Source organism: Streptomyces sp. NPDC051320, assembly GCF_040682175.1.
Classification (GTDB): domain Bacteria; phylum Actinomycetota; class Actinomycetes; order Streptomycetales; family Streptomycetaceae; genus Streptomyces.
On the sequence record NZ_JBFBAL010000015.1, the window covers coordinates 1 to 114,959 of the forward strand.

100 protein-coding genes, 1 pseudogene and 1 riboswitch (1 of these 102 running past the window's edge) are annotated in these 114,959 nt (G+C 70.2%); of the genes and pseudogenes, 49 read left to right on the top strand and 52 right to left on the bottom strand.

Annotated elements, in window-relative coordinates; all coding sequences use genetic code 11:
• Positions 1-196: 196 nt before the first annotated feature.
• From AB0M87_RS27670 to AB0M87_RS27685, 4 genes are all read right to left on the bottom strand, one after another.
• Positions 197-1,225 carry a 6-phosphofructokinase gene (locus AB0M87_RS27670; RefSeq protein WP_365857600.1) on the bottom strand — a complete coding sequence of 343 codons (1,029 nt, stop codon included), beginning with the start codon at positions 1,223-1,225 and terminating at the stop codon, positions 197-199.
• 115 nt (positions 1,226-1,340) lie between these two features.
• Positions 1,341-2,012 carry a response regulator transcription factor gene (locus AB0M87_RS27675; protein WP_365857602.1) on the bottom strand — a complete coding sequence of 224 codons (672 nt, stop codon included), beginning with the start codon at positions 2,010-2,012 and terminating at the stop codon, positions 1,341-1,343.
• Between the two features lie 30 nt (positions 2,013-2,042).
• Positions 2,043-3,272 (bottom strand): DUF5931 domain-containing protein, encoded by a 1,230-nt coding sequence (locus tag AB0M87_RS27680; protein ID WP_365857829.1) that lies wholly within the window; start codon positions 3,270-3,272, stop codon positions 2,043-2,045.
• Positions 3,273-3,314: 42 nt separating this feature from the next.
• The gene (locus AB0M87_RS27685) at positions 3,315-4,082 is read right to left on the bottom strand and encodes a lysophospholipid acyltransferase family protein (protein ID WP_365857604.1); all 768 of its coding nucleotides are present in this window, start codon (positions 4,080-4,082) and stop codon (positions 3,315-3,317) included.
• 196 nt (positions 4,083-4,278) lie between these two features.
• Here AB0M87_RS27685 and AB0M87_RS27690 point away from each other — a divergent pair, with 196 nt between their 5' ends.
• Both AB0M87_RS27690 and AB0M87_RS27695 read left to right on the top strand, forming a co-directional pair.
• Positions 4,279-5,058: an alpha/beta fold hydrolase gene (locus AB0M87_RS27690; RefSeq protein ID WP_365857606.1), complete on the top strand. Its 780-nt coding sequence runs from the start codon at positions 4,279-4,281 to the stop codon at positions 5,056-5,058.
• Positions 5,051-5,614 (top strand): hypothetical protein, encoded by a 564-nt coding sequence (locus tag AB0M87_RS27695; RefSeq protein ID WP_365857608.1) that lies wholly within the window; start codon positions 5,051-5,053, stop codon positions 5,612-5,614. The genes AB0M87_RS27690 and AB0M87_RS27695 overlap by 8 nt, the downstream gene beginning before the upstream one ends.
• Positions 5,615-5,628: 14 nt before the next feature.
• On the opposite strand, the gene AB0M87_RS27700 is transcribed toward AB0M87_RS27695, so the two are convergent.
• From AB0M87_RS27700 to AB0M87_RS27725, 6 genes are all read right to left on the bottom strand, one after another.
• Entirely contained in the window at positions 5,629-6,423 is a 795-nt protein-coding gene (locus AB0M87_RS27700; protein ID WP_365857610.1) for an endonuclease/exonuclease/phosphatase family protein, read from the bottom strand.
• Between the two features lie 91 nt (positions 6,424-6,514).
• On the bottom strand, positions 6,515-7,456 hold the full coding sequence (locus AB0M87_RS27705) for an ROK family glucokinase (protein WP_365857612.1): 942 nt from the start codon (positions 7,454-7,456) through the stop codon (positions 6,515-6,517).
• A 65-nt stretch (positions 7,457-7,521) separates the two neighbouring features.
• A complete protein-coding gene (locus AB0M87_RS27710; protein ID WP_365857614.1) occupies positions 7,522-8,010 on the bottom strand; it encodes a DUF5304 domain-containing protein in 489 nt (162 codons plus the stop codon).
• An 86-nt stretch (positions 8,011-8,096) separates the two neighbouring features.
• Entirely contained in the window at positions 8,097-9,284 is a 1,188-nt protein-coding gene (locus AB0M87_RS27715) for an ArsA-related P-loop ATPase (RefSeq protein ID WP_365857616.1), read from the bottom strand.
• 7 nt (positions 9,285-9,291) lie between these two features.
• Positions 9,292-9,762 carry an SRPBCC family protein gene (locus tag AB0M87_RS27720; RefSeq protein ID WP_365857618.1) on the bottom strand — a complete coding sequence of 157 codons (471 nt, stop codon included), beginning with the start codon at positions 9,760-9,762 and terminating at the stop codon, positions 9,292-9,294.
• Positions 9,763-9,842: 80 nt separating this feature from the next.
• Positions 9,843-10,604 carry a metallophosphoesterase gene (locus AB0M87_RS27725; protein WP_365857620.1) on the bottom strand — a complete coding sequence of 254 codons (762 nt, stop codon included), beginning with the start codon at positions 10,602-10,604 and terminating at the stop codon, positions 9,843-9,845.
• Between the two features lie 229 nt (positions 10,605-10,833).
• Here AB0M87_RS27725 and AB0M87_RS27730 point away from each other — a divergent pair, with 229 nt between their 5' ends.
• Complete coding sequence (locus AB0M87_RS27730; RefSeq protein WP_365857622.1) at positions 10,834-12,630, top strand: AMP-binding protein; 1,797 nt, start codon at positions 10,834-10,836, stop codon at positions 12,628-12,630.
• A 77-nt stretch (positions 12,631-12,707) separates the two neighbouring features.
• Here AB0M87_RS27730 and AB0M87_RS27735 read toward each other — a convergent pair whose 3' ends face one another.
• From AB0M87_RS27735 to AB0M87_RS27760, 6 genes are all read right to left on the bottom strand, one after another.
• Entirely contained in the window at positions 12,708-13,850 is a 1,143-nt protein-coding gene (locus AB0M87_RS27735) for a glycosyltransferase family 4 protein (protein ID WP_365857624.1), read from the bottom strand.
• A 47-nt stretch (positions 13,851-13,897) separates the two neighbouring features.
• Positions 13,898-15,121 carry a hypothetical protein gene (locus tag AB0M87_RS27740; protein ID WP_365857627.1) on the bottom strand — a complete coding sequence of 408 codons (1,224 nt, stop codon included), beginning with the start codon at positions 15,119-15,121 and terminating at the stop codon, positions 13,898-13,900.
• Positions 15,122-15,155: 34 nt separating this feature from the next.
• Positions 15,156-16,187 (bottom strand): C40 family peptidase, encoded by a 1,032-nt coding sequence (locus AB0M87_RS27745; RefSeq protein ID WP_365857629.1) that lies wholly within the window; start codon positions 16,185-16,187, stop codon positions 15,156-15,158.
• A 235-nt stretch (positions 16,188-16,422) separates the two neighbouring features.
• Positions 16,423-17,448 carry an NlpC/P60 family protein gene (locus AB0M87_RS27750; protein WP_365857831.1) on the bottom strand — a complete coding sequence of 342 codons (1,026 nt, stop codon included), beginning with the start codon at positions 17,446-17,448 and terminating at the stop codon, positions 16,423-16,425.
• A gap of 270 nt (positions 17,449-17,718) precedes the next feature.
• Positions 17,719-19,080 carry an NYN domain-containing protein gene (locus AB0M87_RS27755; RefSeq protein ID WP_365857832.1) on the bottom strand — a complete coding sequence of 454 codons (1,362 nt, stop codon included), beginning with the start codon at positions 19,078-19,080 and terminating at the stop codon, positions 17,719-17,721.
• A gap of 34 nt (positions 19,081-19,114) precedes the next feature.
• Positions 19,115-19,357 (bottom strand): hypothetical protein, encoded by a 243-nt coding sequence (locus tag AB0M87_RS27760; RefSeq protein ID WP_365857631.1) that lies wholly within the window; start codon positions 19,355-19,357, stop codon positions 19,115-19,117.
• Between the two features lie 170 nt (positions 19,358-19,527).
• Between AB0M87_RS27760 and AB0M87_RS27765 the strand changes: the two genes are divergently transcribed.
• Positions 19,528-20,241, top strand: coding sequence for a rhomboid family intramembrane serine protease (locus AB0M87_RS27765; RefSeq protein ID WP_365857633.1), 714 nt, complete (start codon positions 19,528-19,530; stop codon positions 20,239-20,241).
• On the top strand, positions 20,238-20,519 hold the full coding sequence (locus tag AB0M87_RS27770) for an Lrp/AsnC ligand binding domain-containing protein (protein ID WP_365857635.1): 282 nt from the start codon (positions 20,238-20,240) through the stop codon (positions 20,517-20,519). Before AB0M87_RS27765 ends, AB0M87_RS27770 begins: the two co-directional genes overlap by 4 nt.
• 53 nt (positions 20,520-20,572) lie before the next feature.
• Here AB0M87_RS27770 and AB0M87_RS27775 read toward each other — a convergent pair whose 3' ends face one another.
• From AB0M87_RS27775 to AB0M87_RS27800, 6 genes are all read right to left on the bottom strand, one after another.
• Positions 20,573-21,952 carry an aminotransferase class V-fold PLP-dependent enzyme gene (locus tag AB0M87_RS27775; RefSeq protein WP_365857637.1) on the bottom strand — a complete coding sequence of 460 codons (1,380 nt, stop codon included), beginning with the start codon at positions 21,950-21,952 and terminating at the stop codon, positions 20,573-20,575.
• Between the two features lie 160 nt (positions 21,953-22,112).
• A riboswitch (SAM riboswitch) is annotated at positions 22,113-22,229 on the bottom strand.
• 91 nt (positions 22,230-22,320) lie between these two features.
• Positions 22,321-23,385: an anthranilate phosphoribosyltransferase gene (trpD, locus tag AB0M87_RS27780; RefSeq protein ID WP_365857639.1), complete on the bottom strand. Its 1,065-nt coding sequence runs from the start codon at positions 23,383-23,385 to the stop codon at positions 22,321-22,323.
• Between the two features lie 144 nt (positions 23,386-23,529).
• Positions 23,530-25,155: a cytochrome bc complex cytochrome b subunit gene (locus AB0M87_RS27785; RefSeq protein ID WP_365857641.1), complete on the bottom strand. Its 1,626-nt coding sequence runs from the start codon at positions 25,153-25,155 to the stop codon at positions 23,530-23,532.
• The gene (locus tag AB0M87_RS27790) at positions 25,152-26,213 is read right to left on the bottom strand and encodes a Rieske 2Fe-2S domain-containing protein (RefSeq protein ID WP_365857643.1); all 1,062 of its coding nucleotides are present in this window, start codon (positions 26,211-26,213) and stop codon (positions 25,152-25,154) included. The genes AB0M87_RS27785 and AB0M87_RS27790 overlap by 4 nt, the downstream gene beginning before the upstream one ends.
• On the bottom strand, positions 26,210-27,022 hold the full coding sequence (locus tag AB0M87_RS27795) for a c-type cytochrome (RefSeq protein WP_365857645.1): 813 nt from the start codon (positions 27,020-27,022) through the stop codon (positions 26,210-26,212). Before AB0M87_RS27795 ends, AB0M87_RS27790 begins: the two co-directional genes overlap by 4 nt.
• Before the next feature lie 65 nt (positions 27,023-27,087).
• Positions 27,088-27,708 (bottom strand): heme-copper oxidase subunit III, encoded by a 621-nt coding sequence (locus AB0M87_RS27800; RefSeq protein WP_365857647.1) that lies wholly within the window; start codon positions 27,706-27,708, stop codon positions 27,088-27,090.
• A 188-nt stretch (positions 27,709-27,896) separates the two neighbouring features.
• Here AB0M87_RS27800 and AB0M87_RS27805 point away from each other — a divergent pair, with 188 nt between their 5' ends.
• A complete protein-coding gene (locus tag AB0M87_RS27805) occupies positions 27,897-28,313 on the top strand; it encodes a hypothetical protein (protein ID WP_365857649.1) in 417 nt (138 codons plus the stop codon).
• A 15-nt stretch (positions 28,314-28,328) separates the two neighbouring features.
• On the opposite strand, the gene AB0M87_RS27810 is transcribed toward AB0M87_RS27805, so the two are convergent.
• From AB0M87_RS27810 to AB0M87_RS27825, 4 genes are all read right to left on the bottom strand, one after another.
• The gene (locus tag AB0M87_RS27810) at positions 28,329-29,585 is read right to left on the bottom strand and encodes an Ig-like domain-containing protein (protein WP_365857651.1); all 1,257 of its coding nucleotides are present in this window, start codon (positions 29,583-29,585) and stop codon (positions 28,329-28,331) included.
• A gap of 110 nt (positions 29,586-29,695) precedes the next feature.
• The gene (locus tag AB0M87_RS27815) at positions 29,696-30,094 is read right to left on the bottom strand and encodes a cytochrome c oxidase subunit 4 (protein ID WP_365857653.1); all 399 of its coding nucleotides are present in this window, start codon (positions 30,092-30,094) and stop codon (positions 29,696-29,698) included.
• Positions 30,091-31,830: a cytochrome c oxidase subunit I gene (gene ctaD / locus AB0M87_RS27820; protein WP_365857655.1), complete on the bottom strand. Its 1,740-nt coding sequence runs from the start codon at positions 31,828-31,830 to the stop codon at positions 30,091-30,093. Before ctaD ends, AB0M87_RS27815 begins: the two co-directional genes overlap by 4 nt.
• Positions 31,827-32,768: a cytochrome c oxidase subunit II gene (locus AB0M87_RS27825; RefSeq protein WP_365857834.1), complete on the bottom strand. Its 942-nt coding sequence runs from the start codon at positions 32,766-32,768 to the stop codon at positions 31,827-31,829. Before AB0M87_RS27825 ends, ctaD begins: the two co-directional genes overlap by 4 nt.
• A gap of 351 nt (positions 32,769-33,119) precedes the next feature.
• On the opposite strand from AB0M87_RS27825, the gene AB0M87_RS27830 reads away from it, so the two are divergent.
• Positions 33,120-34,523 (top strand): aminotransferase class V-fold PLP-dependent enzyme, encoded by a 1,404-nt coding sequence (locus AB0M87_RS27830; RefSeq protein ID WP_365857657.1) that lies wholly within the window; start codon positions 33,120-33,122, stop codon positions 34,521-34,523.
• A 15-nt stretch (positions 34,524-34,538) separates the two neighbouring features.
• Here AB0M87_RS27830 and AB0M87_RS27835 read toward each other — a convergent pair whose 3' ends face one another.
• A complete protein-coding gene (locus AB0M87_RS27835) occupies positions 34,539-35,513 on the bottom strand; it encodes a carbohydrate kinase family protein (RefSeq protein WP_365857659.1) in 975 nt (324 codons plus the stop codon).
• A gap of 131 nt (positions 35,514-35,644) precedes the next feature.
• Here AB0M87_RS27835 and AB0M87_RS27840 point away from each other — a divergent pair, with 131 nt between their 5' ends.
• Both AB0M87_RS27840 and AB0M87_RS27845 read left to right on the top strand, forming a co-directional pair.
• Positions 35,645-35,842, top strand: coding sequence for a hypothetical protein (locus tag AB0M87_RS27840; RefSeq protein WP_365857661.1), 198 nt, complete (start codon positions 35,645-35,647; stop codon positions 35,840-35,842).
• Between the two features lie 140 nt (positions 35,843-35,982).
• The gene (locus AB0M87_RS27845) at positions 35,983-37,434 is read left to right on the top strand and encodes a hypothetical protein (protein WP_365857663.1); all 1,452 of its coding nucleotides are present in this window, start codon (positions 35,983-35,985) and stop codon (positions 37,432-37,434) included.
• 69 nt (positions 37,435-37,503) lie between these two features.
• Here AB0M87_RS27845 and AB0M87_RS27850 read toward each other — a convergent pair whose 3' ends face one another.
• Positions 37,504-37,860: an iron-sulfur cluster assembly accessory protein gene (locus AB0M87_RS27850; RefSeq protein WP_328539202.1), complete on the bottom strand. Its 357-nt coding sequence runs from the start codon at positions 37,858-37,860 to the stop codon at positions 37,504-37,506.
• A gap of 275 nt (positions 37,861-38,135) precedes the next feature.
• Here AB0M87_RS27850 and nadA point away from each other — a divergent pair, with 275 nt between their 5' ends.
• Positions 38,136-39,317 carry a quinolinate synthase NadA gene (nadA, locus tag AB0M87_RS27855; protein WP_365857666.1) on the top strand — a complete coding sequence of 394 codons (1,182 nt, stop codon included), beginning with the start codon at positions 38,136-38,138 and terminating at the stop codon, positions 39,315-39,317.
• A gap of 123 nt (positions 39,318-39,440) precedes the next feature.
• On the opposite strand, the gene AB0M87_RS27860 is transcribed toward nadA, so the two are convergent.
• From AB0M87_RS27860 to AB0M87_RS27880, 5 genes are all read right to left on the bottom strand, one after another.
• Entirely contained in the window at positions 39,441-42,602 is a 3,162-nt protein-coding gene (locus AB0M87_RS27860) for an efflux RND transporter permease subunit (RefSeq protein ID WP_365857668.1), read from the bottom strand.
• A gap of 155 nt (positions 42,603-42,757) precedes the next feature.
• Entirely contained in the window at positions 42,758-43,441 is a 684-nt protein-coding gene (locus AB0M87_RS27865) for a response regulator transcription factor (protein ID WP_365857670.1), read from the bottom strand.
• Positions 43,438-44,769 carry a sensor histidine kinase gene (locus tag AB0M87_RS27870; RefSeq protein WP_365857672.1) on the bottom strand — a complete coding sequence of 444 codons (1,332 nt, stop codon included), beginning with the start codon at positions 44,767-44,769 and terminating at the stop codon, positions 43,438-43,440. The genes AB0M87_RS27865 and AB0M87_RS27870 overlap by 4 nt, the downstream gene beginning before the upstream one ends.
• 120 nt (positions 44,770-44,889) lie before the next feature.
• Complete coding sequence (locus tag AB0M87_RS27875) at positions 44,890-45,168, bottom strand: hypothetical protein (protein WP_365857674.1); 279 nt, start codon at positions 45,166-45,168, stop codon at positions 44,890-44,892.
• Between the two features lie 10 nt (positions 45,169-45,178).
• A complete protein-coding gene (locus AB0M87_RS27880; protein WP_365857676.1) occupies positions 45,179-45,973 on the bottom strand; it encodes a PspA/IM30 family protein in 795 nt (264 codons plus the stop codon).
• 244 nt (positions 45,974-46,217) lie between these two features.
• Here AB0M87_RS27880 and AB0M87_RS27885 point away from each other — a divergent pair, with 244 nt between their 5' ends.
• A complete protein-coding gene (locus tag AB0M87_RS27885) occupies positions 46,218-46,814 on the top strand; it encodes a DUF3043 domain-containing protein (RefSeq protein ID WP_365857678.1) in 597 nt (198 codons plus the stop codon).
• A 59-nt stretch (positions 46,815-46,873) separates the two neighbouring features.
• Positions 46,874-47,626, top strand: a complete 753-nt coding sequence (locus tag AB0M87_RS27890) for a methyltransferase domain-containing protein (protein ID WP_365857836.1) — start codon at positions 46,874-46,876, stop codon at positions 47,624-47,626.
• A 73-nt stretch (positions 47,627-47,699) separates the two neighbouring features.
• Here the strand turns inward: AB0M87_RS27890 and AB0M87_RS27895 are convergent, their stop codons facing one another.
• Complete coding sequence (locus tag AB0M87_RS27895; RefSeq protein ID WP_365857680.1) at positions 47,700-47,939, bottom strand: hypothetical protein; 240 nt, start codon at positions 47,937-47,939, stop codon at positions 47,700-47,702.
• Positions 47,940-48,047: 108 nt separating this feature from the next.
• Here AB0M87_RS27895 and AB0M87_RS27900 point away from each other — a divergent pair, with 108 nt between their 5' ends.
• The 9 genes from AB0M87_RS27900 (at position 48,048) to AB0M87_RS27940 (ending at position 61,267) form a co-directional block, all read left to right on the top strand.
• Positions 48,048-49,250, top strand: coding sequence for a bifunctional adenosylcobinamide kinase/adenosylcobinamide-phosphate guanylyltransferase (locus tag AB0M87_RS27900; protein ID WP_365857682.1), 1,203 nt, complete (start codon positions 48,048-48,050; stop codon positions 49,248-49,250).
• 80 nt (positions 49,251-49,330) lie between these two features.
• Positions 49,331-50,443: a nicotinate-nucleotide--dimethylbenzimidazole phosphoribosyltransferase gene (gene cobT, locus AB0M87_RS27905; protein WP_365857838.1), complete on the top strand. Its 1,113-nt coding sequence runs from the start codon at positions 49,331-49,333 to the stop codon at positions 50,441-50,443.
• 60 nt (positions 50,444-50,503) lie between these two features.
• On the top strand, positions 50,504-51,268 hold the full coding sequence (locus AB0M87_RS27910; protein ID WP_365857684.1) for an adenosylcobinamide-GDP ribazoletransferase: 765 nt from the start codon (positions 50,504-50,506) through the stop codon (positions 51,266-51,268).
• A 139-nt stretch (positions 51,269-51,407) separates the two neighbouring features.
• Positions 51,408-52,919, top strand: coding sequence for a leucyl aminopeptidase (locus AB0M87_RS27915; protein ID WP_365857686.1), 1,512 nt, complete (start codon positions 51,408-51,410; stop codon positions 52,917-52,919).
• A 345-nt stretch (positions 52,920-53,264) separates the two neighbouring features.
• Positions 53,265-54,653 (top strand): dihydrolipoyl dehydrogenase, encoded by a 1,389-nt coding sequence (lpdA, locus tag AB0M87_RS27920; RefSeq protein WP_365857689.1) that lies wholly within the window; start codon positions 53,265-53,267, stop codon positions 54,651-54,653.
• Positions 54,654-54,707: 54 nt separating this feature from the next.
• Positions 54,708-56,534 carry a 2-oxoglutarate dehydrogenase, E2 component, dihydrolipoamide succinyltransferase gene (gene sucB, locus AB0M87_RS27925; RefSeq protein ID WP_365857691.1) on the top strand — a complete coding sequence of 609 codons (1,827 nt, stop codon included), beginning with the start codon at positions 54,708-54,710 and terminating at the stop codon, positions 56,532-56,534.
• Positions 56,535-56,657: 123 nt separating this feature from the next.
• Positions 56,658-57,281, top strand: coding sequence for a GntR family transcriptional regulator (locus AB0M87_RS27930; RefSeq protein WP_365857693.1), 624 nt, complete (start codon positions 56,658-56,660; stop codon positions 57,279-57,281).
• 206 nt (positions 57,282-57,487) lie between these two features.
• The gene (gene aceE / locus AB0M87_RS27935; protein ID WP_365857695.1) at positions 57,488-60,154 is read left to right on the top strand and encodes a pyruvate dehydrogenase (acetyl-transferring), homodimeric type; all 2,667 of its coding nucleotides are present in this window, start codon (positions 57,488-57,490) and stop codon (positions 60,152-60,154) included.
• 84 nt (positions 60,155-60,238) lie between these two features.
• Positions 60,239-61,267 (top strand): YafY family protein, encoded by a 1,029-nt coding sequence (locus tag AB0M87_RS27940; RefSeq protein ID WP_365857697.1) that lies wholly within the window; start codon positions 60,239-60,241, stop codon positions 61,265-61,267.
• Between the two features lie 54 nt (positions 61,268-61,321).
• Here AB0M87_RS27940 and AB0M87_RS27945 read toward each other — a convergent pair whose 3' ends face one another.
• Positions 61,322-62,245, bottom strand: coding sequence for an SDR family oxidoreductase (locus AB0M87_RS27945; RefSeq protein WP_365857699.1), 924 nt, complete (start codon positions 62,243-62,245; stop codon positions 61,322-61,324).
• 166 nt (positions 62,246-62,411) lie between these two features.
• Here AB0M87_RS27945 and AB0M87_RS27950 point away from each other — a divergent pair, with 166 nt between their 5' ends.
• The gene (locus AB0M87_RS27950) at positions 62,412-62,930 is read left to right on the top strand and encodes a DUF4240 domain-containing protein (protein ID WP_365857701.1); all 519 of its coding nucleotides are present in this window, start codon (positions 62,412-62,414) and stop codon (positions 62,928-62,930) included.
• A 22-nt stretch (positions 62,931-62,952) separates the two neighbouring features.
• Here the strand turns inward: AB0M87_RS27950 and AB0M87_RS27955 are convergent, their stop codons facing one another.
• Positions 62,953-63,450 (bottom strand): GNAT family N-acetyltransferase, encoded by a 498-nt coding sequence (locus AB0M87_RS27955; RefSeq protein WP_365857703.1) that lies wholly within the window; start codon positions 63,448-63,450, stop codon positions 62,953-62,955.
• A gap of 57 nt (positions 63,451-63,507) precedes the next feature.
• Here AB0M87_RS27955 and AB0M87_RS27960 point away from each other — a divergent pair, with 57 nt between their 5' ends.
• Positions 63,508-64,407, top strand: coding sequence for a TIGR01777 family oxidoreductase (locus AB0M87_RS27960; RefSeq protein ID WP_365857705.1), 900 nt, complete (start codon positions 63,508-63,510; stop codon positions 64,405-64,407).
• Between the two features lie 381 nt (positions 64,408-64,788).
• A complete protein-coding gene (locus AB0M87_RS27965) occupies positions 64,789-66,126 on the top strand; it encodes an NAD(P)/FAD-dependent oxidoreductase (protein ID WP_365857707.1) in 1,338 nt (445 codons plus the stop codon).
• Between the two features lie 70 nt (positions 66,127-66,196).
• Here AB0M87_RS27965 and AB0M87_RS27970 read toward each other — a convergent pair whose 3' ends face one another.
• A complete protein-coding gene (locus AB0M87_RS27970; RefSeq protein WP_365857709.1) occupies positions 66,197-67,672 on the bottom strand; it encodes a regulator in 1,476 nt (491 codons plus the stop codon).
• Positions 67,673-67,894: 222 nt separating this feature from the next.
• Here AB0M87_RS27970 and lipB point away from each other — a divergent pair, with 222 nt between their 5' ends.
• From lipB to AB0M87_RS27990, 4 genes are all read left to right on the top strand, one after another.
• Entirely contained in the window at positions 67,895-68,728 is an 834-nt protein-coding gene (gene lipB, locus AB0M87_RS27975; RefSeq protein ID WP_365857711.1) for a lipoyl(octanoyl) transferase LipB, read from the top strand.
• A gap of 120 nt (positions 68,729-68,848) precedes the next feature.
• Positions 68,849-69,802: a lipoyl synthase gene (lipA, locus tag AB0M87_RS27980; protein WP_365857713.1), complete on the top strand. Its 954-nt coding sequence runs from the start codon at positions 68,849-68,851 to the stop codon at positions 69,800-69,802.
• 276 nt (positions 69,803-70,078) lie between these two features.
• The gene (locus AB0M87_RS27985; RefSeq protein WP_365857715.1) at positions 70,079-70,285 is read left to right on the top strand and encodes a hypothetical protein; all 207 of its coding nucleotides are present in this window, start codon (positions 70,079-70,081) and stop codon (positions 70,283-70,285) included.
• Between the two features lie 19 nt (positions 70,286-70,304).
• Positions 70,305-70,994, top strand: coding sequence for a DUF4191 domain-containing protein (locus AB0M87_RS27990; protein ID WP_365857717.1), 690 nt, complete (start codon positions 70,305-70,307; stop codon positions 70,992-70,994).
• Positions 70,995-71,089: 95 nt separating this feature from the next.
• Here AB0M87_RS27990 and AB0M87_RS27995 read toward each other — a convergent pair whose 3' ends face one another.
• Positions 71,090-71,557 carry an RDD family protein gene (locus tag AB0M87_RS27995; protein WP_365857719.1) on the bottom strand — a complete coding sequence of 156 codons (468 nt, stop codon included), beginning with the start codon at positions 71,555-71,557 and terminating at the stop codon, positions 71,090-71,092.
• Between the two features lie 217 nt (positions 71,558-71,774).
• Here AB0M87_RS27995 and glnA point away from each other — a divergent pair, with 217 nt between their 5' ends.
• The 6 genes from glnA to AB0M87_RS28025 all read left to right on the top strand — a co-directional run bounded on the left by glnA (position 71,775) and on the right by AB0M87_RS28025 (position 77,678).
• Positions 71,775-73,184: a type I glutamate--ammonia ligase gene (glnA, locus tag AB0M87_RS28000; RefSeq protein WP_365857721.1), complete on the top strand. Its 1,410-nt coding sequence runs from the start codon at positions 71,775-71,777 to the stop codon at positions 73,182-73,184.
• A 259-nt stretch (positions 73,185-73,443) separates the two neighbouring features.
• Entirely contained in the window at positions 73,444-74,364 is a 921-nt protein-coding gene (locus AB0M87_RS28005; protein ID WP_365857723.1) for a glycosyl hydrolase family 18 protein, read from the top strand.
• 204 nt (positions 74,365-74,568) lie between these two features.
• Entirely contained in the window at positions 74,569-74,865 is a 297-nt protein-coding gene (locus AB0M87_RS28010) for a nuclear transport factor 2 family protein (protein ID WP_365857725.1), read from the top strand.
• Positions 74,866-74,893: 28 nt separating this feature from the next.
• Positions 74,894-75,760 (top strand): DNA-formamidopyrimidine glycosylase family protein, encoded by an 867-nt coding sequence (locus AB0M87_RS28015; protein ID WP_365857727.1) that lies wholly within the window; start codon positions 74,894-74,896, stop codon positions 75,758-75,760.
• Between the two features lie 189 nt (positions 75,761-75,949).
• A complete protein-coding gene (locus AB0M87_RS28020; RefSeq protein WP_365857729.1) occupies positions 75,950-76,765 on the top strand; it encodes a putative protein N(5)-glutamine methyltransferase in 816 nt (271 codons plus the stop codon).
• A 70-nt stretch (positions 76,766-76,835) separates the two neighbouring features.
• Complete coding sequence (locus AB0M87_RS28025) at positions 76,836-77,678, top strand: YhjD/YihY/BrkB family envelope integrity protein (protein ID WP_365857731.1); 843 nt, start codon at positions 76,836-76,838, stop codon at positions 77,676-77,678.
• Positions 77,679-77,713: 35 nt separating this feature from the next.
• Here AB0M87_RS28025 and AB0M87_RS28030 read toward each other — a convergent pair whose 3' ends face one another.
• Positions 77,714-77,971, bottom strand: coding sequence for a hypothetical protein (locus AB0M87_RS28030; protein WP_365857733.1), 258 nt, complete (start codon positions 77,969-77,971; stop codon positions 77,714-77,716).
• 120 nt (positions 77,972-78,091) lie between these two features.
• Between AB0M87_RS28030 and AB0M87_RS28035 the strand changes: the two genes are divergently transcribed.
• The gene (locus AB0M87_RS28035; RefSeq protein ID WP_365857735.1) at positions 78,092-78,451 is read left to right on the top strand and encodes an arsenate reductase family protein; all 360 of its coding nucleotides are present in this window, start codon (positions 78,092-78,094) and stop codon (positions 78,449-78,451) included.
• 43 nt (positions 78,452-78,494) lie between these two features.
• On the opposite strand, the gene AB0M87_RS28040 is transcribed toward AB0M87_RS28035, so the two are convergent.
• Positions 78,495-79,418, bottom strand: a complete 924-nt coding sequence (locus AB0M87_RS28040; protein ID WP_365857737.1) for a Gfo/Idh/MocA family oxidoreductase — start codon at positions 79,416-79,418, stop codon at positions 78,495-78,497.
• A 317-nt stretch (positions 79,419-79,735) separates the two neighbouring features.
• Here AB0M87_RS28040 and AB0M87_RS28045 point away from each other — a divergent pair, with 317 nt between their 5' ends.
• From AB0M87_RS28045 to AB0M87_RS28055, 3 genes are all read left to right on the top strand, one after another.
• Positions 79,736-80,266, top strand: a complete 531-nt coding sequence (locus AB0M87_RS28045) for a winged helix-turn-helix domain-containing protein (protein WP_365857739.1) — start codon at positions 79,736-79,738, stop codon at positions 80,264-80,266.
• A gap of 128 nt (positions 80,267-80,394) precedes the next feature.
• The gene (locus AB0M87_RS28050) at positions 80,395-81,687 is read left to right on the top strand and encodes a sensor domain-containing protein (protein ID WP_365857741.1); all 1,293 of its coding nucleotides are present in this window, start codon (positions 80,395-80,397) and stop codon (positions 81,685-81,687) included.
• Positions 81,651-82,298, top strand: a complete 648-nt coding sequence (locus AB0M87_RS28055; protein ID WP_365857743.1) for a response regulator transcription factor — start codon at positions 81,651-81,653, stop codon at positions 82,296-82,298. Before AB0M87_RS28050 ends, AB0M87_RS28055 begins: the two co-directional genes overlap by 37 nt.
• A 72-nt stretch (positions 82,299-82,370) precedes the next feature.
• On the opposite strand, the gene AB0M87_RS28060 is transcribed toward AB0M87_RS28055, so the two are convergent.
• Entirely contained in the window at positions 82,371-84,392 is a 2,022-nt protein-coding gene (locus tag AB0M87_RS28060; protein WP_365857745.1) for a putative Ig domain-containing protein, read from the bottom strand.
• Positions 84,393-84,643: 251 nt separating this feature from the next.
• Between AB0M87_RS28060 and AB0M87_RS28065 the strand changes: the two genes are divergently transcribed.
• Positions 84,644-85,468, top strand: coding sequence for a helix-turn-helix domain-containing protein (locus AB0M87_RS28065; RefSeq protein WP_365857747.1), 825 nt, complete (start codon positions 84,644-84,646; stop codon positions 85,466-85,468).
• Between the two features lie 89 nt (positions 85,469-85,557).
• Positions 85,558-87,093: a DUF1996 domain-containing protein gene (locus tag AB0M87_RS28070; RefSeq protein WP_365857749.1), complete on the top strand. Its 1,536-nt coding sequence runs from the start codon at positions 85,558-85,560 to the stop codon at positions 87,091-87,093.
• A 38-nt stretch (positions 87,094-87,131) separates the two neighbouring features.
• On the opposite strand, the gene AB0M87_RS28075 is transcribed toward AB0M87_RS28070, so the two are convergent.
• A complete protein-coding gene (locus tag AB0M87_RS28075) occupies positions 87,132-87,581 on the bottom strand; it encodes a hypothetical protein (protein WP_365857751.1) in 450 nt (149 codons plus the stop codon).
• Positions 87,582-87,737: 156 nt separating this feature from the next.
• On the opposite strand from AB0M87_RS28075, the gene AB0M87_RS28080 reads away from it, so the two are divergent.
• From AB0M87_RS28080 to AB0M87_RS28095, 4 genes are all read left to right on the top strand, one after another.
• Positions 87,738-90,854: an alpha-N-acetylglucosaminidase gene (locus tag AB0M87_RS28080; protein ID WP_365857753.1), complete on the top strand. Its 3,117-nt coding sequence runs from the start codon at positions 87,738-87,740 to the stop codon at positions 90,852-90,854.
• A 92-nt stretch (positions 90,855-90,946) separates the two neighbouring features.
• A complete protein-coding gene (locus AB0M87_RS28085) occupies positions 90,947-92,881 on the top strand; it encodes a hypothetical protein (RefSeq protein WP_365857840.1) in 1,935 nt (644 codons plus the stop codon).
• A 220-nt stretch (positions 92,882-93,101) separates the two neighbouring features.
• On the top strand, positions 93,102-96,395 hold the full coding sequence (locus AB0M87_RS28090; protein WP_365857843.1) for a GH92 family glycosyl hydrolase: 3,294 nt from the start codon (positions 93,102-93,104) through the stop codon (positions 96,393-96,395).
• A 325-nt stretch (positions 96,396-96,720) separates the two neighbouring features.
• Positions 96,721-97,488, top strand: coding sequence for an alpha/beta hydrolase (locus AB0M87_RS28095; RefSeq protein ID WP_365857755.1), 768 nt, complete (start codon positions 96,721-96,723; stop codon positions 97,486-97,488).
• Here the strand turns inward: AB0M87_RS28095 and AB0M87_RS28100 are convergent.
• Positions 97,472-97,714, bottom strand: coding sequence for a hypothetical protein (locus AB0M87_RS28100; protein WP_365857757.1), 243 nt, complete (start codon positions 97,712-97,714; stop codon positions 97,472-97,474). The two genes, AB0M87_RS28095 and AB0M87_RS28100, sit on opposite strands and share 17 nt — an antisense overlap.
• Positions 97,715-97,728: 14 nt before the next feature.
• A complete protein-coding gene (locus tag AB0M87_RS28105; RefSeq protein WP_365857759.1) occupies positions 97,729-98,037 on the bottom strand; it encodes an SDR family oxidoreductase in 309 nt (102 codons plus the stop codon).
• Between AB0M87_RS28105 and AB0M87_RS28110 the strand changes: the two are divergent.
• A pseudogene (locus tag AB0M87_RS28110) lies at positions 97,997-98,101 on the top strand (transcriptional regulator); the annotation flags it as partial. The gene AB0M87_RS28105 and the pseudogene AB0M87_RS28110 sit on opposite strands and share 41 nt — an antisense overlap.
• 140 nt (positions 98,102-98,241) lie before the next feature.
• Positions 98,242-98,961: a TetR/AcrR family transcriptional regulator gene (locus AB0M87_RS28115; protein WP_365857761.1), complete on the top strand. Its 720-nt coding sequence runs from the start codon at positions 98,242-98,244 to the stop codon at positions 98,959-98,961.
• Positions 98,962-98,980: 19 nt separating this feature from the next.
• Here AB0M87_RS28115 and AB0M87_RS28120 read toward each other — a convergent pair whose 3' ends face one another.
• On the bottom strand, positions 98,981-99,670 hold the full coding sequence (locus AB0M87_RS28120; RefSeq protein WP_365857763.1) for a DUF4230 domain-containing protein: 690 nt from the start codon (positions 99,668-99,670) through the stop codon (positions 98,981-98,983).
• 59 nt (positions 99,671-99,729) lie between these two features.
• Complete coding sequence (locus AB0M87_RS28125; protein WP_365857765.1) at positions 99,730-100,080, bottom strand: isomerase; 351 nt, start codon at positions 100,078-100,080, stop codon at positions 99,730-99,732.
• Between the two features lie 50 nt (positions 100,081-100,130).
• Here AB0M87_RS28125 and AB0M87_RS28130 point away from each other — a divergent pair, with 50 nt between their 5' ends.
• Positions 100,131-100,640 (top strand): GNAT family N-acetyltransferase, encoded by a 510-nt coding sequence (locus tag AB0M87_RS28130; protein WP_365857767.1) that lies wholly within the window; start codon positions 100,131-100,133, stop codon positions 100,638-100,640.
• 4 nt (positions 100,641-100,644) lie between these two features.
• On the opposite strand, the gene pulA is transcribed toward AB0M87_RS28130, so the two are convergent.
• From pulA to AB0M87_RS28160, 6 genes are all read right to left on the bottom strand, one after another.
• The gene (pulA, locus tag AB0M87_RS28135; protein WP_365857845.1) at positions 100,645-105,963 is read right to left on the bottom strand and encodes a pullulanase-type alpha-1,6-glucosidase; all 5,319 of its coding nucleotides are present in this window, start codon (positions 105,961-105,963) and stop codon (positions 100,645-100,647) included.
• A gap of 390 nt (positions 105,964-106,353) precedes the next feature.
• The gene (locus tag AB0M87_RS28140; RefSeq protein WP_365857769.1) at positions 106,354-107,376 is read right to left on the bottom strand and encodes a LacI family DNA-binding transcriptional regulator; all 1,023 of its coding nucleotides are present in this window, start codon (positions 107,374-107,376) and stop codon (positions 106,354-106,356) included.
• Positions 107,373-109,025 (bottom strand): glycoside hydrolase family 13 protein, encoded by a 1,653-nt coding sequence (locus AB0M87_RS28145; protein ID WP_365857771.1) that lies wholly within the window; start codon positions 109,023-109,025, stop codon positions 107,373-107,375. Before AB0M87_RS28145 ends, AB0M87_RS28140 begins: the two co-directional genes overlap by 4 nt.
• Before the next feature lie 62 nt (positions 109,026-109,087).
• Positions 109,088-109,999 (bottom strand): carbohydrate ABC transporter permease, encoded by a 912-nt coding sequence (locus AB0M87_RS28150; protein WP_365857847.1) that lies wholly within the window; start codon positions 109,997-109,999, stop codon positions 109,088-109,090.
• 35 nt (positions 110,000-110,034) lie between these two features.
• Positions 110,035-111,036 (bottom strand): sugar ABC transporter permease, encoded by a 1,002-nt coding sequence (locus tag AB0M87_RS28155; protein ID WP_365857849.1) that lies wholly within the window; start codon positions 111,034-111,036, stop codon positions 110,035-110,037.
• A 128-nt stretch (positions 111,037-111,164) separates the two neighbouring features.
• Entirely contained in the window at positions 111,165-112,436 is a 1,272-nt protein-coding gene (locus AB0M87_RS28160; protein ID WP_365857773.1) for an extracellular solute-binding protein, read from the bottom strand.
• A 290-nt stretch (positions 112,437-112,726) separates the two neighbouring features.
• Here AB0M87_RS28160 and AB0M87_RS28165 point away from each other — a divergent pair, with 290 nt between their 5' ends.
• Both AB0M87_RS28165 and AB0M87_RS28170 read left to right on the top strand, forming a co-directional pair.
• Positions 112,727-114,346 (top strand): glycoside hydrolase family 13 protein, encoded by a 1,620-nt coding sequence (locus tag AB0M87_RS28165; RefSeq protein WP_365857774.1) that lies wholly within the window; start codon positions 112,727-112,729, stop codon positions 114,344-114,346.
• A gap of 25 nt (positions 114,347-114,371) precedes the next feature.
• Positions 114,372-114,959: the 5' portion of a LacI family DNA-binding transcriptional regulator gene (locus AB0M87_RS28170; protein WP_365857776.1), read on the top strand. Its footprint extends 459 nt past the window's final position; the window shows 588 of its 1,047 coding nt (coding positions 1-588); its start codon is at positions 114,372-114,374; the stop codon falls past the right edge of the window.

The window sequence follows — 114,959 nt, forward strand, 5'->3', positions numbered from 1 at the left end:
ATCGACGGCCTGCCGGACCCGCGGGGGGGGGGGGGGGGGCGCCCCCGGGCCCCCCCGGTGCACCCCCCCCCCCCGCGCCCCCCCCCCACCCCCCCCCCCCCCCCCCCCCCCCCGCGGGGGGGGGGGGGGGGGGGGGGGGGGGGGGGGGGGGGGGGGCCGGCCCCCCCCCCCCCCACCCCGGCCCCCAACCTCCGGGTCAGCCGAAGAACACGCCGACCTCCGCGTACAGCCCCGGATCCACCGTCTTCAGTTCCGCGGTCGCGACCGCGATCGGCACCCGCACGATGTCTGTCCCCCGCAGCGCCACCATCGCCCCGAAGTCCCCCTCCCGTACCGCGTCGATCGCGTGCAGTCCGAACCTGGTGGCCAGCCAGCGGTCGAACGCGCTGGGGGTGCCGCCCCGCTGGACGTGGCCGAGAACCGTCGTGCGGGCCTCCTTGCCGGTGCGTTTCTCGATCTCCGTGGCGAGCCATTCACCCACCCCGGAGAGGCGCGCGTGCCCGAACGAGTCGAGGGTGCCGTCCTTCAGTACGGCGTCGCCGTCCTTCGGCATCGCGCCCTCCGCGACAACCACGATGGGGGCGTAGGACGCCTTGAAACGGGAGGTGACCCAGGAGCAGACCTGGTCGACGTCGAAGCGCTGCTCGGGGATGAGGATGACGTTGGCGCCACCGGCCAGGCCGGAGTGCAGCGCTATCCAGCCGGCGTGCCGGCCCATCACCTCGACGACCAGCACCCGCATGTGCGATTCCGCGGTGGTGTGCAGGCGGTCGATGGCTTCGGTGGCGATGCCGACGGCGGTGTCGAAGCCGAAGGTGTAGTCGGTGGCCGAGAGGTCGTTGTCGATGGTCTTCGGCACGCCGACACAGGGGACTCCGTACTCGTCCCAGAGACGGCCGGCCACGCCCAGGGTGTCCTCACCGCCGATCACGATCAGCGCGTCGACCTCGTAGGCGGCGAGGTTCTCCTTGACCCGGCGGACGCCGTTCTCGACCTGGAAGGGGTTGGTCCGCGACGACCCGAGGACGGTGCCGCCCCGGGGCAGGATGCCGCGCACCGCGGGAATGTCGAGCCTGACGGTGTCGCCCTCCAGGGGGCCGCGCCAGCCGTCCTTGAATCCGGTGAACTCGTAGCCGTACTCCTGCACGCCCTTGCGGACGACCGCCCTGATGACCGCGTTGAGACCGGGGCAGTCGCCGCCCCCGGTCAGTACTCCGACCCGCATGGAAGCACGTCCCTTCGCAGTGGAAGAAGCCCTGCCGACCACGCTACGGTGACCCAGGTCACCAAGGGATAGTGCGTACGGTCAATTCCCGGCGGAGGACGACGCGTTGAGTCCGTCAGGCGTCGTCCAGGCCGCGCTCTATGGCGTATCTGACGAGCTCGACCCGGTTGTGCAGCTGGAGCTTGCCGAGGGTGTTCTGTACGTGGTTCTGGACGGTCCGGTGCGAGATGACCAGGCGTTCGGCGATCTGTTTGTAGCTCAGTCCCTTGGCGACCAGCCGGAGCACCTCGGTCTCGCGCTCGGTGAGCTGCGGGGCCCCGGGTTCGTCGGAGGCCGCCGGGGCGGGGTCGGAGGCGAGCCTGCGGTACTCACCGAGCACCAGTCCGGCCAGGCCGGGGGTGAAGACCGGGTCACCGACCGCGGTGCTGCGCACCGCTTCGGTCAGCTCCCGGGTACTGGCCGACTTCAGCAGGTAGCCGGTGGCTCCGGACTTCACCGCTTCGAGTACGTCGACGTGCTCGCCGCTCGCGGAGAGCACCAGGACCCGCAGCTTCGGGTCCGCCCCGACGAGCTCCTTGCAGACCTGAACGCCCGGCATACCGGGCAGGTTGAGGTCGAGGACCAGCACGTCGGGGGTGACGGCGCGGGCGCGGCGCACCGCCTGCGGGCCGTCGCCCGCGGTAGCGACCACATCGAAGCCGGCGGCGGCCAGATCCCGGGCGACCGCGTCCCGCCACATCGGGTGGTCGTCGACCACCATCACCTTGACCGTCGGCTGCTCGTTCATGTCCGTACTGCCTTCATGTCCGTACTGCCTTCATGTCCGTACTGCTTTCCCCCGGGGAACCGTCAGTTCTACTTCCGTGCCCTGGCCGGGCACCGAGACCAGTTCGGCGCGGCCACCCAGATCCCGCAGCCGGCCGCGGATCGACTGGGCAACGCCGAGGCGGCCCTCTCCCTCGGCCACCGCGAGCCGCCCCGGCGGGATGCCCGGGCCGTCGTCCCGCACGGTCACGGTCACCTCGGCGGGCTCGTCCTCCACCAGGACCCAGGCCTGTGCATTCTGCCCCGCGTGTCTGCGCACATTGTCCAGGGCGGCACTGACAGCGGCCGTCAGCTCGTTCGCCACCGCGGCTGCCAGCAGCACCGGCGCACCGGGTTCCGCGAAGCTCACCCTCGGACCGGCGAAGGGCGCGAGCAGCGTACGCAGGTCGCACGGGCCAGCCGATAGCGGCTGGTCCTCCGCGAACGGCTCGTCGCAGGGCTCGCCGAACGGCCCGCCGGCCGCCTCGCCGCGTCCCCGCTGGGCGGGCACGAGTCCGCTGGAGACCAGGGTGCGCAGGGCGATCTCCTGCTCCCCCGCCATCCGGCCCAGCTCGGCCGATGCACCGCCCAGTTCGGCGCCGCGCCGCTGCACCATGGCGAGAACCTGCAACACGCTGTCGTGGATGCCGCGGGCCAGCCGCTCGCGTTCCCGGGTCGCCGCCTCGATCTCCAGGGCACGCGCAAGGGTGCGCTCGGAGGCGCGGGCCACCTCCACGATGTAACCGATGGCGATGGAAGCGATCCAGACCAGCAGCACGTTGTGCACGGTGTCCCGGGTCGGCGAGCCACGCTCGACGAGGTCAGCGACGGCCACCAGGGAGGAGGCGAACGCCGCCCACCGCCAGCCGCCCTTGATGGCGAAGGCGATCACGGAGCCCGCCGTCCAGATGGACGGCAGTGTCGTCGCACCGTGCATGACCCGGCTGTGCGAGTCCGCGACCGGGGTGAGCAGGATGCCGGCGAGGGCGACGGTGAGGTCGGCGCAGAGGAAGCGCTTGGTGCAACTGGCCGCGTTGGCCACCCGGGGAATCGTGGCGAGTGTCCAGCCGGTCAGCACCGCGAGGTAGCCGACGGCCACCCAGGGGCGGTGGAACCTCTGGTACGCGAAACCGAAGAGCAGGATCGCGTACACCATGGTCAGTACGCGGTATCCGGTCAGGGCGCGCCACAGCGGCTGCTCCACCGACATCCGTACGGCGCGCTCGCGCCGCTCCTTCACCATGCTTCCCACCCCCGCTTCCCCACCCCCGAACTGACGGCCCGGCTAGCCGCCGGAGCCTTCCGCCTCATCCGCCGCCTTCTCGGCCTTCGCTGCTTTCTCGGACCGCTCGGCCTTCTCGGCCTTGTCCCGTTCGGCGATCTGTCGCTTGGCGGCGGTCGCGTAGATGTCGACGTACTCCTGGCCGGAGAGCTTCATGATCTCGTACATGACCTCGTCGGTCACCGACCGCAGGATGAAGCGATCACCCTCCATACCGTGGTACCGGCTGAAGTCGAGCGGCTTGCCGATCCTGATGCCCGGGCGCATGAGCTTGGGCATCACCTGACCCGGGGGCTGGATCTTTTCGGTGTCGATCATCGCGACCGGGATGACCGGCGCCCCCGAGGCGAGCGCCACCCGGGCCAGTCCGCCGGGTTTGCCCCGGTAGAGACGGCCGTCGGGCGAGCGAGTGCCCTCCGGGTAGATACCGAACAGCTCACCGCGCGCGAGGACGTCCACTCCGCTCTTGACGGCCGCCTCGCCGGCCCCGCGGCTGCCCGAGCGGTCCACCGGCAGCTGACCTACGCCCTTGAAGAAGGCCGCGGTCAGCTTGCCCTTCACCCCAGGCGACGTGAAGTACTCGGCTTTGGCGATGAAGGTGACCTTGCGGTCCAGCACCGCGGGCAGGAAGAACGAGTCCGAGAAGGAGAGATGGTTACTGGCCAGGATCGCGGGGCCCTCGGCCGGGATGTTCTCGAGGCCCTCCACCCAGGGCCTGAAGGCGACCTTCAGCGATCCCCCGATGGCGAACTTCATTGCGCCATAGATCAACTCGGGTACCTTCCTGTGACTGTCGTACGAGCTTATCGTTCTCATCCCTGGCCGGCGTCGGTGACGGCCCTGGCCGGTGTCGGTGCGGCCCTGGTCGGTGTCGGTGCGGCCCTGGTCGGTGTCGGTCCGGTCGCGTACGGTGAAGTACACCTTCCGAGACCTGACGAATTCGAGACCCCACGAACAGGAGTCCCCGGTGCCGGTGCTTCCTGGAGCAGAGCCGTACCGCCACGAGGGCGGGGATGTCGGCGTCCTCCTCTGCCATGGCTTCACCGGATCGCCGCAGTCGCTGCGCCCCTGGGCCGAGTACCTGGTGGAGTGCGGGCTGACGGTGTCACTGCCGCTGCTGCCGGGGCACGGCACCCGCTGGCAGGACATGCAGGTCACCGGCTGGCAGGACTGGTACGCAGAGGTCGACAAGGAGCTGCGGGTGCTGCTCGACCGGTGCCACCGGGTCTTCGTCTTCGGCCTCTCGATGGGCGGCGCGCTCGCATTGCGACTGGCCGCCAAGCACGGCGATGCGGTCACCGGCCTGGTCCTGGTCAATCCGGCGAACAAGATGCACGGCGTCGCCGCGCACGCCCTGCCCGTGGTCCGCCATCTGGTGCGTACGACCAAGGGGATCGCCAGCGACATCGCCAAGGAGGGCTCGGCGGAGATCGGATACGACCGGGTGCCGCTGCACTCCGCCCATTCGCTGCGCAGCTTCTTCCGGCTCGTCGACCACGATCTGCCTCAGGTGACCCAGCCGATGCTGCTGCTGCACAGCCCGCAGGACCATGTGGTCCCGCCGGCCGACTCGGCGCGCATCCTCAGCCGTGTCTCGTCGACGGACATCGAGGAGATCCTGCTGGAACAGAGCTACCACGTGGCGACGTTGGACCACGATGCGGAGCGGATCTTCGAGAAGAGTCACGCGTTCATCGGCCGCCTCGCTCCGAACGTCGGGATGAAGGGGAGCACCACCGGTGGCTGAGAACGAGGCGGAGCGCGAACCGCAGCCGATCGACGAAGAAGCGGCCTGGGCGGCGATCGTCGCGGCCTACGGCGAGCAGCCCACGGACCCGGTCGGCGCGAAGCCGTTCAAGTCGGTCGAGGATCTGGCGCTGCTCGATGACGAGGTCAACGCCGGGGCGTCCGATCCGGCCGAGCAGGACCCGGCTGCGGAAGCCGACACCGGGACCGGCAGGCCGCTGGGCAGTTCGGTCGTCTTCGCCCCGGGCATCGGCGGGCCGCGCGACTACAGCGTCGACGAGCCGAAGGACGACGACCTGGGCGAGGCGGACGAGGGCCACTTCGTACCACCGGACCCGGACCTCCCGGAGGCCGACGTCACGGCCAAGTTCGCCTGGCTCGCCGCGGTGGGCGGCCCCGTGCTGCTGCTGATCGCGGTGCTGCTCGGCTGGGACATGACATGGTGGCTGACGACGCTGGGCATCGGCGGGTTCGTGGGCGGGTTCGCGACACTCGTGGCGCGGATGGGCTCGGAAGACGACGGCGAGGATGACCCCGGGCGGGGCGCGGTGGTCTAGTACCGGGAGCGGTGTCAGGAGGGGCTCGAGCCGTCCTCCGTCGTACGTCCGGTGCCGTGCTGAGGGGTGACGGACGCCGGTACCCGCAGCGCGGCCAGTACGGGCAAGTGGTCCGAGGCGGCCGAAAGATCGGCCGGGGGCACAGTCAGTGGCACCCCGCAGCCCAACACCTCGACCCCGGCCGTGGTGAAGACGGCATCGATGCGCCGCTGCGGGCGGCCGGCCGGGAAGGTGTGTTCGCCGCCCCACGGTTTCACCGCCCAGCAGTCCTGCAGCGCCCCGGCCAGGCGGCGGAAGGCCCGGCCGCCGGGGCGGTCGTTGAGATCGCCGGCCACGATCGCGTGCGGGACGTCCAGCGCGTCGAGACGGTCCAGCAGCAGACCGGCCTGCCTGTCGCGCTCGTCGGGCTGAAGGCTCAGGTGGCAGCTGAGCACCCCGATCCTGGCGCCTCCGATCCGGACCACCGCGGTGGCGAGGCCCCGCCGGTGCAGACCCGGGGTGCGCGGCAGCAGGACGTCCTGGGTGCGTTCCACCGTGGCACGCAGGGAGCAGAGCAGCAGCGGCCCCGCCGCGGTGGCCCCGCCGCTCAGCACCACCAGGTCGGTGTGCGAGGCCAGCCAGGCCGCGGCCTTGCGCCAGCGGAAGAACCGCGGGGCCTCCTGGATGAGAACCAGGTCCGGCGCACAGGCGCGGATCACCCGGGCCAGCGCCTCGCGGTCGTCGCGCATCGAGCGGATGTTGTAGCTGAGCACCCGAATCACGGCCGAGCCGCTCTCCGTACGGGATTCGGGCAGCGTAGTGATCGCCATGGCCGCCACCCTACGACGCTGCCGCCCCGGCCCGGCACACAGCTGCGCCCGCCGCTCCCCGGGGGAACAGCGGGCGCACACGTCGTACGAGTCAGCCCTGGCGGGCCAGGTCCGCGGCGCCCACCAGACCGGCCTCGCCGCCCAGTTGGGCCGCGAGCACCTGGGCGTGCGGTCGCCAGGCACCGCCGATCAGCCAGCGGCGGAAGGACTTCCGGATGGGGTCGAGGACCAGCTCGCCCTCGTCCGAGACCCCGCCGCCGACGATGAACGCCGACGGGTCGAAGAGCGAGGCCAGATCGGCAAGACCGGCACCTGCCCAGCGGGCCAGTTCACGGAACGAGTCGACCGCCACCGGACAGCCCTGGCGGGCCGCGGCACTGATGTGCTTGCCCTGGATGCCCTCGGGCGTGCCATCGCCGAGACCGAGCAGGATCACCGCGTTCTCGGGGGTGGCGTTGGCCCGCTGCCGCGCGTACCTGACGAGCGCCCGCCCGGATGCGTACTGCTCCCAGCATCCCTGGCTGCCGCAGCCGCACAGCAGTCCGTCCGGCACGACCCGGATGTGGCCGAACTCGGCGGCCACCCCGAAACGGCCACGGCGCAGCTTGTTGCCGATGATGATGCCGCCGCCGAGGCCGGTGCCCAGGGTGATGCAGATGACGTCGTCGTGCCCCTGGCCCGCGCCGAACCTGTATTCGCCCCAGGCCGCCGCGTTGGCGTCGTTCTCGACGACGACCGGCATGCCGACCCGCTGCTCGACCTTGTCCTTCAACGGCTCGTGCCGCCAGTTGATGTTGGGCGCGAAGAGGACGGTCGCGCGCTTGTCGTCCACGTAACCGGCCGCGCCGATGCCGACGGCCTCGATGTCGTGCCCCTTGCCGGCCTCGGAGACTGCCGAGCAGATCGCGTCGACGATGCCTTCGGCGGTCGGCGGGGTGGGCACCTTGTGCACATCGAGAATGGCGCCCTCTTCGTCGACCACTCCAGCCGCGATCTTCGTGCCGCCGATGTCGACGCCGATGGTGAGTCCCATTAGTCCCTCAGTTTTCGGTCGAGCCCCGCTACGGCCAACCGTACCCGAGGGCCGGCGGTGGCCTGTCAGTCCAGGTCGATGCGCTCGGCAGGTCCGGGGCCTTCGTCGCCGTTGTCCTTCTTCGCGTCCGGGTCCCCGGGCCGGTCGTTCCCGGTCCGCTTCGGGTCGCCGGTCCGCCGGGTGTCACCGGCTCCGGTCCAGCGCTGCTCGTGGTTCTGCACCGCGGAGCGGTAGGCGGCGAGGAGTTCGCCGCCGGCCGCGGCCAGGTGGTCGAAGACGTCGGGGTTGCGTTCGACGACCGGCTCGACGACGGCCCTGGCCTGGCTCAGGAACTGCTGGACGGCCCCCTGCGCCGCCATTCCGGGCAGCGAGGACTGGAACTCGGAGACCTTCTCGGAGACCGCGTCGACCAGCTTGCGCAGTTCGTCGGCCGCGGAGCCCGGGGGTGTCCCGTGCTCCGCGCGGCGACGGGCCTGCTCCGCCGCCAGATCCTCGGCGCACGCCTTCGCCCAGGCGTCCGAGTCGGTTGCGGGCTGCTCGGTGGCTTCGCTCATGACGGACTCCTGCGACGGGACGGGCGGGGCAGCCGGTGAGGGCTGCGATGCGTACTCACGACGTTACCCGAACGGGCATACCGCGTTCACCTGGTCCGCGGCCACAGACCGGGATCCGGCGTGAACCGTATGCTCAGGACACCGTCGGCCAGCCCGGCCCCGTCCACCGTGCAGCGGCGCAGCACCGACGGCAGGGTGACGGTCCTGCGGAACGGGCCCACCGTGAGCAGGAGTTCGTCGCCCCGGCGGATCAGCCCGAGGTCCTCCTTGGCCGCGCCGGGCAGCGGCAGGTGCCAGACCAGGACATCGTTCTCGGCCAGCCGGTCCTCGACACGCCAGGCCGGGGCGGCCGCGGGCGGCTCATCGGAGCGTGCAGCCGGCGGTGCCAGCGGTGCGAGGTCGTCGGCGGTGCGCGGGGCGCGGCCGAGATGCGGCAGTTCCAGCACCGCGTCGAACGCCCCGGAGAGTTCCTTCAGGTGGGCCTGCTGCTCGGCCGCCAGCGAGCCGAGCCAGGGGTCCGGCGAACCGGTGGGCAACATCCGGTTGGCCACCACCAGGTCGAGGCGGTGGCCGTGCAGGGCGACTCCGGTCCGTGCGGTACCCAGGGCACGGGTCGCGGCGGGCCCCGGTTCGACGACCAGCCGCAGCGTGGTGGAGGGATCCTCGATCCTGGCCTGAACGGCGGCGAGTTCACCCTCCCAGCGGGCAGCGGTCGCGTACAGCCACGGCGCGGGCATCGGTACGCCGGCGAGCTGGGCGAGCACCGGTCGCAGTGCGCGGGCGGCCTGCCGCTCGGGCGGCAGCAGCCGCCGCAGGTAGCGGCGCAACTGCTGCGGCAGGGCGAGGACCGCCAGTGCCTCCTGGACGGGCGGCAGGTCGACGACGACCAGGTCCCACTCGGCGCTGTCGATGCCGCGCAGCGCGTGCAGCAGGGCGAACTGCTCGGCGCCCGGCAGCTCCGTCAGCTCTTCCTCGTCGAGTCGGGCAGCGCCGAGCAGGTCCAGGGCGGCGGTGCTGCGTTCCTGGAAGGCCAGCAGCTCGCTGCGGAAGTGGGCCGCCGAGTCGATCCGCTCGACCCGTAGCCCGTTCTCACCGCGCAGCCCGTTCTCGCCCTCCGGTCCGTCATCGCCGAGGGCAGGCAGGATCTCCCCGGGGTCCCGGTCGGTGGTGAGCAGCAGTACGCGCTCGCCGCCGCGGGCGTGCGCGAGTGCGGTCGCCGCCGCGACGGTGGTGCGGCCCGCGCCGCCGAGGCCGGTGACGAGGACCGTACGCATCGCGGCGTCAGTCCTTGGACAGCGAGGCGGCGTCGGACGCCGCGGCACCGGACTCGACGCGCTTCTTCAGACCGGCCAGCGCACGGTCGATGATGACCTTCTCGGCCTTGCGCTTGATCATCCCGAGCATCGGGATCTTCACGTCGACGGTCAGCCGGTAGGTGACCTCGGTACCGGCGCCGGCCGGGACGAGGGTGTACGAACCGTCGAGGTCACGCAGCATCTGGGACTTCACCAGCGTCCAGCTGACCTGGTTCGCGCCGGTCCAGGTGTACTCGAGGGTGTGATCGTCCTTGATCGCTCCGGCGTCGAGGACCAGGCGGACCCGTTCGGCGCGGTTCTCGGCGTCGGTGGAGAGCACCTCGGCCTCCTTCACCTCACCGGTCCACTCCGGGTAGCGGGCGAAGTCGGCGATCACGCCCATGACGTCGGCCGGTGCGGCCTCGATCGTGATGCTCGAGCTGGTGTGTTCAGCCATCGCCGTGGCTCCTCCAGTGCGGGATCCGGTGTGCATGCGCTGTGAAGGTTATCGCGTGTGCACCGGGGCGCCGACCGCCACTACCACTCCAGGGCGAAGGGCCGGGAGGTGGATGCGAAGTGCCCGACGTTGACGCACTCCGTGGAACCGATGCGGACCCGCCGGGACAGCGGCTGGTGGACGTGGCCGAAGAGGGAGTACCGGGGCCGGGTGCGCCGGATCGCGGCGAGCAGGGCGCGGCTGCCGCGCTCGAAACGACGGGCCACCGTGTCGTACACCAGCTCGGGAACCTCGGGCGGGATGTGCGAGCAGAGCACGTCGACCTCGCCCAGCGCCTCGATCTTGGCGGCGAACTCCTCGTCGCCGATCTCGTAGGGGGTCCTCATCGGAGTCCGCAGGCCGCCGCCGACGAAGCCGAAGACCCGCCCGCCGATCTCCACCCGCTCCCCGTCGAGGACGGTGGTACCCGGTTCGGCGTACTCCGCCCAGAGCGGCGGGACGTCCACATTGCCGTAGGTGGCGTACGTCGGAGTGGGGAAAGCCGCGAACATCGCGGCGTACTGCTTGCGCACCGCGGACAGGATCGCGGCGTCCCGGTCCATCCCTGCCCAGAGTGTGCGTCCCAGTTCATGCGCCTCCTCGAAGCGCCTGGCGGTACGCAGCGCCACGATGCGGTCCGCGTTCTCGACGCCGAAGAGCTCGGGGAAGATGCCCCGCGAGTGATCGGCGTAGTCGAGGAAGAGCACGAGGTCACCGAGGCAGACCAGCGCATCGGCGCCCTCGCCCGCTCTCGCCAGCCCCTCGGTGTTGCCATGAACGTCGCTGATCACATGCACACGCATGACGATCACCCTAGGACGCCGGATGCCGGACTGGATAGGGGTGGCCGGACCAGCCATTTCCGTCGGGTCCCGACATCCGTGGACTAGTCTGCGCCAAGTACGCCCGTGTCGTGTGACGCATGGAACATCTGACCGGACCCCCCTATCGGGAACGGCTTACTCATGGGTAACGTCCGGGCAGTCAGGTCAAGTCGTGGCGGCAGCGATGTCGACCAGAGGAGCAGCAGTCTTGCGCGAGTTCAGCCTTCCGGCTCTGTACGAGGTCCCTTCGGACGGCAATCTGACGGATCTCATCCGCCGCAACGCCGCTCAGCATCCCGATGTCGCGGTCATGAGCCGCAAAGTGGCGGGGGTCTGGACCGACGTCACCGCCACCCAGTTCCTCGCCGAGGTGCGCGACGCGGCCAAGGGGCTGATCGCCGCGGGCGTCCAGCCCGGCGACCGCGTCGCTCTGATGTCCCGGACCCGCTACGAGTGGATCCAGCTGGACTTCGCGATCTGGAGCGCCGGTGCGATCACCGTGCCGGTCTACGAGACCAGCTCGGCCGAGCAGGTGCAGTGGATCCTCGGCGACTCCGGTGCGGTCGCGGTGATCGTGGAGAACGACGCGCACAGCGCCGCCATCGAGACGGTACGGCACGCGCTGCCCACGCTGAAGCACGTCTGGCAGATCGACCGGGGAGCCGTCGTCGATCTGCGGACCGGTGGTTCCGGGGTCCCGGACGCCACCGTGGACGAGCTCAGCTCCCGGGCGACGGCCGACGATCCGGCCACCATCGTCTACACCTCGGGAACCACCGGCCGCCCCAAGGGTTGTGTGCTGACCCATCGCAGCTTCTTCGCCGAGTGCGGAAACATCGTCGAGCGGCTGAGGCCGCTGTTCCGCACCGGCGAGTGCTCCGTGCTGCTCTTCCTGCCCGCCGCGCACGTCTTCGGCCGACTGGTCGAGGTGGCCTCCGTGATGGCGCCGATCAAGATCGGCTGCGTACCGGACATCAAGAACCTCACCGATGAACTGGCCGCATTCCGGCCGACGTTGATCCTCGGTGTGCCGCGCGTCTTCGAGAAGGTCTACAACTCGGCGCGCGCCAAGGCGCAGGCCGACGGCAAGGGCAAGGTCTTCGACAAGGCCGCGGACACCGCGATCGCCTACAGCCGCGCGCTCGGCACCCCGCAGGGTCCGTCCGTCGGGCTGAAGTTCAAACACAAGGTCTTCGACCGGCTGGTCTACAGCAAGCTGCGGGCAGTGCTCGGTGGCCGCGGTGAGTACGCCATCTCCGGCGGCGCTCCGCTGGGCGAGCGCCTCGGCCACTTCTACCGGGGCATCGGCTTCACGGTGCTGGAGGGCTACGGCCTCACCGAGTCCTGCGCGGCGACCGCCTTCAACCCGTGGGACCGCCAGAAGATCGGTACGGTCGGCCAGCCGCTGCCCGGTTCGGTGGTCCGGATCGCGGACGACGGCGAGGTGCTGCTGCACGGTGAGCACCTGTTCAGCGGGTACTGGAACAACCCCGGCGCGACCGCGGAGGCGCTGGCCGACGGCTGGTTCCACACCGGCGACATCGGCACCCTCGACGAGGACGGCTATCTGGCGATCACCGGCCGCAAGAAGGAGATCATCGTCACCGCCGGTGGCAAGAACGTCGCCCCCGCGGTGATAGAGGACCGGATCCGGGCGCACGCCCTGGTCGCGGAGTGCATGGTGGTCGGTGACGGGCGGCCGTTCGTCGGTGCACTGGTCACCCTGGACGACGAGTTCCTGGCGCGCTGGGCCGCCGAGCACGGCAAACCGGCGGGCGCCGACGCGGCGAGCCTGCGCGACGATGCCGAACTGATCGCCGAGATCCAGCGGGCGGTGGACGACGGCAACGCCGCTGTCTCCAAGGCCGAGTCGGTCCGCAAGTTCCGGGTGCTGCCATCACAGTTCACCGAGGAGGCGGGGCACATCACGCCGTCGCTGAAGCTGAAGCGCAATGTGGTGGCCAAGGACTTCGCGGACGATATCGAGGCGATCTACCGCGGCTGAGTCCGCGCCGTACCGGTGAGGGGCCCGCGCCCAGGCGCGGGCCCCTCACGCGTTCACCCGTGAGTACGGGCCGATCGTCACAGCAGCGTCCGGAGTTTTTCCGCGAGCAGGTCCCAGCGCCACTTCTCCTCGACCCAGGTCCGGCCCCGCTCCCCCATCCGCCGCCGCAGCTCCGGATCCTGGAGCAGCGTCACGGTCCGGTCCGCGGTGTCCTCGGCGGAACCGCCCCGGACCACCCAGCCGGTCTCCCCGTCGAGCACCGCGTCGGGTGCGCCGCCCGAGTCGCCGGCGACGACGGGCAGACCGGTGGCCGACGCCTCCAGGTAGACGATGCCGAGCCCCTCGACATCGAGCCCACCCCGGCGGGTACGGCACGGCATGGCGAAGACGTCACCCGCGCCGTAGTGGGCGGGCAGTTCCCCCCACGGGACCGGCCCGGTGAAGCGCACCGAGTCCGCTACGCCGGTCTCGGCGGCCAGCTCTCTCAGCGCACCGGCGTACGGTCCGCCGCCGACGATCAGCAGCACCGCGTCGGGCAGTCGCCGCAGGATCCGGGGCATCGCGCGGATCAGGGTGTCCTGGCCCTTGCGCGGCACCAGACGGGAGACACAGACCACCACGGGCCGCTCGGTGAGCCCGAGTCTCGCGCGCACCGCGTCGCCGCCCGACGCGGGGTGGAAGGTCTTCTCGTCGACGCCCGGCGGCAGTTGCACCATGCGCGCCGCGGCGGCCGGTGTCAGCGCGGCCGCGATGCGCGAGCGGGTGTACTCGCCCAGATACGTCAGGGTGTCCGTGCCCTCGCCGATCCGGCGCAGCAACTGCCGTGAAGCGGGCAGCTGCGCCCAGCCGGCCTCGTGACCGTGGGTGGTCGCCACCAGCCGCTCGGCGCCTGCCCTGCGCAGCGCCGGTCCCATCAGGCCGAGCGGGGCGGCCGCTCCGAACCACACGGAGCCGCAGCCGTGTTCACGCAGCAGCCGGGTCGCTGTCGCGGTGACCCGCGGCGTCGGCAGCAGCATCGTGGTCCGGTCGCGTACCACGGTGAAGGGCTGCTCCGCGTCGAACGCGGCGGTCGCCTCGGCGCCCTCGCCGCCACGCTTCCAGGTGGAGGCGTAGACGACGAGCTGCCCGGGGTCCAGCCGCAGCGCCATGTTGTGCAGGAACGCCTGGATCCCGCCGGGGCGCGGCGGGAAGTCATTGGTCACGATCAGGGTCTTGTGCATCGCCGCCGACAGTACCGAACGGCGGTGGCCCGCTGCCGCCCGGCCGGTCAGCCCAGTTGTGCCCTGAGGTACGCGCGCCACTGCGCGGTGAAGTCCTCCGGTGTCGTGGCGAGCACGTCGTTCACGGCCGCCTCGACAGCGCCGTCGAGGCGGCCGTGGGTGCCGACCGCGCGGTAGAAGTCCGTGAGCTTCCGCTCACCCCATTTCTCCGCGATCAGCCTGCATGCCAGCCAGCCGCCCTCGTAGGCCCGCGCGAGGGTGTCGGCGCTCCCCCCGAAGCCGAAGTCCTCGTCGGTGGGCAGCGTGGCGGGCAGGTCGCCGTCGCGCACCGCCTGCTGGAGCTCCGGGGCCGCCTCCGGCGCGCCGGTGCCGGTGTCCCGGTATCCCAGCCAGTCCGCGAACCCCTCCGACAGCCACAGCGGGGTGCCCGGTGAGGTTTGGGCGCGGGTGGCGACGTGGGTGGTCTCGTGCGTGATGACCACGCGCTTTCCCAGGTCGCCGAGGATCGCGTAGGCGGCGGGATTGATGATCACCCGGTCCGCCGGGGCCGTGCCCGAGCCACCCGCCTCCCCGGTGGTGACCGCCGCGATGCCCCGATAGGAGGCGGGCGGCGAGCCGAGGAGCGCTGCCATCGAGTTCAGCGACGACGGTACGAGCAGCACCGCCCGCCCCGCCCACAGACCGTGCCAGACCGATTCGACCTCGGGGACCGCGCGGTCGGCCACGGACGCCACCTGACGCAGCAGCGCGGTGGGCCGGTTCACGCCCAGCACCAGGCTGTGCCGGCCCTTGACGACCTCGACCTTGCCCTGCTGCCACAACTGCTGCCCGGCGCCCCGGCCCGGACTGTCGGCGGTGAGATACCAGCGGCCACCGTGTTCGGCCAGTTCCATCCGGCGGGCCGCGGTCACCGGGACGCTGTCGTAACCGGCGATCCGGTACCGGAGTTCGACCTCGGCCGTGGCCAGCGCGCCCCGGCGGCGCACCTGGCCGAGCCGGTACGTCCAGGACCGCAGCGGCACCGCGGCGAGGTTCTCGAACTCCTTGCGCTGCGCGCCCCGCAGTTCCGTCGCCCGGGGGTCGGTCACCGAGAGGTATCCGCTCTCGTCATGGCCGAGGACAGCGGCGGCCCGGCGCTCGAGGGTCTGTCGGATGCCGCGGTCCGCGACGCCGGTCGTCGCGGGCGCCGCGCACCCGGACGCGAGCAGCAGCACGGCCAGGCAGCACCCCGCCGCCCGCCTTCGTCGCCTCGCACATCGCCGGCCTGCCACGCCGACGATCGTACGTGGCCCGGGCCCGCCGCTCTCAGACGCGTGTCACCGAGGAGATCGGCATCATGTCGACCGGGTCGTAGCGCACCCGCGCGCCCGGATACGGAGCGTGCACCACCTGGCCGTTGCCCATGTACATCCCGACATGGCCGGCGTCACTGCGGTACACCACCAGGTCGCCGGGTCTGGCCTGGGACAGCGGGATCCGGCGCCCGGCGTACCGCTGTTCCTGCGAGGTGCGGGGCAGCGCGACGCCCGCCTGCGCGTAGGCCCACTGCATCAGCCCCGAGCAGTCGAAGCCGTGCGGCCCGTTGGCACCCCAGACGTACGGCCGGCCGACAGCCCCACGGGCCGCCAGCACAGCGGCGGCGGCCCGGCCGGAGACCGGCAGAGCGCCCAGCGGAGGCAGCTCGTCGCCGCCCGAGCGCGAGGCCCGGTCGTAGACGGCGCGCTGCGCCGTGGGCAGCGTCTTCAGCAGCTCGCGCGCCCGGTCGAGCTTGCCCTGGACGTTCCGCTTGTGGCGGGCGACTTCGGTGCGGGTCCGGCCCAGCTCGTCGAGGTCGTGGTGGGCGTCGGCGCGCTGCTGCGCCAGCGCACGCTGGGCCTGCTGGACCTGGCGCAGATCACCGGCTTGAAGAACGCCGGCCTGCTCCAGCGTCGCGGCCCTGTCGAGGTACGAGTCGGGGTCCGAGGAGAGCAGCAGGGCGAGCGACGGGTCGATGGCCCCGGCCCGGTACTGCGCACCGGCCAGTGCGCCCAGTGCACCGCGCAGCCGGTTGAGACGCTGCTGGTCGCGGGCGATGCCGTCCTGGGTCCGGGTGAGCCGGGCGCGCAGCAGGCCCGCACGCTCGGTGGCCTTGTCGTACAGCTCGGTGGCCTGCTCCGCCTGCTCGAACAGCCCGTCCACCGTGCTGCGTGCGGCCTTGGAGGTGACCGTCGCCCCCGGCTCGGCATCCGCCGGGGCAGCCGCCAGCGCCGCCGCCGCTGTGGCCAGTGCGGCGGACAGAACAGTGACCCGGGCAGTCCGGGTGGGCCCGGACTGGGTGGGACGGCGATGGGACGCCACAGCAGCCGCGCTCCTTCCGCTGCGCGCAGCCCCTGCCCGCCCCGATGGGCGGACCCGTTGCCGGGAACTGCATCGACGGAGGGTAGCCGGACGACCACGCACCGGCCAAAACGCCCATCAGCCACACAAAGTGACGCCCCGCCGGAGACCACAAGGTCACCGGCGGGGCGGAGGGTCAGCGTGCGGCGCGGGAATTCGCCCGAATGGGCGGCACCACGGCGTGGGCCGGACCGGATCAGATACGGACGCCGAACTGGAAGGGCATGTCGCCCATCGATTCGTACCGCACGTTCGTGCCGGTCCGCGGGGCGTGCAGCACCATGCCGTTGCCCGCGTAGAGAGCGACATGGTGCATGTCGCCGTAGAAGATGACCAGGTCGCCGGGCTTGAGCGCACTCGACGAGTAGATCCGGGTGCCCGCGTTGGCCTGGGCCTGCGAGGTGCGCGGCAGACTGACGCCGGCCTGCGCGTAGGCCCAGGAGGTCAGGCCGGAGCAGTCGAAGGAGTTGGGGCCGGTGGCGCCGTAGACGTACGGCTTTCCCAGCTGTGTCTTCGCCGCGGTGAGAGCGGCGCCGCCGCGGGCCGACGCGGGGAGCGCGTTGCCGAGGTTCGCACGGTCGCTGGCGCGGTTGGCGCGAGCGTCGTCGGCTTGCAGCGCGGCGCGCTCGGCGGCGGTGAGGCTGTTGAGCAGCTTGTTGGCGGCTGCCAGCTTGCTCTGGACCTGCTTCTTGTTGTCGCCGAGCTTCTTACGGGTCGCGGACAGGTCCTTGAGCTTGTCCTGGGCCTCGAGACGCTGCTGCGCGAGCGACCGCTGCTTGGCCTGGATCTTCTTGATCGCGTCGGCCTGCTGACTGCTCAGCTGGTCCTGCGCGGTGGCCTTGTCAAGAAAGTTGTCGGGGTCCGACGAGAGGAAGAGCTGTACGGAGGGGTCGATGCCGCCCGAGCGGTACTGGGCGCTCGCCAGCGAACCGAGCTGGTCCCGCAGCTTGTTGAGGTCCTGCTGACCCCGAGCGACGTTGTCCTGGAGGTCGTCGACCTCCTTCTTGAGCTTCTGCTGCTGCTCCTTGGCCCCGTCGTAATGCTCGGTGGCCTTCTCCACGTCCTGATTGAGCTTGTCGACCTTGGCCTTGACCTCGCTCTTGGTCGGCTTCGGATCGGCGTGCGCGGCCTGGGAGGACAGGACCACGGCTGCGGCAGCGGTTGCGGTGAGCACGGTCACGCGAGTGCGGCTCGGCTGCTTGGGACGACGGTGGGACGCCACGAAGGCGAGCTCCTTCTTCCTCGAGCCGCCGACCACATGACGGGCCACGTGGTCCTCGGCGGTTCCTCCGCTGACACCCCGGATGAGTGATCAACCGCGCGAAGGTTCGAGGCCTGACCTTAGTGACCTTCTTGTGATCAGTCCAAATGCTGATGGCAAAAATTACGGTCGCCAGTGGTTTCTTTACATATATTACACGCGCAGTGATGGGGACTTGACCCTCTGCTCGCTCTCGCATCTCCCGAAGTCGGGCAAGACGCACAGCAGTTACTAGACGCGCGAAAGCCGCTTCAGCAACAAGACGGACGCGACCGGTCTCGCTCCGGACCTGGCCACCCCGTCCGCCACTTCACGGTCGGTGGAGACCACCACCACCGGACGCCCCGAGGGCTCCGCGCGCACCAGCTGACGGATCAGCTCGTCCGCGGTGACACCCGGCTTGCTGAACAGCACCCGCACCCCGCGCGGCGGCGCGAGCAGCACCGGCGCCGCCAGCTCCGCACCGTCGAAGACACAGGTCATCTCGGCGCCCGTCTGGGCGGCGAGCATCGAGAGACCACCGAGCAGGCGCAGCCGCTGCTTCTCCAGCGGCATCTGCGGATAGCCGGTCTTGGTGACGTTGTAGCCGTCCACCACCAGATGCGCCTGCGGCAGCGAGAGCAACTGGTCGAGCAGCGCCGGGTCGGTGTCCGAAAGCGCCCTGGCCGCGACGTCCTTGGGAGACATCCGGCCGGGTTCCACCGCGTCGACGGAGTCAGCGGGCCGAAGTGACGCGGGGGGCAGGGCGAGTTCGCGGCGCAGTCCCTGGGCGGCCTCGAGCACCGTGTCGAGCAGCAGCCGCAGCCGCATGTCCTCGACCGAGCGCCCTTCGCGTACGGCGCGGCGGCCGGCCTCGGCCGCCGCCTCGGCCTCACCGAGCCGCGCCTTCAGCCGGCGCGACTCGCTCTCCGCGGCCGCCACCCTGGCCGCCGCGTCGGACTTGATGGCTTCGATCTCGGACCGCGTACGGCGCAGTGCGGCCTCACCGCGCTTGACGTCGCTCTGCGCACTGCGCAGCTTGCGGTGCAGCGACTCCGCTTCCTTGCGGGCCGTGTCCAGCTCCGTACGCAGCCGCTCGTTCTCGGTCTTCGTATGCGCCCGCGCCTCGGCGAGTTCCTCGCGCAGCCGCTCCATGTCCCGCCTGGCGGCATCGCCCGCCCGCTCGGCGTCGGCCCGCTGAGCCTCCTCGCCCGCGGCGGCGACCAGCTTCACCCAGCCCACCGGGCGCAGCACATAAGCGGCGGCGGCCACATCGACGGGGTCCGCGGCGGCGGGCGGCGAACCGGCCTCCAGCGCCCCGGCCAGCTCGGCCTGGGACTCCTTCAGCCGCTCACCGATGCGCTGGCGGAACAGCGGATCGCTCTCCAGCGCGGCCGCCATCGCGGTGCCCGCGAACTTGGCCCGCCGGGTCGGCGTGAACCGGGCGTACTGCCGGAGCTGCGCGGGGAGCTCGGCGACCGTCAGCCCCCCGAACGCGTCGGACACCAGCGCGACGACCCGGCGCCGCACCCCTTCCGGCAGCGGACGGTCGAGCGCCTCGGCGGCGTCGCCGGCCCCACCGGCCGGCTCCGTGCCGCTTGCAGGCTCCACGATCCGTCACCCCACTGTCGCTCTTCGGCGGACTCCCTCAGGAGCCGCCGCCCGGCCTGTCCACCAGCTCGATCTGGTCCACCGCGTTGCACCAGCGGCAGCGCACCGACTCGATGCTCTCACTGACCACCTCGCGTTCTTCGACCTTCGGCTCACCGGCCAGGTCGAGATGCATGTACTCGACAACCTTCGACGAGCGGGTCACATCGAATCGGGTGAGATTGCCACAGAGCGTGCAACGCCACCGGGTGCCGGCGGTCGGCATGGGAACCGTCGTCATAATGCCGTCCTCTTCGTTCGTGTGCCTGGGTCGCGGTGCGTCATCGAACTGCGGATGTTCTCCCCGCAACCCTACGGCCTTGCACTCACCCCCGGAGGCGGCCGGTCGACCCCTCGGGGCTCCGGCGAGGCACTCTGCCCCATTCGCCCCCGTTGGGCCATGCTCGGTCCATGCGCAAGCGGTGGGAAGCGTTCGACGGCCCGGTGGTGACCTACGGCCTGATCGGCCTCTGCTGCCTGATCTTCCTCATCGGCCCGGCCTCGGGGTTCAACACCGGTTACGGCACGGGCGACGATCTCCTCGCCGCCCAGAGCGCCTATTTCGAACGCTGGGGAGTCGTTCCCACCGAACTGATGAGCGGCACCGGGTCGGCCCTGCTCACCCCGCTCACCGCGCTGTTCGTCCATGCCGGCTGGGTGCATCTGCTCGGCAACATGCTGTTCCTGTACGTCTTCGGTGCGATGGCCGAGGAGCGGATGGGCCGGCTGCACTTCGCGGTCTTCTATCTGGCCGGCGGCTATGCCGCCCTGGGCGCCTACGCGCTGACGCACACCTCGTCCGATCAGTCCCTGGTCGGTGCGTCCGGCGCGATCTCGGCGGTGCTCGGCGCCTTCCTGAGCCTCTTCCCGAAGGCCCGGGTCACCAGCATCTTCCCGTTCCTGCTGTTCCTGCCACTGCGCTTCCCCGCCTGGATCGTGCTGGTCTTCTGGTTCGCCCTGCAGTGGCTGGCCGCCCGGCAGCAGCACGGGACCGGCCCCGGGGTCGCCTACACGGCACATCTGGCGGGGTTCTCGCTCGGCTTCCTCTACGCCACGGCGCGGTACTGGCGTGCGACTAGAGTGAGGGCCCCAGCGACGGCCACCGAGGGAGAACGTAAGCCGTGATCACCGCGATCGTGCTCATCAAGACCAGCGTGGACCGGATCCCCGAGATCGCCGAATCACTCGCTTCGCTGGAGAACGTCAGCGAGGTCTACTCCGTCACCGGCACGTACGACCTGATCGCGCTGGTCCGGGTGGCCCGGCACGACGACCTCGCGGACATCATCCCCGGCCGGATCAGCAAGATCCCCGGCGTCGAGGCCACCGACACCCACGTGGCGTTCCGTACGTACTCGCAGCACGACCTGGAAGCGGCTTTCGCCATCGGGCTCGACGCGTAGGGCGCCACCCGCCGGCGCCCCGGCCTCGCGGCCGGCCGGGGATGGCCCCGGCATCACACGGCCGGCACGCAACGGCCGTTCTCGGTGCGGTAGTTCCAGCGGGCGCCGTCCCGCACCAGCTCCTTGACCGCGGTGACGAAACGCTCCACGTGCTCGTCCGGTGTACCGGCGCCGAAGCTCACCCGGATGGCGTTGAGCGAGGCCCCGCCCGGCTCGCCCTCGGGCGCGCCGCACTCACCCTGGTCCTGCGGGTCGCCGCCGAGCAGGGTGCGCACCAGCGGGTGGGCGCAGAAGAGGCCGTCCCGCACCCCGATGCCGTATTCGGCCGAGAGCGCGGCGGCGAAGTGCGAGCTGTTCCAGCCCTCCACCACGAACGAGATGACGCCGACGCGTGGAGCCTCGTCACCGAAGAGCGAGAGCACCCGCACCGCGTCCACCTCGGCGAGGCCGGCGCGGACCTTGGCGATCAGCGCCTGCTCCCGCTCGACCAGCGAGTCGAAACCGGCCTCGGTGAGCGCCTTGCAGGCGGCAGCGATGGAGTACGCCCCGATGACGTTGGGCGAGCCGGCCTCGTGCCGGGCGGCCGTGCTGTGCCACTCGACGTCCACGCCGCCGTCGGCGCGCCTGCTCACCTGGCGGGAGGCACCGCCGCCGGCCAGATACGGCTCCGCGTCCTGCAACCAGTCGGAGCGGCCCGCCAGGACACCGGAGCCGAAGGGCGCGTAGAGCTTGTGCCCGGAGAAGGCGACCCAGTCGACGTCGAGAGCCACGATGTCCACCGGGTGGTGCGGGGCGAGCTGCGCGGCGTCCAGCACGATCCGCGCGCCGTGCGCGTGGGCGGTGGCGGCCAGCTCCGCCACCGGCCACAGCTCACCGGTGACGTTCGAGGCCCCGGTCACGCACACCAGAGCCGGACCGGCGGCGTCACGGACCGCGAGGGCGCGCTCCAGGGTCTCGACGGCCTGCCGCGGAGTGCGCGGTGCGTCCAGGTAGGTGACGGTGGCGTCGCGCCAGGGCAGCAGCGAGGCGTGGTGCTCGGTCTCGAAGACGAAGACCTCACAGCCGGCCGGCAGCGCCGCGGCCAGCAGGTTGAGGGAGTCGGTGGTCGACCGGGTGAAAACGACCTGATGATCCTCGCGGCAGCCGAGAAACGCGGCGATGGTGGACCGACTGTTCTCGAAGAGGTCCGTGGAGAGCTGCGACAGGTAGCCGGCGCCGCGGTGCACGCTGCCGTAGTACGGCGCGTAGGCGGCCACGTCGTCCCAGACCCGCTGCAGGGCCGGGGCGCTGGCCGCGTAGTCGAGCGCGGCGTAGCCGACCTCGCCGCCGGTGACGAGCGGCACCGAAACGTCCCGCCCGAGGACCGGCAGCGGGGCACCCGCACAAGCATCGGCGGCAGCGGCGGAGGCGAAGGCAACGGTGGCAACAGACATGGCGAACTCCCGGAAAGGGCAGGCGAATTCACTGGGCGCGCCGCGCATCGGGGCAGCGCTGGACAGTGCGGAAAGGGGTGTGCGGAGAAGGGGGCTACTGCCCTATCGCATTCGCTGAACCACGGAAGAACTCCCTCGGTGACCAGGATCCCTGGCGAGGGATCCGCGCTTGCCGCGGACTGTGCCGTCGCGGCCCGGTCTTCACCCAGGGCACCCCGCCACGGACGGAGGGTTGCCGGACAGCGGGCTGGGGCCGTAGTCGCTGTCACTCATGACCTGGCAAGTAGCTTGCCACAAGATGCGGGATACGCAAGGCGCGGTCCGGATCCCGGACCGCGCCGTACGTCACACCGGGTGCCGCGGAGGTGTCAGGCGTTGCTCGCCGCGACCCATCTGTCCAGCGCGCTGCGCGCCGCTCCCGAGTCCACCGACTCCGCGGCGCGCTCGATCCCGGCCGCGATCTGCTCGGTCAGCGAGCCGGTGCCCGGCCGCAGCGCGACCAGCGCCGCCGCGGAGTTGAGCAGCACCGCATCGCGCACCGGTCCGGTTTCACCGGCCAGCAGCCGACGGGCGACGTCGGCGTTGTACGAGGCGTCGGCACCGCGCAGTGCCTCCACCGGAACCAGCCCGATGCCCACGTCGCGGGGATCGAAGACCTCTTCGCGGACCGCACCGTCCGCCACGATCCACACCCGTGAGGTGGCCGTGGTGGTCAGCTCGTCGAGCCCGTCGTCCCCCCGGAACACCAGCGCGGACGAACCGCGCTCGGCCAGCACGCCGGCCATGATGGGTGCCATCCGGGCGTCGGCGACCCCGGTCGCCTGCGCTCTCACCCTCGCCGGGTTGGTGAGCGGGCCCAGCACGTTGAACGTGGTGCGGATGCCCAACTCACGCCGGGCCGCCGCCACATAGCGCAGGGCGGGATGGAACTTCACCGCGAAACACATGGTGATGCCGGCCTCGTCGGCGACCTCGGCCACCCGTTGCGGGGTCAGCTCCAGATTGACGCCGAGCTTCTCCAGCACATCGGACGCGCCGCTCGCCGACGAGGCCGCCCGGTTCCCGTGCTTGACGACCTTCGCTCCGGCGCCGGCCACCACGATCGCCGACATCGTGGAGATGTTCACCGTCCTGGCACCGTCGCCACCGGTGCCGACGATGTCCACGGTGTCCCCGGGCACCTCGATCAGACGGGCGTGCTCGTACATGCTCTGCACCAGACCGCTGATCTCCGCGACCGTCTCGCCCTTGGCCCGCAGCGCCACCGCGAAGCCCGCGATCTGCGCGTCGGTCGCCTCTCCGCTCATGATGCGGTCCATCGCCCAGGCGGTGGCGTCCGCGCTCTGGTCGGTTCCGCCGAGCAGGGAGTCGAGGACGACCGGCCAGGAGTAGGCCGCCACGCTGTCGCCGCCAACCGGGGTCACAACGTTCATGGTCCGCTCCTGGGTCCACAGCCGATAGGGATGCCTCCACCTTATCCATCCCCCCGGACGGCAAGGAGCCCCGTCCATCAGAGGAGATGGACGGGGCTCCCGCCGTGGCGACCCGTTCAGGTCAGGCCGTTCCGAGCCAAGGCGTCAGTGGTGGCCGTGGCCGCTGGTGATCTCCTTGTACTCCTCCGCGCTGGGCTTCTCGATCTGGTTGTGCTCGCCGTAGTAGCCCTTGCTCAGCTTGGCGCGCAGCTTGGTCAGACGGGACACCTTGCGCTCGACACCGTTCTCGTCGACCAACGGGCCGATCTCGAACGGCTTGTACTGCTCGTGCGCGGTGAGCGAGTGCAGCTGACGGTGGTTGAGCGGCTCGTGGATCTCGACGAACTCACCGTGCGGCAGGCGCTTGATGACGCCGGACTCGCGTCCGTGCAGCACCTTCTCCCGGTCGCGGCGCTGCAGACCGATGCACCACCGCTTGGTGATGACGAAGGCGATCACCGGTCCGAGGAACATACCGATCCGCACGAACCAGGTGATCGCGTTGATCGACAGGTGGAAGTGCGTGGCCCAGATGTCGTTACCGCCACCGACCAGCAGGATCGCGTAGAGCGTGATCCAGGCGACGCCCAGGCCGGTCCGGGTCGGGGCGTTGCGCGGGCGGTCCAGGATGTGGTGCTCGCGCTTGTCACCGGTGATCCAGGACTCGATGAACGGATAGACCCCGATCATGACCAGGACCAGCGGGAAGATCACGATGGGGACGAACACGCCCAGCACCAGGGTGTGACCCCAGGCGCTGATCTCCCAGCCCGGCATGATGCGGACCAGGCCCTCGGAGAAGCCCATGTACCAGTCGGGCTGGGCGCCGGTCGACACCTGGTCCGGACGGTAGGGGCCGATCTCCCAGATCGGGTTGATCGAGGCGATGGCGGAGACGGCGGCGATGACACCGAAGACCAGGAAGAAGAAGCCTCCGGCCTTGGCCATGTAGATCGGCAGCAGGGGCATACCGACGACGTTCTTGTTCGTCCTGCCGGGGCCCGCGAACTGCGTGTGCTTGTGGAAGAAGACCAGGATCAGGTGGCCGACCAGCAGACCCAGCATGATGCCGGGCAGCAGCAGAATATGGACCGAGTAGAACCGGGCGACGAAGTCACCGCCGGGGAACTCACCGCCGTACAGGAACATCGAGGCGTACGAGCCGACCACCGGGATGGAGAGCATCACGCCCTCCATGAACCGCACGCCGGTGCCGGAGAGCAGGTCGTCCGGGAGCGAGTAGCCGGTGAAGCCGGTGAACATGCCCAGCACCAGCAGCAGGAAGCCGAACAGCCAGTTGATCTCGCGCGGCTTGCGGAAGGCGCCCGTGAAGAACACCCGCATCATGTGCACGAGCATGCCGGCCAGGAAGACCAGCGCGGCCCAGTGGTGGATCTGCCGGATGAGCAGACCACCGCGGACCTCGAAGCTGATGTGCAGCGTCGAGGCGTACGCCTCGGACACCCGCACACCCTGCAGCGGCACGTACGGGCCGTCGTAGACGACCTCGTTCATGCTGGGGTGGAAGAACAGCGTCAGGTACACACCCGTGAGGATGATGATGATGAAGCTGTAGAGGCAGATCTCACCCAGCATGAAGGACCAGTGGTCCGGGAAGATCTTCCGCATGTTGGTCTTGGCCAGGCCGTAGATGCCCAGGCGGCCATCCGCCCAGTCGGCCACCCGCTCGCCGGCGGGCGCTTTGCGCTGTGGATCCGTCACGGTGCTCATCCGCGCTCCCAGAAGGCAGGACCGACGGGCTTGGCAAAGTCGCCGAGCGCTTCGAGGTTACCCTCGCCGTTCACACCGATCCGCAGCTGCGGAAGGGGGTGGCCGGCCGGGCCGAAGATGACGCGTGCGCCGTCGGACAGGTCGAAGGTGGACTGGTGGCACGGGCAGAGCACGTGGTGCGTCTGCTGCTCGTACAGGCTGATCGGGCAGCCGACATGGGTGCAGATCTTCGAGTACGCGACGATGCCCTCGTGGGCCCACTCGCGCTCCTGCTTGTCCTTGATCTCCTCCGGCTGAATGCGGACGATCATCAGGGCGGCCTTGGCGATCTGCTTCTGGAAGTCCTCCTGGCTTTCGTCCAGGCCCTCGGGCATGGCGAACGTCAGTGAACCCACAGCGACGTCCTCGGGACGCAGCGGCTGGTTGGTGTTCATGTTGACGAGGACCTTGCCCTTGGCCCACAGCGTCTTGCGGAGCTTCTGCTCCGGCAGCGGACCGAGGTCACGGAGCAGCATCACGCCGGCCAGCGGCACCATGGCCATCGCACCGAACAGCGTGTTGCGGAGCAGCTTGCGGCGGCCGAAGCCGGACTCGGCGGCACCGGCCGCGAAGTCGGCCAGCACCTTCGCCTTGACCTCCGGCGCGGCCTCGATCGCGTGACGGTCGTCCGCAACCTCGACGTCCGACATCAGCGTGCGGGCCCAGTGGACCGCGCCCGCGCCGATCGAGAAGAGCGCGATACCCAGGGTCAGACCCAGGGAGAAGTTCAGCACGCTCACATGGCCGAACGGGAAGATGTAGACGATCTTGTCGATCGGGAAGATCACATAGGACGCGATGAAGGCGATCGTGGCCAGCATCGAGATCGTGAACAGGAGAGCGACCATCCGCTCGGAGCGCTTGGCCGCCCGTTCGTCGATGTCCTGGACGCGTGGCCGGTGGGCCGGCAGGCCCGGATCGGCGAACGGATCGTCCGCATGCTCCACCGCACCGGCACCGGCCTGGTCGGCGGCCTGCTCACTGGGCAGGATCTCTTCGGAATTCTTATTGCTACTCATGACTTCTTGGCCTTAGCGGTGTGGGCCGCGACCCAGATGGCAACTGCGATCAGCGCACCGAGTCCGAAGACCCAGCCGAAGAGGCCCTCACTGACCGGACCGAGGCCGCCCAGCTTGAAGCCGCCGGGGCTTGAGGAATTGTCGCCATTGACGGTCTTGACGTAAGCGATGACGTCCTGCTTGTTCTGCTGGTTCATCGTCGTGTCGGGGAAGGACGGCATGTTCTGCGGGCCGGTCAGCATGGCCTCGTAGATGTGCTTCGGGTCCACGCCTTCCAGGCTCGGGGCGAACTTGCCGTGCGTCAGCGCGCCGCCCTCACCCGAGAAGTTGTGGCACTGCGCGCAGTTGGTGCGGAACAGTTCGCCGCCCTTGGCGATGTTGGCACCGTCGACGCTGTACTGCTCCGTCGTCGGCACGGCGGGACCAGCGCCGAGGGAGGCCACGTACGCCGCGAGCTTGTCGATCTCGGGCTGCGTGTAGACGACCTTCTTCTTCGGCACCTGCGGGCCGGGCTGCTGAGCGGGCATCCGGCCGGTGCCGACCTGGAAGTCGACGGCGGCCGCGCCGACGCCCACCAGGCTCGGCCCGTCGGTCGTGCCCTCGCCACCCATGCCGTGGCAGCTTGCGCAGCCCACGGAGAACAGCTTCTTGCCCTCGGTGATGGAGGAGACGGACTGGGCGGTGTCGTCGGCCTGTGCCTTGCCCGCGGGTGCGAACGCGGCGTACAGCCCCCCGGTGGCCGCCAGCGCGAGGAGTAGGACGACGACCGCCGCCATCGGGTGGCGTCGTCGTGCGGAGAGCTTTTTCACGGATTACCCCGGTGTCAGGATCTTCTGCGTCGGTGCTTGCTGGATGAGTGGGGCTTCGGGCCCGCTTACTGGATCAGGTAAATCGTCGCGAAGAGGCCGATCCAGACGACATCGACGAAGTGCCAGTAATAGGACACGACGATGGCGGCGGTTGCCTGGTGGTGGGTGAATCTCTTGGCTGCGTACGTCCTGCCCAGAACGAACAGGAAGGCGATCAGGCCACCTGTCACGTGCAAGCCGTGGAAGCCGGTCGTCAGGTAGAACACCGAACCGTAGGGGTCGGAGGACAGCGAGATGCCGTCTTCCTTCACCAGGTTGGTGTACTCGAAGATCTGGCCTCCGATGAAGATCGCACCCATCACGAACGTGATCGAGAACCACGAGCGCAACTTCTTCACATCGCCCCGCTCGGCGGCAAAGACGCCGAGCTGGCACGTGAGAGAAGAGAGCACCAGGATGGTGGTGTTCGACGCCGCGAACGGAACGTTCAGCGCGTCGGCCATACCCTTCCAGTGGTCGGGACCCGTCACCGATCGCAGGGTGAAGTACATCGCGAAGAGGGCCGCGAAGAACATCAGCTCGGAACTCAACCAAATGATGGTTCCGACGCTGGTGAGGTTCGGCCGATTGACCGACGGGTGCGCGTGCCCGGTTTCTACTGTCGTTGCTGTCGCCACGACCGACATTATGTCGGTCGCTTATCCGGCCCTCACCTCGGGGGGTGCCGTTCGGTGTGTCAGCGCCCCGTGTCCTGCCCGAACAGCCCATCGCCGGGGCTTGCTCAACGGTGTTGACGTGGTGTCGGACGGAGTAGCATCCGCGCCAGGGTGCAAGCCACCTCAGACCCCGAAGACACAGTCGTCACGGAGGAACAATGCAGCCGAGCGCCACGGTCCTGGTCTACAGCGACGACGCGAACACCCGGGAGCAGGTACGGCTCGCGGCGGGCGGCAGGCCCGCCGCGGACGTGCCGCCGGTGCAGTACCTGGAGTGCGCGACCCCGGAGGCCGTGCTCAGGGCCCTGGACAACGGCGGCGTCGATGTCTGCGTACTCGACGGCGAGGCGGTCCCCGCGGGCGGTATGGGCCTCTGCCGGCAGATCAAGGACGAGATCTTCCGGTGCCCGCCCGTACTGCTGCTGATCGGCCGGCCGCAGGACGCCTGGCTGGCCACCTGGAGCCGCGCGGAGACCGCGGTGACCCTGCCGGTCGAGCCGGTGGAGTTCGCCGACGCGCTGGCCGCTCTGCTGCGCAGCCGGCTGGCGTCGGCCACCGGTTCCACCCGGGCCTGACGCCGCTCAGGCGGGTCAGAAGGCGGCGGGCCGCAGTCGGGCCGTATCGGTCGGGTTGCTGTCCGCCTGCTTGCCGGCCACCAGCGCGCTGCCCTTGCGCCACTTGTCCCAGGACAGGTTCCAGTCGCCGAATCCGTTGTCGAACGGCGTCATCGTGTCGCCGGCGCTTCCGACGACGCTGACGAGGTCGCCCTTGTGGAAGGTGTTGAAGAACCAGGTGGCGTTGGCGGTGCTCATGCCGGTGCAGCCGTGGCTGGTGTTGGCGACCCCCTGGGATCCCACGGACCAGGGCGCCGCGTGGACGTACTCACCGCTCCAGGTGACGCGGGTCGCGTAGTACACCGAGAGGTCGTACGAGTCCGAGCTGCCGGCGGCTATCCCGATGCTCGAGCTCTTCATCTGGACGTAGTACTCCTTGCCGAGCACGACCTTGACGCCGTTTCGGGTGGAGAAGCCCGGCTTGCCCATGGTGACCGGAATAGTGTTGATCACCTTTCCGTCGCGCTTGACCGTCATCACGTCGGAACCGGCGTCGGTGAGGGCCTCGAGGCGGTCCCCGGTGGTTATCTTCAGGGGCTTGGCGGCGCCGCCGTAGAGCTTGCCGGTGATCTTTATCCCGTTGAGGTTGCTGTGCACGTTGATCTTGGAGTGCGCGGGCCAGTAGTCCTTGGGGCGGTAGTGCAGCGTCTTGCTGTCCACCCAGTACCAGGAGCCCACCACCGCGGGCACCGAGTCGACCTTCAGGGCGCGTTCGACCTTGGCGCGGTCCGCCTTCGCCTTGACCGGCGCGGAGAGCTTCGCCGTGATGGGCTGGCCGACGCCGTATTCACCGGCCTGGGGGCCGAAGGTGGCGTTGAGCCGGTGGGACGACGACTTGGTGTCGAAGGTGAATTTCCGGTTGCCCGGCCGTCCGCGGCCGTTCTCGATGGCGACCCGCAACGTGTAGTGCGCGCCTGCAGCCAGCGGAGCCGTGCTGTGCCACCGGGTGCCGTCGGCGGAGAGTTCGCCCGCCAGTCGGCGTCCTGAGGCGTCCGTGGCCGTCACGTCGGTTATCCGGCCGGATCCGTTCTTGGTGGTGATTTCCAGCGGCTTGTTCGGGTCGGCCTTGCCGTGTCCCTTGGAGCCGCTGAAGGATATCTGGCCTCCCGCGTCGAACGGCGTCGAGGCGAGCGGATTGCTGTCGGAACCGCTGCAGGCGGCTGCCGCTGTGACCAGCGAGACGACCAGCAGCGAGCAGCTCAGGACCGTACGGAATCGGGGTACTTGGCTCATGAGCACACGGTATGAAGACGGCCCGGCAGCGGCACGCCGGATGACTGCAAACGAGGGGCCCGGACACCTGAATGGCGTCCGGGCCCCTCGTTCGACGTGCGAAATGCGCGTTACTGGTTCTGGTTCTCACCGCGGTAGAACTCGAAGACCCAGCCGTACAGCCCCACCACGATCAGCGGCGCCGAGAAGTACAGCAGCCACCAGCCCATGGCCACCGCCAGGAAGGCCAGCGCTGCGCCGACGCCGAGCGAGAGCGGCTGCCAGCTGTGCGGGGCGAAGAAGCCCACCTCGCCCGCCTCGTCGGCGACCTCGGCCTCCTTGTCGTCCTGCGCGATCGCGTCCATCCGCCGGGCCGTGAAGGCCAGGTAGAAGCCGATCATCACGCTCAGCCCGAAGGCCATGAAGAGCGCTGTCGTGCCGGCTGCTTCCTTCGACCACACGCCGTAGACGATCGCCACGGCGAGGATGAAGGCACTCAGCCAGAGGAACATCTTTCCCTGGATCTTCACTTGCCTGTCTCCTTGCCACCGGCGAGGACCTTGTCACCGGCACCGTGGTTCTCGAGCTGCTCGAGAGCCGCGATCTCCGGGTGGTGCAGGTCGAAGGCCGGCGATTCGGAACGGATCCGCGGCAGGGTGGTGAAGTTGTGCCGCGGCGGCGGGCAGGACGTCGCCCATTCGAGTGAACGTCCGTAGCCCCAGGGGTCGTCGACCTCGATCTTCTTGCCGTACTTGGCGGTCTTCCAGACGTTGTAGAGGAACGGCAGGATCGACAGTCCGAGCAGGAAGGAGCTGATGGTCGAAACGGTGTTCAGCGCGGTGAAGCCGTCGGCCGCCAGGTAGTCCGCGTACCGCCGCGGCATGCCCTCGACGCCCAGCCAGTGCTGCACCAGGAAGGTGCCGTGGAAGCCCACGAACAGCGTCCAGAAGGTGATCTTGCCGAGCCGCTCGTCCAGCATCTTCCCGGTGAACTTCGGCCACCAGAAGTGGAACCCGGAGAACATCGCGAAGACCACGGTGCCGAAGACGACGTAGTGGAAGTGCGCCACCACGAAGTAGGAGTCCGAGACGTGGAAGTCCATCGGCGGCGAGGCCAGGATGACGCCGGTCAGACCACCGAAGGTGAAGGTGATCAGGAAGCCGACGGCCCAGAGCATCGGGGTCTCGAAACTCAGTGACCCCTTCCACATCGTGCCGATCCAGTTGAAGAACTTCACCCCGGTCGGCACCGCGATCAGGAAGGTCATGAAGGAGAAGAACGGCAGCAGCACTCCCCCGGTGACGTACATGTGGTGGGCCCACACGGTCACCGACAGGCCGGCGATCGAGATCGTCGCGGCGATCAGGCCGATGTAGCCGAACATCGGCTTTCTGGAGAACACCGGAATCACTTCGGAAATGATTCCGAAGAATGGCAAAGCGATGATGTACACCTCTGGATGGCCGAAGAACCAGAAGAGGTGTTGCCAGAGTAGTGCGCCGCCATTTGCCGAATCGAATACATGAGCCCCGAATTTTCGATCCGCCTCCAGCGCGAAGAGCGCCGCGGCGAGGACCGGGAAGGCCAGCAGGACCAGCACGGCGGTCAGCAGGACGTTCCACACGAAGATCGGCATCCGGAACATCGTCATGCCCGGTGCGCGCATGCAGATGATCGTGGTGATGAAGTTGACCGAGCCGAGGATCGTGCCGAAGCCCGAGAAGGCCAGACCCATGATCCACATATCGGCACCGACACCCGGCGAACGGACGGCGTCCGACAGCGGGGAGTAAGCGAACCAGCCGAAGTCGGCAGCGCCCTGCGGGGTGATGAAGCCACCGACCGCGATGATCGAGCCGAAGAGGTACAGCCAGTACGCGAACATGTTCAGCCGCGGGAACGCCACATCGGGCGCGCCGATCTGCAGCGGCATGATCCAGTTCGTGAATCCGGCGAACAACGGGGTCGCGAACATCAGCAGCATGATCGTGCCATGCATGGTGAACGCCTGGTTGAACTGCTCGTTCGACACGATCTGAAGGCCGGGACGGGCCAGCTCGGCCCGCATCACCAGGGCCAGCACACCGCCGATGCAGAAGAACGCAAACGAGGTGACCAGATACATCGTGCCGATCGTCTTGTGGTCAGTGGTCGTCAGCCACTTGACGAGGACGTTTCCCGGCTCTTTGCGCCGTACCGGCAGCTCGCTGGCGTAAAAGCCGTCTGCTGCCGTTGCGGCACCCTTGGGTTCATTGAGGATGCTCACAGGTTGTTCGTCTCCGCGTTCTTGGCGTGGCCAGTCTGCGCGATCCCGGCAGGGATGTAGCCCTTCTGGCCCTTGTGCACCAGATCCTTCAGGTGCTGCTGATAGCGCTCCGGGGAAACGACCTTCACGTTGAAGAGCATCCGGGAGTGGTCGACGCCGCAGAGCTCGGCGCACTTACCCCTGAAGGTGCCCTCCTGGGTCGGGGTGACCTCGAAGGAGTTGGTGTGCCCCGGGACGACGTCCTGCTTCATCAGGAACGGAATCACCCAGAAGTCGTGGATGACGTCACGCGATGTGAGGACGAAGCGGACCCTCTGCCCCTTGGCGAGCCAGAGGGTCGGTCCGGGGTTACCGGTCTGCGGGTTGCGGGTTCCCGCGGTGCCGACGTCGTAGACGCCTTCGGCTCCCTTGGGGAACTGCTTGGTGAAGCGGTCCGGGATGTCGGACAGCTCCGACGACTTCGCGGCATTGCCGGTGGAGGGATTTCCGTCCACGTCCTCGACGTAGTTGAAGCCCCAGCTCCACTGGAACGCGACCACGTTGACCGTGTGCGCGGGCTTGTCGGAGAGATTCAGCAACTTCGATTCATCACGTGCGGTGAAGTAGAAGAGCACCGAGACGATGATGAGGGGGACCACGGTGTACAACGCCTCGATGGGCATGTTGTAGCGGGTCTGCGGAGGTACCTCCACCTTGGTGCGGCTGCGCCGGTGGAAGATCACACTCCAGATGATCAGCCCCCACACCAGCACGCCCGTGGCGAGCGCTGCCGCCCACGAACCCTGCCAGAGGGAGAGGACCCGAGGGGCCTCTTCCGTTACCGGGGTGGGCATACCAAGGCGGGGGAAATCCTTGTACGAGCAACCGGTAGCGGTTACCAGGACCAGGCCCGCCGTCAGCACCTGCGGCAGCTTCCGCCGCATCGGGCGCCGCGACATGGGGGTACCGCCCACGCCCTTCGGGCGATGGGGGAGGTCGGAGCCGTTGGGACTCACGTAGCGCCTTCCCGAGAGTCTCGCCCGTGCGGCCCGGCTGCGGCCGCATCGAGGTCGGTCGCCGGTCCTGCTCGGGCAGGGGTTTGGATGTTTATGCGGACCAAACCCTACTGGAGGCCATTTGGCGTCGTGCGGGGAGGGTGCCCAACGCGCCGACCGACACTCCGAAGGGGTGGGTCCGAAGGGAGCCGGGAGAGGAACGGACGGCGGAACTAGGGCTTCCGGGGGCCATCTGACGCCCCCTCTCCCGGTGCCGGACCGCCTCCGTACCCGGGCTGCGGCTAGCGTGGCCGCGTGGTCTACTTCGATACCGCTTCGTCCGCCCCCCTGCACCCCGTCGCACGGCAGGCCCTGCAAGCCTCGCTGGACGAGGGCTGGGCCGATCCGGCGCGCCTCTACCGGGAGGGCCGGCGGGCCAGGCTGCTCCTCGACGCGGCACGCGAGGCGGCGGCGGAGGCCGTCGGATGCCGCCCCGACGAACTGGCGTTCACCTCTTCGGGGACCCACGCGGTGCACTCCGGAATTGCCGGAGCGCTTTCCGGCCGTCGGCGTGTCGGCGGTCATCTGGTGGTGTCCGCGGTCGAACACTCCTCCGTGCTCCACTCCGCCGCCTCCCATGAGGCGGCCGGCGGATCGGTCACCGAGGTACCGGTCGGCAGGACCGGCGCGGTGTCCCCTTCCGGGTACGCCGACTCGCTGCGCCCGGACACCGCGTTGGCCTGTCTGCAGTCCGCCAACCACGAAGTGGGCACCGAACAGCCGGTGGACGAGGTCGCCGAGGCCTGCCGGGCAGCAGGGGTGCCCCTGCTGGTGGACGCGGCCCAGTCACTGGGGTGGGGCCCGGTCGCCGGGGCCTGGTCGTTGCTCACCGCGAGCGCGCACAAGTGGGGCGGACCGGCAGGGGTCGGGCTGCTCGCGGTACGCAAAGGAGTCCGGTACGTCACCCAAGGTCCCGCCGACGAACGGGAGTCCGGGCGGGCGGCCGGCTTCGAGAACGTCCCGGCGATCGTCGCCGCGGCAGCCTCGCTACGGGCGGTGCGGGCCGAGGCGGACACCGAAGCGGTACGGCTGCGTGCTCTGGTCGACCGGATCCGCAACGCGGTGCCCGAACTGGTGCCGGACGTCGAAGTGGTCGGCGACCCGGTAAGGCGGCTGCCGCATCTGGTGACCTTCTCCTGTCTCTATGCCGACGGAGAGGTGCTGCTGCACGAGCTGGACACGGCCGGTTTCTCCGTGTCGTCCGGTTCCTCCTGCACCAGCAGCACGCTGATGCCCAGTCACGTGCTGCGGGCGATGGGCGTGCTGTCGGAGGGCAACGTCCGGGTGTCGCTGCCGGTGGGGGCGGGCGAGGCGGACGTCCGCCGGTTCCTCGCGGTACTGCCCGAGGTGGTGGCGGGCGTACGCCAACGGCTCGGGGCGGCTCCGGAGTCGCCGACCGCTTCGCCCGGCGGCCTCGCGGTGGCCGGCGATGCACCGGAGCGCGTGGTGGACTCGCTCGGCAAGCGGTGTCCGATCCCGGTCATCGAGCTCGCCAAGGTGATCAGGGATGTGCCGGTCGGCTCCGTGGTGACGGTGCTCTCGGACGACGAGGCGGCCCGGCTGGACATTCCCGCCTGGTGCCAGATGCGCGCTCAGGAGTACCTGGGCGCCGACCCGGCGCCCCGGGGCACCGCCTACCGGGTGCGCCGGGTGTCGTGAGCCCGGGCGAGAGCCCTACCGCAGGTGGCCCTGTACCTCCGACGCCGCCTCATCGCCGTACGCCTTGGTGAAGCGGGCCATGAAGTTGGCCCGCCGCAACGTGTACTCCTGCGTCCCCAGCGTCTCGATCACCAGCGTCGCCAGCATGCAGCCGACCTGCGCCGCCCGCTCGAGACCCACACCCCAGGTCAGCCCGGACAGGAATCCCGCGCGGAACGCGTCGCCGACGCCCGTGGGATCGACCTTGGCCTCCTCCTCGGCGCAGCCGACCTCGATCGGGTCGTCACCGGCGCGCTCGATGCGGACACCTCGTGCACCCAGTGTGGTGATCCGGTGGCCGACCCTGCCCAGGATCTCCTCTTCACTCCAGCCGGTCTTGGACTCGATGAGCCCCTTCTCGTACTCGTTCGAGAAGAGGTAGGTCGCACCGTCGAGCAGGGTCCGGATGTCGTCGCCGCTCATCCGGGCGATCTGCTGGGAGAAGTCCGCGGCGAACGGAATCGACCGGGTGCGGCATTCCTCCGTATGGCGGAGCATCGCTTCCGGGTCGTCCGCGCCGATCAGCACCAGGTCCAGGCCACCCACCCGTTCGGCGACCCGCTGGAGTTCGATCAGCCGCGCCTCGCTCATCGCGCCGGTGTAGAAGGAGCCGATCTGGTTGTGGTCGGCGTCCGTGGTGCAGACGAATCGCGCGGTGTGCAGGACCTCCGAGATCCGGACCGAGCCGGTGTCCACCCCGTGGCGGTCCAGCCAGGCGCGGTATTCGTCGAAGTCCGCGCCGGCCGCGCCGACCAGGATGGGGCGGATCCCGAGCTGCCCCATGCCGAAGCAGATGTTGGGGCCGACCCCGCCACGCCGCACGTCGAGGTTGTCGACGAGGAAGGAGAGGGAGACCGTGTGGAGCTGATCGGCTACCAGTTGGTCGGCGAAGCGGCCGGGGAAGGTCATGAGGTGGTCAGTGGCGATGGAGCCGGTGACTGCGATGCGCACGGCGAGGACGCTCCTGCGGAGGAGGAAGGCTGACACCTCACGCTATCGGGTCGCGGCCCCGGTCACGAAGCGACGAAACTACCCAATAGTAGGACTTCCTTCGCGGTATCACTCGTGCGTACGGTGCGAACATGCCGAACTCCGTCCCACCGCCCGAGTCCGAAGCCGGCCTCACCGTCCTCCGGGGCGACTGCGCCCGTATGGCACCCCACTGGGTGGTGCCCGCCGGTCCGGCGCCCGCGCCCGTCCCTCCGTCACTGATCCACGGGGTCAGGGTCCCGCCCGCCTCCGCCCGGCTCATCGACCAGATGTCCGAGTACGGCGACTGATCGGAGCACGGCGACCGGTCCCCGTACGGCGACCGACCCCAGGACGGCGACCGAGGAGCGCGCACGCCCCGCGGGGAACCGCTCGCCGCTCCGCTCCGTCACACCGGTGTCATACGACAACGGAGTCGAAGGAGCATGCGGTGAGCGGCGAGCGACCCGAGCACGACACGGCGATTCCCCCTCGACGGCGGTCCCCCGTCGTCATCGCCTCGGTGGCGGCAGCGGTGCTGCTGGCCGGGGGCGGCGGTGCGTACTGGGCCGCGACGGCCGCGGACCGCGACGGGGGGGCCACCGGCGCTGCGGACGGAAAGGGCCACACCCCTCCCCCGCTGGCGCTGGACAGCACCGCGGCGGGTGACGGCGGCTCCCAGGGCATCGCCCCGGGCGAGCCCGACCCGAGCGGCATGATCTACCGCGCCGCCGGCCCGCTTCCCGACGGCCCGGACCAGGCGCCGGTGTACCGCGCCGAAGGCTCGGTCACCGCGGCCGATGTGGCGAAGCTGGCCGCGGCGGTGGGCGTGGCCGGGACCCCCCGGCTGGACGGTACGTCCTGGAAGGTCGGCACCGACCACGACGGTTCCGGACCGCTGCTCCAGGTCACCGAGCAGGCACCCGGAACCTGGACCCTCACCCGTTTCGGCACCGGCGGCACGGACAACTGTCCCCGGAACAAGCCGTGTTCCCCCGGGACCACGCCGGGTGATGATGGCCCCGCGGTGAGCGAGAAAGCCGCGAAGGCGGCCGCAGCCCCGGTACTGAAGGCGCTGGGGCAGGACGACGCCAAAATCGACGCGCACCGGGTGATGGGGTCGGCGCGGTTGGTCAACGCCGATCCGAAGATCGGCGGTCTGCCGACCGAGGGCTGGACGACCGGGCTGCGGGTCGGTCCGGACGGAAAGCTCGCCGGCGGCAGTGGAGAGCTGCAGGCTCCGGTCAAGGGCGCCGTATATCCGCTGGTCAGCGCCGCTCAGGCGCTGAAGGGGCTGAACGCACCGGCTGAGGGCGCGCCGCGCCGCGGTGGCACCGGTGGATGTGCCACCACCGAGCCACTCACCCCGGACGGGACGAGCGCGAAGAAGCAGTCCGACGCCTGCGTCCCCTCGGCCAGGACCCCGAAGCCCAGGACGGTGATCGTCGATCACGCCTCGCTGGGTCTGGCGATGCAACTCGTCGGCGGGCGGCAGACGCTCGTGCCGTCCTGGATCTTCCACGTGAAGCCCACCGGTCATGCCATCCAGCCCGCCACGGTCACCGCGACCGCGGTGGACCCGAAGTACCTGGTCCGGCCGGCCCCGCCGGGGAACCGCAATCACCCCGGCAAACCGGACGACCGGAAGGTTCAGTCGTACAGCACGGCGGGCCGCAATCTGACGGTGCACTTCTGGGGCGGGGTGTGCAGCACCTACACGGCGAAGGCGAGCGAGGACGCCGGCAGCGTGCGGGTGACCCTTGACGGGCCGGGCAAGAAGCCGGGGAAGAAGATCTGCATCGCCCTGGCCAAGGACCTCACCAGGACGGTGACGCTGGACAAGCCGCTGGGGGACCGCAAGGTCGTGGACACGGCGAGCGGTGAGACCGTCCCGCAGAAGTAGGGGCGGAGGGATGCACGAAGGCGGCGGCCCCCGGTGTTCCGGGGGCCGCCGCCTTCGGGTGCGTACCGCTCAGCTGAACGAGTCGCCGCAGGCGCAGGAGCCGGTGGCGTTCGGGTTGTCGATGGTGAAGCCCTGCTTCTCGATGGTGTCGACGAAGTCGACGGAGGCGCCGCCCAGGTACGGGGCGCTCATCCGGTCGGTGACGACCTTGACACCACCGAAGTCCTTGACCACATCGCCGTCGAGCGAGCGCTCATCGAAGAAAAGCTGATACCGGAGGCCGGAGCAGCCACCGGGCTGGACGGCAACGCGCAGCGCGAGGTCGTCCCGGCCTTCCTGGTCGAGCAGGGCCTTGACCTTGGACGCGGCTGCCTCGGACAGGAGGATGCCGTCGCTCACAGTGGTCTTCTCGTCCGATACGGACATCTGCTTCACTCCCGGGATGGGGTTTCCCTGCCATGGACAGGGGATGTACGGACTGCTTGCCGACGTGTGCAACCGGCGGGGCCCCGGATTCATTCCGGGCCTGGCCTTTTCTTCTTCCCTTCATGCTCGCACACCCGGTTCGCGGCGGGCGGGAGCCCGAGTCCGGGGATATGTCACATCGGCCCGGTCGGGCATCGTCAAGGTGACGCGAAGCGGCTATGATAGATAGCGTCATTTCGACGAGAAGTCGTTCTGCCGAAGAACCGAAAGAAAGGGTGCGGGTCGTGACCACCGCCCAGCCTCTTGATGTCCAGCCGTCCCCCCTGGCCCTGCTGCTGCTCGGCCGCGAGGCCGATCCGAAGAGCGAGCGCGGCGTCGAGTGCCCCGGTGATCTGCCGTCCCCCTCGGACCCCGGCCTGGTGGAGCGCGCCCGCGTCGCCAAGGAGAAGCTCGGCGACAGGGTCTTCGTGCTCGGTCACCACTACCAGCGCGACGAGGTCATCCGGTTCGCCGATGTCACCGGCGACTCCTTCAAGCTGGCCAAGGACGCGGCCGCCAGGCCGGAGGCCGAGTACATCGTCTTCTGCGGTGTGCACTTCATGGCCGAGTCCGCGGACATCCTGACGTCCGACGACCAGAAGGTCGTACTGCCCGACCTGGCGGCCGGCTGCTCGATGGCCGACATGGCGACGGCCGAGCAGGTCGCCGAGTGCTGGGACGTACTGACCGACGCGGGCGTCGCCCAGCAGGTCGTCCCGGTCTCGTACATGAACTCCTCTGCCGACATCAAGGCCTTCACCGGCCGGCACGGCGGCACGATCTGCACCTCGTCCAACGCCGAACGGGCCCTGAACTGGGCCTTCGAGCAGGGCGAGAAGGTTCTCTTCCTGCCCGACCAGCACCTGGGCCGCAACACCGCCGTCCGCGACCTGGGGCTGTCGCTCGACGACTGCGTCCTCTACAACCCGCACAAGCCGAACGGCGGCCTGACCGTCGAGCAGCTGCGCGACGCGAAGATGATCCTGTGGCGCGGCCACTGCTCGGTGCACGGCCGCTTCTCGCTGGACTCGGTCAATGACGTACGGGAGCGGATACCCGGTGTACGCGTGCTGGTCCACCCCGAGTGCAAGCACGAGGTCGTGACGGCGGCCGATGAGGTCGGCTCCACGGAGTTCATCATCAAGGCCCTCGACGCCGCCCCGGCCGGCTCGAAGTGGGCCATCGGCACCGAGCTGAACCTGGTGCGCCGACTGGCCGACGCGCACCCGGACAAGGAGATCGTCTTCCTGGACAAGACGGTGTGCTTCTGCTCGACGATGAACCGGATCGATCTGCCGCACCTGGTCTGGACCCTGGAGTCGCTGGCCGAGGGAAACCTGGTCAACCGCATCCAGGTCGACCCGGAGACGGAGAAGTACGCCAGGATGGCCCTCGAGCAGATGCTCGCGCTGCCGTAGGGTCACGCGGGTCCTTGCCGGGCGGGCCCACGCGGCCATTGGCGGCGCCGCAGACATCTGGAACGGCCTCGGGCCTGTCCCCCGCTCGCGCGGGGGACAGGCCCGAGGCCGTCATCAGTGCGGCTACACGCCGGACGGCTCCGGAGTGCGGGTCTCGCCCGCGTCCGATGAGTCCGAGGCCGGGGTGTCGGACCTGTCGGCGCGCTTGGTTGCCTTCTTCTTCGCCCGGCGCTCCTTGCGCAGCTCCACCAGGGCGTAGAGCGTCGGCACCAGCAGCAGCGTCAGCAGGGTCGAGGTGATCAGACCGCCGATCACCACCACCGCGAGCGGCTGCGAGATGAAGCCGCCCTCGCCGGTGACGCCGAGTGCCATCGGCAGCAGCGCGAAGATCGTCGCCAGGGCGGTCATCAGGATGGGACGGAGACGGTGCCTGCCGCCCTCGACGACCGCTTCGACGACTCCCAGGCCCTGGGCCCGGTACTGGTTGACCAGGTCGATCAGCACGATCGCGTTGGTGACCACGATGCCGATGAGCATCAGCATGCCGATCATCGCGGGGACGCCCATCGGCGTCCCGGTGACGAGCAGCAGGCCGATCGCCCCGGTGGCCGCGAACGGGATCGAGACCAGCAGGATCAGCGGCTGGACGAGCGAGCGGAAGGTGCCGACCAGCAGCATGAAGACGATCGCGACGGCCGCCAGCATGGCGAGGGCAAGGTTCTTGAACGCCGAGCTCTGGTCCGACGAGACACCGCCGATCTCGACGGTGGCGCCCTGCGGAAGGGTCTTCTTCACCTCATTGATCCTGGTCTGCAGGGCGGTGGTGACCGCACCGGTGTTGTCACCGGTCGGGGTGGCCTTGACGGTCGCGGCGCGGGCGCCGTCGATCCGGGTCATCGAGACCGGTCCCGGTACCAGCTTCACCGTGGCGATGTCACCGAGCTTGGCCGCACCCAGGTTCAGGTTCTTCAGCTCGGCCAGCGTGACGGCGGGGTGCGCCGACTTGACGACGACATCACGCTCGGTGTCGTCGAGGATCGCCTTGCCCGAGGTGGTGCCGCGTACCGCCTGGCCCACGGCGGCGCCCAGCGTGGTCTGGTTGAAGCCCGCGTCGGCCGCCTTGGCGTTGGCCTTCACGGAGATCCGGGGAACGCTCTGCGACAGGTCGCTCTGCACGTCCTTGACGTGGTCGAGACCGGCCACCGCGGCCCGTACCTGCTCGGACGCCTTCTTCAGGGTGTCGCCATCGCCGGCCTTCACCACCACGCTCAGGTCCTGGCTGCCGAAGCCGCCACCGCTGCCGATGGAGGCCTCGCCGATGCCGTCGAGCCCGGCCAGCCCCTTCTCGATACGGTCCTGGGTCGCGTCGTAGTCCGACGCGTCCTTCAGAGTCACCTGGTACGAGGCCTGGTTGGCGCCGGTGCCGCCACCGAAGGCAGCGGCGAAGCCGGTGGAGCCGACCGTGACCTGGTAGTCCTTGATCGTGTCGATGCCGTCGAGCAGCGTCTCGACCTTCTTGGCCGCGGCGTCCGCTGCCTGCAGGCTGGTGCCCGGGGTCAGCTTCTGGGTCAGCGACAGGGTGTCCTGCTGGCCCTGGTCGAAGAAGTTGGTCTTGAGCAGCGGCGCCATGGCGACGGTGCCGATGAGGACCGCGGCCGCGATGACCAGGCTGGTGACACGACGGCGGGTCGCGAAGCGGAGCACCGGCACATAGACACGCTGGAGGCGGCTGCGCTCCTCCCTCTCCTCGGCCCTGCGGCGCAGGTCCGCCGGGTCGACACCCGCGGAGCCCTTGGGGGCTCGCAGGAACCAGTAGGAGAAGACCGGCACCACGGTGAGCGACACCAGCAGCGAGGCGAGCAGGGCCGCGGTGACCGTGATGGAGAACGAGCCGAAGAGCTGGCCCACCATGCCGCCGACCAGTCCGATCGGCAGGAAGACCGCGACGGTGGTGAGGGTCGACGAGGTGACCGCTCCGGCGACCTCCTTCACCGCGGTGAGGATCGCCGCCTGGCGTTCCTCGCCGTAGCCGAGGTGTCGCTTGATGTTCTCCAGCACCACGATCGAGTCGTCCACGACCCGGCCGATCGCGATGGTCAGCGCGCCGAGCGTGAGGACGTTGAGCGACAGGTCACGGGTCCAGAGCACGATCAGCGCGAGCAGCACCGACAGCGGAATGGAGAGCGCGGTGACCAGGGTGGAGCGCAGCGACGCCAGGAAGACCAGGATGACGATCACGGCGAAGAGCAGGCCGAGTGCGCCTTCGGTGGTGAGGCCGGAAATCGACTTCGAGACCGAGGGGCCCTGATCGAAGATGACCTTGAGGTCACTGCCGGAGCCGAGCGTCCTGCGCAGGTCGGGGAGCTTGTCCTTGACCGCGTTCGAGACGGCGACGGCGCTGCCGTCCTGGTCCATGGTGAGCGCGACGGAGAGGCTGGGCCTGCCGTCGGTACGGGTGATGGAGACAGCGGTGGACGGCCGCTCGGCGACCTTGGCGATATCGCCCAGACGGACCGGCTTCGGGGCCGGCTTGCCCGGCGCCGCCTGCCCGGTGACGCGCAGGTCCTCGATCTGCTGGAGCGAGGTGTAGCCGCCACCGACCTGCACTGTACGGCTCTTGCCGTCCTCGGAGAACGAACCGGCCGGCAGGGTGGCGCCCCCCGCCTGCAGGGCCTGGCTGAGGGAGGCGGCGTTCAGACCGGCCGCCGCCAGCTTCCCGTCGTCGGGGGTGACGGTGACCTGGAGGTCCTGCACACCGTCGACGCTGACCTGGCCGACGCCGTCGATGTCCTGGAGGACGGGGACGACCGAGCGGTCGAGCTGGTCGGCCAGTGCCTGCTGGTCCTTGTCGGACGTGACGGCGAGGACGACGGTCGGGATGTCGTCCGTCGAGCCGGCCACGACCTGCGGATCCACGTCGGTCGGGAGCTTGGCCCGGGCGCGGTTCACGGCCTGCTGCACATCGGCGACCAACTGCTTGGTGCCGTTGCCGTAGTCGAACTGGGCCATGATCACGGCGTTGCCCTCACTCGCCGTGGAGGTCACGCCCTTGATGCCGTCGACAGCCTTGATGGTGTCTTCGAGCGGTTCGACGACCTGCTTCTCGACCACATCGGGGGACGCGCCCTGATACGGGGCGAGCACCGACACCATCGGCAGTTCGATGGTGGGCAGCAGCTGCTGCTTGAGCTGCGGGATGGCAATCGCACCGAAGACGACGGCGACGATCGATATCAGCCCGATCAGGGCCCGTTGCGCGAGGCTGAATCTGGACAGCCAGGACATGGGGTCTCTCTTCTGTGGCGTGCGAGGCAGGTGTGCGGGACGAGAAGGGTGGGCAGTAGTGGCCCACTTCTACCTTCAGCCATGCGGCGGGCCTGATTCCTCGCTCCCAGGTGCCTTCCTTATGCGCCGCATACCGCAGGAGGAGTACGCCGTCCCTAAGCCCTTGGGTGGACCAGACCCGATTCGTAGGCGATTACCACCAATTGAGCCCGGTCGCGCGCCCCGAGTTTGGCCATCGCCCGGTTCACGTGGGTCTTGACGGTCAGTGGGCTGACCGAAAGCCGCTCGGCGATCTCGTCGTTCGAATGCCCCCCGCCGACCTGCACCAGCACTTCCCGCTCCCGTACGGTCAGCGCGGCGAGCCGCTCCGCGTACAGCTCGGGATCGGCCGCCAGGTCCGAACTGCCGCCCTGGGCCAGGAACCTCGCGATGAGCCCCTTGGTGGCCACCGGCGAGAGCAGGGCCTCGCCGGCCGCCGCGATACGGATCGCGTTGAGCAGTTCGTCCGGTTCCGCGCCCTTCCCCAGGAAGCCGGAGGCACCGGCACGCAGCGACTGCACCACGTACTCGTCCACCTCGAACGTGGTGAGCATCACCACCCGCACGCCCGCGAGTTCCGGGTCGGCGCTGATCATCCGGGTGGCTGCCAGACCGTCCGTGCCGGGCATCCTGATGTCCATCAGGACCACGTCGGCGGCCTCGGACCTGGCGAGGGCCACGGCCTGGGCACCGTCCGCCGCCTCCCCCACGACCTCCATGTCCGCCTCGGAGTCCACCAGGACCCGGAACGCGCTGCGCAGCAGCGCCTGGTCGTCGGCGAGCAACACCCTGATCGTCATGCGTCCTCCCCGGCGCCGGCCTTGACCGGCAGTATCGCCTGGACGCGGAAGCCACCGCCGTAGCGGGGGCCCGCGGAGCACGAGCCGCGCAGCGCGGCGGCACGCTCGCGCATGCCGATCAGCCCGTGGCCGTCGCCGCGGTCCGGCGGTTCGCTGCCGTCCGAGGACTTCCCGGCGTACGAGGGTGTACCGCCAGCGGACGGGTCGCCGGCGCCGGCCGTTTCGCTGTCGTGCGGCGACGCGTCGCCGCGGGCTTGACCGGCACCGTCGTCGAGGACGGTGACCTCGACGGCCGGGCCGACACGGACCACGCTGACCTCGGCCTTCGCCCCGGGCCCGGCGTGTTTGCGGACGTTGGTCAGCGCCTCCTGGATGATCCGGTAGGCCGCCAGGTCGACGGCGGCCGGCAGGCCGGCGCCCTCGTTGTTGCAGGCGACCCGCACCGGGAGCCCCGCGTTGCGGAACGTCTCGACCAGATCGTTGAGCACCGCCAGGCCGGGGGCGGGTTCGGTGGGCGCCTCCGGGTCGCCCGACTGCCGCAGCAGGCCCACGGTGGCGCGCAGTTCGTTCAAGGCCGAGCGACTGGCCTCCCGTACGTGCCCGAGCGCCTCCTTGGCCTGGTCGGGGCGCTTGTCCATGACGTGCGCCGCCACCCCGGCCTGGACGTTGACCAGGGCGATGTGGTGGGCGACCACGTCGTGCAGGTCGCGGGCGATCCGCAACCGTTCCTCGGCGACCCGGCGCCTGGCCTCCTCGTCGCGGCTGCGCTCCGCGCGCTCGGCCCGCTCGCGGATGGCGTCGACGAAGGCCCGGCGACTGCGTACCGCGTCTCCCGCGGCCGCGGCCATACCGGTCCAGGCGAAGATGCCCAGGTTCTCCTGGGAGTACCAGGGGGTTTCGCTGAAGCACATCGCGGAGGCGGTCAGCACGCCCATGGTCAGCAGGCCGACCCGCCGGGTGGTCGGGCGGTCGGTGCTGGCCGCGATCGTGAAGAGCGCGATGACCGCGCTCATCGCCACCGGCGCCGGGGGCGCGCCGAACACCAGCTCGATGATGGTGACCACGCCGGTGACGGCCAGCACCTGGCGGGGCCTGCGACGCCGGAGGATCAACGCGGCCGCGCCGATCAGCATCAGGACGAAGCTGCGGAACTCGGGGGTCCTGGTGCCGAAGGTCGGCGCGTGGTGGCCGCTGGTGTCGGCGAACGAGCCGGCGACCATGCAGATCAGTACGCCCAGGGCCAGGCAGGCGTCGAACGCCAGCGGATGGGCGCGCGGCCAGGCGGCGGCACGGACATAGCCGGTTCCGGCCTTCGACGGGGTGGTCACGTCAAGCAACGGTACGGCGTGTCGCGCACCGGCCCTACCGGCACGGCGCCCCGCATCCCTACGGATGCGGGGGGCCGGAGCGGCTGGAGGAGTCCGCCCGATCGGGCCGGGGAAGCCGGCTCAGCCCGGGATGAGACCGTCGTCGTTGAGCATCGCCCTGACCTCTTCCAGAGTGGCGTCCACCGGAGGCAGGATCAGTTCCGAGGGCTCCAGGGAAGCGTCCGGCACGGGTCCACCGAGCTCCCGTACCTTGTCGAGCAGCGCGCGCAGCGTGCGGCGGAAGCCGTCCTCGTCACCGCTCTGCACCACGGCGAGAAGCTCGTCGTCGAGCTTGTTCAGCTCCGTGAGGTGGCTGTCGGCCAGCTCCACCTGGCCTTCACCCATGATCCGTACGATCATGACGCTTCCCCTACTGCTTGTCGAACTTCGGGTGGGTCCGGTCCTGCGGCTGCGCCTGGTCCTGTGCCTGACCGCCTTCGATGGCCTGCTGCGACGACGAACCGCCGGCCAGCTCGGCCTTCATCCGCTGCAGTTCCAACTCCACATCCGTACCACCGGAGATGCGGTCCAGCTCGGCGGAGATGTCGTCCTTGCCCATCCCGGACTGGTCGTCCAGGGCGCCCGAGGCGAGCAGCTCGTCGATCGCACCGGCCCTGGCCTGCAGCTGGGCGGTCTTGTCCTCGGCCCGCGCGATCGCCTGCCCGACGTCGCCCATCTCCTCGGAGATGCCCGAGAAGGATTCGGCGATCCGGGTCTGCGCCTGGGCTGCCGTGTAGGTGGCCTTGATGGTCTCCTTCTTCGTACGGAAGGCGTCGACCTTGGCCTGCAGACGCTGGGCGGCGAGGGTGAGCTTCTCCTCCTCGCCCTGCAGCGTCTGGTGCTGCGTCTCCAGGTCCGTGACCTGCTGCTGCAGCGCGGCACGGCGGGACAGCGCCTCGCGCGCCAGGTCCTCACGGCCCAGCGCGAGGGCCTTGCGGCCCTGGTCCTCCAGCTTGGAGGTCTGACCCTGCAGCTGGTTGAGCTGCAGTTCGAGACGCTTGCGCGAGGTCGCCACGTCGGCGACCCCACGGCGCACCTTCTGAAGCAGCTCGAGCTGCTTCTGGTACGAGTAATCGAGAGTCTCGCGCGGATCCTCGGCCCGGTCCAGGGCCTTGTTGGCCTTCGCGCGGAAGATCATTCCCATACGCTTCATGACACCGCTCATGGGCTTCGCGCGCCCCCTTCTGACGGACTTCAGCTCCAGCACTTGAACCCACACTACGGGCCCTGCATCCATTACCGCACTGTTCCGGGCCGGATGTGCTCCTCCTCCAGGACGACCTGCGGCGGAATCCACTCCGGCGCAGGGTGTAGATCCCTCTAGGGGGCACCGGGGCCGGGGCGGTCGTTGCGGGATCGTTCCCCCTCGGGCCTGGACCCCTGCGCGGGACCCCTTACCCTTGGGTTTTGTGTTCCGTAGCCGCGCCAATGAAGAGAAGGCCACCACGTCCAAGGTGACGTCGGGCCCCTCCCAGCAGACCCGCGACCCGCAGGCCCCCAAAGGTCGCCCCACCCCCAAGCGGAGTGAGGCGCAGTCCCAGCGACGCCGCGCGGTCACTCCGACGACCGACCGCAAGGAGGCCGCCAAGCGTCAGCGCGAGGCCCGCCGCGTGGACATGGCGAAGCAGCGGGAGGCTCTCGCCAGCGGCGACGAGCGATACCTGCCTGCCCGGGACAAGGGCAAGGCACGCCGCTTCGCCCGGGACTTCGTCGACTCCCGCTGGTGTCTGGCCGAGTTCTTCCTGCCGCTCGCGGTGATCATCCTGGTGCTCAGCATCGTCCGGGTCCCGGGCGTCCAGAGCATCGCACTGCTGCTCTGGCTCATCGTGATCGTGCTGATCGTCGTCGACTCGGCGGGGATCTGGTTCCGGTTGAAGAAGCAGCTGAACGAGCGCTTCCCGAACGAGCCGAAGCGCGGCGTCGTGGCGTACGGCCTGATGCGCACGCTTCAGATGCGCCGGATGCGGCTGCCGAAGCCGCAGGTCAAGCGGGGAGAACGGCCCTGAGCACGGGCATCTCCGGGTTCCACGGCGCTTCCGGGTTCGCGGGCGCGTCGTCCGCCTGGCTGAAGGGCCTGGGCGGGCTGCGCAACACCGTCCGCCAGGAGCTCGTCGCCCGTCAGCTCGACGAGCAGCTCGCAGCCCGGTTCCCGGTCGGGCAGCGGCTGCGGATACTCGACGTCGGTACCGGCCAGGGCACCCAGGCACTGCGCCTGGCCCGGGCCGGACACACGGTGACCGGTCTGGAATCGGACCCCGAGATGCTCAAGGTGGCCCGGGACGCCCTGGCCACCGAACCGGAGGGCATTCGCGAGCGGGTGCGGCTGCTGGACGGCGACGGCCGGGAGACCGGCGCGCACTTCCTGCCCGGCAGCTTCGATGTGGTGCTCTGTCACGGGGTGCTGATGTACGTGGAGGAGCCGGACGCGATGCTTGCGGGCCTGGCCCGCATGCTGGCGCCGGGCGGGCTGCTCTCGCTGCTGGTACGGAACGCGGACGCGCTCGCGATGCGGCCCGGCCTGGCCGGTGACTGGCCGTCGACGCTGGCCGCCTTCGACACCGACACGTACACCAACCGCCTCGGCCTGTCGGTGCGCGCCGACCGCCTCGGCGCGGTCACCGACACGCTGGCCGGGATCGCGGCCCCGTTGCACGCCTGGTACGGCGTCCGGGTCTTCACCGACAACGTGGGCAATGACGAGGAGCTGCCCTCCGCGCAGGAGTTGGATCTGCTGCTGGCCGCGGAGGACCGGGCAGGCCGCACCGAGCCGTACAAGTCGGTCGCCGCGTTGCTGCATCTGTGCGGGGTACGAGGCTGACACGCACCGGCGCCGGCGGTCACCCGCCGGCGCCGGGATGACCCGGGGGCGGCGCCCCCGGCTCGGAGACCGGTCAGGCCTGCTCCGGCTCCGCCTGCTCCGGCTCCGTCTGCTCCGCGTGCAGACTCATCGGTCCGTAGATCTTCGTGGTGTCCTCGAAGAGCGTCACCTGATCGGCACCCCCTTCGAGCAGCTCCTTCCACACCTCGCCGACCCAGGACTCCGCGTCCCCCTGCGTGGTGAACTCCTCGGGCGTCACCGCCGGCTGTGTCTCCGTACCGTCCGACTTCTCGAACCGCCACGTCCACGCCATGTCCGCCTCCTGGATGCCGAGCCGATCCTGCCTGAGCAACAGCTTCTTACTGCTGCTGGCAGCGTAGCCGGGTGAGCACCGACGGCACCGACGCGGGAGGATCTTCCCGTGGAACTCACTCTTCTCGGCACCGGCGCTCCTGACGGGCTGCCCCGTCCCGAGTGCCCCTGCGCCGCCTGCGCCTCGGCCCGCGGCGACCGGGCACGCGCGGCGACCGCCCTGCTCATCGACGGCGCACTGCTGCTCGACCTGACGCCGGGGGCGGCGCTGGCCGCCGCCCGCGCCGGGCACTCGCTGGTCGGCGTGCGTCAGGTACTGCTCACCCACCCGCACGACGGGCCGGCCGTGGAACTGCCGGCCGGGCTGCCGCCGGCGGGGCGGGTGCCCGACGGGCGGGTGCTGACGCTGATGAGCGGGCACCGGGTACGGGCGGTCCCGATGGACTCCCCCGGCACCGGATACGAGGTGACCTCGCCGGAGGGCGAGCGGCTGTTCTACCTGCCCCCGGGCGGATCCCCGGCCGGACTTTCGGCGAACGGCTCACCGCCGTACGAGATGGTGGTGGCCGATGTCAGCGGGCGGCCCGACGCGCTGGCCGCGCTGCGGGCGGTGGGCGCCGTCGGCCCGACCACGGACGTGATCGCCGCCCACATCGGCCACGACGCGGCGCCGGGCGGCGAACTCGACCGGCGGCTCGCGGCCGCGGGTGCGCGGGCCGTACCGGACGGGACGACACTGATCGTCGGCGAGTACCATGCGGTCCCCGACCTGCCGCGCCGCACTCTGGTGCTCGGCGGGGCACGTTCCGGGAAGTCGATGGAGGCGGAGCGGCGGCTGGAGGCCTTCCCCGGCGTGCTGTACGCCGCGACCGGCGGCGTTCGCGACGGAGACCCCGAATGGGCGGCCCGGGTGGGGCTGCACCGGGAGCGCCGGCCCGGCTCCTGGCGCACCGAGGAGACCTGCGAGCTGGTGCCGCTGCTCGCGGCGGACGGACCCCCGCTGCTGATCGACTGTCTGTCGCTGTGGCTGACCGACGCGATGGACCGGGTGGGCGCCTGGGACGACGCCCGGTGGGCGGCCGACGGGGAGCGCTCGCTGCGCGCCCGGGTGGCCGAGCTCGTCGCCGCCGTACGGGCCACCACACGCACCGTCGTCGCCGTGAGCAACGAGGTGGGGTCCGGTGTGGTGCCCGCGACCCCGTCGGGGCGGCGCTTCCGGGACGAACTCGGGCGTCTCAATGCGGCGTTCGGCGCCGAGTGCGAGCAGGTGCTGCTGGTCGTGGCCGGGCAGGCGGTCGTGCTGCGCGGCTGACGCGGCGGGCCGGTGGACCGGCCGCCAATGCGGCGCACCCCTCGCCGAGTTCTGCCGGTACTGTTCGGCGAATGAGCTCGCTGAATCTCGACGACTTCTCCGACCTGATCGAACGCCCCGACAGCGGCGTGCGGCGCGACGCCGAGGAACGCCGGGAGCGGCTGACTGTGCCGCCCGGCTCCCTCGGCCGACTGGACGAACTGGGCGAGTGGCTCTCCGCGGCGCAGTCCGCGGTGCCGGTCAGGCCGGTCGACCACGTACGCATGGTGCTGTTCGCCGGCGATCACGGAGTGGCCGGACTTGGCGTCTCGGCCCGGCCGGCCGGCAGCACGCATCAGCTCGTGCGCGCCGTGCTCGACGGTGGCAGCGCCTCCGCCGTACTGGCGCGCCGGCTGGGGGTGCCGGTGCGGATCATCGACGCCGGTCTCGACTGCGATCCCGCGCTGCTGCCCGAGGAGGTGGTACGCCATCGGGTGCGCCGCTCCACCGGGCGGATCGACATCGAGGACGCCCTGACGGCGGAGGAGGCCGAGCAGGCCGTACGCCTGGGGATGCGGATCGCGGACGAGGAGGCCGACTCCGGGACCGATCTGGTCGTGCTGGGCGACCTGAGCGTCGGCGGCACCACGGCTGCCGCCACGCTGATCGCCGCGCTCTGCGGCACCGACGCCTCGGTGGTCACCGGCCGCGGCGGCGCGCTCATCGACGACCTCGCCTGGATGCGCAAGTGCGCGGCCGTCCGGGACGCGCTGCGCCGGGCCCGCCCGGTCCTCGGTGACCAGTTGGAGCTGCTCGCCACGGTGGGCGGCGCGGATCTGGCGGCGATGACCGGCTTCCTGCTGCAGGCCGCGGTGCGCCGGATGCCGGTGATCCTCGACGGTGTGGTGGCTTCGGCCTGTGCGCTGGTGGGCCAGCGGGCCGCCTTCCGCGCCCCCGACTCCTGGCTGGCCGGCCAGCTCAGCGGCGAGCCGGGCCAGGCGAAGGCGCTGGACCGGATGGCGCTCACCCCGCTGCTCGAACTCGGCGTGACGGTCGGCGAGGGAAGCGGAGCGCTGCTCGCGCTCCCGCTCGTCCAGGCCGCGGCCGCGCTGGCAGCGGAACTGCCGGAGCGTGCGGAGGGGAACACGGCGGAGGGCGATACGACGGAAGCGGATTCCGCGGAAGCCGCGCAATCCGCCGAAGCCGGACGGTAGCGACCCGTCCCAGGTCACACCCGTGCGGCGGGGTCCACGCGGCCGGATAGCCTGCGCGGCATGCACGGCATACGTTTCGCCTTCGGCACGCTCACGGCCCTCCCGGTCCGGGTGACCCGCTGGGACCGTACGGCGGCGCGCGCCGGTCTGCTCTGCGCGCCGCTGGCCGGCCTGGTCGTCGGGGTGAGCGCCGCCGCGCTCGGCGCCGTCCTGTTGCTGGCCGGCGCGGGTCCGCTGCTCGCGGCGGTGGCGAGCACCGCCGTACCGGCCGTGTTGACCCGGGGCCTGCATCTGGACGGACTGGCGGACGTCGCCGACGGCCTGGGCAGCGGGAAGCCGGCCGAGGACGCGCTGCGCGTCATGAAGCAGTCGGACATCGGCCCGTTCGGCGTCGTCACGCTGCTCTTCGTGCTCCTCGCGCAGGTCGCGGTCCTCGACCGGCTGTACGAAGTGGGCTGGGCGCACGGCGCGGTCGCCACCGTGGCCGGGGCGCTGACGGCCAGAGTCGCGCTGACGCTGGCCTGCCGTACGGGAGTTCCGGCGGCCCGCCCCGACGGCCTGGGTGCTGCGGTGGCCGGCGTCGTACCGCTGCCCGCGGCGCTGGCCACGGCCGTGCTGGTGATCGCCGCCTGTGCGGGAGCCGGTGCGGCCTTCGGCCGGCACGGCGCCTGGCAGCACGGCCTTGCGGTGGTGGTGGCGCTGCTGGCGGCCCACCTCCTGCTGCGGCACTGCGTGCGCCGTTTCGGCGGCGTCACCGGCGATGTGTTCGGCTGCCTCGCCGAAACGGCGGCGACGGCCGCGCTGGTGGTGCTGGCGTTCAGGTAAGCGGGGCGCCGGGACGAGGTGCCGCAGACGGGGAAGGACGGCCCGCCTGCCGGTTTTCCGTCACCGAGCGTAGGCTCTCCGCGGGGCGGCCCCATCCATCGGCCACCAACAAACTCAACGAAAGCGAGAATTCACCACCGTGACTGCTCTCACTCTCAGTACGGCGGGCGCTGCGACGCTGCGCGCCGACGCCGTCGTCGTAGGCGTGGCGAAGGGCGCCAAGGGTCCCGTGGTCGCACCCGGCGCCGAGGCCGTGGAAAAGGCCTTCGACGGAAAGCTCGCCGACGTCCTGGCCACCCTGGGCGCCACCGGCGGTGAGGGCGAGGCGACCAAGCTTCCCTCCCCCGCCGGTCTCAAGGCCCCGCTGGTGCTGGCCGTCGGTCTGGGCGCTGTCCCGGACGAGGGCGATGCCTACGCCGAGGAGGCGCTGCGCCGGGCCGCCGGTGTCGCGGCCCGCACGCTGGCCGGCGCGAAGAAGGCCGCGTTCGCGCTGCCCGTCGAGGCCGCCGAAGACGTCCAGGCCGTCGGCGAGGGCGCGCTGCTCGGTTCTTACGCCTTCACCGCGTTCCAGGAGCGGGGCAAGGACGCCAAGGGCCCGCTGGGCGAGGCGGCCGTGCTCGGTGCCAAGCCGCGCGACAAGGCCCACAAGGCCGCCGCCGAGCGCGCCGTGGCCGTGGCCGAGGAGATCAACCGGGCCCGCGACCTGGTCAACACCCCGCCGAACGAGCTGAACCCGGCGGCCTTCGCCGCGGTCGCCACGGCGGCGGGCAAGGAGCACGGCATCAAGGTGCAGGTGCTCGACGAGAAGGCGCTCACCAAGGGCGGTTACGGCGGCATCGTCGGCGTCGGCGTCGGCTCGGACGCCCCGCCCCGGCTGGTGAAGCTCAGCTACACGCACGCCGATGCGGAGAAGTCACTGGCCTTCGTCGGCAAGGGCATCACCTATGACTCGGGCGGCATCTCCCTCAAGCCGGCCGGCCACAACGAGACGATGAAGTGCGACATGGCCGGCGCCGCCGCGGTGTTCGCAGCCGTCGTCTCCGCCGCGCGGCTGGGCCTGCGGGTGAACGTCACCGGCTGGCTGGCGCTCGCCGAGAACATGCCGTCCGGCTCCGCCACCCGTCCGGGCGATGTGCTGCGGATGTACAGCGGCAAGACCGTCGAGGTGCTCAACACCGACGCCGAGGGCCGCCTGGTGCTGGCCGACGCGCTGGCCAAGGCCTCCGAGGAGGACCCGGACGCGATCGTCGACGTGGCGACACTGACCGGTGCGATGGTGCTGGCGCTGGGCAACCGGACGTTCGGCATCATGGCCAACGACGACGCCTTCCGTACCTCGCTGCACGAGATCGCGGAGGAGGTCGGCGAGCCGTCCTGGCCCATGCCGCTCCCCTCGGACCTGCGCAAGGGAATGGACTCCCCGACCGCCGACATCGCCAATATGGGCGAGCGGATGGGCGGCGGACTGGTTGCCGGGCTCTTCCTCAAGGAGTTCGTGGGCGAGGGCATCACCTGGGCCCACCTGGACATCGCAGGTCCGGCCTTCAACGAGGCCGGCCCCTTCGGCTACACCCCCAAGGGCGGCACCGGCTCGGCGATCCGCACCCTGGTCCGCCTCGCCGAACGCACCGCCGACGGCGACCTCGGCTGACAGCCGGGCGGTTGCTCGATCCTGTTTGATCCGTACGGCCCCGGGCTCCCGGGGCCGTACGTCTTTGCCGGTGCTTTGCTCCCGTTCGCCCTGGACGAAATCCGCACACCCGTACGCCCGAGTAACCGTCCGCCACGGTGTGCGGGACGGCGGACGCACAGCGAAGGGGACGATGAATGGGACGTACCGCACGCTGGCCCGGCGTCTCGTCCGCGCCCGACAAGTGCAAAGATGGGTTCTCGGCAGGACAGGGCCCCCACCACAGGGCCGAAAAAAACGGCCGTACACCCGCCGCCGACCGGTCACGGAAGACCGGCACCGGCGCACATGCATGGAGGACGTGACGTGGCGAACGACGCCAGCACCGTTTTCGACCTAGTGATTCTCGGCGGCGGTAGCGGCGGTTACGCCGCGGCGCTGCGCGGGGCCCAGCTCGGTCTTGACGTCGCCCTGATCGAGAAGAACAAGCTCGGCGGCACCTGCCTGCACAACGGCTGCATCCCCACGAAGGCCCTGCTGCACGCCGGCGAGATCGCCGACCAGGCGCGCGAGAGCGAGCAGTTCGGTGTCAAGACCTCCTTCGAGGGCATCGACATCGCAGGCGTTCACAAGTACAAGGACGACGTGATCTCGGGCCTCTACAAGGGCCTGCAGGGTCTGGTCGCCTCCCGCAAGGTGACCTACATCGAGGGTGCGGGCCGGCTCTCCTCCCCGACCTCGGTGGACGTGAACGGCCAGCGCGTCGAGGGCCGCCACATCCTGCTCGCGACCGGCTCCGTGCCGAAGTCCCTGCCGGGCCTGGAGATCGACGGCAACCGCATCATCTCCTCGGACCACGCGCTGACCCTGGACCGGGTCCCGGAGTCGGCGATCATCCTGGGCGGCGGCGTCATCGGCGTCGAGTTCGCCTCGGCGTGGAAGTCCTTCGGCACCGACGTGACCATCGTCGAGGGCCTGAAGCACCTGGTGCCGGTCGAGGACGAGAACAGCTCGAAGCTTCTTGAGCGCGCGTTCCGCAAGCGCGGCATCAAGTTCAACCTGGGCACCTTCTTCCAGAAGGCCGAGTACACCCGGAACGGCGTCAAGGTCACCCTGGCCGACGGCAAGGAGTTCGAGGCCGAGGTCCTGCTGGTGGCCATCGGCCGCGGACCGGTCTCGCAGGGTCTCGGCTACGAGGAAGCGGGCGTCGCGCTGGACCGCGGTTACGTCCTGGTCGACGAGTACATGCGGACGAACGTCGAGACCATCTCGGCCGTCGGCGACCTGGCCCCGACCCTCCAGCTCGCGCACGTCGGCTTCGCCGAGGGCATTCTGGTGGCGGAGCGTCTCGCGGGTCTCAAGACCGTGCCGATCAACTACGACGGTGTGCCGAAGGTGACGTACTGCCACCCCGAGGTCGCGTCCGTGGGTCTCTCCGAGGCGAAGGCCAAGGAGATCTACGGTGCGGACAAGGTCGTCGCGCTGAAGTACAGCCTGGCGGGCAACGGCCGCAGCAAGATCCTCAAGACCTCGGGTGAGGTCAAGCTCGTCCAGGTCAAGGACGGCGCTGTCGTCGGCGTCCACATGGTGGGCGACCGGATGGGCGAGCAGGTCGGCGAAGCCCAGCTGATCTACAACTGGGAGGCTCTGCCGGCCGAGGTCGCGCAGCTCATCCACGCGCACCCGACCCAGAGCGAGGCGCTCGGCGAGGCCCACCTGGCCCTGGCCGGCAAGCCGCTGCACTCCCACGACTGATCAGTTACGGGCACGACGACCACTTCCGCACTTTCGATAGGAGCAACTGAAACCATGTCGGTTTCCGTAACCCTGCCGGCGCTCGGCGAGAGCGTCACCGAGGGCACCGTCACCCGCTGGCTGAAGGCCGAGGGCGAGCGCGTCGAGGCCGACGAGCCGCTGCTCGAGGTCTCGACCGACAAGGTCGACACCGAGATCCCGGCTCCCGCCGCCGGCGTTCTGTCGTCCATCAAGGTCGCCGAGGACGAGACCGTCGAGGTCGGCGCCGAGCTGGCCGTCATCGACGACGGCACCGGCGCGCCGGCCGCCGAGTCCGCTCCGGCCGCCGCCGAGGCACCCGCCGCCGAGGCACCCGCCGCGGAGGCCCCCGCCGCTGAGGCTCCTGCCGGCGAGGCACCTGCCGCCCCGTCCGCCGAGGCCCCGGCCCCGGCCCCCACGGCCGAGGCCGCGTCGGGCGCCGGCTCCGCCGAGGGCACCGACGTGGTCCTTCCCGCGCTCGGCGAGAGCGTCACCGAGGGCACCGTCACCCGTTGGCTCAAGGAGGTCGGGGACGAGGTGGCGGAGGACGAGCCGCTGCTCGAGGTCTCGACCGACAAGGTCGACACCGAGATCCCCTCCCCTGCCGCGGGCACCCTGCTGGAGATCCTGGTCGGCGAGGACGAGACCGCCGAGGTCGGCGCCAAGCTCGCCGTGATCGGTGCGAAGGGCGCGGCCCCGGCCGCCGCTCCGGCGCCCGCCGCGCCCGCGCCCGCCCAGGAGGCTCCGAAGCAGGAAGCACCGAAGCAGGAAGCACCGAAGCAGGAAGCGCCCAAGCAGGAGGCGCCGGCACCGGCGGCTCCCCAGCAGGCACCCGCACCGGCCCCCGCCCAGGCCGCGGTCCCCGCCCCGGCTCCGGCGCAGGCCGCCGTCACCACCCCCGCCGCTCCGGCGCCCGCCGCCGCTCCGGCTGCCGGTGACGACGGCGCCTACGTGACCCCGCTGGTCCGTAAGCTCGCCGCCGAGAACAGCGTCGACCTGGGCTCCGTCAAGGGCACCGGCGTCGGTGGCCGGATCCGCAAGCAGGACGTCATCGCCGCCGCCGAGGCCGCCAAGGCGGCCCCGGCCCCGGCTGCCGCTGCTCCGGCCCCCTCCGCCAAGGCGCCGAAGCTGGAGGCCTCGCCGCTGCGCGGCCAGACCGTCAAGATGACCCGGATGCGCAAGGTCATCGGCGACAACATGATGAAGGCCCTGCACAGCCAGGCTCAGCTGACCACCGTGGTCGAGGTGGACATCACCAAGCTGATGAAGCTGCGCAACCAGGCCAAGGAAGGCTTCGCCGCCCGCGAGGGCGTCAAGCTGTCCCCGATGCCGTTCTTCGTCAAGGCCGCCGCCCAGGCGCTGAAGGCCCACCCGGTCGTCAACGCCCGGATCAACGACGACGAGGGCACGATCACCTACTTCGACACCGAGAACATCGGTATCGCGGTGGACTCCGAGAAGGGTCTGATGACCCCGGTCATCAAGGATGCGGGCGACCTCAACCTCGCCGGCATCTCGAAGAAGACCGCGGAGCTGGCCGGCAAGGTCCGGTCCAGCAAGATCAGCCCGGATGAGCTGTCCGGTGCGAGCTTCACGATCAGCAACACCGGTTCCCGCGGTGCGCTGTTCGACACGGTCATCGTGCCGCCGAACCAGGCAGCCATCCTGGGTATCGGTGCGACCGTCAAGCGTCCGGCCGTCATCGAGACCGCCGAGGGCACCGTCATCGGCGTCCGCGACATGACCTACCTGGCTCTCTCCTACGACCACCGCCTGGTGGACGGCGCCGACGCCGCCCGTTACCTGTCGACGGTCAAGGCGATCCTGGAGGCCGGCGAGTTCGAGGTCGAGCTCGGCCTGTAACCAGCCTCACCTGCGGCGCCCCCTTCCGGAACCCCTCCGGGCGGGGGCGCCGCCGTATTGTCATGGGGGGACTGGCCAGACTCGCCGGTCAGCCCAGGCCAACACGGTCCTAAGGAGCACATCATGACGCCGCCCGTCATCCACTCCCTGCGCGAGCAGATTCGCGAGCACATCGTGGAGGGCATAGTCAGTGGGCGCTGGCAGCCGGGTGAGCGGATCGTGGAACGCCGGATCGCGGTGGAACTGGAGGTCAGCCAGACGCCGGTACGCGAGGCACTGCGGGAGCTGGAGACCCTGCGGCTCATCGAGTCGGCCCCCAACAAGGGCGTACGTGTACGGAATCTGACCGCGGCCGATCTGGAGGAGAGCTATCCGGTGCGGGCCGGTCTCGAGCAGATCGCGGCCGAACTGGCCGTCGACCGGCTGGCCGCCGACGTCTCGGTGCTCGAGCCCTCGGTCGCGGCCCTCTACGCGGCGGACCGGACGGCCGACAGTGCCGCGCAGGTCAGGTACACCGTGGCCTTCCACCGCGAGCTGGTGCGGGCGGCCGGGAACGGCGTACTGCTGCACACCTGGGAGTCGCTGGGCATCGAGGTGTTCACCGCGCTCTCGATCCGATGGCTGGGCACCGTGCAGCAGTCCTACGCGGAGGAACACCAGGCGCTGGTCGAGGCGTTCCGCCGGAAGGACCCGCAGATCGGTCCGCTGGTGAAGGAACACGTGCTCGGATGTGCACCCCGCGCCTAGTTTGCGCGGGGATTCCAGGCACCGCGTGCCCGTTTTCGTGGCACGCCATGCCGACTTTTTACTTTCCGGAAAGATTTTCCCCGGAACCCTTTGATCGATCATCGATCAGCGACATACAGTCGACGACGGGCTTCACCCAGCCCCTCGCCCTGTCCTGCCAGACCGGGCCCTTATCAACACCCTGTTCTGTCCGGAAGGCGGCGATCATGACCGACCCCGTAGGCAAGCACCCGAGCGAGCTCGACCAGCTCCCGGATCGCGACCCGGAGGAGACCGCCGAATGGGCGGCCTCCCTGGACGCCGTCACCAAGGCCGCGGGCCCCCACCGTGCCGCGTACCTGATGCGCCGCACGCTGGAGCGGGCCGACGGCGCCGGTCTCGCGCTGCCCAAGCTGCTGGAGACCGACTACGTCAACACCATTCCCACTTCCGCCGAGCCCGCCTTCGACGGCGACGAGGCGATGGAGAGCCGGATCACCGCCTGGAACCGCTGGAACGCGGCGGCGATGGTCACCCGTGGCTCCCGGTACGGGGTCGGTGGCCACATCGCCACCTTCGCATCGGCCGCCTGGCTGTACGAGACCGGCTTCAACCACTTCTTCCACGGCAAGGAGGGCGATGGTTCGGGTGACCAGCTCTACATCCAGGGTCACGCGTCGCCCGGCATCTACGCCCGCGCCTTCCTCGACGGACGCCTGAGCGAGCAGCAGCTCGACAACTTCCGCCAGGAGGCCGGCGGCGACGGCCTGCCGTCCTACCCGCACCCGCGCCGGCTGCCCTGGCTGTGGGAGTTCCCCACCGTCTCGATGGGCCTCGGCCCGATCTCCTCGATCTACCAGGCCCGCTTCAACCGCTATCTGGCCGGCCGTGGCATCAAGGACACCTCGAAGTCGCACGTCTGGGCGTTCCTGGGCGACGGCGAGATGGACGAGCCGGAGTCGACCACCGCGCTCACCCTCGCCGCCCGCGAGCAGCTGGACAATCTGACCTTCGTCATCAACTGCAACCTGCAGCGCCTCGACGGACCGGTCCGCGCCAACTTCCGCGTGGTGCAGGAGCTGGAAGCACAGTTCCGCGGGGCCGGGTGGAACGTCATCAAGACGCTCTGGGGCACCGCCTGGGACGAGCTGTTCCAGCTCGACGCCACCGGCGCGCTCGTCCGCCGTCTCCGCGAGGTGCCGGACGCGCAGTTCCAGACGTACGCCACCCGCGACGTGGCCTACATCCGCCAGCACTTCTTCGGCGCCGAGCCCGCCCTCGCCGAGCTGGCGAAGCTGCTCACCGACGCGAAGATCGCCGAGTGTTTCCACTCCTCGCGCGGCGGCCACGAGGCCCGCAAGGTGTATGCGGCCTACCGGGCCGCCCTCGAGTTCAAGGGCGCGCCGACGGTGATCCTGGCGCAGACCGTGAAGGGCTACACCCTCGGTGAGGGCTTCGAGTCGCGGAACGCCAACCACCAGATGAAGAAGCTGGACGGCAAGCAGTTCCGCGCCATGCGCGACCTGCTGGACCTGCCGATCCCGGACGCGAAGCTGGACGAGGCCCTGGTGCCCTACGGCCACCCCGGCGCCGACTCCCCCGAGGTCCGCTACCTCCAGGAGCGCCGCGCCGAGCTCGGTGGTCCCGCGCCGGCCCGCCGGGTGCACCAGGTGGTGCTGCCGGAGCCCGAGGAGCGCGCGTTCAAGGCACTCATCAAGGGTTCCGGCAAGCAGGAGATGGCCACCACGATGGCCTTCGTCCGGCTGATGAAGGACCTGATGCGGGACAAGGAAACCGGCAAACGCTGGGTGCCGATCGTCCCCGACGAGGCCCGCACCTTCGGCATGGAGTCGTTGTTCCCTTCCGCCGGCATCTACTCGCCGCTCGGCCAGACGTACGACCCGGTCGACCGCGACCAGTTGATGTACTACAAGGAAGCCACGAACGGCCAGGTCCTCAACGAGGGCATCACCGAGGCCGGCGCGATGGCCGACTTCATCGCCGCCGCGTCGTCGTACGCGACGCACGGCGAGCCGATGATCCCCTTCTACATCTTCTACTCGATGTTCGGCTGGCAGCGGACCGCCGACCAGATGTGGCAGCTCGGCGACCAGCTCGGCCGCGGCTTCATCGTCGGCGCGACCGCCGGACGCACCACGCTCACCGGTGAGGGACTGCAGCACGCGGACGGCCACTCGCAGCTGATCGCCTCCACCAACCCGGCGTCGCTCAACTACGACCCGGCGTTCGCCTTCGAGATCGCGGTGATCGTCAAGGACGGTCTGCGCCGGATGTACGGCCCGGACGCGGAGAACGTCTTCTACTACCTGACGGTCTACAACGAGCCGAAGCCACAGCCCGCGATGCCCGAGGGCGTCGAGGAGGGCATCCTCCGCGGTCTGTACCGCTTCAAGGAGGGCGCGGCCGCCGCGGGTTCCCCGCGGATCCAGCTGCTCGCCTCCGGTACGGCGATCCACTGGGCCCTCGAGGCACAGGAACTGCTCGCCGCCGACTGGGGTGTCACCGGCGACGTGTGGTCCGCGACCTCGTGGGGCGAGCTGCGCCGCGACGCCATGGCGGCCGACGAGGCCCTGCTCAACGGCGAACAGCGCATCCCGTACGTCACCCAGGCGCTGGCCGGCGCCCCCGGCCCGGTGCTCGCGGTGAGCGACTGGATGCGCCAGGTGCCGGACCAGATCAGCCAGTGGGTCGAGCAGGACTACTCCTCGCTCGGCACCGACGGCTTCGGCATCTCGGACACCCGGGAGGCGGCCCGCAGGCACTTCGGTGTCGACGCGCAGTCGATCGTGGTCGCGGCGCTGGCCTCGCTGGCCAAGCGCGGTGAGGTCCCGGTCTCGGCGGTGAAGGAAGCCCGCGAGCGCTACGGCCTGTGAGCGCGGGGTCCGGCGCCGGAGGCCCCTGATGCGGGCCTCCGGTACCGGACCGTCGTTGTCAGTGGCGGGGTGCATGCTGTCCCCATGCGCGCTGCCCGCCTGATCAAGTTGGTGCTGCTGCTCCAGTCCCGGCCGATGATGACGGCCGCCGAGCTGGCGCGGCAGCTCGAGGTGTCCGAGCGCACCATCACCCGCGATGCGCTCGCCCTTTCGGAGGCCGGTGTTCCGGTATATGCGGAGCGCGGCCGGACCGGCGGTTACCGGCTGATAGGCGGGTATCACACCAGGCTCACCGGCCTCGCACGCACCGAGGCCGAAGCGCTGTTCCTCTCCGGAGTCCCGGGTGCGCTGCGGCAGATGGGCCTCGCCGATGCCGCGTCCGCGGCCCGGCTCAAGGTCTCGGCGGCCCTGCTGCCCTCGCTGCGCGACGCATCCGCGTCCGCCGCCCAGCGTTTCCACCTGGACGCCCCCGGCTGGTACCAGGAGCCGGTCACCCCCGAGCTGCTGCCCCCGCTCGCCGAAGCCGTCCGGTCGGACCGGCGGGTCCACGTCCGCTACCGGCGCCCGGACGGCTCCACGGTCACGCGCGAGCTGGAGCCGTACGGCCTGGTCCTCAAGGCGGGCGTCTGGTACCTCTGCGCGCGTGCGGACGGCGACTTCCGGGTCTACCGCATCGACCGCTTCACCGCGGTGGTACGGCCCGATGGTGCTGTGCCGCCCGGTGAGGGGCGCGACGGCGCTGTGCCGCACGGTGATGAGCGCGGCGACCGGTTCGTCCGTGACCCGGATTTCGACCTCCCCGCCTTCTGGGAGCAGCAAGCCGCCGCGTTCGCCCGCTCGATCCTGCGTACGGAGGTCGAGGTCCGGCTGTCATCGGCAGGCGCCGCCGCCCTCCCGCACGCGGTGGACCGCGCGGCCGCCTCCGCCGCCCTGGCGGCGGCCGCCCCGGCGGACGCGTGGGGCCGGGTGACGGTCACGCTGCCCGTCGAGTCGCTGGACGTGGCGTACGGGCAGCTGCTCGGGCTGGGGCCGGAGGTGGAGGTGCTGGGACCGCCGGAGCTGCGCGACCGCTTCGCCGATGCGACGGCGCGAGCCGCCGGGCTGTACCGCTGAGCGACCCGGGCCGGCCGCGCCGCCCGGGCTGCCCGTACCGCTGCCACCCGGCGGTCAGCGGTAGTCGTCGGCCGGCGCGTCCTTGCCCCCGAGCACGACATCCGTGATGTATCCCCACCCGTCCGGCCGGCTCCCGTCCGCATCGGTGAAGCCGTATTCCTTCGCCAGCTGTCCGCTCGACAGCGACTGCCCGTTCCAGCGCGCCCGGCCCTCGTCCGCCGCGATCGCCGCCACGGCCCGGCCCACGAATACCGGGGATTCCGCGATGACGAATTCCGGGACCTGCGCGATCGCGTCGCGCCAGTTCTGCTCCGTCACGCCGAAGTGGTCGAGCATCGCCTCGGAGCGCAGAAAGCCGGGTGTGACGCAGACCGCCGTGCTGCCCAGCGCCCCGAGGTCGTGGGACAGGTTGAAGGCCATTCTGATCGGCGCGTTCTTGGCGAGGTCGAAGTAGAAGTTCTCCCGGTAGGCGCGGTTGAACTCCGCCGTACCGTCCGTCACCTCGACGACCAGACCGCCGGGCCGCCGCACCAGCAGCGGCAGCGCACAACTGCTGGTGATGATGTGACTCTTGACTCCGAGCTCCAGCATCCGCAATCCCTGTGCGAGTTCCATCTCCCACATCTTCACGCTGTTGCCGATCTCGGCCAGATGGTCACCGCCCCAGATGTCGTTGACCAGGATGTCGAGCCGTCCCTGCTCCCGGTCGATGCGCTCGACCAGCTCCTTCACCTGGTCCTGCGCCAGATGGTCGGTGGGTACGGCGATCCCCTGCCCACCGGCGGCCGTGACCAGTTCGGCGGTCTCTTCGATGGTCTCCGCGCGCCCCAGCTCACTGCGCTTCTCGCGGGTGGTGCGCCCCGTCCCGTAGACCGTGGCGCCGGCCGCTCCCAGTTGCACGGCGATGGCCCGGCCCGCACCACGGGTGGCTCCCGCGACCAGGGCGACGCGTCCGGTCAATGGCTTCGTTGTCGTCATACGGCCACCGTCGCACCGATACCGGACAGGGACCGTCCGGATTTCCGGGGCTTCCCAGCGCATCATCGGACCGTCGCACCACCTGGCAGCATCCCCCTGATAACGAGAGAGCTGCTACCTGCGCGCTCCGCGTGCGCCGGGCCCCGCCAACCACGATGCTGGACGCGTGAGGGACGAGACGGAGTTCTGGGAGACCATCGACAGCACCCGTGCGGCCGCCGACGGCGACCCCGAGGATCATGCCGACCTGCTCACCGAGCGGCTGCTGCAGTTCGATCCCGACGCCGTGCTGGAGTTCGCCAGGTACTTCGAGAGCCGCTACAACCGCGCCTACCGCTGGGACCTGTGGGGCGCCGCCGCCGTGCTGCTCGGTGAGGCGGACAGCGATGCCTTCGACTACTTCCGCTGCTGGCTGATCGGTCAGGGCCGGGAGATCTTCGAGGGCGCGCTGCACGACCCGGACGCCCTGGCCGATCTGCTCGACGACTTCGACGAGGAGGTCGACGGCGACGGCGAGGACCTCGGTTACGCGGCCGACGAGGCGTACGAACAGCTCACCGGGTCCGAGACGCCCGACCTGGGGATCCCGCCGCAGGCCGCCGAGCCGGAGGGCATGCCCGTGGACTTCGACGACGAGGCTCTCGCCGAGCGCTACCCGCGGCTCTGGGAACGCTTCGGGTCGTGAGGCCGTGCCCCCGGCGACAGCCTCACCAGCCGGTGAGGCTTCGACCCATCAGTACGTCGTCGACATAACGGCCCGCCAGATAGAACTCGCCGGGCAGCACACCCTCCACCGCAAACCCCTCGGATGCGTACAGCCTGCGCGCCGGGGCGTTGTGCCCCAGCACCCGCAGGGTGATCCGGGTCGCGCCCTGACGCCGGGACTCGGCGCACGCGCTCCTGAGCAGCGCCCGGCCGACCCCCTTCCCCCGGGCCGATACCGAGACGGCGAGTCCCTGGATCTGCCGCACATGCGCGTTGCAGGCCAGCGGAGTGGCCGGGACCAGCCGTACGTATCCCGCGATCTCACCGGCCACCTCGGCCACCAGATAGTCGCCGGGCAGATGGCTGCCGTCGAAGAACGGGGCGTACGGCGGATGCGGCCGGGGCTGGACGGCGTGCAGCGTGGACCAGGTCGCACGGTCGAGCACGGCGAGCGCTTCGCCGTCGGCGCGCACCGCGACCCGTATGTTCGGCTCTGACATGCGTGTCACTCTGCCACGGGGGCGGCGCTCCTCCGGGCCGGGCCCGGATGGGTAAGGATGGGGCCCATGCGTATCGCGATTGCCGGAGCGTCAGGGCTCATCGGTTCGGCCCTGGGCATGTCCCTGCGGGCCGACGGCCACGAGGTGGTACGGCTGGTCCGCCGCACCGCCCGGGCAGCCGACGAGGTCGAGTGGGATCCGAAACGGGAGTACGTGAACACCGCGGGGCTGGCCGGCAGCGACGCGGTGGTCAACCTGGCGGGAGCCGGGGTGGGCGACCACCGCTGGACCGCCGGCTACAAGAAGGAGCTCAGGGACAGCAGGGTCCTCGGCACCGCCACCCTCGCCGAGGCCGTGGCCTCGCTCGACGTGCCACCCCGGGTGCTGCTGTGCGGCAGCGCGCTGGGCTTCTACGGTGACACGGGCGACCAGGTGACCGACGAGAGCGCGCCACCCGGCGCAGGGTTCCTGGCCGCACTGTGCGTCGAGTGGGAAGAGGCCGCGCGCCCCGCCGAAGAAGCCGGCATCCGCACCGCGTTCGCCCGCACCGGCCTGGTGGTCGCCCGGGAGGGCGGCGCCTGGGGCAAGCTCTTCCCGCTCTTCCGGGCCGGCCTGGGCGGCCGGCTCGGTGACGGTCGCCAGTACTGGAGTTTCATCGCCCTGCACGACCAGGTCGCCGCCCTGCGCCACATCCTGGACACCGGGTCCCTGTCCGGCCCGGTGAACCTCACCGCTCCCGAGCCCGTCACCAACCGTGAGGTCACCGCCGCGATGGGCCGCGCCCTGCACCGCCCGACCCTCTTCGCGGTGCCGGCGCCGGTGTTGCGGGTGGCACTGGGGGAGTTCGCGGGGGATGTACTGATGAGTCAGCGGGTGGTGCCGTCGCGGTTGCTGGAGTCGGGGTTCACGTTCGCCTTTCCGGGGGTCGATGAGGCGATCGGCGCCGCGCGGTCTTGACGCTGGGCTTTTCCCCACCCCTCCCCCAGCCTCCGGCCGGGGGGACTCCCAGCTTCCCGAACCGGGGCTCCGACCCGGCCCCCGCTCCCCAATCGCCGGAGGGGCTGGTTTTTGCGCCCGCCACAATCCAGCCCGTCCTGGGGGCACCTCCCAGCGATAACTGGGGGAGTTCGAGGACAAGGGGTCCGGGGGCTCGCCCCCGGCTCGGCAAGCCCCCGCCGTGCGACCCCGCGCCACCGTGCCCCCGCCCCGCGCACCTGCCCGCCACCGCCGCCCTCCCTACGCTCGCAAAGAACCACCGCATTCCCGCGGCCAGTTGAGGGAAAGCACCCCGATACCGCAAGACACCGCACCGGCCGCGCCGACCCCGGGGAGGGGCCCGTGCTCAGCAGCGCACTTCATGCCGACGTCGTGATCGTCGGTGCCGGGATAGCCGGCCTGTCAGCGGCTCATCGGCTGGCAGGCGCGGGCGTCACCGTCAGTGTTCTGGAGGCCGCTCCGCGACCGGGTGGCCGGATGGCCACCGAGGAGATCGACGGCTTCCGTCTCGACCGCAACGGGCAACTGCTCAACACCTCGTATGCGGAGCTGCTCAGCACCCCCTATCTCAGCGGGGTCGATCTGAGCCTGTTCTCGCCGGGAATCCTGGTACACAGCGAAAAACGCCTGCACCGGATGGGCGAACCGGGGAGCGCATGGGGCGCACTCACTGCGGCGCGCGCCCCCAAGAGCGCCCCGCGCACCGCGCGTTCTGCGTTTTCCCCCCGCTCGTCGATGGGCGGCCCACTCGGCCAGGCCCGCGTCTCCACCGCGCTGAGCCGCCTCGCGGGCACCCCGGTGGACCGTCTGCTGGCCCGGCCCGAGCAGAGCGCACGGGAAGCACTCCGTTCGTACGGGTTCCCTGCGCGCACCGTCAGCACCTTTCTGCGGCCCCTGCTGTCCGCGCTGCTGTGCGATCCCGGCCTCGGTACGTCCAGCCGCTGCGCGGAGCTCGCGCTGCGCGGCTTCGCCCGGGGACGGCTCTGCCTGCCCGTGGGCGGTGTCGGCACGCTTCCCGAGCGGCTGGCCGCGACCCTCCCGACGGGCACGGTCCGTACCGGGATACACGTCACCTCGGCCTCCATCTCCTCGGTCACCACGGAGGAGCTGGGCCGACTGGACTGCCGTGCCCTGCTGATCGCCACCGACGCCCGGGAGGCGGCCCGGCTGCTGCCCGGGCTGCGGGTGCCGGACTTCCACCCGGTGACGGTCGTTCACCACGCCGCCCCCCGCAGTCCGCTCGCCGAGGCCGCCCTGCTGCTGGACGCCGACCGCGCCGGCCCCGTCTCGCACACCGCGGTCATCAGCGAGGTCGATCGCACCCGGGCACCGCGCGGCCGAGCCCTGATCTCCTCCACCGTGCTCGGCCTCCGCACTCCCCCGCCCGGACTGGACGCGATGGTCCGCGCCCAGCTGGCCGGCGTCTACGGCACACCGACGGACGACTGGGAACTGCTCGCCGTCCACCACGACCCCCGGGCGGTCCCCGCCATGTCCGCCCCGCACGATGCGCGCCGCGCCGTCCGGCTGCTGGCCGGGCTCTATGTCTGCGGTGACCACCGGGACACCAGCACCGTCCAGGGCGCACTGCATTCCGGCCGCCGCGCCGCAGATCAGGTGATGCGCGACTTCGGCATCAAGCCGGACATCACTGCCGATCCGGTCCCCCTGGCGGCGTGACCGACCGCAAGGGCCGAACGGACGGACCGAACGCACGGGACCGAACGGGCGTGACCGACCGCACCCCGCGTCAGCCGATCGCCGCGACCCGGTCCCGGTACCCCCGTACCGCGGCCGCGTCGCGGTAGGGCTCGAGCCGCCGCTCGAAGTCCCGTACGTACTCCACAGCCCGCGCGGAGCGCATCTCCCCCGCCTGTTGCGCCGCATCCGCGCCCAGCGCACACGCCTGGTCCAGCTCGCCGAGGCCGAGCCGCGCGGTGGCGAGCACCACCCGGCAGAACAACCGGGAGCGGGCGAATCCGGGGGCGCGCAGCTGGAGCGAACGCTCGGCGTACTGGGCGGCGGGCCGGTACTGCTGGAGGTCACGGTGGCTGTGGCTGAATTCGTCGGCCAGTTGGGCCTCGTCGAAGAAACGCGCCCAGTACGGCACTTCGTCGCCGGGCCGGGCGGCCTCCATGGCCTTCTCCGCCCGCAGCATCGAGGCCGTGCAGGCCCGCACCTCGCCAAGCACGCCGTGGCCGCGTGCCTCGACCGCGTGCAACAGCGCCTGGACGACCTGGGGTGCCGAGCTGCCGATCCCCTGCTGAGCGACCCGCGCCAGCTGCACGGCCTCCCTGCCGTGTCCGAGATAGACCGCCTGACGGCTCATGGTGACCAGGACGTACGAGCCGTACGCCCGGTCCCCGGCCGCCTGCGACAGCCGCAGCGCCTGTACGAAGTAGCGCTGGGCGAGGCCGTGCGCCGCGATGTCGTACGACGTCCAGCCGGCCAGCCTGGTGAGATCGGCGGCGGCCGCGAAGAGCCGCCGACCGGTCGCCTCGCCGTAGGAGCCGCGCAGCATCGGCTCCGCCTCGTGCTCCAGATAGCGCACCAGCGCCTGTCGGGCATGCCCGCCGCCATAGGCGTGGTCGAGGGTGCGGAAGAGTTCGCCGACCGCCCGCAGCGCCGCGATGTCGCCGGCGCCGACCCGCTGCCCCGGCGCCCGGTCGGTCTGCCGCTGGCGCGGCACGGTCGTACGGATCGTCGCGGCGATCCGTACGGCCCTCGCCTGCGGTGCGCCCCGGTCCCCGGATGCCCCCGCTCCGGCCGCGGCGGCGGCGCCCCAGTCATCGGCCCGGCCGATCAGCCAGTCCCTGCTCGGTACGACGAGTCCGGCCGGGGTGAACGCGATCTTGCGCAGTTCGGCCTGGCTGCCGGAGTCCTTGCGCCAGAGGCCGCTGACGATGTCGACGGCCTCGTCCCGGGTGCCGGCGAACTCGAGCCCGGCGTACACCGGCGCACAGGCGTCGAGTCCGAGGTCCTGCGCCGCGAGCCGGCGGCCGAGTCGCCGGGTGAACACCTCGGCGATCAGGGCGGGGGTGGTGCCGCGCGGCTGCTGGCCGCGCAGCCAGCGGGTCACCGAGGTCTTGTCGTAGCGCAGATCGAGGCCGTGCTCGAGACCGAGCTGGTCCACCCTTCTGGCCAGGCCCGCATGGGAGAAACCGGCTTCTGTGATGAGCGCGGCGAGCCGGCGGTTGGGTGTGCGCTGCGGGGATCGTTCCGTCATCAGCTGTGCGGTCTCCTGCCTTCCGGGCCGGGAGCAGCCCTCATGGAACGGCGTGAATTTAGCGGGCTGCGCCGCCGTTACCGCCTGCTACGCCCCGGATTCATCCGTTCGGGTGAGGAGGTTCCGTTTCTGCCCGCGCGAGGCTGCCGTTCGACGCGGTCGTACAGTGGCTGAGGGGTGTCACCCGAAGGGTGGGGTGTCCGTACGCGATGAGGAGCTGCCGTGAGTGAGCTGCGGTTTGTCCGACTGGGATTCGGCGAGGAAGCCGTCGAGTACCGGGAGGCCTGGCAGAAGCAGCGCGAGGTGCACGCCGCACGCTTCGCCGACGAGACGCCGGACACCGTGCTGCTGCTGGAGCACCCGCCCGTCTACACGGCGGGCAGGCGCACCGCCGACAACGAGCGCCCGCTGGACGGCACCCCGGTGGTCGACGTGGACCGGGGCGGCAAGATCACCTGGCACGGGTACGGCCAGCTGATCGGCTACCCGATCCAGAAGCTGCCGCGTCCGGTGGACGTCATCGCGCACCTGCGCCGTCTCGAGGAGGCCCTGATCCGGGTCTGCGCCGAGTTCGGTGTCGCGACCAGCAGGGTCGAGGGCCGGGCGGGCGTCTGGGTGCTCGGCGACCCGGTGGACCAACGTCCGTCGATCGGCGGGCTCTCGCTCGATCTCGACCCCCGTCTGCAGGACGAGGAGTTCGACCCGCGGATGAACGGCCCCGAGTACGCGCCGTCCAATGCCGGGCAGCGCCGCGAGGACCGGAAGATCGCCGCCATGGGCATCCGGGTCGCGAAGGGCGTGACCATGCACGGCTTCGCCCTGAACTGCAACCCGGACACCACCTGGTTCGACCGGATCGTGCCGTGCGGCATCCGGGACGCGGGAGTGACTTCGCTCTCGTACGAACTGGGCCGTGAGGTCACGGTCGCCGAGGTACTGCCGGTCGTGGAGAAGCATCTGCGGGAGGTGCTGGAGAACGCGGCGCTCGCCCCGCGCACGGTCACGAGCGGTGTCGACCGTCCGGTCGGACAGGCCGTCGAGCAGGCCTCGGCCTGAGCCGCCGCCGTACCGGCCGGGAATGCACCTCCGCGGTCGTGGGTTGGCCGGACGTAGGCCATACAAACAACGGGCGTACCCTGGTGTTCGCCGAAGAATCGAAGCTGTAGGGAGCCGGACGTGTCCGCTGTCGCACCCGACGGGCGCAAGATGTTGCGTCTGGAGGTCCGGAACAGCCAGACCCCCATCGAGCGCAAGCCCGAGTGGATCAAGACCCGGGCGAAGATGGGCCCCGAGTACACCAAGATGCAGGCCCTGGTGAAATCCGAGGGTCTGCACACGGTCTGCCAGGAGGCGGGCTGCCCCAACATCTACGAATGCTGGGAGGACCGCGAGGCGACCTTCCTCATCGGTGGCGACCAGTGCACCCGGCGCTGCGACTTCTGCCAGATCGACACCGGGAAGCCGGCCGAGCTGGACCGTGACGAGCCGCGGCGAGTCGGCGAGTCCGTCGTCACGATGGACCTGAACTACGCCACCATCACCGGCGTCGCACGCGACGACCTGGAGGACGGCGGCGCCTGGCTGTACGCGGAGACGGTGCGCCGGATCCACGCGATGACGGCCGAGCGGGCCGCGGGCCGTACCAAGGTCGAGCTGCTCATCCCCGACTTCAACGCGGTCCCCGAGCAGCTGGCCGAGGTCTTCTCGTCCCGTCCCGAGGTCCTCGCGCACAACGTCGAGACGGTGCCGCGGATCTTCAAGCGGATCCGTCCCGGCTTCCGGTACGAGCGCTCGCTGGACGTCATCACGCAGGCCCGCGAGGCGGGTCTGGTCACCAAGTCGAACCTCATCCTGGGCATGGGCGAGGAGCGCGAGGAGATCAGCCAGGCGCTGCAGGACCTGTACGACGCGGGCTGCGAGCTCATCACCATCACGCAGTATCTGCGGCCCTCCCCCCGCCATCACCCCGTCGAACGCTGGGTGAAGCCCGCCGAGTTCGTGGAGCTGAAGGAGGAGGCCGAGGAGATCGGCTACTCCGGCGTCATGTCGGGGCCGCTCGTCCGGTCCTCGTACCGCGCGGGCCGTCTCTTCCAGCAGGCGATGGACCGGCGCGGCGCTGCCGCCGTGTGAATCTGCGCACAAGCGGCTACTGTGGAGTAATGGCCTAATCACGCGGCTCGTACGATCCCTGCAGGTCAGGGGTGGGTGCGGGCCGCGTCAGGCGTTTCCGGGGCCACACCGATGCTTCATGTCCGTTTGACCGGCTCGACATGCCTTGGTAACACCAATCAGTGACCCTGGGGTTACGCACCGCTCCGCTGGGTGCGTCACTCCCGCGCGCTCCCGTTGTTCCGTCCGCCGCACTGTCCGCCGGCGTATTCGCCGCTGTCCCGAGGGAACCCCATCATGCAGGCCGCGCCCCAGACCGTACGAGCCAATGCCCTTCCGTCCGTCGCCGGTGCGCTCCGTGCCGTCGAGTCGCTTCTGCTGAGCAACGGCCAGCGCACCGCTCGCCGCAACGCCTGGACGTCGGTGCTCGAGGACCGCCGCCGGGCCAAGGACCGGGTCGAGGCGCAGCACGTACTGGAGGCCGTGGCCACCCGCACCTCCTAGTCCGCGTAAACTTCTGTCCATGGCGAGGCAGGCAAACGCAGACACTGAGAATTCCGGGCGGCTGAAGCAGATCGCCCTGACCTACAAGATGACCCGCAAGGCCGATCCCCAGGTGGGTCTTGTCGTCGGCGGTCTGGGAATCGTCGTCTTCGGCGTCATTCTCGGCGTCGGCTTCGTGATCGGCCATCCCATCTACCTGGGCATCCTGGGTTTCCTGCTGGCCTTCCTCGCGATGGCGATCGTCTTCGGCCGCCGCGCCGAGCGCGCGGCCTTCGGGCAGATGGAAGGAAAGCCGGGTGCGGCGGCCGCCGTGCTGGACAACGTGGGCCGCGGCTGGACCACGACCCCGGCGGTCGCGATGAACCGCAGCCAGGACGTCGTGCACCGCGCGGTCGGCAAGGCCGGGGTGGTGCTGGTCGCCGAGGGCAACCCGAACCGGGTGAAGTCGTTGCTGGCCGCCGAGAAGAAGAAGATGGCGCGCATCGTGGTGGACGCGCCGGTGCACGACATCGTCGTGGGCGACGGCGAGGGCCAGGTACCGCTGAAGAAGGTGCGCACCACCCTGCTGAAGCTGCCGCGCGTACTGACCGGCGCCCAGGTCACAGCGGCCAACGACCGGCTGCGCGCGATGGGTGACCTGATGTCGAACATGCCCCTGCCGAAGGGCCCCATGCCGGGCCGTGGCACGAGGGGCCAGAAGCAGCGGTAAACGCAGGTAACGCGAAGGGCGGCCAGAACCTCTCCGAGGTTCTGGCCGCCCTTCGCGTTCTTGTCGGAGGCCTGCCCGGAGGCCGGGGGCCGGTCTCAGATCCGCACCTGCACGGCGCGGGCGAGACGGTCGTGCAGACCGCGTCCGTCGCGGTCCCAGATGAGCGCGGGGATGGCCACGCAGAGCAGCAGACTGCGTACAACGACGCGGGCCGCGCCGAGGCGGCCGCCGTCCTCGGCGACGACCCGCAGGCGCAGCAGCCGCTTGCCCGGTGTGCAGCCGATGGTGGAGACGGTGAGCACGCTCAGCACGAAGAAGACCAGCAGCGCCCAGTTCCCGGCGGACTGCTGGTCGCCGTGCGCGATGAGTCCGTATGCGATAAGCATGCAGAGTGCCCAGTCGATGAAAACGGCCCCGAAACGGCGGCCCAGCGGTGCGATCGCACCGGGTCCGGTCTCCGGCAGACCGAGCCGCTTGCCCCGGTGACCGAAGTCGGCACCCATCTCCTTGGCGGCCTCGCCCGGCCCGGAAAGCCACGATCCGACTGCTTGCCTGTTGTCCACCCGTCCACGGTACTGCGACCGGATTCCTACCCCTGCGGTCGGGGTCTCGATGGCCTGCGGATACCCGGTCCGGTTAACTTCTACGAAACAAATGGGTCATGCTTGAGAAATCCGGTGTCCCTATGGTCGGGTCCAGCGAGTGCCACCGCCGCCACCGCACTGGCCTCACCATGAGCTGCAACCCCGCCCCTCCCGGGTCGGGAGTAGGAGGAGTTGGATGTTCCAGAACGCCGACGACGTGAAGAAGTTCATCGCCGACGAAGACGTCAAGTTCATCGATGTCCGGTTCTGTGACCTGCCCGGTGTGATGCAGCACTTCACCATCCCGGCGGCGGTCTTCGACCCGACCGAGGAACTCGCGTTCGACGGCTCGTCGATCCGCGGCTTCCAGGCCATCCACGAGTCCGACATGGCGCTCCGCGCGGACCTGTCGACCGCCCGTGTCGATCCCTTCCGCCGCGACAAGACCGTCAACATCAACTTCTTCATCCACGACCCGATCACCGGCGAGCAGTACAGCCGCGACCCGCGGAACGTGGCGAAGAAGGCCGAGGCCTACCTCTCCTCCACCGGGTTCGCGGACACCGCCTACTTCGGCCCCGAGGCCGAGTTCTACGTCTTCGACAACGTCCGCTTCCAGACGTCGGCGAACGAGAGCTTCTACCACATCGACTCCGAGGCCGGCGCCTGGAACACCGGTGCGCTCGAGGACAACCGCGGCTACAAGGTCCGCTACAAGGGCGGCTACTTCCCGACCCCGCCGGTGGACCACTTCGCCGACCTGCGTGCCGAGATTTCCATGGAGCTGGACAAGAACGGCCTGCAGGTCGAGCGCCAGCACCACGAGGTCGGCACGGCCGGCCAGGCCGAGATCAACTACAAGTTCAACACGCTGCTCGCCGCGGCCGACGACCTGATGCTCTTCAAGTACATCGTGAAGAACGTCGCGTGGCGCAACAACAAGACCGCGACCTTCATGCCGAAGCCGATCTTCGGCGACAACGGCTCCGGCATGCACGTCCACCAGTCCCTGTGGTCCGGCGGCGACCCGCTGTTCTACGACGAGCAGGGCTACGCGGGCCTCTCGGACATGGCCCGCTACTACATCGGCGGCATTCTGAAGCACGCCCCGTCGCTGCTCGCCTTCACCAACCCGACGGTGAACTCGTACCACCGCCTGGTCCCGGGCTTCGAGGCACCGGTCAACATGGTGTACTCGCAGCGCAACCGCTCCGCCGCGATGCGCATCCCGATCACCGGCTCCAACCCGAAGGCCAAGCGCGTCGAGTTCCGCGCCCCCGACCCGTCCTCCAACCCGTACCTCGCCTTCTCGGCGCTGCTGATGGCGGGCCTGGACGGCGTCAAGAACAAGATCGAGCCGCCGGAGCCGATCGACAAGGACCTCTACGAGCTGGCTCCCGAGGAGCACGCCAACGTCCAGCAGGTCCCGACCTCGCTTCCGGCCGTGCTCGACGCGCTCGAGTCGGACCACGAGTACCTGCAGGCCGGCGGAGTCTTCACGTCCGACCTGATCGAGACCTGGATCGACTTCAAGCGCACCCAGGAGATCGCCCCGATCCAGCTGCGGCCGCACCCGCACGAGTTCGAGCTCTACTTCGACATCTAGGCGACCCCGGCCCCGGGGCGGTCATCCGCTCCCCCGGGCCACCACCGGGCCGTCGGTCGTGTGCTCCCGCTGGGAGCCCGGCCGGCGGCCCCTCGCCTTTCCGTTCGGTGCCGGCGCCGGGCCGGGCGGCCGCCGCGGATCATTGCGCAGTTCGGTGGAGCCGGGGTTGCCGAGGGCGCCCCTGCCTTCCGGACGGGGCTTGTGGGACCCGGCTCGAGAGCGCTTTCATGTCAACACCCCCACAGACATGGAGCTCACCGTGCGCCTGCGAAAGCTGCTCACCGCCCTGGCCCTCTCGGCCGTCGGACTTGCCCTGCCGCCGGCTGCCGCCGCACAGGCCAGTGCCACGACGGGCAAACGCGTCGTCGTGTACTACCAGACCCAGTTCGACAACGGCAGCTATGTCTCCCCCCGCGCCCTGACGGACCACGCCACCGGGGTCACCGATGTGATCGCCGGTGCGATCCATCTCAACGACGACGGCAGCGTGACGCTCAACGACACCTCCCCGGACGACCCGAAGTTCGATCAGATGTGGAGCGACCTGAGCGCCATGCAGGGCCAAGGCGTGCATGTCCTGGGCATGCTCGGCGGAGCCGCGGTCGGCAGCTTCCAGCGGCTCGACACCGACTTCGACACGTACTACCCGAAGCTGAAGAACGTGGTCTCCTCCCACCACCTCGACGGTATCGACCTCGACGTCGAGGAGCAGATGTCGCTCCCCGGTGTGGAGAGGGTCATCGACCAGCTGCACAGCGACTTCGGTGCCGGTTTCCTGGTGACCCTGGCCCCCGTCGCCACCGCACTGAACGGCGGGGGCAACCTGTCCGGCTTCGGTTACGACGCCCTCTACCGCGACCGGGCTGATGCCATCAGCTGGTTCAACGCGCAGTTCTACTGCGGCTGGGGCTCGCTGCAGAACACCGGCGGCTATGAGGGCGTCATCGACCACGGCGTCGTACCGCCGTCGAAGGTGGTGGCCGGGACCCTCACCAACGCGGCCAACTGCGGCAGCGGTTACGTCCCGATGGACACACTGAAGTCGACCGTCGCCGGCCTCTCGGACGAGTACCCGGACTTCGGCGGCGTCGCCGGGTGGGAGTACTTCAACTCGGACCCGGGCGGCACCGCGGCGCCCTGGGAGTGGGCCGCCGACATGTCGGCGGCGATGGCCGGCTGAGGCGTACAGGGCGAGCGGTCCGGCGCCGGCTCAGGGGCCGTACGGGCGGACGGGCGGGCGGCCGGGCGGACGGGCCATTACCTCCGGCGTAATCGACCCGTTCCTGGTCGCACGGCAGGCTGAGGTCATCCGGAACCCGGGGACCTCCCTCCTCCGGGTTCCGGTCCCACCGGCCCGTACGACCTCGCGGGAGGCTGATTCCTCATGTCCGTGCACGAGGCCGCCGTCACCCGTTACTTCACCGCTTGGAACGCCGAGGGCTCCGAGGACGTCGCCAAGGCGGGGGCCGCCACCGCCTGGAGCAAGGACGGGGGTCCCGGCTTCGCCTTCCGCCAGACCGGTACGGTCGACGGCCACCACGGCGTCGCACGCTTCGGCTGGGAGCTGGTCTCGGCGGCCGACGGCTCCGCGCCGGTCGCCGGTTCCGATGTGATCGCCCTGGCCGACGACGGCCGCATCCGTACGGTGCACGGCTTCCTGGACCGCGTCCCTGCTGCCTGAGACGACCGACCCGAGGCAGACTGGCCGTATGCCGGAACTGCCGGAGGTCGAGTCGCTCACCGGGTTCCTGGCCGATCACGTGGTCGGCCGGGAGGCCGCCCGGGTGTACCCGGTCGCGGTGCACGCGCTCAAGACGTACGACCCGCCCGTCACCGCGCTGGAGGGCCGGACGTTCGACGCGGTGACCCGGCACGGCAAGTTCCTCGATCTGCGGGCCGGAGAACTGCACCTGGTCATGCACCTCGCCCGGGCGGGCTGGGTGCGCTGGAGCGACAAGCTGCCGGACGCGCCGCCGCGGCCCGGCAAGGGGCCGCTCGCCCTGCGGGTCCGGCTTTCCGGATCTGGAGGCGCGGGCTTCGACGTGACCGAGGCGGGCACCCAGAAGCACCTGGCGGTGTACGTCGTACGGGACCCCCTGGAGGTACCCGGGGTGGCGCGGCTCGGGCCCGATCCGCTCTCCGAGTCGTTCACGCTGGCCGCCTTCACCGAACTGCTGGCGGGTGAGCGCCGCCAGATCAAGGGCATCCTCCGCGACCAGTCGGTGATCGCCGGCATCGGCAACGCGTACTCGGACGAGATTCTGCACGCGGCCCGGATGTCGCCGTTCAAGCCGGCCGCCAACCTCTCCGAGGAGGAGATCGTCCGGCTCCATCAGGTGATCGGTACGACGCTCACCGAAGCCGTGGAACGCGCCCGCGGGCTGCCGGCGCGGAATCTCAAGGCGGAGAAGAAGAGCGGGCTGCGGGTGCACGGGCGGAAGGGCGAGCCGTGTCCGGTCTGTGGCGACACGATCCGTGAGGTGTCCTTCAGCGATTCGGCGCTGCAGTACTGCCCCACCTGCCAGACCGGCGGCAAACCCCTCGCGGACCGGCGGATGTCACGCCTGCTGAAGTAGCCGGCCGCCCGGCGGTGCCGGCTGCTGTACTGTGGCGACGTCCGATACGCAGACCCCACTCCCGTGGACGCTACCGAGGAGGTGAGACCCATCACCGCTGCATCAGGTCGGGTACTCCCCCTCACTGCCGTACGGTCCGTCCGGCCCAGGTGAGCGAGGGAGCCCCGCGAGGCATCCCGAAAGGCTCACATGTCGGTCTCACCTTCACCCGTACCACCCCTTTCCCGCTCCGCGGTCATCACCAGGCTGCGCGCTGCCGGCTGCGTATACGCCGAGGACGAGGCCGAGTTGTTGCTCGCCGCGGCGGGCGGTACGGCCGAGCTCGCCGCCATGGTCGACCGGCGGGTGCTCGGCCTGCCGCTGGAACACGTCCTCGGCTGGGCGGAGTTCCACGGGCTGCGGATCGCCGTGGATCCCGGGGTTTTCGTACCGCGCCGCCGCACCGAGTTCCTCGTCGAACAGGCCGCCGCTCTCGCCCCGACCCGGGCCGTGGTGGCGGATCTGTGCTGCGGCTCGGGGGCGCTGGGCACCGCCCTCGTCCACGCCCTGGGTGAGGGGGCGGAGTTGTACGCCGCCGATGTCGACCCGGCCGCCGTGCGGTGCGCCCGCCGCAACGTCGACGCGGTGGGCGGCCGGGTGTATGAGGGCGACCTCTACGACCCGCTGCCGGCGGCCCTGCGCGGCCGTATCGGCATCCTGCTGGCCAACGCGCCCTATGTACCCACCGAGGAGATCGGTCTGCTGCCCGCCGAGGCCCGGGTGCACGAGGCGCGGGTGGCGCTCGACGGTGGCGCGGACGGTCTCGACATCGTGCGGCGGGTGACCGCCGCGGCGCCGCGATGGCTGGCGCCGGGCGGACACCTGCTGTTCGAGACGAGCGAGCGTCAGACCGGGTCGGCCGTCGCCACCGTGGCAGCCGCCGGCCTGGTCCCCCGGGTCGCCAGGTCCGAGGAGTTGTACGCCACGGTGGTCATCGGCACCAGGCCCGCGGCTCCCGCTGGTTGAGGGGCGGATCAGCCCAATGCCGCGCGCGTCCGCGCGGTCGATCCGTGGAGCGGGCAGCAGGGTGGACGGCATGCCTGAGCCATTCACCTCCGCTGTGCGGGCTTTCCGCCGCCGGACGCCGTTGGCCGGCCGGGTGGCCGGCCAGCTCGCGGCGGTCAACATCTTCGACTCGGCGACCCGGCTGGCTGCCCAGGCGTTCCTCTCCGCGGTCCCGGTGCTCTTCGTCATCGGCGCCTTCGCACCGCAGTACGTCCGCGACCAACTCGTCAGCTCGCTGCATGCGGTGATGGGGCTCAACGACAGCTCGCTCGACGAGGTGCAGCGGGTGCTCAGCGCCGAGGACGGAGAGACCAAGGACGCCTCGGGGATCGTGGGGGCGTTGGTGACGGTGCTTTCGGCGACCGCGTGCAGCAGGGCGCTGCAGCGGGTCTGCGAGCGTTCCTGGCATGTGCCGGCCGCCGGGCTGCGGTTGATCGCCTGGCGCTGGGTGGTGTGGCTGGTGGTGTGGCTGGTCGCGCTGCTCGCCCAGGGCGCCGTGCACACCGGTCCGTTCGCCGGGCCGTGGGTCGGTGTGCCGCTGTCCCTGGTGGTCAGCCTGTTGCTGTGGTGGTGGACCCAATGGCTGCTGCTGGGCGGCCGGGTGACCTGGCTGCCGCTGCTGCCGGGAGCAGCGCTCACCGCAGTGGCGGTGGTGGGGCTGACCTGGGGCTCGCGGCTCTACGTGCCGCGCACGCTGCAGCGGAGCGTCGACCGATTCGGCCCGCTGGGCGCGGTGTTCACGACCTTCTCCTGGTTGATCGCCCTGTTCACCTGCGTCACGGTGGGGATCGCGCTGGGCTATGTCCTGGCGCGGGAGGAGCCGCTCGCCCGGTGGCTGCGGATGCGGGCAGCCACCGGGCGAGCAGAACGGTAGGGATACGTGGCCGGGGCTACGCCGGGGTCCGGCGGTCAGCGCCCGTAGCGGATCAGGAAGCGGACCATCCGGCAGGTCGCGTCGGACGGCGGGTGGATTCCGATACGGGCCGCGGTGGAGCGTATCTTCCGGTTCGGCGCCTGCGTCGGCTGGTAGACACCCGAGTCGAGCAGGGCGATCGCCAGCCGCATCGCCTTCAGCCTGCGGTTGTGCGAGACGTACCAGTCGCGTGGCTTTCCTGCGGGCAGTGGCTTCTTGAGAAGGGGCTCCGTCGGGAACGTGGCGACGGCCATCGGCGACCTCCAGGCGCTGGTGGTGGGACCCTCACGAACTACCTCTAGTTTACCGCCCACCACTGACAAAAGCCCCTGGCCAGAGGGGATACGGCAGACCTCTGGCGTATCTTGTGGCATATGGAGATCTGGATCAATCCCGCATGTTCCAAGTGCCGCAGCGCAGTGGACCTGCTGGACGCCGAAGGCGCCTCGTACACCGTCCGCCGCTACCTGGAGGACGTCCCCGGTGTGGACGAGATCCGGGCGGTGCTCGGCAGGCTCGGGCTCGAGCCCTGGGACATCACCCGGACCCAGGAAGCGGAGGCGAAGGAACTCGGGTTGAGGGACTGGCCGCGTGACGACGCGGCGCGCGACCGCTGGATCGAGGCGCTGGCCGGCCACCCGAAGTTGATCCAGCGGCCGATCATCACGGCGGACGACGGGACGGCCGTGGTGGGCCGCTCGGAGGAAGCCGTACGGGAGGCGCTCCGGCGCTGATCCCCCTGCGGCAGGGGCCGGAGCCTGCCACGACCCGAACCCCTCAGTTGGGGTGCAACTGCCCCTCCGCCGCCGCCAGGATCTCGGTGAGCCGTAGCCCGAACCGTGCGTCGCAGGCGTGCGGCACCCCGGTCCGTACCGCGTCGAGCAGGGCGTCGACCGCCGCCGCGAAGGGGACCAGGGGGCGACCGCCGCCCGCCGGCAGGGTCGCCACGCCGTGGTTGCCGCGCAACTCCACCTGCACGCCTGCCGCCTCGATCGGCGCGCTCAGGCTGAGCGTGACGGAGCTCGAGGCGCCGGATGCGTGCCTCAGTACGAGGTGAACGGTGTCGCCGGGGCCACCGGCCGCCGTCACTTCGGCGGCGTCACCGAGCACCGGCAGCAGTACGGAGAGCGCGTGCGGGCCGACGTCCCAGAGGCCGCCCTTGTCCTTGCGCCACGGGGAAGCGGCGTACGGGCTGTCCGCGTCGGGCGAGAACAGCGCCCCGAGCCACTGCGCGCGCCCGACGAACCAGCCTGGCACCGCGGCCTGTTCGCTGATCCAGGCGGCCACTTCGGGGGCGAAGCGCAGGGTGCAGAAGACCACCGAGGCGACGCCGGCCCGCTCGGCCGCGTCGACGACCGCGCGAGCGCCGTCGACCGTCGTGGCGACCGGCTTGTCGAGCAGCAGGTGGCATCCCGCGGCGGCCGCCCGGGCCGCGAGCGGGGCCTGGACGTCCGGTGGCAGGGCGACCGCGACCGCGTCACTCGCCGAGAAGAGGGCGTCCACCTTCTCGTACGCGGTCGTGGCGTGTGCGGCAGCCAACTCGGCCGCCGCCTCCGGGCGCCTGCCCCACACCCCGCTGAGTTCGACCCCGGGGTGGGCGGCGAGCGCGGGGGCGTGCGTGGCCCGCGCCCACGGGCCGGTGCCGAGCAGCCCGATACGGAGTGGCGTGGCGGATGGCGTGCTCGCGGGTGGGTTTGTCATGGTCGCCAGTGTCCGCCATCACCCGGCATGCGGAAACCGCGCCCGGAACCAGCGCCGGAATGAGTTGCCCACGTGCTGAGAAGCCCCTCCTGCCGCCCGGCCCGGTCTGCTTCAATGGGGGCATGGACAGCTATCGGACGACCTCGGCGGGTCGCAACGACCTCGAGCCGTTCTGGCCGTCACGTCAGCACCATGACTTCGACCGGGTGTGTTGCCGCGCGACGCAGGCGCCGGCCCTCTAACACCTCTCCGCAGGTCTTCGGCCGGCGCGCACGACGTACGTCCCTCGACGGCCTCCGCGCGAAAGCTGACTCCCCATGGCTGACATTCGTTTCCTCTCCACCGCGACCACCACGTCTCTTCCCCTTCACCGCCACGGGCTCCGCGCCGTGGACCCGGACGAGGTGGTCCAGGTCGCCGATCTGCTGCGGCCCGGCGCGACCTGGCTGCCCGCGCCCCAGCACACCGTGCCCAGCGCGCCCGGCCGGCCGCCGATGATCGGCTATCTGGTACTGGTACCGGCCGACGCCGGGCCGGTGGCGCCGCCCACCGCCGAGGCCCTGTCCGGCGAGCCGGTGCGGATCGACAGTGCGCAGCGCACCGCCGCCGTGGACGGGCGGCCGCTCGACCTGACGTATCTCGAGTTCGAACTGCTCGCGCATCTGGTCGCCCACCCGCACCGGGTGCACAGCCGCGACCAGTTGGTGACCACGGTGTGGGGTTACGGGCATGTGGGCGACGGCAGGACCGTCGATGTCCACGTCGCCAGGCTGCGCCGCAAGCTGGGCGCCGAGCACCGGCACGCGATCCGGACGGTGCGCCGCGTCGGGTACAAGTACGCCCCCTGATACGCGCCCCGTGGTGTTGCCGGCTACACCCCCCGGTGGGGGGGCCGGCCCCAATGACCCGGCGGGCGGCTCCGGCGAGACTGGTCACGACCGGCAGCCGTCCGGCGAGGACGAGAGGGACCCACACCATGAATGCGACGAAGGCGCGCGACGGCGCACTGGCAGCCGTGCAGGGCTTGACGCTGGCGCTGATCTCCCTCATCGGGTCGATCACGCTCTTCACACTGACCGCGGTCTCGATCGCGCTGATCCCGATCGGTGTCGGCGTCTTCACCACCCCTGCCGTGCTGACCCTGGTGCGGGCGCACGCCAATCAGCGCAGGTTGCTCGCTGCGCGGTGGGGCGGCGTGCCCATTCCGGTGCCGTACCGGCCCTTCCCGGGGGACGCACGGAAGGGCGTCACCGGTCAGGTCGAGCGCTGCACCATCATGGTCAAGGACCCGGCGACCTGGCGGGACATCCGGTGGATGCTGGTCGACATGACGGCCGGCGCCGTCACCGCCCTGGTGCCGCCCGGGCTGTTCCTGCACGGGCTCTTCGGCATTCTGCTGCCGACCGGCCTGTGGCGGCCGATCGACCAGGCCGGCGGGGGCGGCCTCTGGTACGGATTCGTGCATGTCACCAGCTCGTTCACGGCAGGACTCGCGGCGCTGCTCGGCTGTGTCCTGATCGCGCTCGGTCTGCGGTTCGGCCGCCCACTGGTCACGGTGCACTTCAGGCTCACCGCGGCGTCGCTGGCTCCCACCAGGGAGGCCGAACTGGGCGAGCGCATCGACCGGCTCACCGCGACCCGGCACGACGCCGTCGACACCTCGGCCGCCGAACTGCGCCGGATCGAGCGGGATCTGCACGACGGTGCCCAGGCCAGGCTGGTCGCCATGGGGATGAACCTGTCCACCATCGAGGCGCTGATCGAGAAGGACCCCGCCCAGGCCAGGAAGATGCTGTCGATGGCACGTGAGTCCTCCGCGGAGGCGCTGGCCGAACTGCGGGACCTGGTGCGCGGCATCCACCCGCCGGTCCTCGCGGAACGCGGTCTCGGCGACGCCGTGCGGGCACTGGCGCTGCGGCTGCCGGTCCCGTGCGAGGTGTCGGTGGAGATGACCGGCCGGGTCGACGCCCCGGTCGAGTCGGCCGCGTACTTCGCGGTCAGCGAGTCCCTCACCAATGCGGTGAAGCACGCCGGCGCGGGGCGCGTCTGGGTCGACATCCACCACGCGGACGCCACCTTGCGGTTGTCGGTCACCGACGACGGGCGCGGCGGTGCGGCGGTCGGCGCGGGCTCCGGCCTGAGCGGAATCGAACGCCGGCTGGGTACATTCGACGGCATACTGGCCGTCAGCAGCCCGGTCGGCGGCCCGACCATGGTGACGATGGAGATTCCGTGCGCGTTGTCCTCGCCGAAGACCTCTTCCTCCTGAGGGACGGCCTGGTCCGGATGCTGGAGGCGTACGACTTCGAGATCGCCGCCGCCGTCGAGACCGGGCCCGAACTGACCAGGGCCTTGGCCGAGTTGGAGCCGGACGTCGCCGTCGTCGACGTCCGGCTTCCGCCGTCCCACACCGACGAGGGCCTGCAGTGCGCCCTGGCCGCCCGCCGCGCGAGGCCGGGGCTGCCCGTACTGGTGCTCTCCCAGCATGTGGAGCAGCTGTACGCGCGCGAGTTGCTGGCCGACGGCACCGGCGGAATCGGCTATCTGCTGAAGGACCGGGTGTTCGACGCGGACCAGTTCATCGACGCGGTACGCCGGGTCGCCGCGGGTGGCACCGCGATGGACCCGCAGGTGATCCAGCAGCTGCTGTCGCGGCGCGCGCAGGACAAGCCGGTGGGCAGCCTGACGCCGCGGGAGCTGGAGGTCATGGAGCTGATGGCGCAGGGCCGTTCCAACGGGGCGATCGCGGGACAACTGGTGGTCACCGAGCGGGCGGTGGCCAAGCACACCTCGAACATCTTCGCCAAGCTGAGCCTACCGGTCTCGGACGACGACAACCGTCGGGTACTCGCCGTGCTCGCCTATCTGGACCGGGGCTGAGACCGCGGTCGGCAACCGGCGCGAGGGGCCCGGAGTCGTGGACTCCGGGCCCCAGTGGCGCGGTGGTGCGGATCAGCTGACGTTCAGGGCGGTGTCGTCGATGACGAACGACGTCCCGAGGGACACGTCCTCGGCGCCGGTGAACTTGAGGGTGACCGTCTGCCCGGCGAACGAGGAGAGGTCGACGGACTTCAGCGCGTAGCCGTTGTTCGCGTTGAGGTTGGAGTAGCTGGCCACGGTCGTCGAACCGGCCGTCACCTTCAGTGTGTCGTAGGCACGGGAGCCGGTTGACTCGTCGGTGTCGATGTGCAGGTAGTAGCTCAGCGTGGCGTGGCAGCCGGCCGGTACGGTCACCGACTGGGAGACCGTGTCGGTGTGGGTGCTGCCGTAGCCGTCCAGCCAGGCCTTCCAGCTGCCGGAGTGCGCGGGCTCACCGGAGCTGTTGTCGACCATACCGGAGCTGGCGGACCAGGGGGCGGCGCTGCCGGTCTCGAAGCCGGCGTTGCCGAGCAGTTGGGCCGCGGTGCAGCCGCCGCCGCCCGACGTGGAGACGGTCCAGTTGAAGGACGTGCTACCGGACGCGTTGGTGGAGTCCTTGGCGGTGACGGTGACCGATGAGGTGCCGGTCGCCGTCGGGGTGCCCGTGATGAGGCCGGTCGACGCGTTGATCGACAGGCCCGCCGGGAGGCCGGTTGCGCTGTAGGTCAGGGACTTGGAGGTGTCCGAGTCGGTGGCCTTGATCTGCAGGGAGACCGAGGTGTTCACCTTGGTGCTCTGGTTGCCCGGGTTGGTGACGGACACGGTGTTACCGGTGCTGGTGCCGCCGGTGAAGGCCGCGGTGCCGTTCGGGGTGCCGAGGCCGGTCGGGCCGTCGTAGCCCGATGCGGCCTTGCAGAGGTAGCTGCCGCAGTTGCCGTTGGCGCCGGAGGTGACGTCGTTGAGCGAGGAGGTGTGGGCGTACGGGTAGGAGGCGGGCACGGTGTTGGCCGACGGGGTGCCCGCGAGGGCGTACACGCCGGCGATGATCGGTGACGAGGCACTGGTGCCGCCGTACACGTTCCAGCCGCTGGCCTGGTAACTGTCGTACACGGCAAGCCCGGTGGCCGGGTCGGCGACCGCGGACACGTCGGCGACGGTCCGCTTCGAGCAGCCGGTGTCGTGCTGCCAGGAGGGCTTTGCGTCGTATGCGGAGCAGCCGGAGCCCGCGCCGTCGCCGCCGGAGCTGGAGCCCCACACCGACTCGGTCCAGCCGCGGGAGTTGCTCGAGCTGCTGAGCGAGGTGCCGCCGACCGAGGTCACGTACTGGGAGGCTGCGGGGTACTCGACGCCGTAGCCGCTGTCACCGGAGCTGACGGTGATCGCGACGCCGGGGTGGTTGAAGTAGGTGGAGTCCGAGCTGGGGTCGGTGGAGTCCTCGTCGCCGCCGTAACTGTTGGAGACGTACTTGGCGCCCATGCTGACCGCGCGGTTCACCGCCGTGCCGAGGTCGTCCATGCTGGCGGTGTCGGCCTCCACCAACAGTATGTGGCACTGCGGGCAGACGGCGCTGACCATGTCGACGTCGAGCGATATCTCACCGGCCCAGCCGGAGTCGGCGGTGGGGTAGTTGGTTCCGCCGTTCTGGTCGACCTTCTTGAAACAGCCGTTGGCGGTGGTGCAGGCCGCCAGCCCGTACTGGGAGCGGTAGGTGGCCAGGTCGGATTCGGCGTTGGGGTCGTCCTGGGCGTCGACGATCGCCACGGTCGCACCGGAGCCGGCGTTCGAGGGCAGGGCGTAGGCGCTGCGCAGATCGGTGGGCCCGTAGCCGGAAGGAGCGACGTTGGCGGTGATTCCGAGGTGCTGCTTCACGTCCGTACGCGCCAGTGCGAGGCAGGCCATCCGGCCGGGCTTGCTGGGCTCGGCGCAGAGCCGCTTGACGGCAGCGGTGCCGGACTGCGCGGTGCCGGCATGCGTGGTGGTGGCACCGACGGACTGGGCGGCTGCGGTCGGAGCGACGGCTATCAGGCCGCCGGTTATCAGCGCCGCGGCCGACAGCAGCACGGTTCCGGCGCTGCCGGTCAGCCTTGTCAGGCCGAAGGGTCTCTTCGAGTACAAGGAACTGCCCTCCATGGGGGGTCGATTCGCCCGGACGGGACGATCGGAGGCGCCTTGCCAAGGGGTGTGGTGAGTGCATGACAAGATGCCTCGTAGGATGCCACCCCGTTGAGTGGTGGCAGAGATGAAGGTAGCGACGCGCTCACACACCGACAACAGCCGTGCGGCATACCGGAGGTAAAGGCTTCCCCCGGAAATGGGTTGGATCACGACCGGCTCCCCGGTGCGGCAGCGCGTATACGGTGGCCGCCATGGAGCCGGAGGAAGAGTCGGTCAGCGCCCTCGTCGAACTCGGCCTGTCGCGCTACGAGTCACGCGTCTACCTCGCCCTGGTCCGACGCGATTCGTACACCGCGGCGCAGGTCGCGCGGGAGGCAGAGGTACCCAGGCAGCGGATCTACGACGTGCTCGATGCCCTGGTCCGCGCCCAACTGGCCGTCGCCCACCGCGGTCGAGTGGCCACCTTCACCGCCGTGGCGCCCGAACTCGCGCTCGCCAGGCTGATGAACCGTCGGCGGGAGTCTCTCGAGCAGTTGGAGCGCGTCTCGGCCGGACTGGCCGCGACCCTGCTGCCGCTCTGGTCCGACGGCCGCACACACACCGACCCGCTCGACTACATCGAGGTGTTGCGCGACCCACGGCAGACCGCCGAGCGCTATGCCGACATCCAGGATCAGGCGACCGGCGAACTGCTCAGCTTCTGCACGCCCCCCTTCGTCACACCGGCAGCCAACGTCTCCGGCCTCAAGGCCGCGCGGCGGATCAGCCGCGCCCGGGGCACCGTCCAGGCCGTTTACACCTATGACGCACTGGCCGACGAGGAGATGCTGGAGAACGTCAAACGTTTCGGCGAGGCCGGCGAGGTGGCCCGATTCACCGACGAGCTGCCGATCAAACTCGTGATAGCCGACGCTTCGCTGGTGCTGTGCGACATGCCCGATCCGGTCGCGGGCACCGGCGCCACGACGTCGCTCTTCATCGAGCATCCGGCGCTCGCCGCCTGTCTGCGCCTCGCTTTCCGGACGGTGTGGGACCGGGCCGCCCCACTGCCACACGCGAATTCTCGGAGCAGCTGAACGGATCGCCCGCCGCGCCCGTATGGAACGTCGCGCTTCAATTCCCCTGCCGGGAACCCCCCTACCGGATACGAAGCCTGAGGAGTTCCATGGGACGCATATCAAGAAAACGCTCCACGCTGACGAACCGTATGCTGGTCGCATCGGCCGCGCTGGTACTGGGCGGCGGCGGCCTCCTCGCGGTCAACGTCTACGCGTCGGCCGGAGAGAGCCACCGGGGCCCCGACTCCCCACAGGTATACGGGCAGCAGAGCCAGCAGAGCCGGTACGCCGCTCGGCAGATGTCCACCATCGTCTGCCCGGACGTGTCGAACCAACTGCCGGACGTGCCGCATGCGGCACGGCAGGAGGTGGACCGCGAACTGGCCGGGATCGACAGCCGGATCACCGATGCGTACAAGAGACTCGCGGACTCGAGGGACCAGATCGCACGCGATCCGAACTTCGCCCAGAACGCCATTCTGAATCCGCTCAAGGACAAGCGCTTCGCAGCCATCGACCGGATAGTCATCGCGATCGGCCGGCACGCCGCGAAACCGCGGGGCCTCGAATCACTGGCCCCGTGCACGATGCGCAGCGACGGAACGCCGAACGGTGACCAGGCCGGCGGGCAGGCAGGCGACCAGGGCGCTTACCAGGGGCAGGGGCAGGGCGGCCAGGGTGACGCTCAGGGCGGTGATCAGGGCGGTGATCAGGGCGGTGGCCAGGGCGGTGAGGGCGGTGGCCAGGCCCAGCAGGGCAACGGTCCCGAGGCGTCGGACTTCGTCGACATCACCTCCGTACAGCCCAACGTCCGCACCCCACGCCAGCTCCGATCCGGCTCCACCGGAGTGTTCACCTCCGACTGCGGACGCAACGAGAACGGGAAATTCAATCCGGCCAATGTCATTGTCGCCCCCGGGGTGAGCAATGGTGCGCACCACACGCACGACTATGTCGGAAATCAGGCCACCGATGCCTTTTCGACCGATGAGATATTGGCCAATGGTCAGACGAGCTGCAAGAACCAGGGCGACAAATCCGCCTACTACTGGCCCGTCCTCCGGCTGCAGAACGGTCAGGACGAGAAGGACGTGAACGAGGACGGCGGCGGAAAGGACCAGAACATCGGGAAGATTCAGACACCGGCCGAGGTCGACATCACCTGGAAGGGAAGCCCGGTCAGCAAGGTCACCGCGATGCCGCGCTTCCTGCGGATCATCACCGGTGACGCCAAGGCATTCACCAATGGTGATGCCAATGCCGGCGCCTCCTGGTCCTGCACCGGATTCGAGAACCGTCAGCTCGCCGACAAGTACCCCATCTGCCCGGCCGACAGCAAGGTGGTACGGAGTTTTCATTTCCCGAACTGCTGGGACGGCCGCGACATCGACAGCGCCAATCACCGCACGCATACGGCACTCGCGGACGAGAACGGAGCCTGTCCGAACGGCTTCGAGGCCATCCCGCAGCTCGTCGAGCGCCTCGTGTACGACGTCCCGCCGGGCCCCGGCTTCGCCGTCGACTCGTTCCCCGAGCAACTGCACAAGCCGATCACCGATCACGGCGACTTCATCGACGTCTTCAGCGACCAGCTGATGCGGCGTGTGGTGTCCTGCATCAACAACGGGCGCACGTGCACCTGAGAAAGAGCCGCTGAAGAACGGCCCCCCGACCTGCGCGGTCAGCTCGTGTGATGACCGGAATGCCCGTCGCTCCGCCCGCTGCCACTACTCCCCTGGTGGTGCTGCGACCCGGCTTCCACCGTCCCACCGAGCCGGCCGCGCAGCCCTGCGACCACCCCGGTGTCGCCGACCGCGACCCACCTGCGGCCGAGCAGATAGGTACCGCCGTAGTCCTCGGCCGAGTTGAGCCATTCGCGTTGGCCACGGTCGGTGGCGAAGGTCAACAGGACGTACCGTCCTTGGCCGGTGGAACAGTTGGCCTGGCGCAGTTCGCGGGCGTCCGTCTGGATGTCCGGTTTGCACCTCGCCTTCACCGCCAGCTGCTCCAGGCTGCCGGTCGCGGTCTTCGGCGCCGCGGGCACTCCGTGGGAGTGTGCGGTCGGGTGGGCGGTCGAGCAGCCGGCCGCCAGGCTCAGGGCCGCGACCGCCACGGCCACTCGGGTACGCATCCGCCCATCGTGCCGTCTCCGGAGCGGTTTCGCGGGCGAATCGTCTACCCCGTCAGACTGATCAGGCACCATTGCTCCGGCCCTGCCTCCTCATTAACCTGCGCTGCGCATGCACCTGTTGTCGCACGAGCATCACGAGCAACATAAGGAGCGCAGATGTCGGAGCTGTCGAGGCGTACGCTGTCGAGACGTACGCTGCTGAGCACCGCCGGGCTGATCGGCTGCGGAGCGACGCTCGGCGTCGCCTCTCCCGCCTTCGCCGCCGGAACCGACGGCCCGGCCGGCTCGGGGGGAACCACCGGAGCTGCCGGCAGCGACCTCGACACCGGCCCCGCCCGGGCGGCCCTGCGGCGGCTGCTGCCCCAGCACGCCGACCAGTTCCGGCTCACCGTGCTCACCGGCCGCGAACGGTTCCGTGTCACCGGTTCGACCGGCCGGATCGAAGTCGCCGCCACCGGCCCCGCGGCAGCGCTGACCGGTGTGAACTGGTATCTGAAGTACGTCTGTCAGGCGCACATCTCCTGGGACAGCTCCCAGCTGGACCTGCCGCACCGGCTGCCCGCACCGCGCCGGGCCGTCCAGCAGTCGGCGACCGTGCCGCACCGCTTCGCCTTCAACGACACCAACGACGGGTACAACGCTCCGTATGCCGACTGGGACCACTGGGAGCGGACGATCGACGTCCTCGCCCTGCACGGCTGCAACGAAGCCCTCATCACCACCGGCCAGGAAGCCGTCTACCACCGGCTGCTGCAGGACTTCGGCTACTCCGACACCGAGGCCCGCAGCTGGCTGCCCGCACCCTCCCACCAGCCGTGGTGGCTGCTGCAGAACATGAGCGGTTACGGCGGCCCGCTCTCCCCCGAGCTCATCGACCGCCGCGCGGCGCTCGGCCGCCGCATCGCCGACCGGCTGCGCGACCTCGGTATGCACCCGGTCTTCCCCGGCTACTTCGGCACCGTTCCGGACGGCTTCCCGGACCGCAACCCGGGTGCCCGGGTCGTCCCGCAGGGCACCTGGAACGGGCTGCGGCGACCCGACTGGCTCGACCCGCGGACCGAGGTGTTCGGCCAGGTCGCCGCCGCCTTCTACCGGCATCAGGCGGAACTCTTCGGTGACGCCGCGCACTTCAAGATGGACCTGCTCCATGAGGGCGGCACCCCGGGCGACGTACCGGTCTCGGACGCCGCGCGCGCCGTGGAGAAGTCCCTGCAGACCGCGCGTCCCGGCGCCACCTGGGTGATCCTCGGCTGGCAGGCCAACCCGCGCCGCGAGTTGCTCCAGGCTGTCGACACCCGGCGGATGCTGATCGTCGACGGTCTTTCCGACCTCGACAACGTCACCGACCGGGAGCAGGACTGGGGCGGGGCCCCGTACGCCTTCGGCACCATCCCCAACTTCGGCGGCCGCACCACGATCGGCGCCGACACCGACCGCTGGACGGAGAAGTTCACCGCCTGGCGCGACAAGCCGGGCAGCGCCCTGGTCGGCACCGCGTACATGCCGGAGGCCGCCGAGCGCGACCCCGCGGCCTTCGAGCTTTTCAGCGAGCTCGCCTGGCGCACCGAGAAGATCGACCGGCCCGCCTGGTTCACCCGGTACGCCGGGGTCCGCTACGGCAAGGACGATCCGGCCGCCCAGGCGGCCTTCGCCGCGCTGGCCACCACCGCGTACCAGCTGACCAGCACCGACGGCCGCCCCGTCGATTCGCCCTTCTCGCGCCGCCCGAGCCTCACGGCCTCCGTCCGCTTCGCCTTCGACACGGCCGGCTTCGACGAGGCCTTCGCCTCCCTGCTCGACGTACGACGTCCGCTGCGCGACTCCGACGCCTACCGCTACGACCTCACCGACCTGGCCCGGCAGGCGCTGGCCGACCGCGCCCGGATGCTGCTTCCGCAGCTGCACGCCGCCTACACCGACAAGGACCTGGACACCTTCCGGGCGCTGGCCGCGCTCTGGCTGAAACTGATGCGGCTCACCGACGCCATGGCCGGCTGCCACCGGGCGTTTCTGCTCGGCCCCTGGCTCGAGGAGGCCAGGAACTTCGGGACCAGCCCCGACGAGGCGGTGCGGCTGGAGTGGACGGCCCGGACCCTGATCACCACCTGGGGAGACCGCACGGCCGCCAACGACCTCAGCAACTACGCCAACCGTGACTGGCACGGACTGATGTGCGATGTCCATCTACCGCAGTGGCAGGCCTATCTGGACGAGCTGACGGCTGCACTCGCCGAGGGCCGGGCCGCCAAGTCCTTCGACTGGTACCCGTCCGAGGAGGCGTGGACCCGGCGGACCGACGCCTACCCGGTCCGGCCGACCGGCGACGCGCAGCGCACCGCGCAGGAGGTGTACGACACCCTCGCCACCGCCCCGTACCAGGGCGCCGCCTCCGTCTCGGCCGAGCCGGTCGCCTTCACTCCCGGCAGCAAGGGCAAGGTCACCGCGTCCTTCCGCAACCTCAACGGGCTGCGCTCCACCGGCCGGGTCGACTTCACGCTGACCGGCCTCGACGCCACCGCGCAGGGTGACACCTTCCTCAGCAGCGTCGGGCCCGGCCGCACCGGCTCGGTCTCCTGGGAGGTCACCGCACCCGCCGAACCGCTCACCGTCCCGCTGCGCCCGATGCCGTACGCGCTGCTCACCCGGTTCGGGCCGCGCGGCGATGACCGGGTGGGCGTCACCCGGTCGAGCGCGGTGTACGTGGCGGCCCCGCTGGATGCCGCCTGGCGCACCTACACCGGAAACGAGGCGGTGTTCGGGCAACTCGGTGACCGGCTGGCGATCAACGGCGGTGGGCAGGACCTCTGGAAGGGCACCACCGAGTTCGGCACCGCCTTCCGGGCCGGGGCGATGGTGGACGGCACGACGGTGACCGTGCGAGTGGACTCGCAGGAGAACACCGGCAGCTGGGCCAGGTCCGGCCTCGTCGTCCGCAACAGCCTGGCCACCCCCGGCGCGCCCGGTTTCCTCAACCTGGCGGTGACGCCCGGCCAGGGCGTGGTGCTGTCGTACGACACCAACGGCGACGGGACGCTGGACACCTACAAACGCATCACCGGGATCAAGGCACCGGTCCTGCTGCGGCTCACCCGGACCGGCGGGGCCTTCACCGGCGCCTGTTCGACCGACGGGGGCGTGACCTGGCGGACGGTCGCCACGGTGACCGTGCCGGCCAGCGCGGACGCCCAGGACGTGGGCGTCTTCATGAGCGCCACCAACGGCGGCAGCGGCCTGCGCGGCACGGTCGAATTCAGCGGGTGGACGCTCAACTGAGCATGCGCCACGGGGGTACGGGGCGGCAGCTTCGCCGCCCCGTACCCGACCCCGTACCGGCCTGGCGGTGACCATCCACCGGCTCACTCGTTCTGCTGGGCGTGCAGCCACAGGATGTCGCCCCGAGCCCGGTGCCGGAAACCGCCCCCGTCGATGCCGAGCAGGCCGAGGCCGCGCTCGTCGAGCACTACCCCCGGTTCGTCCGGCTGGCGTATCTCGTCCTGCCGCCCGCGCTCGGCCGCCACCGCAGGGTGCTGACCGCGCACGCGCTGGCGCAGCGTTCGCTGCCGACCGGACGCCGGGCCGAGGAGGACGCCCTGCCGTCGCCGCGCCGGGGCGACAGCTGCGACGACGGTTACGCCTATGTGCGCGGCCGGGTACTCAGGGCGGCCCTGGTGGCCGCGCGGCCGCGCCGGTGGGCCCGCCGGCCCCGGCGCCTACAGCTGCCGCCGCTGCTGCCCCAGGTATGGGGGCTGCAGCTCTACCCGCACTGCGGTGGCGCCGACGAACTCGCCCTGGACCAGCGGCTCGCCGCTCTCTCCGGCCCGGCCCGCGCCGCCTATGTGCTGCGCGGCCTGGAGCAGCTCGACGATCCGACGATCCTGCGGGTGCTCGACGAAGCACGGGTCGAAGACCCCGAAGCGGCGCTCGACGAGGCGGACACCGCTCTCGCCCAGTACGAACTGCTGGAATCCGCCGAGTTCGACCCCTGCTCGCTGCTGGCCAGGCCCACCGATCTGGTCCGGCGCCGCTGGCGGGGCCGGGCAGCGCTGGCCGCGACGGTCGCGGCGCTGGTCTGCGGCACGATGCTGGCTCTGCCGGACGGCGGCTGGGGCGCCGACGGGGCCGCCGCACCACCGTACGCCCGGAACGCCGCCGCCGAGCAGGCGCTGAAACCCGACAAGCTGCTGCGGATCGCGCCGGCCGACTGGAAGACCTCGGCCCGCACCGACTTCTCCGTGTGGCCGGCCCGCGGCAACCACGCCCACGACTCGGCGCTGCTGCGCCGCGCCCTCGCCGTCTGGGCGAGGCCCGGCGCAGGCGTCCAGGTCTCCACCACCCCGGGCACCCCGGCAGGACCGCCGATGGGCGCCGCGCAACTGCTGTACGCGGGCACCGTCGACCAGGCTTTTGTGGTGCTGCTCTACGACGGCTTGCGGGTGGTGCGGTATGCCGAGCCGAAGAAGGGCCACGGGGACCCGGCGCTGGACTTCGCACGGGCGGACAACGCGGACGAGGCCGGTGCCGACGCCGTGGTGCTCGGGCGCACCGACGGCAACGTCCGCTACCTGACGGCTCCCTGGGTGCAGAAGGCAGCCGTACGTGACCTGCTCGCCCCGGCAGCCGGGGCGGTGGCGCTGCACCGCAGCGCGGACGGGGTCACGGACCCGGTACCGAGCCCCGCGCTGGCCCGTACCTGCACCTCCTGGGAAACCGTCGAGCTGCGCGACTCCACCGCGACCCGGATGCTGACCGACCTGGGCGAACTGACCCCGGCCCGGCTGACCTCGGGGCCGCCCGCAGATCCGCACGACGTCTCCACCGCCGCCGACCGGGCCGCCTGGCAGCACACCGCCTGTCTGCTGCCCACGGTGCGCTCGCACGGCGTGCGCACCGTGAACTCCTGGCAGTTCGCCACGCAGCAGCTGCCCGAGTCCAACGGCACCGCGCGCTGGCTGTGCACCCGCGCCGACACCTGGCGGGGCACCGGGAGCCGGGTACTCGCCCAGTTCCAGCCGCCCGGCGCCAAGGCGGCCATGCCGGGCGCGGTGGCGGCCCGCGCGGAGAACACGGCCGCCTGCGGGGAGCGCGAGCCGCAGGTGCTGGCGGGTGTGCTGTGGAAGTCGCGTGGCGGCCACTGGTTCGTACTGGCGGCGGGCAGCCCGCAGTTCGCCTCGCTGGCCACCACGGGCGGGGTGACCGGCAGCGCAGCGGGCCATCTGCTCGCCGTACCCGCCGAGCAGGGCGCCCAGGCGCAGCTGAACGGGCGGCTCGCGGACGGCACCGAGGTCGGCGCCCTGCGCTGAAAGGCCGTCCGGCGGACGGGGATGCACGGAATCCTTGACACTTCCGTGCCCACGGGAGAGCATCCACACGTCGTTGACAACGTTGTCGGGTCGTCCCTTCCCAGTGCTTCCCGCCGCGTTGACCGTCCGTCACACCCGAAGGGCAGGAACGGTGTCAGACACGCTCAACCGTCGGCCGCGCACCGGGCTCAGAGCGCTCGGATCCGTCGCAGTGACCGCCATGGCCGCCCTGGGGATGACGGCCACCGCCGTCCCCGCGTCGGCCGCGCCCACCCCTGGCAATCCCCAGGGCGCCGTGCAGGATCCGGCGTCCTACGTCCACCCGCTGATCGGATCGGCGAACGCCGGCAACACCTACCCGGGCGCCGTGCAGCCGTTCGGGATGCTGGCCTGGAGCCCGCAGAACTCCCGTGGCAAACAGGTCTCCACGCCCGCGCCGGGCGGCTACCAGTACGACGCGACGAAGATCCGCGGCTTCAGCCTCACCCACCTCAACGGTGTCGGGTGCTCGGGCGCCAACGGCGACATACCGATCATGCCGTATGTCGGCGATGTCGATTCCTCGCCCACCGCGGACACCACCGACGCCAAGTACGCCAGCACCTTCTCGAACAGCAACGAGACGGCCTCGCCCGGCTACTACAAGGTCGGCCTGGACAGCGGCGCGTCCGCCGCGCTCACCACCACCGCCCGCACCGGCTCGGGGCAGTTCGGCTTTCCCGCGGACAAACCGGCCAGCATGCTCTTCCGTACGTCCAACTCGGAGAGCGGCAGCTCCGACGCCACCGTCAAGGTCGACGCCGCCGCCCGGACGGTCACCGGTTCGGTCAGCGCCGGCAACTTCTGCGGCCCGCAGAGCGCGAACAACCGCAAGGACCTGTACACGCTCTACTTCACCGCCCACTTCGACACACCGTTCGCCAAGGTCGGCACCTGGACCGACGGCAGCGTGCAGCCCGGCTCCACAGCGGCCACCGGTGGTACGGGGTACAGCTCGTCCGGCAATCCGGTGGCGGGCAAGGGCTCCGGCGCCTACGTGACCTTCGCCGACGGCACCAGCGAGGTACAGGCGAAGGTGGCCGTCTCCTACGTCAGCCCGCAGAACGCCGAGGCCAACCTGCGCGCCGAGAACGCCCCCCGCAAGAGCTTCGACTCGGTCAAGTCGCAGGCCACCAGGACCTGGAACCGCGAGCTCAAGAAGATCGGCGTGAGCGGCGGCACCGACGCCCAGCGCTCCACCTTCTACACCGCGCTCTACCACTCCATGCTGGAGCCCACCCTGACCAGCGACGTCGACGGCCGCTACCTGGGCGCCGACCGGAAGCCGCACAAGCTGGCCAAGGGGCAGAAGGCGCAGTACGGCACCTTCTCCGGCTGGGACCAGTACCGGGCTCAGGTGCAGCTGATGACGCTGCTCAATCCCCGGGCGGGCAGCGACTACGCCCAGTCCCTCTACAACTACGCCGGCCAGCGCGGCGGCGAGTGGGACCGCTGGCTGCTGGAGAACGGCAAGACCAGCGTGATGTCCGGCGACCCGTCGGACGTCGCACTCGCCGGCATCTACGCCTTCGGCGGCCATGACTTCGACGCCAAGGGCGCACTGAAGTCCCTGGTGAAGGCGGCCACCGTACCGACCGCGAACGACTCCGACAGCGCCGGCTGCAACGTCGAGTGCGTGGGCCAGCGCCCGGCGCTCGACAAGTACCTCGACCTCGGTTACGTACCGTCGGACAGCTGCCACTGCTGGGGTGGCGCCGCCGAGACGCTGGAGGACGCGGCGGCCGACTACGGCATCTCCGAACTCTCGGCCCACCTCGGTGATCACTCCGACCAGAAGGCGTTCCTGGACCGCTCGGGCAACTGGACCAACGTCTTCGACGCCAATGCCACCCCACAGGGTGGCTACATCCGCGACCGCAAGTCCGACGGCACCTGGGCCGGCACCTTCACGCCGGGCACCGGCAGCGGCTTCGTCGAGGGCACCAGCGCGCGCTACACCTGGATGGTGTACTCCGACGTTGCCGGGCTCGCCAGCGCGATGGGCGGCAAGGACGCGGCGGTGCAGCGGCTGGACGCCTTCTTCCGTACGCCGGACGGGAAGTTCGACTTCTCCGCCAAGGACGCCACCCGCTACGACCCGACCAACGAGCCCGACATCAACACGCCTTACCTGTACGACTACCTGGGCGCCCCGTACAAGACGCAGCAGACGGTCCGCGCGGAGATGGACCAGCTGTGGACCGACGCCCCCGGCGGCATCCCCGGCAATGACGACGCCGGCACCATGTCGTCCTGGTACGTCTTCTCGGCGTTGGGCATGTACCCGCAGAACCCGAGCCGCGCCGATCTGACACTCTCCGCGCCGCTCTTCCCGCACGCCGTCATCCACACCGGACACGGTCGGACCATCAAGGTCAACGCCCCGGCCGCCTCGGCGGACAACACGTACATCCAGAGCCTGCGCACCAACGGCAAGAGGTCCGACAAGCCCTGGGTCCCCGCCTCCTTCGTCACCCGCGGCGGCACCCTGGACTACACCCTCGGCGACAAGCCGGACACCTCCTGGGGCAGTGCGGCCGCCGATGCCCCGCCGTCCTTCCCGGGCGGCGGCCTGAAGTACTTCACCGGCGCCACCCCGGAGCAGCTGAAGGTCGAGCCGGGCGCCACCGGAGCGAAGACCACCGTCAAGGTGCAGACGCTCGAGGACAAGGCGACCACGGTGCACTGGAAGGCCACCCCGCCGGCCGGTGTCACGGTCACCCCCACCGAGGGTGACTTCACCGTGCCGGGCGGTGGCTCGGCGAGCGCCGCACTCACCGTCTCGGCGACAGCGGGCTCCCCGGAGGGCTACTACACCGTTCCGATCACCCTGTCGTCCTCCACCGGCAGCACGCTCCCCAAGACGTCCGTCGCGGTGACCGTCGCCACCAAGAACGGCATGCTGTGGAACCGCAACAGCACCGGCATCTCCACCGATGACACGAATCCGCAGGCCAACTTCGACGGCGAGGGCTGGAGTTACTCCGCCAAGGCACTGGCCGCAGCCGGCGCCACACCAGGCGGTACGGTCTCGGCCAACGGCTTCGACTTCACCTGGCCGAAGGTGACCGCGGGCGCCCCGGACAACATCGAGGTGGCCGGCACCGCGCCCCAGGTCCTCACCGTCCCCTCGTCCCCGGACGCCACCAAGCTCAGCTTCCTGGGCAGCGCGGCCGAAGGAAAGGCAACCGGCGCGGTGACGCTGACCTACACGGACGGCACGACGCAGCAGGCCGATGTCGGCTTCAGCGACTGGACGCTGGGCGGCGGCTCCCAGCAGCCGTCGTTCGGCAACACGATCGCCGTCCACACCCCCTACCGCGACGTCCAGGGCGGCGGCGCCGACCCGGTGGGCACGGAGATCTTCGCCACCGCGCCGATCACCCTCCAGGCGGGCAAACAACTGGCGAGCGTGACCCTGCCGTCCAGCACGGACGGTGGCATCCTGCACATCTTCGCGGTGGCCACCGCCTGAGCCGGATTTCTGCCGACCCGCACAACCGGGCCGCCGCGACCGGGACACCGTCCCCGTCGCGGCGGCCCGCTGCTAAGCAGTCCGGCCCAGCCGTCCCTGGTCCCACCCAGGGGCCTGTCCGGAGTCGTAACGACGCGGCGGGGAAAAGGGTTGAGGGGTGATCACCGGGCTGGTAGCTTGCAGTCGACCGTGACACCGCCCGAGGAGGTGAGACCCATGAACGCTGTATCAACGTGGGTGCTCTCCCTTCCCATCACGGTCGGCGATTGACGTAGGTGTCGCCGGGAGCGCCTCGACAACAAGGCACTCCCGAAAGGCAACACGTATGCGCTCTCTGCAGTCCACCGCCGAGTCGTCGTCGAACGGCATGGTCGAACGCGACTTCATCGTGGACGGCGTCCCCGGCGTTCTCTGGTCGCCGGTTTCCGGCTCAGCCGATCACGCACCCCTGGTCCTGATGGCCCACGGTGGCGGCAACCACAAGAAGCATCCGGCGATGTCCGGCCGCGCCCGTCTCCTCGTGACCGGCTGCGGCTTCCACGTCGCCGTCATCGACGCGCCCGGTCACGGCGACCGGCCGCGCACGGCGCACGACGAGGCGGAAATCGCCGAGCTGTTCCGGGCTCGGGCGGCGGGCGAGCCGGAAGGCCCGATCGTCGTGCGCTACAACGCGCACCTGGCCGAACTCGCCGTGCCCGAGTACCAGGCGGCCCTGGACGCCCTCCAGGAGCTCCCGGAGATCGGTACCGGCGGGCCGGTCGGCTTCTGGGGCATCAACATGGGCACCGCGATCGGCATACCGTTCGTGGCGAACGAGGCCAGGATCACCGCTGCGGTTTTCGGCCAGCACTGGCCCGATGTCCTGGCCGAGAAGGCGAAACAGATCACCATCCCGATCGAGTTCGACCTGCAGTGGGACGACGAGCACATCTCGCGCGAGGAGGGTCTCGCGCTGTTCGACGCCTTCGCCTCAAAGGAGAAGTCGTTGCACGTGAACTCGGGCAAGCACAAGGAGCTGCCCCGGTTCGAGGCCGACAGCGCGCTCCGGTTCTTCGCCCGGCACTTCGGCCGGCCGATCACCTCGCCGGCCTGACGTACGCGGTCGCGGCGTCCGGCTCGCCGGCCGGACGCCGCGGCCGGCCCCGGGAATCGATGCGTTCCGCGGGGCCCAGGCGAGGAATCTGGTTGTTCGGTAGCACCGACATGCGGAGAAGGCTGACGCGAGCATGCAACCCGTCGGCAACCGGCGGGATGATCGCCTGTGGGAAGTAGATGTTGCCCACGGCCACGGCACAGGTCATGGCCAGGGCCAGGGTCATCCGACGGTTCGTCCTCAGTCCACCGGCCCGCCGGCGACGTAAATAACCTGGCCGGAGACGAATCCCGCCTCGCGGCTCACCAGGAAGGACGCCGTGTGTGCGACGTCCTCCGGTTCGCCGACCCGCCCGACCGGGATGGACTGCGCCGCGCTGCGCCGGCGGCGCCGATGCCGCGTGCTGCGCCGGTGACGATCGCTGTGCGCTGCTGAGGAGTTGTATGTGTCATGCGCTGAAGTCCACGGCACGGACGTGCCGTTGCCAATCGATGTAGCGTTGAGCTTAATGATCAGCTTTGTGCTCGGCGTCGAGGATCTCGCGGACACCCGGTTCGCTGTCTCGCCCCTGAACGAAACGGCGGTCAGCCTACGAGTGCTGCAGGACCCGGGTGCGGAGCCACCGCCTGCCCTACCGAGTAACCCAGGCGCCGTCCCTTCGTCCGGCCACCGCCTCCAGCGCTGACGTAAGGGGGGCAACTCGCTCCCCTACCGGGCGGGCGTCCGAACAGGCCCACTCGGTACGCTGTTCGTATGACGACCGGGGTGCGCCGCAGGATGGGTGTCGAGGAGCGCAGGCAGCAACTGATCGGCGTCGCGCTGGAACTGTTCGGGCACCGGGCCCCCGAAGATGTGTCGATCGACGAGATAGCTGCTGCGGCGGGCATTTCGCGGCCGTTGGTGTACCACTACTTCCCCGGCAAGCAGCACCTCTACGAGGCGGCGCTGCGCCGGGCCGCCGATGAGTTGGCCGCGCGGTTCGTCGAGCCGCGCGAAGGGCCGTTGGGGGCGCGGCTGCTGCGGGTGATGAAGCGGTACTTCGACTTCGTCGATGAGCACGGGGCGGGTTTCTCGGCGCTGATGCGTGGTGGTCCCGCGGTGGGGTCAACCGCGACCAACGCGATGATCGAGGAGGTCAGGAACGCCGCGTGCACACAGATCCTGGCGCATCTGAACGTCCAGGAGCCGCCCGAGCGGCTGCGGTTGGTGGTGCGGTCGTGGGTGTCGCTGGCCGAGTCGACGGCGTTGATCTGGCTGGACGGGCGCGGTATTCCCCGGGCCGAGCTGGAAGCGCAGTTGGTGAACGACTTCGCGGCGCTGGCCGCGGTGAGTGCGGCCTACGACGACGAGATGGCCGATGTGGTGCGGCGCGTGCTGTGCGAGGAGCCGCCGGACGGGCCGTTCGGGGATCTGGCGCGACGGCTCCTCGCGCTGGCGCCGACGCCGGCGGTTCCCGCTCAGCGGGGCGGCTGAGACCGAAGCGACCGGGCAATCAGCCGTAGACGACCGACACCTGCTTGAAGCCCAGGGAGTGCAGCAGGCCCTGGAGCATGCTGGTGGTGTTCTTCTCCGCGCGCCCGGCGAGTCCGCTGTCCTTGGCCGCTTCGGCGATGTGTTGCGCGGCGAGTTTCTGCACGGCGTGTTCGTTGTTCGGGTTGTCGGAGAAGAAGTCGCCGAGCCGGTCGAGCAGGCCGCGTTGCTTGGAGACGGCGTACGAGCGGTCCGCGTCGATCGCCGGTTTGCCCAGTACGGCATGCGGCAACCGGAGGGTGGCTGTGGTCCGGTCCTTGTTGACCGTGACGTTGCCCTGGGCCACCTTGCCGAGGTCCACGTACGAGCCGACGGTGCCGGCACCGACGTACAGCACCCGGGAGCCGCGGATCGCGTCCGGCAGGAACTTGGTGTCCTTCTCGAGGTCGACGACCACCTGGAAGTTCCCGGATGCGGCTTCGTAGCGGCTCATGTCCTGGATCGACTTCAGCAGCGCCGGTCCGGAGCGGTCTGTCGTCTTCTCGCCGAAGACGTCTCCGAGACCCGGCAGCAGGTCGAGCCTGCTGCCGGCGAAGAGCAGGGCCAGTACGGCTGCCAGGGCCACCGGCACCTTGATCCATAAGGACTGCCGGGGGCGCGTGCGCCCTCGCGTCAGCGGAGGTTCGGTCTGCGACGGATCGGTCTGCGTCATGAAGTCCGGATTCCCCCCGGGCTTCATGAACACTCCGGCGGCGCGGTCAGCGCTTGCGGTCAGCGCTTGCGGTAGGACACGTCCAGGTCGCGTACCTCCGCCGAGATGTGCAGCGGGCTGTCCGTCGGCTTCAGGTGCTGCTCCACGAGCCCGAGCACCGCCTCGGACAGCCGGGCCTTCGCCTCGTCCGTGCGGCCGGGCAGCAGGGCGACCCCGACGTGCACGATCGCGGCGTCCTGCTCCGCGCCGTCCCCGGCGACGAAGTCCTCGGCGGCGACGAAGCGGGTCTTGCAGGCGGGGATCTTGGCGGCGACCGTCTCGACCACCACGGGGTGCAGCGCCAGCGCGAAGCCCCGGCGGTCGAAGGTGTCCCGCAGGGACTCGGAGTACTCGACGGTGATCTGCGGCATGGCTGGCTCCTGGTCCCTGAAGGTGACTGTCAGTCCCCACCTTTACTGTGATGACCATGACCGCACAACTCACCTTCCGCATGGCGGACAGCGAAGACGCCGAGAAGCTGGCCGCGATGTACGACCGGGCGGCTCGCTGGATGCAGGGCAAAGACCTCGATCAGTGGAAGCCGGGCGAGAAGGACGCCGAGCACTTCCTGCTCCGGATGAAGGAGGGCGAGGTGTGGCTCGCCGAGGCGAGTGAGCACCTCGCCGGCGCGTACGAGCTGTGGTGGGACGACGAGGAGGCCTGGGGTGTGCAGCCGCCGGTCGCGGGTTATGTGCACCGGCTGATGGCCGACCGCGGGTACGCACCTCCCGGCACCGGCCGGATACTCCTCGCCCACGCCGAGCAGCGGATGGCCGCTGCCGGGCGTGGGCGGGCAAGGCTGGACTGTGCGCCTTGGCTGTGCGGGTACTACGAGGGTTCCGGATATCGGGTGGTGGGTGAGTTCCCCGACAAGGTCGCCAGGGACGGACGGAGGTACGTGGTGATCCTGCTGGAGAAATCCCTGGGCTGATTCGTCAGTGGGCCACCTTGAAGACGGCCACCGTGCGCGCCGGGACGGTGAACTTCCCGGTGGAGCGGGCGTACGAAGCGGACCGCACGGCGCGGTCCGCGCCGTGTGCCTGCACCGGGTGCAGGGCGTACGCCGTGCCCGCCAGGTCCGGCACCGTCTGGGACCGGGTGTCCGGGGTGGCGTTGAAGACCACCACCAGGTCGCCGAGTCGCATGGTGATCACGCCGGGGGTCTCGTCCTTGCCGGAGAGCGGGAAGGCGAGGACCGACTGGACCTGTCCGGCGGTGGCGAGGCTGAAGGCCGGTTCGGTGGTGCGGATCTTCAGCAGGTCCTGGTAGGCGGCGGAGGTCTCCGGCATGGTGGCGCAGCCGGCCGGTTTCACCGTGTCGAGCAGCGGCTTGGCGTACGGCCACTTGGCCTGGTTGTCGGCGGCCAGGGGCAGCCCGCGGCCGAAGCCGTTGCCGTCCCGGCAGTCCCAGTGGATGGCGTTGAACCAGTCGCCGCTGTCGAAGGAGTTGCGGTCCAGCGACTTGGAGCGCAGCAGATCCGTACCGGCCTGGGAGAGCGACGGTCCCTGGGCGAGTGCTGCCGTGGCCATGGCGAGCACCTGCATACGGGATCGGTCGGCGGCGCCGGTCGACTTGGGGAGTTTGAAGGTGAGCGCGTCGTAGAGGGATTCGTTGTCGTGGGCGTCGGCGTAGGAGAGCGCGTCGCCGGGGGCTGCCGCGTATCCGGCCGGGGCGCCGTTGTAGTCGATGTCCGAGCCCTTGACCTTCGCGCCGGATGAGTCGGTGAAGGTGTAGGCGGCGAGGTTGCCGGTGAGGCCGACCTTGATCAGGTCCTGGTAGTGCAGCAGTCGGGCCTTCTGTTCAGCGGGGGTGCCGTTGGCGGTCGAGCCGTTGGGGTCGGTGTAGAGGCCGGAGGCGAAGCCCTGGACGCCGGGGTCCTCGTCGAAGGGGCTGCCGCCGCGGATCGCGTCCCGTGAGCGGTCGGAGAAGGTGGCTATGCCGGTGCCGGCCATGTTCTTCTGGGTTGCCTGGACGAACCGGGCGTCGTCGGCGACCTCGCCGAAGTTCCAGCCCTCGCCGTACAGGATGATCTTCTTTCCGTCCACGCCGTCCTTGGCGAGGGTCAGCGCGTCGAGTGCCTTGCGGACGGCCAGGATGTTGGCCTTGGGGTGGTGGCCCATGAGGTCGAAGCGGAAGCCGTCGACCTTGTACTGCTTGGCCCAGGTGACGATCGAGTCGACGACCAGTTTGCCCATCATGGTGTTCTCGGGCGCGGTGTTCGCGCAGCAGGTGGAGGTCGCCACCGTGCCGTCGTCCAGGAGCCGCTGGTAGTAGCCGGGTACGATCTTGTCGAGGATGGACTTGTCGGCCTGGCCGCTGGCCACGGTGTGGTTGTAGACCACGTCCATGACGGTCCGCAGGCCGGCCCCGTTGATGCCCTGGACCATCTGCCGGAACTCGACGGTGCGGCGGGTGCCGTTGGGATCGCTGGCGTAGGAGCCTTCGGGAACCGTGTAGTGCAGCGGGTCGTAGCCCCAGTTGAAGGCGTCCTTGGCGGCGGCCTCGGCCACGCAGGCCTGCTGCGACTCGGAGTCGGGTGCGTACACCTTCAGGTCGCAGGTGGGTACCGACTGCTCGGACTTCTTCTCCGGGATGGTGCCGATGTCGAAGGCCGGTAGCAGGTGCACGTAGGAGGTGCCGGACGAGGCGAGCTGTGCCAGGTGCCGCATCCCGTCGGAGTTCTTGTCGGTGAAGGCCAGGTACTCGCCGGGGTGCTTGGACGTGGGGTCGGCGATCGAGAAGTCGCGGATCTGCAACTCCTGGATCTCGGCGTCCCGCAGCGGCACCGCGGCGGGCTTCTTCAGGGTGGACCAGCCCTTGGGTGCGAGCGTGGGGTCGCTGAGGTCGACGACCAGGCTGCGGGCCGAGTCGGTGGTCAGTGCGGTGGAGTAGGGGTCGGTGACCTTGTTGGTGACCAGCTTCTGCACGCTCGGCGCCCACACCGTGACGACGTAGCGGTACGGCTTCCCGGTCCAGCCGCGACTGCCGGTGACCGACCAGACCCCGCTTGCGGAGTTCCGCTTCATGCGGACGGTCCTGCCGTCGAGTTCGAGGGAGACCGAGTGGGCGGTCGGCGCCCAGACGGACAGGGTGGTCCTGCCGTGGTGGAAGACCGGGCCGAGGGATGCCTTGGCGGCGGCCGGGCTGTACAGGTCGTCGAGCACGCCCTGGGTCTGCACTCCGGTGGCGGAGAGCAGCGCACCGTTCGCGGCCCGCTGGGTGGCGATGAGCTGCCCCTTCAGCGATGCGCGGACCCTGTCCCGGTCCCGCTGGTCGACGGTGAACGCCGGGTAGTCCTTGAGGTGCGGGTATCTGGCCTTCTGCGCGTCGGTCAGCGCGGTGGGTTCGAGCCGCAGCCACTGGCCCTCGTCGGAGAGGGCGCCGTCGACGGTCCGGATGCCGCCGTCGGGTGCGTACACCAACTGCTCGCTGGTGGCGGCGGTCGCCTTCACCTTCCAGACCACGGTGTCGCGGTCGATCCACTGTGCCTCGGACTTGGTGAGGTCCAGGGTGGGCGCGGCGCCGGTCTGCGGCAGCAGGTACTTCTGCTGACCGCCGAGCAGCCACACCTCGTGGCCGTAGGTGGCCAGGTCCAGGGACTGGTCGGTGGGCAGGTCCTTCTCGTCGCCCTTGTGGATGATGTAGCTGAGCGCGGTGGCGCCGGGCACAAGCGGTACCTCGAAGGTCACGCCGGACGCGTCCTTTTTCACCGGCTGCAGCGGCTTGGACCAGTCGGTGGGGTCGGCGGCGCCGGTCCAGGTGTGCAGTCCCCAGCCGTCGTAGTTCCCGTCGGCGCGGTAGTAGTGCAGGACGGCCTTGGTCGTGTCCTGCGGCGGGTAGGCGCCGTCCGGAGCCGTGTCGCTCTGTCCGTCGGAGCCCTGGGCGATCCAGACCTCACCGGTCTTCGCCAGGTCGACGGAGCGCTGCGGTCCGTCCGCCGTGCCGTTCTTCTCGACGGTGTACGGAACGGAGTCGGCGCCCTCGGGGACCTTCACCCAGGCGAACGCGCCGTAGGCGTCGCGGCCGGTGAAGTCGGCGGCGCTGTCGCCGGACTTCAGCTGTACACCGTCGTAGTCCTGGTCGGTGCGCCGGTAGTGCACGACCGCGTAGTCGCGCTCGACGGCCACCGGTTTCGCGGGCGGCGGGGCCTGGCCCGCGGTGGTGGCCGCGAGTGCGCTCGCGGTGCGGCCCGCGCTGTCGATCACCACGGCCTTGTAGCGCAGGGCGGTTCCCGCGGTGACCTTGTCGTCCAGGTACTGGGTGACCTTGTACGGCGCGTGGTCCACGGAGCCGAGCGTCTGCCACTTGCCGATGCCGGTCTGGGCGGCGAAGACGACCCGGTTGAGCTGTCCGCCGGCCGGGTCCGCGCTGATCTCCACGGTGCCGGTGGCGCCGGCGGCCGGGGCCTTGAGGGTGAGCGAGGGTTTGGTGGCGGGCTTGGCGAGGGGCTTGGCCGCTTCGAGTACGAGGGAGGAGAGGGCGGGCACGGTGACCGTGATCTTCCGGTCGGCGCCGCTGTGGACGGTGCGTGAACCGCCGTACAGCACCCGGTAGTTCATGTCCGCCGAGCCGACCGGGACTTCCACGGTCCTGGCTGTGGTGGCGTTGTTCACCGCGACCAGGTCCTCGTCGAGCCGCTTGGCGTCGGTCCGCGAGAAGGCGTAGACGGAGTCCGCCGCGTACCGCTCGGTCTGCACGCCGTCGCGCAGGGCGGGGTGCTCCTTGGTGAGTTTCGACAGGGCGGAGATCTGCCGGTAGAGCGGATGCGTGGGGTCGTAGGCGTCGGAGGCCTGGGTCCGGTCGGTGCCCAGTTCGTCGTCGTCGAGGTAGTCGGCGGTCTTCGAGGCGAACATGGTCTGCCGGGCGTCCTTGTCGCCGCCGGCACCGGTGAAGCCCTGTTCGTCGCCGTAGTAGACGACCGGGTTGCCCCGGGAGAAGAACATCAGGTCGTTGGCCAGCTCGTCGCGCTTGAGCAACTCGGTGTCGTCGGCCTTGGGGTTGTCCTGGGCGATGAACGAGCCGATGCGCCCCATGTCGTGGTTGCCGAGGAAGGTCACCTGCTCGTAGGCGTTGGCCTTGTCCGTCGTGTACCGGTAGTCGTCGGCGAAGACCGACGCCAGCTTCGCAGCGGGCGCCCCCTGCGAGGCGTACTGCCGTGCCGCGTCCTGGAACGGGAAGTCGAGCGTCGCGTCGAGCCGTCCCCGGGTCACGTAGGGCGAGGTGACCGAGGTGTCCGACGAGTAGGTCTCGCCGAAGAGGAAGAAGTGGGGGCGGCCGTGCTTGGCCGCGTAGGCGTCGAGGGCGGTGGCCCACTGGGTCCAGAAGTCCAGGTCGACGTTCTTGACCGTGTCGATCCGGAAGCCGTCGATGTCGAAGTCGCGGACCCACTTCTCGTAGATCTGCTCCATGCCGTGGACCACCTCGGGCCGCTCGGTCCACAGATCGTCGAGGCCGGAGAAGTCGCCGTACTCGGCGCTCTCGCCGGCGAAGGTGGAATCACCCCGGTTGTGGTACATCGTGGGGTCGTTGAGCCAGGCGGGGACCTTCTGCTCGCCGGGCTGCTGCCCGACCGTGGGTGTGTACGGAAAGGAGCCCGCGTCGACCTTTCGCATGCCGGTGCGGTCGTCGAAGGGCCGCCCGTCCGTGTCCAGATACGGGTAGGCGCCCTTGGAGCGGTAGCCGTACTGCTGCTCGGCGTAATCGACGGTGTCGGCGGTGTGATTGGTGATGACGTCGAAGAAGACCTTCATGCCCTTGGCGTGGGCCGCCGAGATCAGCTTCGTCAGGTCCGCGTTGGTGCCGAAGTGCGGGTCGACCTGGGTGAAGTCGGTGATCCAGTACCCGTGATAGCCCGCCGAAGCTCCCCCAGTGCTGAACGCCTGGGAGGTACCCCCATTTCCGGTGCCCTGCACCGGGCGGTTCTTGAAGATCGGCGCCATCCAGATGGCGGTCGTCCCGAGCCCCTTGATGTAATCCAGCTTCTTGGTGAGCCCCTTGAGGTCTCCGCCCTGGTAGAAGCCCTTGTCGGTGGGGTCGTAGCCGGTCTGGAGCCGCGAGCCGGTGAGCCCTCCTTCGTCGTTGCCGGTGTCTCCGTTGGCGAATCGGTCCGGAATGACGAAGTAGAACTGCTCGCGCGTCGCGTCGTGCCGGGCCGGTACGGAGGCGAGCTTGGCGTCCGACGGCGGCGCGGGAGCCTTGGCGGCGGCCGCCGACGGTATGGCCGGCGCGAGCGCCGCGCAGAGCGCGAACGCCACGGCGGCTGCGATTCTTCGCAGGGACGGGCTCACGGAAGGGCTCTCCTCGGTAGGGCGGCCAGGTCCTGTCCGGTCGATCTTGTCGGATCAGCCCGGGGCGTCTGGTGCGGTGCAGTGGCGCGCCGGGGCCGGACTGAATTTACTTGCTGCAAGAATGTAAGGACCGTTGCGCAGCAGACCGTACGAGCAGCCGACCCACCGGTCAACCCTTTGTGCAGGGCCTGCCGGTTCCGGGCCGGAACAGCTTTCGCAAGTTATTGCAGAAAGGTGCGGTCGCAGGCTAGATTCGGCGCACGCAGAGAGGTCCCGGGGCCATCTCCCCGCCGGCCCGCCCTGGGCAGGCCCCGGGGCCTTCTGCTGCGTCGTGTCCCGATTCCGCGCGCCGGCCGGTCAGGCCACCCGGCGAGCCGTGGAGCCCCGCACCACCAGCTCCGGCTGGAAGACGAACTCGGTGCGCTGGACCGGGTTTCCGCCGATCTCCTCGAGCAGTGCGCCCACCGCAGCCGCCGCCATCGCCTGCACCGGCTGACGCACGGTGGTGAGCGGCGGGTTGGTGAAGGCGATGAGCTGCGAGTCGTCGAAGCCGACCACCGAGATGTCGTCGGGCACCTCGAGACCGCGTTCCCTGGCTGCCCGCACCACGCCGAGCGCCATCAGGTCGCTGCCGCAGACGATGCCGGTGCACCCCTGGTCGAAGAGCTCGCCGGCCGCCGCTTGGCCGCCCTCGACGTTGAACAGGGTGTGCCGGATGAGGACTTCGGCCTCCTCGCGGGGCTGGCCGAGATGGGCTGCCACCGCGTCGATGAAGCCCTCGCGTTTACGGCGGGTGGGTACGTACCGCGGCGGGCCGACCGCCAGGCCGATGCGGCGGTGGCCGAGATCGGCGAGGTGGCGCACCGCCATGTGGACCGCGGCGTGGTCGTCGGGTGACACGAAGGGGGCGCTGATCCGCTCGTTGTAGCCGTTGATCAGCACGAACGGCACCCCGCGCTCCGTCAGTCCGGCGTACCTGGCGGGGTCCGAAGCGGTGTCGGCGTGCAGTCCGGAGAGGAACACGATGCCGCCCACACCGCGCTCCACCAGTTGCTCGACGAGTTCGTCCTCGGTCGCGCCGCCCGGTATCTGGGTGCAGAGGACCGGCGTGTACCCCTGTCCTGCCAAACCCTGCTCGACGGCCTGCGCGAAGGCCGGGAAGATCGGGTTGGTGAGCTCCGGGGTGACCAGACCGATCAGGCCCGCGCTGCGCTGCCGCAGCCGGAGCGGGCGCTCGTAGCCCAGCACGTCGAGCGCCGCGAGCACCCGCTGGCGCGTGGTGTCCGCGACGCCCGGTTTGCCGTTGAGCACCCGGCTGACGGTGGCCTCGCTGACGGCGGCCTGGGCCGCGATGTGGGCGAGCCGGGGAGGCGCCGTCACACCGCCCACCAGACGGTGGTGTCCGGCGGGAGTACGAACTCCGCGCCGCCCGTCGTTACGTCGGCGCTGGCGAGCACGATCCGGCCGGATGCCGGGATGCGTACCGCCTCACCCGTCGTGTTGACCGTGCAGACGAAGCCGGGACGGTCGAAGGCGAGCACCCCCGCGGGCGTGCCGGACTGCCAGTCGACCCGGTCCCCCGCGCCCAGTCCGGGCAGCTCCCGGCGCAGCGCCAGCGCGCTGCGGTACAGCTCCAGGGTGGAGTCCGGGTCGCCGGTCTGCGCCTCGACGCTGAGACCCGACCAGCTGTCGGGCTGCGGGAGCCAGCTGCCGCCCGCTCCGAAGCCGTACGAGGATCCGGTGGTGGTCCAGGGGATCGGCACCCGGCAGCCGTCCCGGAAGCCGTCCTGGCCCGCGGCGCGGAAGAACGACGGGTCCTGGCGCACCTCGTCGGGGAGGTCGGTAACATCGGGCAGGCCGAGTTCCTCGCCCTGGTAGACGTACGCCGAGCCGGGCAGCGCCAGCATCAGCAGGGTGGCCGCGCGGGCGCGGCGCAGCCCGAGTTCGCGGTCGCCCGGCGTGCGGATCTGGGTGCCGCCGGGCGGGTTGGCGAAGCGGGTCGCGTGCCGGGTGACGTCGTGGTTGGAGAGCACCCAGGTGGCAGGGGCGCCGACCGGGCGCATCGCGGCCAGTGAGACGTCGATGACCTCGCGCAGCCGGTCGGCGTCCCAGGGGGTGCCCAGGTACTGGAAGTTGAAGGCCTGGTGGAGTTCGTCGGGGCGGACGTAGTTGGCGGTCCGCTCGACGGTCGGGGTCCAGGCTTCGGCGACGGCTATCCGTTCACCGGGGTACTCGTCGAGGATCCGGCGCCAGGAGCGGTAGATCTCGTGGACGCCGTCCTGGTCGAAGAAGGGCATGACATCGTTGCCGAGGAGCTTGAGTTGTTCGGTGCCGCCGATGTCGGGCAGTCCTGCCGCCTTGACCAGGCCGTGTGCCACATCGACCCGGAAGCCGTCGACGCCCATGTCGAGCCAGAACCGCAGGATGGAGCGGAACTCGTCGGCGACGGCCGGGTTCTCCCAGTTGAGGTCGGGCTGCTCGGGGGCGAAGAGGTGCAGGTACCAGGCCCCGTCCGGGGTGCGGGTCCAGGCAGGCCCGCCGAAGATGGACTCCCAGTCGTTGGGCGGGAGTTCGCCGTCCTCGCCCTTACCCTCGCGGAAGTGGTAGCGGTCGCGCAGCGGCGAGCCGGGGCCGTCCGCCAGGGCCCGCTTGAACCATTCGTACTGGTCCGACGAGTGGTTGGGCACCACGTCGGTGATGACCCGCAGGCCCAGCTCATGGGCGTCGCGGATCAGGGCGTCGGCGTCGAGCAGGGTGCCGAACATCGGGTCGATGGCCCGGTAGTCGGCGACGTCGTAACCGGCGTCGGCCTGCGGTGACGCGTAGAAGGGGGAGAGCCAGACGGCGTCGACGCCGAGGTCGCGCAGATACGGGAGCCGGCTGCGTACCCCTTCGAGGTCGCCCATGCCGTCACCGTTGGCATCGGCGAAGCTGCGCGGATAGACCTGGTAGATCACCGCGTCCCGCCACCATCCGGTGTGGGTGCCGGGCGTGGAGTGGCCGGTGGGAGCAGCGAGGTGCTGGGTCATGTCATCCCTTGGAGTACGGGGTGGGGGCAGATGAGTGGTGGTGCGTGCGGGTCGAGGGCGGGTCAGGACTTCGCGGCGCCGGCCGCCAGTCCGCTGACCAGGTGGCGCTGGACCAGGTAGAAGAAGACCGCCGCGGGCAGCGCGATGAGCACCGAGGTGGCCGCCATCAGGTTCCACTGGGTGTCGTGCTCGCTGATGTACGTCTGCAGGCCGACGGCCAGCGTGTACTTGTCCGAGCTGAGCATGAAGGTGGAGGCGAAGGCGACCTCGGCCCAGGCGGTCAGGAAGGTGTAGAAGGCGGCGACCGCGAGACCGGGCCTGGCCAGCGGAAGGATCAGCCGGTAGAAGGTGCCGAAGGGGGTGAGCCCGTCGACCCTGCCGGCCTCGTCGATCTCCATCGGGATGGTGTCGAAGTAGCCCTTGAGCAGCCAGGCGCAGTACGGCACGGCGGTGGTGCAGTAGGCCAGGATCAGCGCCCAGTAGGTGTCGAGCAGACCGAGGTTGGCGAGGATGTTGTAGAGCGGCACGATCAGGATCGCGATGGGGAACATCTGGGTGACCAGGAAGGTCCACATCAGCTGGCGGTGGCCGGGGAAGCGCATCCGGGACACCGCGTAGCCGGAGCTGGCCGCGATGAACACGCCGAGCACGGTGGTGCCGAGCGAGACGATCACGGAGTTGGCGAACCACTTGAGGAAGTCGGTGTGTTCGAGGACGAACGAGTAGTTCGACAGGCTCATCTTGCCCGCGATGGCGCCCGGGTGCAGGAAGTCGGTCTTGTCCGGGCCGAGCGAGATCCAGCCGATCCAGATCACCGGGAAGGCCGCGATGAAGCTGGCCAGGATCAGCCCGCCGTGCAGCAGGGCGGATGCGGCCCTGCTGCGCTCCCCGCGTGGCAGGGGCACGCGGCCGGTGCGGGCCTTCGGTGCGGCGGATGCCGGGGCGGCCGTGCGGCCGGCGGTGGTGACGCTCATCGGGGTGCCTGCCTTCTCGTCGTGGGTCGCTGCGTTCACCGGAGGACTGCCTGTTCGCCGCGGGCCTGCCAGCGACGGTAGAAGGTGGCGAACACGATGAGCAGGGAGAGGACGAGTACGCCGTAGGTCGCCGCGCCCGCGTAGTCGCGGGGGGTCTGGCCGAAGCCGAGCCGGTAGGCCCAGGTGATGAGGATCTGGGTGTCCTCGCCGCCGGTGGCACCGAACAGCAGGAAGATCACGTTGAACTGGTTGAACGTCCAGATGGTGCCGAGCAGGATCACCGTGGCGCTGACCGGCCGCAGGCCCGGCAGGGTGATGTGGCGGAAGCGCTGCCAGGGGGTGGCGCCGTCCATCTCGGCCGCCTCGTACAGCTCGGCGGGTACCGCCTGGAGGCCGCCGAGCAGCGACAGCATCATGAACGGCACACCGACCCAGGTGTTGACCCCGATGGCGGCGACGCGCTGCCAGGTGGTGTCGCTGAGCCAGCCCGGCTCGGGCAGATGCAGGGCCCCCAGCACGGTATTCAGGATGCCGCCGTCGTCGGCGAGGATCAGCCGCCAGGAGAAGACGGTGACGAAGGTGGGGACGGCCCACGGCAGGATGAGCAGAATCCGGTAGACGGTGCGGCCGCGCATCTTGCGGTTGAGCATCATGGCGAGCGAGAGCCCGATGCCGTAGTGCAGCGTCACGCAGGCCGCGGTCCAGAGGATCGTCCAGACGAAGTGCGGCCAGAACTGGCCGTCGGCGCCGGACAGGATCTCCTGGTAGTGCTGGAGCCCGACCCACTTGAACGAGTCGGGGATGTGGTTGACGCCGATGGTGCGCCCGACGTTCTCACTGGTGGCGTCCGTGAAGGTGAGGTAGATGCCGCGGATCAGCGGGATGAGCACCAGCGCGATGAGGACGAGTACGACCGGGGCCACCATGGCCCAGGCGTACCAATGCTTGTTGTACGACTTCTTGATCCGGCTGATCGGGCCGGACCGGCCCCGGCCGGCCCCGCCCTGAACGGACCCGCCCTGCACGGCGACGGTCATCTTGGACACCTTTTCGAGTCTGCTGCTCTGCTGCTTCTGCTTGCGCCGGCCGCGTGGTGGCGGCACTACGCGCCGGACGGCCCGCCCGCCCCCCGGTGCGGAACCGGGGCGGGCGGGCCGGTCGGCGGTCAGTCGGTGAAGTCCGGCAGGAGCTTCTTGTAGCTCTTGGCGGTGGCGTCCAGACCACTCTGCACGCCGGCCTTGCCCTGCAGGATCTTCGTGTAGTTGGTCAGCAGGTCGGCGTAGAGCGAGCTGTACTCGGGCAGCGCCGGGCGGGCCTTGCCGTCCTTGAGCAGCGCCTGGAACTCCGAGACGCCCGGCTCCTTCTGGACGGCCGGGGTGACGGCGTCCGAACGGGTCGGCAGCGTGCCGTTCTTGAGGGTGATCTCCGTCTGGGTGGCGGCGGAGGTCATGAAGCCGATGAACTTCTCGGAGGCCTTCAGGTGCTGGGCGTCCTGACCAGCGTAGGCGACCAGGTTGTGGCCGCCGAGCGGGGCGCCCGCCGTGCCGGTGGAGCCGGCCGGGACCGGGGCGATGCCCAGGTTCGCGGGGTCCTTGAAGGCCGCGCCCTTGTAGATGTTCGTCAGCTCCCAGGGGCCCTGGACGATCATCGCGACCTTGCCGTTGACGAAGGCGTCCTGCATGTTCGCGTACTTGTTGGCGGTCACGTCGAGCTTGTGCACGCCCGGCGCGTGAAGGAGGTCCTTGGCCTCGGTGACGGCCTTGACCGCGGGGTCGCTGTTGACCGTGATCTTCTTGGCGCCGGCGTCGACCATGTCGGTGCCCTCGCCGTACAGGAACGGCATCAGGTAGTACGAGTCGTCGTGCAGCCAGAAGCCCTCGGCGTCGGTCTTGGACTCGACGGCCTTGGCGACGGCCTTCACCTCGGCGAGGGTCGTCGGCGCCTTGTCATAGCCGGCCTTCTTCAGCAGGTCCTTGTTCCAGAGCAGCCCGAGGGTGTCGGTGACCAGCGGAACGCCGTACTGCTTGCCGTCGACCTGGGCCTGCTTCAGGAGCGTCGGGTCGATCCCGCCGGCGGACGCGACCGCGGGGGTGCTGTCCAGCGGAGCCAGGAACTGCGACTTCACAAAGCCCGGCGTCCAGCCGACGTCGGAGCGCATGACGTCAGGGGCGCCCTTGCTGCCGGCCGCGGTGGTGAACTTGTTCTGCGCCGTGTCGAACGGGACGTTGACGTAGGTGACCTTGATGTCCGGATTGGCCTTCTCGAACTTCTTGACGAGGGTTTTGTACGTCGGGCCTTCGTTCGTCGCGTTCGAGGTGTCCCACCAGGTGATGGTGACAGGTCCGTCCGACTTGCCGCTGCCGCTGTCGCCGCCGCAAGCCGTCGCCGCGAGCGCCAGGGTCGCTACCAGAGCGGTGGCCGCTATGCCACGTCGCATGTGAACTCCTTCAACAGGTGCCGCTCCATCACGGCGCCGGGTTGTCGAGGAACGTAACAAGGATGAAAGGAGACCGAAAGAGCTTGCGGTGATTTTCTGCAAGAAGCGCTCTTCGTTATCGCAGCGTGTCCGCACGGTTGCCGTACCGACCCTTGCCAACCTGGGCTCCGACCGCCAGGAAGTATCCCCGACGAGGCGGTAATGGGTACCGCAAGCTCTTGCAAGGCTGGTAATTTCGGTGCCAGCCAGCGTTGATCCCGTACGTGCATGCCTTCCGAAGGGGACCACCCATGACGCAGGAGCTCACCACCACACCCGCCGCGCCCGTACCGGCACCGGCACCGGCGCCCGCCGGCCGGCCCGGGTGGTGGCGGGACGCCGTGATCTACCAGGTCTATGTGCGGTCCTTCGCGGACAGCGACGGTGACGGCATCGGCGACCTGCGCGGCATCCGGGACCGGCTGCCGTATCTCGCGGGCCTGGGCGTGGACGCGGTCTGGCTCACCCCCTTCTACGCGTCGCCGCAGGCGGACGGCGGCTACGACGTCGCGGACTACCGGACCGTCGACCCGCTCTTCGGTGACCTCACCGATGCGGAGGAGCTGGTACGGACCGCACATGAACTGGGGTTGCGGGTGATCGTGGATGTCGTCCCCAACCACACCTCCGACCGGCACGTCTGGTTCGAAGCGGCACTGGCCGGCGGCCCCGAGCGGGCGCGCTACCACTTCCACCCGGGGAGGGGCGCAAACGGCGAACTCCCCCCGAACGACTGGGAGTCGGTGTTCGGCGGCCCGGCCTGGACGCGAACCACGGCGGGCGACTGGTACCTCCACCTCTTCGCCCCCCAGCAGCCCGACCTCAACTGGGACAGCCCCGAGGTCCGCGAGGAGTTCGACGCGGTGCTGCGCTTCTGGCTGGACCTCGGTGTCGACGGCTTCCGCGTCGACGTCGCGCACGGCATGGTCAAGGCCGCCGGGCTGCCGGACATCGGCGCCCGCGAACAGGCGAAGATGATCGGCTCGCAGACGCTGCCCTTCTTCGACCAGGACGGGGTGCACGAGATCCACCGCTCCTGGCGTCGCCTGCTCGACTCCTACCCGGGGGAACGCATTGGGGTCGCCGAGGCCTGGGCCCCGTCCGCCGGCCGGCTCGCGCTGTACGTGCGCCCCGACGAACTGCACCAGGCCTTCAACTTCCAGTTCCTCCGGTGTCCCTGGGACGCGACCGCGATGCGCACGGTGATCGACGAGTCGCTGGCCGCCACCGCGTCCGTCGGTGCGCCCACCACCTGGGTGCTGTCCAACCACGACGTCGTACGCCATGTGACGCGGTACGGCGGTGGTGCCACCGGTCTGCGCCGGGCCCGTGCCGCCGCGCTGCTGATGCTGGCGCTGCCCGGATCGACGTACATCTACCAGGGCGACGAACTCGGGCTGCCCGAGGTCACCGACCTGCCCGACGAACTCCGCCAGGATCCCTCCTTCTTCCGCACCGCGGGGCAGGAGGGGCTCAGGGACGGCTGCCGGGTGCCGATCCCGTGGACCGAGGACGGCCCCTCGCACGGCTTCGGGCCCGGGCCGGGGTGGCTGCCGCAGCCGAAGAGCTGGCGCAGCCGTTCCGTCGCGGCGCAGTCCGGTGACCCGGACTCCACGCTCGAGTTGTACCGCCGCGCGCTGACCCTGCGGCGCCGCCGGGCCGGCCTTGCGGCGGGACCGATGCGGTGGCTCGAAGCCCCCGACGGCGTACTGGCCTTCAGCCGCCCGGGCCTGGTCTGCACGGTCAACACCCTTGCCACGGCAGCCGAACTGCCCACCCCGGGCAAGCCGCTGCTCGCCACGTCGGCACCCGTCGTCGCCGGTGATGTGGTGCGCATTCCCGGCGATTCCTGCACCTGGTGGGCAATCTGACATGCGCCCGGTACAGTCCAGTCCCATGACCGCACGGCTTGCCGACATCGCATCCCAGGCGGGGGTCAGTGAAGCGACGGTCAGCCGGGTGCTCAACGGCAAACCGGGGGTCGCGGCGGCCACCCGCGAATCCGTACTCGCGGCACTCGACGTGCTCGGTTACGAGCGTCCCGTACGGTTGCGTCAGCGCAGCGCGGGGCTCGTCGGGCTGATCACCCCCGAGCTGGAGAACCCCATTTTCCCGGCGCTGGCCCAGGTCATCGGTCAGGCCCTGACCCGCCAGGGGTACACCCCGGTGCTCGCCACCCAGACACCGGGCGGCTCCACCGAGGACGAGCTCACCGAGATGCTGGTGGACCGGGGGGTCTCGGGCATCATCTTCGTCTCCGGGCTGCACGCGGACACCACGGCCGACATGCAGCGGTACGAGAAGCTGCGCGCCCAGGGAGTTCCGTACGTCCTGGTGAACGGTTTCTCGCCGAAGGTGCAGGCACCGTTCATCTCTCCCGACGACCGGGCCGCGATGCGGCTGGCGGTCACCCACCTCGCCTCGCTGGGTCACACCAGGATCGGTCTGGCACTCGGACCCCGGCGGTTCGTGCCGGTGCTGCGC

What these genes read in the sequence shown, in the direction of transcription:
- AB0M87_RS27725 (WP_365857620.1), bottom strand. Translation starts at nt 10,604, where the DNA reads ATGCGTGTGCATGTGATCAGCGACGTTCATGGCAACACCGAGGGGCTG.
- AB0M87_RS27930 (WP_365857693.1), top strand. Translation starts at nt 56,658, where the DNA reads ATGACGCCGCCCGTCATCCACTCCCTGCGCGAGCAGATTCGCGAGCAC.
- AB0M87_RS28070 (WP_365857749.1), top strand. Translation starts at nt 85,558, where the DNA reads ATGGGACGCATATCAAGAAAACGCTCCACGCTGACGAACCGTATGCTG.
- AB0M87_RS27840 (WP_365857661.1), top strand. Translation starts at nt 35,645, where the DNA reads ATGCCGAACTCCGTCCCACCGCCCGAGTCCGAAGCCGGCCTCACCGTC.
- AB0M87_RS27865 (WP_365857670.1), bottom strand. Translation starts at nt 43,441, where the DNA reads ATGACGATCAGGGTGTTGCTCGCCGACGACCAGGCGCTGCTGCGCAGC.
- AB0M87_RS27955 (WP_365857703.1), bottom strand. Translation starts at nt 63,450, where the DNA reads ATGTCAGAGCCGAACATACGGGTCGCGGTGCGCGCCGACGGCGAAGCG.
- AB0M87_RS28120 (WP_365857763.1), bottom strand. Translation starts at nt 99,670, where the DNA reads ATGACGCAGACCGATCCGTCGCAGACCGAACCTCCGCTGACGCGAGGG.
- AB0M87_RS27810 (WP_365857651.1), bottom strand. Translation starts at nt 29,585, where the DNA reads ATGAGCCAAGTACCCCGATTCCGTACGGTCCTGAGCTGCTCGCTGCTG.
- AB0M87_RS28010 (WP_365857725.1), top strand. Translation starts at nt 74,569, where the DNA reads ATGTCCGTGCACGAGGCCGCCGTCACCCGTTACTTCACCGCTTGGAAC.
- AB0M87_RS28020 (WP_365857729.1), top strand. Translation starts at nt 75,950, where the DNA reads ATGTCGGTCTCACCTTCACCCGTACCACCCCTTTCCCGCTCCGCGGTC.
- AB0M87_RS28125 (WP_365857765.1), bottom strand. Translation starts at nt 100,080, where the DNA reads ATGCCGCAGATCACCGTCGAGTACTCCGAGTCCCTGCGGGACACCTTC.
- AB0M87_RS27910 (WP_365857684.1), top strand. Translation starts at nt 50,504, where the DNA reads ATGCACGGCATACGTTTCGCCTTCGGCACGCTCACGGCCCTCCCGGTC.
- AB0M87_RS28035 (WP_365857735.1), top strand. Translation starts at nt 78,092, where the DNA reads ATGGAGATCTGGATCAATCCCGCATGTTCCAAGTGCCGCAGCGCAGTG.
- AB0M87_RS27710 (WP_365857614.1), bottom strand. Translation starts at nt 8,010, where the DNA reads ATGAGCGAAGCCACCGAGCAGCCCGCAACCGACTCGGACGCCTGGGCG.
- AB0M87_RS28130 (WP_365857767.1), top strand. Translation starts at nt 100,131, where the DNA reads ATGACCATGACCGCACAACTCACCTTCCGCATGGCGGACAGCGAAGAC.
- AB0M87_RS28165 (WP_365857774.1), top strand. Translation starts at nt 112,727, where the DNA reads ATGACGCAGGAGCTCACCACCACACCCGCCGCGCCCGTACCGGCACCG.
- AB0M87_RS27715 (WP_365857616.1), bottom strand. Translation starts at nt 9,284, where the DNA reads ATGCGTACGGTCCTCGTCACCGGCCTCGGCGGCGCGGGCCGCACCACC.
- AB0M87_RS27785 (WP_365857641.1), bottom strand. Translation starts at nt 25,155, where the DNA reads ATGAGCACCGTGACGGATCCACAGCGCAAAGCGCCCGCCGGCGAGCGG.
- AB0M87_RS28080 (WP_365857753.1), top strand. Translation starts at nt 87,738, where the DNA reads ATGTCGGAGCTGTCGAGGCGTACGCTGTCGAGACGTACGCTGCTGAGC.
- AB0M87_RS27775 (WP_365857637.1), bottom strand. Translation starts at nt 21,952, where the DNA reads ATGTCTGTTGCCACCGTTGCCTTCGCCTCCGCCGCTGCCGCCGATGCT.
- AB0M87_RS28045 (WP_365857739.1), top strand. Translation starts at nt 79,736, where the DNA reads ATGGCTGACATTCGTTTCCTCTCCACCGCGACCACCACGTCTCTTCCC.
- AB0M87_RS27940 (WP_365857697.1), top strand. Translation starts at nt 60,239, where the DNA reads ATGCGCGCTGCCCGCCTGATCAAGTTGGTGCTGCTGCTCCAGTCCCGG.
- AB0M87_RS27735 (WP_365857624.1), bottom strand. Translation starts at nt 13,850, where the DNA reads ATGCACAAGACCCTGATCGTGACCAATGACTTCCCGCCGCGCCCCGGC.
- AB0M87_RS28075 (WP_365857751.1), bottom strand. Translation starts at nt 87,581, where the DNA reads ATGCGTACCCGAGTGGCCGTGGCGGTCGCGGCCCTGAGCCTGGCGGCC.
- AB0M87_RS28025 (WP_365857731.1), top strand. Translation starts at nt 76,836, where the DNA reads ATGCCTGAGCCATTCACCTCCGCTGTGCGGGCTTTCCGCCGCCGGACG.
- AB0M87_RS28100 (WP_365857757.1), bottom strand. Translation starts at nt 97,714, where the DNA reads ATGACCCTGGCCCTGGCCATGACCTGTGCCGTGGCCGTGGGCAACATC.
- AB0M87_RS27720 (WP_365857618.1), bottom strand. Translation starts at nt 9,762, where the DNA reads ATGGCTGAACACACCAGCTCGAGCATCACGATCGAGGCCGCACCGGCC.
- AB0M87_RS27760 (WP_365857631.1), bottom strand. Translation starts at nt 19,357, where the DNA reads ATGACGACGGTTCCCATGCCGACCGCCGGCACCCGGTGGCGTTGCACG.
- AB0M87_RS27945 (WP_365857699.1), bottom strand. Translation starts at nt 62,245, where the DNA reads ATGACGACAACGAAGCCATTGACCGGACGCGTCGCCCTGGTCGCGGGA.
- AB0M87_RS28030 (WP_365857733.1), bottom strand. Translation starts at nt 77,971, where the DNA reads ATGGCCGTCGCCACGTTCCCGACGGAGCCCCTTCTCAAGAAGCCACTG.
- AB0M87_RS27805 (WP_365857649.1), top strand. Translation starts at nt 27,897, where the DNA reads ATGCAGCCGAGCGCCACGGTCCTGGTCTACAGCGACGACGCGAACACC.
- AB0M87_RS27670 (WP_365857600.1), bottom strand. Translation starts at nt 1,225, where the DNA reads ATGCGGGTCGGAGTACTGACCGGGGGCGGCGACTGCCCCGGTCTCAAC.
- AB0M87_RS27895 (WP_365857680.1), bottom strand. Translation starts at nt 47,939, where the DNA reads ATGGCGTGGACGTGGCGGTTCGAGAAGTCGGACGGTACGGAGACACAG.
- AB0M87_RS28115 (WP_365857761.1), top strand. Translation starts at nt 98,242, where the DNA reads ATGACGACCGGGGTGCGCCGCAGGATGGGTGTCGAGGAGCGCAGGCAG.
- AB0M87_RS28145 (WP_365857771.1), bottom strand. Translation starts at nt 109,025, where the DNA reads ATGACCCAGCACCTCGCTGCTCCCACCGGCCACTCCACGCCCGGCACC.
- AB0M87_RS28150 (WP_365857847.1), bottom strand. Translation starts at nt 109,999, where the DNA reads ATGAGCGTCACCACCGCCGGCCGCACGGCCGCCCCGGCATCCGCCGCA.
- AB0M87_RS28155 (WP_365857849.1), bottom strand. Translation starts at nt 111,036, where the DNA reads ATGACCGTCGCCGTGCAGGGCGGGTCCGTTCAGGGCGGGGCCGGCCGG.
- AB0M87_RS27825 (WP_365857834.1), bottom strand. Translation starts at nt 32,768, where the DNA reads ATGTCGCGGCGCCCGATGCGGCGGAAGCTGCCGCAGGTGCTGACGGCG.
- sucB (WP_365857691.1), top strand. Translation starts at nt 54,708, where the DNA reads ATGTCGGTTTCCGTAACCCTGCCGGCGCTCGGCGAGAGCGTCACCGAG.
- AB0M87_RS27705 (WP_365857612.1), bottom strand. Translation starts at nt 7,456, where the DNA reads ATGGGACTCACCATCGGCGTCGACATCGGCGGCACGAAGATCGCGGCT.
- aceE (WP_365857695.1), top strand. Translation starts at nt 57,488, where the DNA reads ATGACCGACCCCGTAGGCAAGCACCCGAGCGAGCTCGACCAGCTCCCG.
- AB0M87_RS27880 (WP_365857676.1), bottom strand. Translation starts at nt 45,973, where the DNA reads ATGAGCGGTGTCATGAAGCGTATGGGAATGATCTTCCGCGCGAAGGCC.
- AB0M87_RS27960 (WP_365857705.1), top strand. Translation starts at nt 63,508, where the DNA reads ATGGGGCCCATGCGTATCGCGATTGCCGGAGCGTCAGGGCTCATCGGT.
- AB0M87_RS27875 (WP_365857674.1), bottom strand. Translation starts at nt 45,168, where the DNA reads ATGATCGTACGGATCATGGGTGAAGGCCAGGTGGAGCTGGCCGACAGC.
- AB0M87_RS28050 (WP_365857741.1), top strand. Translation starts at nt 80,395, where the DNA reads ATGAATGCGACGAAGGCGCGCGACGGCGCACTGGCAGCCGTGCAGGGC.
- AB0M87_RS28015 (WP_365857727.1), top strand. Translation starts at nt 74,894, where the DNA reads ATGCCGGAACTGCCGGAGGTCGAGTCGCTCACCGGGTTCCTGGCCGAT.
- AB0M87_RS28040 (WP_365857737.1), bottom strand. Translation starts at nt 79,418, where the DNA reads ATGACAAACCCACCCGCGAGCACGCCATCCGCCACGCCACTCCGTATC.
- AB0M87_RS28095 (WP_365857755.1), top strand. Translation starts at nt 96,721, where the DNA reads ATGCGCTCTCTGCAGTCCACCGCCGAGTCGTCGTCGAACGGCATGGTC.
- AB0M87_RS27850 (WP_328539202.1), bottom strand. Translation starts at nt 37,860, where the DNA reads ATGTCCGTATCGGACGAGAAGACCACTGTGAGCGACGGCATCCTCCTG.
- AB0M87_RS27680 (WP_365857829.1), bottom strand. Translation starts at nt 3,272, where the DNA reads ATGGTGAAGGAGCGGCGCGAGCGCGCCGTACGGATGTCGGTGGAGCAG.
- AB0M87_RS27790 (WP_365857643.1), bottom strand. Translation starts at nt 26,213, where the DNA reads ATGAGTAGCAATAAGAATTCCGAAGAGATCCTGCCCAGTGAGCAGGCC.
- AB0M87_RS28065 (WP_365857747.1), top strand. Translation starts at nt 84,644, where the DNA reads ATGGAGCCGGAGGAAGAGTCGGTCAGCGCCCTCGTCGAACTCGGCCTG.
- AB0M87_RS27765 (WP_365857633.1), top strand. Translation starts at nt 19,528, where the DNA reads ATGCGCAAGCGGTGGGAAGCGTTCGACGGCCCGGTGGTGACCTACGGC.
- AB0M87_RS27800 (WP_365857647.1), bottom strand. Translation starts at nt 27,708, where the DNA reads ATGTCGGTCGTGGCGACAGCAACGACAGTAGAAACCGGGCACGCGCAC.
- AB0M87_RS27970 (WP_365857709.1), bottom strand. Translation starts at nt 67,672, where the DNA reads ATGACGGAACGATCCCCGCAGCGCACACCCAACCGCCGGCTCGCCGCG.
- AB0M87_RS27990 (WP_365857717.1), top strand. Translation starts at nt 70,305, where the DNA reads ATGGCGAGGCAGGCAAACGCAGACACTGAGAATTCCGGGCGGCTGAAG.
- glnA (WP_365857721.1), top strand. Translation starts at nt 71,775, where the DNA reads ATGTTCCAGAACGCCGACGACGTGAAGAAGTTCATCGCCGACGAAGAC.
- AB0M87_RS27860 (WP_365857668.1), bottom strand. Translation starts at nt 42,602, where the DNA reads ATGTCCTGGCTGTCCAGATTCAGCCTCGCGCAACGGGCCCTGATCGGG.
- AB0M87_RS27700 (WP_365857610.1), bottom strand. Translation starts at nt 6,423, where the DNA reads ATGGCGATCACTACGCTGCCCGAATCCCGTACGGAGAGCGGCTCGGCC.
- AB0M87_RS27675 (WP_365857602.1), bottom strand. Translation starts at nt 2,012, where the DNA reads ATGAACGAGCAGCCGACGGTCAAGGTGATGGTGGTCGACGACCACCCG.
- trpD (WP_365857639.1), bottom strand. Translation starts at nt 23,385, where the DNA reads ATGAACGTTGTGACCCCGGTTGGCGGCGACAGCGTGGCGGCCTACTCC.
- AB0M87_RS28160 (WP_365857773.1), bottom strand. Translation starts at nt 112,436, where the DNA reads ATGCGACGTGGCATAGCGGCCACCGCTCTGGTAGCGACCCTGGCGCTC.
- AB0M87_RS28090 (WP_365857843.1), top strand. Translation starts at nt 93,102, where the DNA reads ATGGCCGCCCTGGGGATGACGGCCACCGCCGTCCCCGCGTCGGCCGCG.
- AB0M87_RS27985 (WP_365857715.1), top strand. Translation starts at nt 70,079, where the DNA reads ATGCAGGCCGCGCCCCAGACCGTACGAGCCAATGCCCTTCCGTCCGTC.